This is a genomic window from Acidovorax radicis (assembly GCF_020510705.1).
Taxonomy (GTDB): Bacteria; Pseudomonadota; Gammaproteobacteria; order Burkholderiales; family Burkholderiaceae_C; genus Acidovorax; species Acidovorax radicis_A.
This window is the reverse complement of sequence record NZ_CP075184.1, coordinates 4467822-4579591: the sequence shown is the minus strand read 5'-3', so window position 1 is coordinate 4579591 and position 111770 is coordinate 4467822. Positions and strand designations below refer to the sequence as shown.

At 64.4% G+C, this 111770-nt stretch carries 112 protein-coding genes and 1 tRNA gene (2 of these 113 cut by a window edge); 63 read left to right on the top strand and 50 right to left on the bottom strand.

Annotation, left to right across the window (positions count from 1 at the left end; all coding sequences use genetic code 11):
• The 5 genes from lptB to KI609_RS20980 all read left to right on the top strand — a co-directional run.
• Window positions 1-142, top strand: the end of a protein-coding gene (gene lptB, locus KI609_RS21000; RefSeq protein WP_226445465.1) for an LPS export ABC transporter ATP-binding protein. Its footprint begins 641 nt before the window's first position; the window shows 142 of its 783 coding nt (coding positions 642-783); its start codon lies beyond the left edge, outside the window; it ends in the stop codon at window positions 140-142.
• Between the two features lie 16 nt (window positions 143-158).
• Window positions 159-1754 (top strand): RNA polymerase factor sigma-54, encoded by a 1596-nt coding sequence (locus tag KI609_RS20995; RefSeq protein ID WP_226445464.1) that lies wholly within the window; start codon window positions 159-161, stop codon window positions 1752-1754.
• 134 nt (window positions 1755-1888) lie between these two features.
• Complete coding sequence (locus KI609_RS20990; RefSeq protein ID WP_226445463.1) at window positions 1889-2347, top strand: acyl-CoA thioesterase; 459 nt, start codon at window positions 1889-1891, stop codon at window positions 2345-2347.
• A 29-nt stretch (window positions 2348-2376) separates the two neighbouring features.
• Window positions 2377-3696, top strand: a complete 1320-nt coding sequence (locus KI609_RS20985; RefSeq protein ID WP_226445462.1) for a THUMP domain-containing class I SAM-dependent RNA methyltransferase — start codon at window positions 2377-2379, stop codon at window positions 3694-3696.
• Window positions 3686-4177, top strand: coding sequence for a putative toxin-antitoxin system toxin component, PIN family (locus tag KI609_RS20980; RefSeq protein WP_226445461.1), 492 nt, complete (start codon window positions 3686-3688; stop codon window positions 4175-4177). The genes KI609_RS20985 and KI609_RS20980 overlap by 11 nt, the downstream gene beginning before the upstream one ends.
• A gap of 32 nt (window positions 4178-4209) precedes the next feature.
• Here KI609_RS20980 and KI609_RS20975 read toward each other — a convergent pair whose 3' ends face one another.
• The 3 genes from KI609_RS20975 to KI609_RS20965 form a co-directional block, all read right to left on the bottom strand.
• Complete coding sequence (locus tag KI609_RS20975; RefSeq protein WP_226450558.1) at window positions 4210-5952, bottom strand: ABC transporter ATP-binding protein/permease; 1743 nt, start codon at window positions 5950-5952, stop codon at window positions 4210-4212.
• 270 nt (window positions 5953-6222) lie between these two features.
• Complete coding sequence (locus KI609_RS20970) at window positions 6223-7053, bottom strand: hypothetical protein (protein ID WP_226450557.1); 831 nt, start codon at window positions 7051-7053, stop codon at window positions 6223-6225.
• Window positions 7053-8795 (bottom strand): FMN-binding glutamate synthase family protein, encoded by a 1743-nt coding sequence (locus KI609_RS20965; protein ID WP_226445460.1) that lies wholly within the window; start codon window positions 8793-8795, stop codon window positions 7053-7055. The genes KI609_RS20970 and KI609_RS20965 overlap by 1 nt, the downstream gene beginning before the upstream one ends.
• A gap of 247 nt (window positions 8796-9042) precedes the next feature.
• On the opposite strand from KI609_RS20965, the gene KI609_RS20960 reads away from it, so the two are divergent.
• The 3 genes from KI609_RS20960 (at window position 9043) to KI609_RS23120 (ending at window position 11778) form a co-directional block, all read left to right on the top strand.
• Window positions 9043-9894: a YecA family protein gene (locus KI609_RS20960; protein ID WP_226445459.1), complete on the top strand. Its 852-nt coding sequence runs from the start codon at window positions 9043-9045 to the stop codon at window positions 9892-9894.
• Between the two features lie 130 nt (window positions 9895-10024).
• Window positions 10025-11578: a SulP family inorganic anion transporter gene (locus KI609_RS20955; protein WP_226445458.1), complete on the top strand. Its 1554-nt coding sequence runs from the start codon at window positions 10025-10027 to the stop codon at window positions 11576-11578.
• A 110-nt stretch (window positions 11579-11688) separates the two neighbouring features.
• On the top strand, window positions 11689-11778 hold the full coding sequence (locus tag KI609_RS23120; protein WP_226445457.1) for an SEC-C metal-binding domain-containing protein: 90 nt from the start codon (window positions 11689-11691) through the stop codon (window positions 11776-11778).
• Window positions 11779-11975: 197 nt separating this feature from the next.
• Here KI609_RS23120 and KI609_RS20945 read toward each other — a convergent pair whose 3' ends face one another.
• The 17 genes from KI609_RS20945 to KI609_RS20865 form a co-directional block, all read right to left on the bottom strand.
• On the bottom strand, window positions 11976-12443 hold the full coding sequence (locus KI609_RS20945) for a hypothetical protein (RefSeq protein WP_226445456.1): 468 nt from the start codon (window positions 12441-12443) through the stop codon (window positions 11976-11978).
• 170 nt (window positions 12444-12613) lie between these two features.
• Window positions 12614-13123 carry a hypothetical protein gene (locus KI609_RS20940; RefSeq protein ID WP_226445455.1) on the bottom strand — a complete coding sequence of 170 codons (510 nt, stop codon included), beginning with the start codon at window positions 13121-13123 and terminating at the stop codon, window positions 12614-12616.
• A 102-nt stretch (window positions 13124-13225) separates the two neighbouring features.
• Window positions 13226-13636, bottom strand: coding sequence for a DUF6678 family protein (locus KI609_RS20935; protein ID WP_226445454.1), 411 nt, complete (start codon window positions 13634-13636; stop codon window positions 13226-13228).
• Window positions 13637-13722: 86 nt separating this feature from the next.
• Window positions 13723-14211, bottom strand: coding sequence for a nuclear transport factor 2 family protein (locus KI609_RS20930; protein WP_226445453.1), 489 nt, complete (start codon window positions 14209-14211; stop codon window positions 13723-13725).
• A gap of 53 nt (window positions 14212-14264) precedes the next feature.
• A complete protein-coding gene (locus KI609_RS20925; protein ID WP_226445452.1) occupies window positions 14265-15167 on the bottom strand; it encodes an alpha/beta fold hydrolase in 903 nt (300 codons plus the stop codon).
• 82 nt (window positions 15168-15249) lie between these two features.
• Complete coding sequence (locus KI609_RS20920; protein WP_226445451.1) at window positions 15250-15777, bottom strand: CinA family protein; 528 nt, start codon at window positions 15775-15777, stop codon at window positions 15250-15252.
• A complete protein-coding gene (locus KI609_RS20915) occupies window positions 15774-16304 on the bottom strand; it encodes a phosphatidylglycerophosphatase A (RefSeq protein ID WP_226445450.1) in 531 nt (176 codons plus the stop codon). Before KI609_RS20915 ends, KI609_RS20920 begins: the two co-directional genes overlap by 4 nt.
• A 143-nt stretch (window positions 16305-16447) precedes the next feature.
• On the bottom strand, window positions 16448-18073 hold the full coding sequence (locus KI609_RS20910) for a DUF4139 domain-containing protein (protein ID WP_413463446.1): 1626 nt from the start codon (window positions 18071-18073) through the stop codon (window positions 16448-16450).
• 357 nt (window positions 18074-18430) lie between these two features.
• Window positions 18431-18904 carry a universal stress protein gene (locus KI609_RS20905; RefSeq protein WP_226445448.1) on the bottom strand — a complete coding sequence of 158 codons (474 nt, stop codon included), beginning with the start codon at window positions 18902-18904 and terminating at the stop codon, window positions 18431-18433.
• Window positions 18905-18978: 74 nt separating this feature from the next.
• Window positions 18979-20175 carry an acetate/propionate family kinase gene (locus KI609_RS20900; protein ID WP_226445447.1) on the bottom strand — a complete coding sequence of 399 codons (1197 nt, stop codon included), beginning with the start codon at window positions 20173-20175 and terminating at the stop codon, window positions 18979-18981.
• Complete coding sequence (locus tag KI609_RS20895) at window positions 20172-21617, bottom strand: bifunctional enoyl-CoA hydratase/phosphate acetyltransferase (protein ID WP_226445446.1); 1446 nt, start codon at window positions 21615-21617, stop codon at window positions 20172-20174. Before KI609_RS20895 ends, KI609_RS20900 begins: the two co-directional genes overlap by 4 nt.
• 24 nt (window positions 21618-21641) lie before the next feature.
• Window positions 21642-22772 (bottom strand): ABC transporter permease, encoded by a 1131-nt coding sequence (locus KI609_RS20890; protein ID WP_226445445.1) that lies wholly within the window; start codon window positions 22770-22772, stop codon window positions 21642-21644.
• A gap of 2 nt (window positions 22773-22774) precedes the next feature.
• Complete coding sequence (gene rbbA, locus KI609_RS20885; protein WP_226445444.1) at window positions 22775-25552, bottom strand: ribosome-associated ATPase/putative transporter RbbA; 2778 nt, start codon at window positions 25550-25552, stop codon at window positions 22775-22777.
• Between the two features lie 3 nt (window positions 25553-25555).
• On the bottom strand, window positions 25556-26629 hold the full coding sequence (locus tag KI609_RS20880) for an HlyD family secretion protein (RefSeq protein ID WP_226445443.1): 1074 nt from the start codon (window positions 26627-26629) through the stop codon (window positions 25556-25558).
• Window positions 26626-28086 (bottom strand): efflux transporter outer membrane subunit, encoded by a 1461-nt coding sequence (locus tag KI609_RS20875; RefSeq protein ID WP_226445442.1) that lies wholly within the window; start codon window positions 28084-28086, stop codon window positions 26626-26628. Before KI609_RS20875 ends, KI609_RS20880 begins: the two co-directional genes overlap by 4 nt.
• Entirely contained in the window at window positions 28083-28265 is a 183-nt protein-coding gene (locus tag KI609_RS23115) for a hypothetical protein (protein ID WP_413463445.1), read from the bottom strand. The genes KI609_RS20875 and KI609_RS23115 overlap by 4 nt, the downstream gene beginning before the upstream one ends.
• A 47-nt stretch (window positions 28266-28312) precedes the next feature.
• Window positions 28313-30058, bottom strand: a complete 1746-nt coding sequence (locus KI609_RS20865) for a PHA/PHB synthase family protein (RefSeq protein ID WP_226445441.1) — start codon at window positions 30056-30058, stop codon at window positions 28313-28315.
• An 11-nt stretch (window positions 30059-30069) separates the two neighbouring features.
• Here KI609_RS20865 and KI609_RS20860 point away from each other — a divergent pair, with 11 nt between their 5' ends.
• Together KI609_RS20860 and KI609_RS20855 are read left to right on the top strand one after the other, a co-directional pair.
• The gene (locus tag KI609_RS20860) at window positions 30070-30858 is read left to right on the top strand and encodes a TetR/AcrR family transcriptional regulator (protein ID WP_226445440.1); all 789 of its coding nucleotides are present in this window, start codon (window positions 30070-30072) and stop codon (window positions 30856-30858) included.
• A gap of 325 nt (window positions 30859-31183) precedes the next feature.
• Window positions 31184-32167: a TRAP transporter substrate-binding protein gene (locus KI609_RS20855; protein WP_413463349.1), complete on the top strand. Its 984-nt coding sequence runs from the start codon at window positions 31184-31186 to the stop codon at window positions 32165-32167.
• Window positions 32168-32238: 71 nt separating this feature from the next.
• Here the strand turns inward: KI609_RS20855 and thiL are convergent, their stop codons facing one another.
• From thiL to apaG, 5 genes are all read right to left on the bottom strand, one after another.
• Window positions 32239-33213: a thiamine-phosphate kinase gene (gene thiL, locus KI609_RS20850; protein ID WP_226445438.1), complete on the bottom strand. Its 975-nt coding sequence runs from the start codon at window positions 33211-33213 to the stop codon at window positions 32239-32241.
• Between the two features lie 99 nt (window positions 33214-33312).
• A complete protein-coding gene (locus KI609_RS20845; RefSeq protein WP_226445437.1) occupies window positions 33313-34434 on the bottom strand; it encodes a YbdK family carboxylate-amine ligase in 1122 nt (373 codons plus the stop codon).
• Window positions 34424-35683, bottom strand: coding sequence for a cation:proton antiporter (locus tag KI609_RS20840; RefSeq protein ID WP_226445436.1), 1260 nt, complete (start codon window positions 35681-35683; stop codon window positions 34424-34426). Before KI609_RS20840 ends, KI609_RS20845 begins: the two co-directional genes overlap by 11 nt.
• A gap of 161 nt (window positions 35684-35844) precedes the next feature.
• Complete coding sequence (locus tag KI609_RS20835) at window positions 35845-37857, bottom strand: site-specific recombinase (RefSeq protein ID WP_226445435.1); 2013 nt, start codon at window positions 37855-37857, stop codon at window positions 35845-35847.
• Window positions 37854-38261, bottom strand: coding sequence for a Co2+/Mg2+ efflux protein ApaG (gene apaG, locus KI609_RS20830; RefSeq protein WP_226445434.1), 408 nt, complete (start codon window positions 38259-38261; stop codon window positions 37854-37856). Before apaG ends, KI609_RS20835 begins: the two co-directional genes overlap by 4 nt.
• Window positions 38262-38350: 89 nt before the next feature.
• Here apaG and rpe point away from each other — a divergent pair, with 89 nt between their 5' ends.
• Entirely contained in the window at window positions 38351-39031 is a 681-nt protein-coding gene (gene rpe / locus KI609_RS20825) for a ribulose-phosphate 3-epimerase (RefSeq protein ID WP_226445433.1), read from the top strand.
• Window positions 39032-39043: 12 nt separating this feature from the next.
• Here rpe and KI609_RS20820 read toward each other — a convergent pair whose 3' ends face one another.
• The 3 genes from KI609_RS20820 to KI609_RS20810 all read right to left on the bottom strand — a co-directional run bounded on the left by KI609_RS20820 (window position 39044) and on the right by KI609_RS20810 (window position 42431).
• Window positions 39044-39436 carry a hypothetical protein gene (locus KI609_RS20820; protein ID WP_226445432.1) on the bottom strand — a complete coding sequence of 131 codons (393 nt, stop codon included), beginning with the start codon at window positions 39434-39436 and terminating at the stop codon, window positions 39044-39046.
• Window positions 39437-39564: 128 nt separating this feature from the next.
• Complete coding sequence (locus tag KI609_RS20815) at window positions 39565-41736, bottom strand: sensor histidine kinase (RefSeq protein WP_226445431.1); 2172 nt, start codon at window positions 41734-41736, stop codon at window positions 39565-39567.
• Window positions 41733-42431, bottom strand: a complete 699-nt coding sequence (locus KI609_RS20810; RefSeq protein WP_209820489.1) for a response regulator transcription factor — start codon at window positions 42429-42431, stop codon at window positions 41733-41735. Before KI609_RS20810 ends, KI609_RS20815 begins: the two co-directional genes overlap by 4 nt.
• Before the next feature lie 231 nt (window positions 42432-42662).
• Between KI609_RS20810 and KI609_RS20805 the strand changes: the two genes are divergently transcribed.
• From KI609_RS20805 to gph, 3 genes are all read left to right on the top strand, one after another.
• Window positions 42663-43997, top strand: a complete 1335-nt coding sequence (locus KI609_RS20805; protein ID WP_226445430.1) for an SPFH domain-containing protein — start codon at window positions 42663-42665, stop codon at window positions 43995-43997.
• A 2-nt stretch (window positions 43998-43999) separates the two neighbouring features.
• On the top strand, window positions 44000-45523 hold the full coding sequence (locus KI609_RS20800) for a hypothetical protein (protein ID WP_226445429.1): 1524 nt from the start codon (window positions 44000-44002) through the stop codon (window positions 45521-45523).
• Window positions 45524-45623: 100 nt separating this feature from the next.
• Window positions 45624-46340 (top strand): phosphoglycolate phosphatase, encoded by a 717-nt coding sequence (gph, locus tag KI609_RS20795; RefSeq protein ID WP_226445428.1) that lies wholly within the window; start codon window positions 45624-45626, stop codon window positions 46338-46340.
• Window positions 46341-46374: 34 nt separating this feature from the next.
• On the opposite strand, the gene KI609_RS20790 is transcribed toward gph, so the two are convergent.
• Both KI609_RS20790 and KI609_RS20785 read right to left on the bottom strand, forming a co-directional pair.
• Window positions 46375-48036: a methyl-accepting chemotaxis protein gene (locus tag KI609_RS20790; protein ID WP_226445427.1), complete on the bottom strand. Its 1662-nt coding sequence runs from the start codon at window positions 48034-48036 to the stop codon at window positions 46375-46377.
• Window positions 48037-48312: 276 nt separating this feature from the next.
• The gene (locus KI609_RS20785; RefSeq protein ID WP_226445426.1) at window positions 48313-48903 is read right to left on the bottom strand and encodes a chalcone isomerase family protein; all 591 of its coding nucleotides are present in this window, start codon (window positions 48901-48903) and stop codon (window positions 48313-48315) included.
• Between the two features lie 441 nt (window positions 48904-49344).
• Between KI609_RS20785 and trpE the strand changes: the two genes are divergently transcribed.
• From trpE to KI609_RS20745, 8 genes are all read left to right on the top strand, one after another.
• The gene (gene trpE / locus KI609_RS20780) at window positions 49345-50844 is read left to right on the top strand and encodes an anthranilate synthase component I (protein WP_226445425.1); all 1500 of its coding nucleotides are present in this window, start codon (window positions 49345-49347) and stop codon (window positions 50842-50844) included.
• A complete protein-coding gene (locus tag KI609_RS20775; protein WP_226445424.1) occupies window positions 50841-51176 on the top strand; it encodes a chorismate mutase in 336 nt (111 codons plus the stop codon). Before trpE ends, KI609_RS20775 begins: the two co-directional genes overlap by 4 nt.
• Window positions 51173-51760, top strand: a complete 588-nt coding sequence (locus KI609_RS20770) for an aminodeoxychorismate/anthranilate synthase component II (protein ID WP_226445423.1) — start codon at window positions 51173-51175, stop codon at window positions 51758-51760. Before KI609_RS20775 ends, KI609_RS20770 begins: the two co-directional genes overlap by 4 nt.
• Window positions 51757-52425, top strand: a complete 669-nt coding sequence (locus tag KI609_RS20765) for a LysE family translocator (protein WP_226445422.1) — start codon at window positions 51757-51759, stop codon at window positions 52423-52425. Before KI609_RS20770 ends, KI609_RS20765 begins: the two co-directional genes overlap by 4 nt.
• 17 nt (window positions 52426-52442) lie before the next feature.
• Window positions 52443-53480: an anthranilate phosphoribosyltransferase gene (gene trpD, locus KI609_RS20760; protein ID WP_226445421.1), complete on the top strand. Its 1038-nt coding sequence runs from the start codon at window positions 52443-52445 to the stop codon at window positions 53478-53480.
• Window positions 53481-53487: 7 nt separating this feature from the next.
• Window positions 53488-53652, top strand: coding sequence for a hypothetical protein (locus tag KI609_RS20755; protein ID WP_226445420.1), 165 nt, complete (start codon window positions 53488-53490; stop codon window positions 53650-53652).
• Window positions 53642-54445 carry an indole-3-glycerol phosphate synthase TrpC gene (trpC, locus tag KI609_RS20750; protein ID WP_226445419.1) on the top strand — a complete coding sequence of 268 codons (804 nt, stop codon included), beginning with the start codon at window positions 53642-53644 and terminating at the stop codon, window positions 54443-54445. Before KI609_RS20755 ends, trpC begins: the two co-directional genes overlap by 11 nt.
• A 93-nt stretch (window positions 54446-54538) precedes the next feature.
• Window positions 54539-55258, top strand: a complete 720-nt coding sequence (locus KI609_RS20745) for a uracil-DNA glycosylase (RefSeq protein WP_226445418.1) — start codon at window positions 54539-54541, stop codon at window positions 55256-55258.
• Window positions 55259-55394: 136 nt separating this feature from the next.
• On the opposite strand, the gene KI609_RS20740 is transcribed toward KI609_RS20745, so the two are convergent.
• Window positions 55395-56306 carry a LysR family transcriptional regulator gene (locus KI609_RS20740; RefSeq protein ID WP_226445417.1) on the bottom strand — a complete coding sequence of 304 codons (912 nt, stop codon included), beginning with the start codon at window positions 56304-56306 and terminating at the stop codon, window positions 55395-55397.
• 242 nt (window positions 56307-56548) lie between these two features.
• On the opposite strand from KI609_RS20740, the gene KI609_RS20735 reads away from it, so the two are divergent.
• Together KI609_RS20735 and KI609_RS20730 are read left to right on the top strand one after the other, a co-directional pair.
• On the top strand, window positions 56549-57532 hold the full coding sequence (locus tag KI609_RS20735) for a Bug family tripartite tricarboxylate transporter substrate binding protein (RefSeq protein ID WP_226445416.1): 984 nt from the start codon (window positions 56549-56551) through the stop codon (window positions 57530-57532).
• 150 nt (window positions 57533-57682) lie between these two features.
• Entirely contained in the window at window positions 57683-59284 is a 1602-nt protein-coding gene (locus KI609_RS20730) for a gamma-glutamyltransferase family protein (protein WP_226445415.1), read from the top strand.
• Window positions 59285-59370: 86 nt separating this feature from the next.
• Here KI609_RS20730 and KI609_RS20725 read toward each other — a convergent pair whose 3' ends face one another.
• The 4 genes from KI609_RS20725 to KI609_RS20710 all read right to left on the bottom strand — a co-directional run bounded on the left by KI609_RS20725 (window position 59371) and on the right by KI609_RS20710 (window position 63832).
• A complete protein-coding gene (locus tag KI609_RS20725) occupies window positions 59371-60288 on the bottom strand; it encodes a DMT family transporter (protein ID WP_226445414.1) in 918 nt (305 codons plus the stop codon).
• Window positions 60285-61436, bottom strand: a complete 1152-nt coding sequence (gene queA / locus KI609_RS20720; RefSeq protein ID WP_226445413.1) for a tRNA preQ1(34) S-adenosylmethionine ribosyltransferase-isomerase QueA — start codon at window positions 61434-61436, stop codon at window positions 60285-60287. The genes KI609_RS20725 and queA overlap by 4 nt, the downstream gene beginning before the upstream one ends.
• Before the next feature lie 114 nt (window positions 61437-61550).
• Window positions 61551-62507: a 1-phosphofructokinase family hexose kinase gene (locus KI609_RS20715; protein ID WP_226445412.1), complete on the bottom strand. Its 957-nt coding sequence runs from the start codon at window positions 62505-62507 to the stop codon at window positions 61551-61553.
• A gap of 47 nt (window positions 62508-62554) precedes the next feature.
• Window positions 62555-63832, bottom strand: coding sequence for an HD-GYP domain-containing protein (locus KI609_RS20710; RefSeq protein WP_226445411.1), 1278 nt, complete (start codon window positions 63830-63832; stop codon window positions 62555-62557).
• A 120-nt stretch (window positions 63833-63952) separates the two neighbouring features.
• Here KI609_RS20710 and recG point away from each other — a divergent pair, with 120 nt between their 5' ends.
• The 6 genes from recG (at window position 63953) to KI609_RS20680 (ending at window position 71351) form a co-directional block, all read left to right on the top strand.
• The gene (gene recG, locus KI609_RS20705) at window positions 63953-66109 is read left to right on the top strand and encodes an ATP-dependent DNA helicase RecG (protein ID WP_226445410.1); all 2157 of its coding nucleotides are present in this window, start codon (window positions 63953-63955) and stop codon (window positions 66107-66109) included.
• Complete coding sequence (locus KI609_RS20700) at window positions 66106-67221, top strand: hypothetical protein (protein ID WP_226445409.1); 1116 nt, start codon at window positions 66106-66108, stop codon at window positions 67219-67221. The genes recG and KI609_RS20700 overlap by 4 nt, the downstream gene beginning before the upstream one ends.
• Entirely contained in the window at window positions 67218-68183 is a 966-nt protein-coding gene (locus KI609_RS20695) for a LysR substrate-binding domain-containing protein (RefSeq protein ID WP_226445408.1), read from the top strand. The genes KI609_RS20700 and KI609_RS20695 overlap by 4 nt, the downstream gene beginning before the upstream one ends.
• Window positions 68184-68364: 181 nt before the next feature.
• Window positions 68365-70122: a dipeptidase gene (locus KI609_RS20690; protein ID WP_226445407.1), complete on the top strand. Its 1758-nt coding sequence runs from the start codon at window positions 68365-68367 to the stop codon at window positions 70120-70122.
• A gap of 152 nt (window positions 70123-70274) precedes the next feature.
• Window positions 70275-70793: a Dps family protein gene (locus KI609_RS20685; RefSeq protein WP_226445406.1), complete on the top strand. Its 519-nt coding sequence runs from the start codon at window positions 70275-70277 to the stop codon at window positions 70791-70793.
• A 177-nt stretch (window positions 70794-70970) separates the two neighbouring features.
• Entirely contained in the window at window positions 70971-71351 is a 381-nt protein-coding gene (locus tag KI609_RS20680; RefSeq protein WP_226445405.1) for a response regulator, read from the top strand.
• Between the two features lie 116 nt (window positions 71352-71467).
• On the opposite strand, the gene KI609_RS20675 is transcribed toward KI609_RS20680, so the two are convergent.
• Genes KI609_RS20675 through KI609_RS20660 form a run of 4 tightly spaced genes read right to left on the bottom strand, consistent with a single transcriptional unit; the run spans window position 71468 to window position 77717 of the window.
• A complete protein-coding gene (locus tag KI609_RS20675; RefSeq protein WP_226445404.1) occupies window positions 71468-72616 on the bottom strand; it encodes a hybrid sensor histidine kinase/response regulator in 1149 nt (382 codons plus the stop codon).
• Between the two features lie 56 nt (window positions 72617-72672).
• On the bottom strand, window positions 72673-73293 hold the full coding sequence (locus KI609_RS20670; RefSeq protein ID WP_226445403.1) for a chemotaxis protein CheB: 621 nt from the start codon (window positions 73291-73293) through the stop codon (window positions 72673-72675).
• Window positions 73293-74132, bottom strand: a complete 840-nt coding sequence (locus KI609_RS20665; RefSeq protein WP_226445402.1) for a CheR family methyltransferase — start codon at window positions 74130-74132, stop codon at window positions 73293-73295. Before KI609_RS20665 ends, KI609_RS20670 begins: the two co-directional genes overlap by 1 nt.
• A 57-nt stretch (window positions 74133-74189) precedes the next feature.
• A complete protein-coding gene (locus KI609_RS20660) occupies window positions 74190-77717 on the bottom strand; it encodes a response regulator (RefSeq protein WP_226445401.1) in 3528 nt (1175 codons plus the stop codon).
• Window positions 77718-77907: 190 nt separating this feature from the next.
• Between KI609_RS20660 and ubiA the strand changes: the two genes are divergently transcribed.
• On the top strand, window positions 77908-78795 hold the full coding sequence (gene ubiA, locus KI609_RS20655) for a 4-hydroxybenzoate octaprenyltransferase (protein WP_226445400.1): 888 nt from the start codon (window positions 77908-77910) through the stop codon (window positions 78793-78795).
• A gap of 64 nt (window positions 78796-78859) precedes the next feature.
• Here ubiA and proC read toward each other — a convergent pair whose 3' ends face one another.
• The 3 genes from proC to KI609_RS20640 all read right to left on the bottom strand — a co-directional run bounded on the left by proC (window position 78860) and on the right by KI609_RS20640 (window position 82202).
• Window positions 78860-79696 carry a pyrroline-5-carboxylate reductase gene (proC, locus tag KI609_RS20650; protein ID WP_226445399.1) on the bottom strand — a complete coding sequence of 279 codons (837 nt, stop codon included), beginning with the start codon at window positions 79694-79696 and terminating at the stop codon, window positions 78860-78862.
• Window positions 79697-79922: 226 nt separating this feature from the next.
• On the bottom strand, window positions 79923-81416 hold the full coding sequence (gene glpK, locus KI609_RS20645; protein ID WP_226445398.1) for a glycerol kinase GlpK: 1494 nt from the start codon (window positions 81414-81416) through the stop codon (window positions 79923-79925).
• Window positions 81417-81437: 21 nt separating this feature from the next.
• Window positions 81438-82202: a DeoR/GlpR family DNA-binding transcription regulator gene (locus tag KI609_RS20640; protein WP_226445397.1), complete on the bottom strand. Its 765-nt coding sequence runs from the start codon at window positions 82200-82202 to the stop codon at window positions 81438-81440.
• A gap of 192 nt (window positions 82203-82394) precedes the next feature.
• On the opposite strand from KI609_RS20640, the gene KI609_RS20635 reads away from it, so the two are divergent.
• The 25 genes from KI609_RS20635 (at window position 82395) to KI609_RS20515 (ending at window position 99585) form a co-directional block, all read left to right on the top strand.
• Window positions 82395-83486, top strand: a complete 1092-nt coding sequence (locus KI609_RS20635; protein ID WP_226445396.1) for an ABC transporter ATP-binding protein — start codon at window positions 82395-82397, stop codon at window positions 83484-83486.
• A 1-nt stretch (window position 83487) separates the two neighbouring features.
• Window positions 83488-84564 (top strand): ABC transporter ATP-binding protein, encoded by a 1077-nt coding sequence (locus tag KI609_RS20630; RefSeq protein WP_226445395.1) that lies wholly within the window; start codon window positions 83488-83490, stop codon window positions 84562-84564.
• Window positions 84561-85457 (top strand): carbohydrate ABC transporter permease, encoded by an 897-nt coding sequence (locus KI609_RS20625; RefSeq protein WP_226445394.1) that lies wholly within the window; start codon window positions 84561-84563, stop codon window positions 85455-85457. The genes KI609_RS20630 and KI609_RS20625 overlap by 4 nt, the downstream gene beginning before the upstream one ends.
• Complete coding sequence (locus tag KI609_RS20620) at window positions 85450-86262, top strand: carbohydrate ABC transporter permease (protein ID WP_226445393.1); 813 nt, start codon at window positions 85450-85452, stop codon at window positions 86260-86262. Before KI609_RS20625 ends, KI609_RS20620 begins: the two co-directional genes overlap by 8 nt.
• Window positions 86263-86418: 156 nt before the next feature.
• Entirely contained in the window at window positions 86419-86727 is a 309-nt protein-coding gene (locus KI609_RS20615; RefSeq protein WP_226445392.1) for a DUF2160 domain-containing protein, read from the top strand.
• A 187-nt stretch (window positions 86728-86914) separates the two neighbouring features.
• Window positions 86915-88648 (top strand): ABC transporter substrate-binding protein, encoded by a 1734-nt coding sequence (locus tag KI609_RS20610; RefSeq protein ID WP_226445391.1) that lies wholly within the window; start codon window positions 86915-86917, stop codon window positions 88646-88648.
• A gap of 184 nt (window positions 88649-88832) precedes the next feature.
• Window positions 88833-90425 carry a glycerol-3-phosphate dehydrogenase/oxidase gene (locus tag KI609_RS20605; protein WP_226445390.1) on the top strand — a complete coding sequence of 531 codons (1593 nt, stop codon included), beginning with the start codon at window positions 88833-88835 and terminating at the stop codon, window positions 90423-90425.
• Between the two features lie 195 nt (window positions 90426-90620).
• Window positions 90621-90989, top strand: a complete 369-nt coding sequence (gene rplN / locus KI609_RS20600; protein ID WP_007861702.1) for a 50S ribosomal protein L14 — start codon at window positions 90621-90623, stop codon at window positions 90987-90989.
• A gap of 9 nt (window positions 90990-90998) precedes the next feature.
• Window positions 90999-91319 carry a 50S ribosomal protein L24 gene (gene rplX, locus KI609_RS20595; RefSeq protein ID WP_226445389.1) on the top strand — a complete coding sequence of 107 codons (321 nt, stop codon included), beginning with the start codon at window positions 90999-91001 and terminating at the stop codon, window positions 91317-91319.
• Between the two features lie 9 nt (window positions 91320-91328).
• Window positions 91329-91868: a 50S ribosomal protein L5 gene (gene rplE, locus KI609_RS20590; protein ID WP_226445388.1), complete on the top strand. Its 540-nt coding sequence runs from the start codon at window positions 91329-91331 to the stop codon at window positions 91866-91868.
• Window positions 91869-91876: 8 nt separating this feature from the next.
• On the top strand, window positions 91877-92182 hold the full coding sequence (gene rpsN / locus KI609_RS20585) for a 30S ribosomal protein S14 (RefSeq protein WP_007861712.1): 306 nt from the start codon (window positions 91877-91879) through the stop codon (window positions 92180-92182).
• 20 nt (window positions 92183-92202) lie between these two features.
• Window positions 92203-92598 (top strand): 30S ribosomal protein S8, encoded by a 396-nt coding sequence (gene rpsH / locus KI609_RS20580; RefSeq protein WP_100408932.1) that lies wholly within the window; start codon window positions 92203-92205, stop codon window positions 92596-92598.
• A 25-nt stretch (window positions 92599-92623) separates the two neighbouring features.
• Window positions 92624-93157, top strand: a complete 534-nt coding sequence (rplF, locus tag KI609_RS20575; RefSeq protein WP_226445387.1) for a 50S ribosomal protein L6 — start codon at window positions 92624-92626, stop codon at window positions 93155-93157.
• 11 nt (window positions 93158-93168) lie between these two features.
• Entirely contained in the window at window positions 93169-93534 is a 366-nt protein-coding gene (rplR, locus tag KI609_RS20570; protein WP_226445386.1) for a 50S ribosomal protein L18, read from the top strand.
• Window positions 93535-93551: 17 nt separating this feature from the next.
• Window positions 93552-94070: a 30S ribosomal protein S5 gene (gene rpsE, locus KI609_RS20565; protein ID WP_226445385.1), complete on the top strand. Its 519-nt coding sequence runs from the start codon at window positions 93552-93554 to the stop codon at window positions 94068-94070.
• A 13-nt stretch (window positions 94071-94083) separates the two neighbouring features.
• A complete protein-coding gene (gene rpmD / locus KI609_RS20560; protein WP_100133813.1) occupies window positions 94084-94266 on the top strand; it encodes a 50S ribosomal protein L30 in 183 nt (60 codons plus the stop codon).
• 10 nt (window positions 94267-94276) lie between these two features.
• Complete coding sequence (rplO, locus tag KI609_RS20555; RefSeq protein ID WP_226445384.1) at window positions 94277-94708, top strand: 50S ribosomal protein L15; 432 nt, start codon at window positions 94277-94279, stop codon at window positions 94706-94708.
• Between the two features lie 24 nt (window positions 94709-94732).
• Window positions 94733-96052 carry a preprotein translocase subunit SecY gene (gene secY / locus KI609_RS20550; protein WP_226445383.1) on the top strand — a complete coding sequence of 440 codons (1320 nt, stop codon included), beginning with the start codon at window positions 94733-94735 and terminating at the stop codon, window positions 96050-96052.
• Window positions 96053-96198: 146 nt separating this feature from the next.
• Entirely contained in the window at window positions 96199-96312 is a 114-nt protein-coding gene (rpmJ, locus tag KI609_RS20545) for a 50S ribosomal protein L36 (protein ID WP_005793651.1), read from the top strand.
• 23 nt (window positions 96313-96335) lie between these two features.
• Window positions 96336-96701: a 30S ribosomal protein S13 gene (gene rpsM, locus KI609_RS20540; RefSeq protein WP_226445382.1), complete on the top strand. Its 366-nt coding sequence runs from the start codon at window positions 96336-96338 to the stop codon at window positions 96699-96701.
• Between the two features lie 18 nt (window positions 96702-96719).
• The gene (gene rpsK / locus KI609_RS20535) at window positions 96720-97124 is read left to right on the top strand and encodes a 30S ribosomal protein S11 (protein ID WP_005793662.1); all 405 of its coding nucleotides are present in this window, start codon (window positions 96720-96722) and stop codon (window positions 97122-97124) included.
• A gap of 90 nt (window positions 97125-97214) precedes the next feature.
• Window positions 97215-97838: a 30S ribosomal protein S4 gene (gene rpsD, locus KI609_RS20530; protein ID WP_226445381.1), complete on the top strand. Its 624-nt coding sequence runs from the start codon at window positions 97215-97217 to the stop codon at window positions 97836-97838.
• Between the two features lie 112 nt (window positions 97839-97950).
• A complete protein-coding gene (locus KI609_RS20525; protein WP_008906514.1) occupies window positions 97951-98943 on the top strand; it encodes a DNA-directed RNA polymerase subunit alpha in 993 nt (330 codons plus the stop codon).
• 150 nt (window positions 98944-99093) lie between these two features.
• Window positions 99094-99486 (top strand): 50S ribosomal protein L17, encoded by a 393-nt coding sequence (gene rplQ, locus KI609_RS20520; RefSeq protein ID WP_226445380.1) that lies wholly within the window; start codon window positions 99094-99096, stop codon window positions 99484-99486.
• Between the two features lie 22 nt (window positions 99487-99508).
• Window positions 99509-99585 (top strand) — tRNA-Met (locus KI609_RS20515).
• 386 nt (window positions 99586-99971) lie between these two features.
• Here the strand turns inward: KI609_RS20515 and nhaR are convergent.
• On the bottom strand, window positions 99972-100868 hold the full coding sequence (gene nhaR / locus KI609_RS20510; RefSeq protein WP_226445379.1) for a transcriptional activator NhaR: 897 nt from the start codon (window positions 100866-100868) through the stop codon (window positions 99972-99974).
• A 150-nt stretch (window positions 100869-101018) separates the two neighbouring features.
• Between nhaR and KI609_RS20505 the strand changes: the two genes are divergently transcribed.
• Window positions 101019-101567, top strand: coding sequence for an Rrf2 family transcriptional regulator (locus KI609_RS20505; RefSeq protein ID WP_226445378.1), 549 nt, complete (start codon window positions 101019-101021; stop codon window positions 101565-101567).
• Between the two features lie 104 nt (window positions 101568-101671).
• On the opposite strand, the gene KI609_RS20500 is transcribed toward KI609_RS20505, so the two are convergent.
• The 5 genes from KI609_RS20500 to KI609_RS20480 all read right to left on the bottom strand — a co-directional run bounded on the left by KI609_RS20500 (window position 101672) and on the right by KI609_RS20480 (window position 104388).
• Entirely contained in the window at window positions 101672-102265 is a 594-nt protein-coding gene (locus KI609_RS20500; protein ID WP_226445377.1) for a MarC family protein, read from the bottom strand.
• Window positions 102262-102675, bottom strand: a complete 414-nt coding sequence (locus KI609_RS20495; protein WP_226445376.1) for a VOC family protein — start codon at window positions 102673-102675, stop codon at window positions 102262-102264. The genes KI609_RS20500 and KI609_RS20495 overlap by 4 nt, the downstream gene beginning before the upstream one ends.
• Window positions 102676-102737: 62 nt before the next feature.
• On the bottom strand, window positions 102738-103112 hold the full coding sequence (locus tag KI609_RS20490) for a hypothetical protein (protein ID WP_226445375.1): 375 nt from the start codon (window positions 103110-103112) through the stop codon (window positions 102738-102740).
• A 60-nt stretch (window positions 103113-103172) separates the two neighbouring features.
• Complete coding sequence (locus tag KI609_RS20485; RefSeq protein WP_226445374.1) at window positions 103173-103544, bottom strand: TraR/DksA family transcriptional regulator; 372 nt, start codon at window positions 103542-103544, stop codon at window positions 103173-103175.
• A gap of 196 nt (window positions 103545-103740) precedes the next feature.
• Window positions 103741-104388, bottom strand: coding sequence for a glutathione S-transferase (locus KI609_RS20480; RefSeq protein ID WP_226445373.1), 648 nt, complete (start codon window positions 104386-104388; stop codon window positions 103741-103743).
• A gap of 122 nt (window positions 104389-104510) precedes the next feature.
• Between KI609_RS20480 and KI609_RS20475 the strand changes: the two genes are divergently transcribed.
• From KI609_RS20475 to KI609_RS20455, 5 genes are all read left to right on the top strand, one after another.
• Complete coding sequence (locus KI609_RS20475) at window positions 104511-104876, top strand: DUF2946 family protein (protein ID WP_226445372.1); 366 nt, start codon at window positions 104511-104513, stop codon at window positions 104874-104876.
• 348 nt (window positions 104877-105224) lie between these two features.
• The gene (locus KI609_RS20470; protein WP_226445371.1) at window positions 105225-105719 is read left to right on the top strand and encodes a YcnI family protein; all 495 of its coding nucleotides are present in this window, start codon (window positions 105225-105227) and stop codon (window positions 105717-105719) included.
• Window positions 105720-105829: 110 nt separating this feature from the next.
• Entirely contained in the window at window positions 105830-106309 is a 480-nt protein-coding gene (locus KI609_RS20465; protein WP_226445370.1) for a copper chaperone PCu(A)C, read from the top strand.
• Between the two features lie 166 nt (window positions 106310-106475).
• Window positions 106476-107369 (top strand): PhaM family polyhydroxyalkanoate granule multifunctional regulatory protein, encoded by an 894-nt coding sequence (locus tag KI609_RS20460; protein WP_226445369.1) that lies wholly within the window; start codon window positions 106476-106478, stop codon window positions 107367-107369.
• Window positions 107370-107437: 68 nt separating this feature from the next.
• Window positions 107438-108769, top strand: coding sequence for an FIST N-terminal domain-containing protein (locus KI609_RS20455; protein ID WP_226445368.1), 1332 nt, complete (start codon window positions 107438-107440; stop codon window positions 108767-108769).
• Window positions 108770-108870: 101 nt separating this feature from the next.
• Here the strand turns inward: KI609_RS20455 and KI609_RS20450 are convergent, their stop codons facing one another.
• A complete protein-coding gene (locus tag KI609_RS20450) occupies window positions 108871-110196 on the bottom strand; it encodes a hemolysin family protein (protein WP_226445367.1) in 1326 nt (441 codons plus the stop codon).
• Between the two features lie 147 nt (window positions 110197-110343).
• On the bottom strand, window positions 110344-111219 hold the full coding sequence (locus tag KI609_RS20445) for a LysR substrate-binding domain-containing protein (RefSeq protein WP_226445366.1): 876 nt from the start codon (window positions 111217-111219) through the stop codon (window positions 110344-110346).
• A gap of 99 nt (window positions 111220-111318) precedes the next feature.
• Between KI609_RS20445 and KI609_RS20440 the strand changes: the two genes are divergently transcribed.
• Window positions 111319-111770 carry the 5' portion of a glutathione S-transferase family protein gene (locus tag KI609_RS20440; RefSeq protein ID WP_226445365.1) on the top strand. Its footprint extends 169 nt past the window's final position, so 452 of the gene's 621 nt are visible here — the first part of the coding sequence; the start codon lies at window positions 111319-111321; the stop codon falls past the right edge of the window.

Below are 111770 nucleotides of genomic sequence, written 5' to 3'. Positions count from 1 at the left end.
CAACGTGCGCGAGACGCTGGGCATTTGCGACCACGCCTTCATCATCAGTGATGGCAGCGTGCTGGCCCAGGGCACACCGTCAGAGATCGTGGACAACCCCGAGGTGCGGCGCGTTTACCTCGGCGAACATTTCCGCATGTGAGCATGGTCCTCACGCAATGAAGCCTGGTCTCTCGCTGCGCGTTTCGCAGCACCTTGCACTGACACCCCAGCTCCAGCAGTCCATTCGGCTGCTGCAGTTGTCCACGCTTGAACTGTCGCAAGAGGTCGAGCAGATGCTCGACGAAAACCCCTTTCTGGACCGCACGGACGAAGAGGCACCGCGCGAAGAGTTTGGCCTGGACGCGGCCGACACGCCTGCGCAGGCCGACGACTACAGCGCCGATGATGCTCTTTATTTAGGAGCTGCTAGCGCAATCACCACAAGCGCTGAGGGCCAAAATGATGCTGAATCTTCAGGCGGCGGCGCTGAAGAACCCGACTGGAACGGCGACGGCACCGTGGAAATGGCTCCCAACGACGCCGAATGGGGCGGCGATGCGCCCGCCCGCAATCGCAACGACTCCGAAGGCGACGAGGCCGACGCCACCGAGCTGGCCCGCTCACACGAGTCGCTGACGGCCTTCTTGCATCGCCAGGCGCTGGCGCTGCGCCTGTCCGAGATCGACCGCGCCGCGCTGAGGTTTCTCATCGAGTCGCTCACCGACGACGGCTATCTTGAAGATTCACTCGAAGAGCTCGCCATCAGCCTGGCCGGTCCCGATGATCTGGCACAGATCGAAGAGCTGGTGCACCGATTTACCGTGGCCCAGCGCCTGCTGCAAAGCCTCGAACCCACGGGGGTGGGCGCTCGCAACCTCGCCGAATGCCTCACGCTGCAGCTCAACGCATTGGCCCGCGGAGAAGACGGCGACGGTGATGCCGACCCCGACACCGTGCAGACCGCGCTGCGCATCTGCCAGCAGCCGCTGGAGATGCTGGCCCGCCGCGACATCCGCCGCCTCACCCAGCTGTGTGGCGATGGCGAGGAGCGCACACGCGCCGCCATGGCCCTGATCGCGCGGCTGGAGCCCCGCCCCGGGCGCAGGTTCGTGGATGTGGAGCGCAACATCATCGTGCCCGACGTCATTGTGCGCAAAGCCGGGCGTGCCAATGGGCGCGATGGTCAGCACAACTTCATCGTCAGCCTCAACCCCGACGTAATGCCGCGCCTGCGCGTGCACGACATCTACGCTGGCGCCCTGCGCGGCCACAAGGGCGGCGAGGGCCATCAGGGCATGCAGCAGCGGCTGCAGGAGGCGCGCTGGTTCATCAAGAACATCCAGCAGCGCTTTGACACCATCTTGCGTGTGTCGCGCGCGATCGTCGAGCGGCAAAAGAACTTTTTCACCCACGGTGAGCTGGCCATGCGCCCCCTGGTGCTGCGCGACATTGCCGATGAGTTGGGCCTGCACGAATCCACCATCAGCCGCGTCACCACCGCCAAATACATGGCCACGCCGATTGGCACCTACGAGCTGAAATATTTCTTCGGATCGGGCCTGGGCACCGAGACCGGTGGCAATGCATCGAGCACCGCCGTGCGCGCGCTCATCAAGCAGTTCGTGGCGGCCGAGAGCCCCACCAAACCATTGTCCGACAGCCAGATCGCCGAAATGCTCAAGGAGCAGGGCATTGAATGCGCGCGCCGCACCGTGGCCAAATACCGCGAGGCGCTCAAAATTGCGCCAGCCAATCTGCGCAAGGCGCTGTAGCCGATTTCTTTCAGGGCGGCGCGCATGAAGGCGCGGCGCACGTTACAAGTGCGCAGCACTCGGCCAAGTGGCGCCAGTGCCGCACCTAACGAGCTGGCCCTGTATCCCCGTACGTTTTCCCTCTGACACCGCCCATGGCACGCATCGTTTTTGACCTCCATTCGCACTTCGGTTTTGCCACCGAAATGCAGATCTACATCAGCCACGTCAACCAAGGCGGGCATCTGGACAACGCGCAACTGCTGAGCCTCGTGTCCGAAGCGCGCGTGCGGTTTTTCCAGTCGCTGGGTTACCCTGAGGCCGACGTGGGTGGTTTGTCCATTGTGGTGGGCGACATCGTGGCGCAGTACAAGTCCGAGGGCTTTCATGGCGAGACGATGTGTGTGGAGATGACCCCATCGGATTTCAACCGTTATGGTTTCGATCTCGTGTTCCGAATGACTGAAAAGTCCCGGCGCCGCGAGGTGGCGCGCGGCAAGATTGGCATCGTTTTCATCGGCAGGGCCGGCCGCAAGGTGGCGCCTATTCCCGACTCCATTCACCAATTGCTGCTGCAGCGTGCGGCGTCCGGCGGCACCCCTGCCGCCCTTTGAACGATGCGCGTATCCTTGCATCCCGTCTTATGAACCAACTCCAACTTTTCCTCCCCTGCGCCGCCGGCGTCGAGAGCTACCTGGCCGACGAAGTACACGCCATCACCGGCCTCACGGGGCAAGACCTGCTCATGGGCCGCGGCGGTGTGCTGCTGAAGGCCTCATGGCGCGATGCGCTGCTGCTGAACCTGCACAGCCGCCTGGCCCAGCGCGTGCTGGTGCAGCTGGCGCACCGCCCGTACCGTTCCGAGAACGACCTGTATGCCGCCGCGAGCGATGTGGCCTGGGAGATCTGGTTCACCACGCGCCAGACCTTCAAGGTCGAAGTGACGGCGCAGCACAGCCCGCTGCAGAGCCTCAATTTCGCGGGCCTCAAGGTCAAGGATGCGGTGGCCGATCGCTTTCGCGCCAAGAGCGGCGTGCGCCCCGATGTGAATACGCAGTGGCCCGATGTGCGCATCCACCTGCACCTGACCACCGACGAAGCCACCATCTACATCGACACCTCGGGCGAGCCGCTGTTCAAGCGCGGCTGGCGCAATGTGAGCGAAGGCGGGGCCAAGGGTGATGCACCCCTGAAAGAAACCCTGGCTGCCGCGATGATCGCCGCCAGCGGGTGGGACCCGCTGGGCGACAACCCCGTTCCTTTGTACGATCCCTGCTGCGGCAGCGGCACCATTGCCATCGAGGCCGCGCAGATCGCCTGCCGCATCCCGGCGGGTTTGCAGCGGCGCTTTGCCTTCGAGAAACTGCTGCCATTCCAGTCGCATGTCTGGGATGCTATTAAAAATGAAGCTGAAGGTGCAATCCAGGAAAGCGCTGTACCCATATTTGGCAGTGATATTGCGTTTCGGATGGTTGACTTTGCCGAGCGCAATGCCGAACGTGCCGGTGTGGCGCATGCGGTGCAACTGCGCGGCGGCGACGCCTTGCAGCGCATGCCGCCTTGCGAGCAGCCCGGCGTCATGCTGCTCAACCCGCCTTATGGCGAGCGTATTGCCGCCGCAGGCGCTGCGGGGCGCAATGCGGGCGAGCGCGCTGCCGACCGTGCCCAGGGCATGGCTGTGGGCCGTGAAGAGGCACACACCGAGGATGGTGGCGAGTTCTTCGCTCAACTGGCCGCCCACTGGAAGAAGAACTACAGTGGTTGGACGGCCTGGATGCTCACCCCCGACCTCAAGCTGCCCAGCAAGATGCGCCTGAAGGAATCGCGGCGCGTGCCCATGTGGAACGGCCCCATTGAATGCCGCATGTTCCGCTTCGACATGATCAAGGGCGCGGTGCGCGACCGCGCCGCCAAGGTGCCTCCATCCCAAACCCCGGACGCTGGCTCGCCCCATGCCGGTTGAATTGCGCCTGGCGGCCGAGGCCGCAGCGGGCGAACCAGCGCGCCCTGTAGTGGTGGACACCAACGTCGCGCTGGACTTGCTCATCTTCTCTGACCCGCGCACCGCCCCGCTGCGAGCGTTGCTCGCCCAGGGGCGCCTGGCCTGGATAGCGACCCAGGTCATGCGCGACGAGCTCGAGCGCGTGCTGGCCTACCCACACATCGCCGCACGCATGGCGTACTACCGCGTGGACGCGGGGCAGGTGCTCGCAGGGTTTGACGCACAGGCGCGCCTGGTGGACGTCGCGCCGCGCATCAGCTACGTCTGCAAGGACGCCGATGACCAGAAGTTCATCGATCTGGCTGCTGCGCACCGGGCGATTTTGCTGAGCAAGGACAAGGCGGTGATTTGTATGCGCAAGCGGCTGCTCACGCTGGATGCCCATGTGGCAACGGCGTTGGTGCTGGAGCCCGCGGTCGAGCCCACACTCGCCGACGCCTGAGCGCCTGCCGCGCTCAGATCGTGAACACGTTCTCAGCGGTCGAACGTGAAGTCTGCGGCGGCGTGCAGCTCCCACGCGCCTTCGCCCTTGAGTTCCAGCACATGCGTGTGGTGCTTGAGCACAGCCGGGCGGTGGGCGATGCTGATCAGGGTGGTATGGCTGGCGCGCAGGCGCTCGTAGAGCGCGGCTTCATTGGCGCTGTCCAGCGCGCTGGTGGCCTCGTCAAGGATCACGATGCGGGGCTCGCGTGCCAGCACGCGGGCAAAGGCCAGGCGCTGCTGCTCTCCGATGGACAGTTGCTTTTCCCAATCGTGCGACGCGTCGAGCCCGCCCACACGTTCGGCCAGTGATTCCAGGTGCACCTCCTGCAGCAGCGCCAGCAGGCGTTCGTCGCTCAGCAGGGTCTGCCTGCTGGGGTAGATGATCTGGCTGCGCAGTGTGTCAACCTGCATATAGGGGCGCTGGGGCAGGAAGAACACGTCTTCCAGCGGTGGATGCTGTACGGTACCGGTGCCTGTGCGCCATAAGCCGGCAATGGCACGCAGGAGCGAGCTTTTTCCGCAGCCGCTCGGCCCGGTGATCAGCAGCGCATCGCCGGGCTGCAGCTGCAGCGACAGGCCGCGCACCAGCAGGCGGCCAAATTGTGGTGTGTAGAGCGACAGCTCTTCGATGGCCAGTACCTCGCCGATACGGGTGACGATTTGCGGTGGGGGTTCGGCGGGTTCACCGGGCGCTGCGGGCGGCGCCGTTGCGTCCGCCGCTAAGACCGCCGTGCCGGGTTCTGCCCAGGGGGTGGGCGCGGCAGGGGTTTTGAGCACCACCTGCGACAGGGCGTGGAGCCGGTCGATGCCCGCCACGAATCGGCTCAGGCTCTCGAAGTTGTCCACGATCAGCGATATCGCGCCCAGTACGGCGGCGAAGGCGCCTGCCGCCTGGATGGCCCGCCCCACCTCCAAGTCGCCCGACAGCACCGCGTTGGCCAGGATGATGCTGGGCAGGATCAAGGTGAGCTGGCTGAAAGAGCGCTGATACAGGTTCAGGGAGAGCTGCTTCTTGATCAGCCGGGCGTAGTTGGTGAAAGCGGCCTCGAAGCGGCGGTCGATCTGGGCGCGCTCCTGGGGCTCGCCACGATAGAACGCGATGGATTCGGCGTTTTCGCGCAACCGCATCAGCCCGAATCGAAAATCCGCCTCGCGGCGGATTTGCCAGAAGTTCAGCCGGATCAGCGGCGCGCCAAACAAGTACAGCGCACCGAAGGTCCCCAGCAGGGCATACACGGCCAAAAACGCCACCAGGGTTTTGGAGATGGACCACAACACCGCACTGAATGCCACCAGTTGCATCAGCGAGCCGATGAAGATCAGCAAGAAGTGCGTGGACCGGCCTGTGAAGGTGTTGATGTCTTCGCTGATGCGCTGGTCGGGGTTGTCGATGCCGCTGCTGGCGCCAATTTCGTAGTATTTGCGCTCGCTCAGGTACCCGTCGAGAAAGCGGTGGGTGAGCCAGCGCCTCCAGTGGTTGGAGAACGCATCGCGCATGTAGTAATAGAAGGCGTATACCGGCACCGCGAACGCCAGTACCAAGAGGCTGGTGCGAACCGCGGCCCAGAAGCGGTCGGCCTGTTTGGCAGCCAGTGCCGACGTCATCTCCCCCGTCTTGTCGATCAGCATGACAGCCAGTTGTGTCTCGCACACCATCAGCCCGATCAGCAGGGCGAGCAGGCCCCATGCCATGCGCTTCTTGTCCCCCGCCCAGTAGGGGCGGGCCACGCCCATGAACTGCTTCCAGGCCGCCCGCGAAAGCGTGGGTGGGCGCTGGCGCCGGGGCTTGCTCTCCCCGGGGGGTAACGGTGCAGAAGCGGGGCTGGTGGGGGCAGTGGCGGTAGGAGGGGGCATGGATAAGAAGAGGGGCAGATGAAAGCGCGGCCTGAACCATAGACGGACTGCACAGGGGGCGCTGTCAGCGGATGACCACAGCCCGCTAAGGACGGTTGCGTCTGTCGTCGAAACCTTGTGCTTTCAGAACTGTGTTTTCAGAACAGGCGCTTACCTGCCCAGCAGATCGTACGCCGCTCGCAAGCGCTGCAGGTCGCGGCCCAGTGTGCGGCCTGTGGGCAGGCAGCGAATCCACCCCAGGCGGCGGATGCTGGTGGCCAGCAGGGCCTGCATCTCTGCGTTGCCCTGCGTCACCCACGCGGCCCAGCGCTCGCGCGCCTCGGGCAGCATGCCGCTTTGGCGCAGGTAAAGGGCGGTGGAGTGGGCATAACACAGCGCGTCGCGCACATGGCACAGCGGCAGCGGCAGCACCGCAGCCGGATCGTCTTCAAAGTCGATGCAGACGACTGCGCCGCTGGGGTCGCGCACCATGTTGCGTGCGAAGGCCTGGCTCAGGCAGGTGCCCAGTCGGTGCACGTGGGTCAACGCGTCCAGCCCCTGCAGCCACAGCGAGAGCACGGCGGCGTGGTCGTCCGCGCGCAGGGCCCGCTCCATCGCGTTGCCCAGTGAATGGGCCTCCTCGCCCACACGGCCCAGGTGGCGCATGGCGAAACCATTCTCCTGGACGGCCAGCACCACCGGCACACGCACGCCGCGTGCGGCCAGTTCGTGCAGGCGACGCACTTCGGTGGCGATGGCGGCGGGGCCGCCCGGGTTGGGCACGGGGCGCAGCATGTCCAGCCGCAGCATGGCGGCCAGCACCGCCATGGCCCGGTAGCGGCCCATGCCGTGCGGGGGGCCTGCACGCTTCACCCAGATCTGTTCATGGCCCACCAAGTGGCCCATCACGCTGCGCGGCTGCGTGGCCAGTTGTTGCCGCAAAAACGCGCTGTAGTCGAGGGGGGCCTGTGGGGTGGGGCTTGCCAGGGTGTCCATCGTCATCATGCTGCCGCTTCTGCGCTCACCACTGCCGCAGTGCCTGCTGCGGCCGCCTGCACCATCTCCACATGATGCGGCACCGAAGGCTCCAGCGCTGGCTCGGTGGCCTGAAAGCTGTGGGCGCTGGCCAGGGGCCAGTACAGGCGGAACACGTTGTGTTGCGCGTCCAGCGGGCCCAGCAGCGCGCCAGGTTGCATGCGGGTGATGAGGTTGGAGAGCAGGCGCACCTCGGTGTCGCTGATGCGGCGCACGATGTGGTGGGCGGTGATGTCTTTGGGATGGCGCAGGCCTGCCGCCTGCACCAGCTCCTGCAGCGCATGCAGCGTGCTGCGGTGAAACTGCGCCACACGCGTGGCTTTGTCGGGCACCACCAGGGCCTGCTGGCGCACGGGGTCTTGCGTGGTCACGCCCGTGGGGCAATGCCCGGTGTGGCAGGTTTGCGCCTGGATGCAGCCCAGCGCCATCATGAAGCCGCGCCCCGCGTTGCACCAGTCGGCGCCCAGCGCCATCATGCGCGCGATGTCAAACGCGGTGATCACCTTGCCTGCGCAGCCAATGCGCACACGGTGGCGCAGGTTCACGCCCACCAGCGTGTTGTGCACCAGCAGCAGGCCCTCTTGCAGCGGCGCGCCCACGTGATCGGTGAACTCGACCGGCGCCGCCCCCGTGCCGCCCTCCGCGCCATCGACCACGATGAAGTCCGGCGTGATGCCCGTGACCAGCATGGCCTTGACGATGGCAAACCACTCCCAGGGGTGGCCCAGGCAAAACTTGAAGCCCGTGGGCTTGCCGCCGGACAGGGTGCGCAGCCGGGCAATGAATTGCATCATCTCGACCGGTGTGCGAAAGGCGCTGTGCTGCGCTGGCGAGATGCAGGCCTCGCCCTCGGCCACGCCGCGCGCGGCAGCGATCTCGGCCGTGACCTTTGCGCCGGGCAGGATGCCGCCGTGACCGGGTTTGGCGCCCTGGCTGAGCTTGAGCTCGATCATCTTGACCTGCGGGTCGGTGGCGTTGGCGGTAAAACGCTCCTCGCTGAACGTGCCGTCGGTATGGCGGCAACCAAAGTAGCCCGAGCCAATCTCCCAGATCAGGTCACCGCCGTGCACGCGGTGGTGCTGCGAGATCGAGCCTTCACCGGTGTCATGGGCAAAACCGCCGGCCTTGGCCCCTTGGTTGAGCGCCAGGATCGCGTTGGCTGACAGCGAGCCAAAACTCATCGCCGAGATGTTGAACACGCTGGCCTGATAGGGCTGGGTGCAGGGCGCGACCGAGGTTGAGGGCACATCGGGGCAACCGCCGATCCAGACCCGAAAGTCGTGCGATGGCAATTGGGTGGGCGCCATCGAATGGTTCACCCACTCATAGCCGCGCGCGCCCACGTCCAGGTGCGTGCCAAACGGGCGGTTGTCCGGGTCGCCTTTGGCGCGCTGGTACACCAGCGAGCGCTGTGCGCGCGAGAACGGCGCGGCCTCGCTGTCGCTCTCGATGAAATACTGGCGCACCTCGGGCCGCACATATTCGAGCATGAAGCGGATATGCCCGATGACCGGGTAGTTGCGCAAAATGGCATGGCGCGACTGCTGCAGGTCATACACCCCCAGGGCCACCAGCGGCCCCAGCACCAAGACGCCCGACAACCCCACGCCGAAGGCCACCAGCGCAAACAGCGACAACAGCAGCCCGAAAACACACAGCGCAAAGGTGGTGTAGCGCACGGGGTACAAGGAGTTCAGGCGGTGGATCATGGGCGTCCTGTGGAGGCTGTTTTTTTGGCGGCGGCTGGGCAGCGGGGCTACACTGGCGGCCTTTCCGGATGGTTGCCCACTGCAAAAAAGTGGTGTTCGCGCTGCGCAAGCGGCGCCATCGCGGTGCCTGCCCGGAGTGACCCTGCCTGCACATCGCGGGCCACGCCCAAGCTTGGCACCCTGCGCATCATAAAAGGTAACGTTTGCTGCCCGCACCCCTTTATTCTCCCTTGACGACAGGAGCCCCATGACTGATTCCACCCTTCCCATCCCCGGCGCCGAAGAGATCGATGCCATCGCCGTGGTGTCGGCCCTGGGCCCTGACGATCTCGAAGAAATTGACAACATCCTGGACGACCTGCGCACGCGTGGCGAAGAGATTCCGCAGTGGGAGTTTTGTGATGGCTATATGGCGGCGCTGATCTGCAGCCGCCGCCCCATCGCGCCTGCCGAATACCTGCCCATGCTGCTGGGCGATGGCGTAGAACTTGATGTGGCCGATGGCGAAGCGTTGCCTTTGCTGCCCGCCTTTGCCGACGCTGCCCAGCAGGCCCGTTTCATCGAGCTGTGGATGCGCCGCTGGAACGAGGTGGTGACCCAGCTCGACGATGACGTCAAAACGCTGGACGACGACCGCACCTACCAGCCCGAGGCCATGGACATGCGCGGTGCCGTGGCCAGCCTGACCGACGAGCAGCGCGCCGAGATGGGCGACGACCAGGAGATCCCGTCCTTTGGCCAGGTGTGGGCCCTGGGCTTCATGTTCGCGGTAGAAAACTGGCCCGAGGACTGGGCCGCACCGCGCGACAAGGAGGCGGCCAAATGGCTGGATGATGCCCTGCAGAGCATCGTCGCCCTGACCGAAGACGACACGGGCAAGCCCGAGGTCTGCATGTACGACGAGAACGGCCCACCCAGCACCAGCCAGGCGCGCGTCGAGGCCTTTGGCGAAGCCATCTGGGCCGTGTACGACCTGCGCCAGCTGTGGAAGAGCATGGGCCCGCGCGTGGAGACGGTGCGCAAGGCCCCCGAGCCGGGGCGCAATGACCCCTGCCACTGCGGCAGCGGCAAAAAGTACAAGAAGTGCCACGGCGCTTAATTTTGTTGGGTAGTTTGCTATTAATTGAATAGCTATTGGCGCTTGATGGATAAGCGCTAGAGCCTGTTTTGATCTGAAATTCCTCGCAGCGCGCCTTCGGGCGCGCTTTGCTTTTTGCAGGGCACTCCGCATGAACCCTTCCACCCTGACCCGTCTGCGCGCCGAATGGGCGCCCAGCATTCCGCGCGAGCTGCTGGCCGGGGCTGTGGCCACGTTTGCGCTCATCCCCGAAGTCATCGCGTTCTCCTTCGTGGCGGGCGTGGACCCTTCGGTGGGGCTCTTCGCTTCGTTTGTCATCAGCCTGGTCATCGCCTTCACCGGCGGGCGGCCTGCGATGGTGTCGGCGGCGGCAGGCTCGGTGGCGCTGGTGGCTGCGCCGCTGGTGCAGTCGCACGGGCTGGGCTACCTGCTGGCGGCGGGGCTGCTGGCAGGCGCGGTGCAGGTGGCGTTTGGGCTGATGAAGCTGGGCGTGTTGATGCGCTTCGTGTCCAGCTCGGTGCGCACGGGCTTCGTCAATGCGCTGGCCATCCTGATCTTTGCCGCGCAACTGCCGCACCTGCACGGCGCCAGCACGGCCACCTGGGGGGCGCTGGCGTTGGGGCTGGCGCTCATCTACGGCCTGCCGTGGCTGGGCCAGCGGCTGGCATGGCCTGCGCTCACCGCCATTCCGTCACCGCTGATCTGTGTGGTGGTGCTCACGGTGCTGGCATCGGCGCTGGGGCTGCACCTGCCCACGGTGGGTGACCTGGGCAAACTGCCCGACGCGTTGCCTGTGTTTGCGCTGCCGCAGGTGCCTGTGTCGCTCGAAACGCTGCGCATCATCCTGCTGCCCGCACTGGCGATTGCCATGGTGGGCCTGCTCGAATCGGTGCTGACCGCCGCCGTGGTCGATGAGCTGACCGATACCCCCAGCGACAAGAACCGCGAATGCGCGGGCCTGGGCCTTGCCAACATCGCGGCCAGCCTGTTTGGCGGCATTGCGGGCTGCGGCATGATCGGCCAGGCCGTGGGCAACGTGAAATACGGCGGGCGCGGGCGCCTGTCCACACTGTTCGCTGGCGTGTTTCTGCTCATCCTCATGGTGGCGCTCAAGCCCTGGGTGTCGCAGGTGCCGGTGATTGCGCTGGTGGCCATCATGGTCATGGTGTCGGCAGAGACGTTCGATTGGAAATCGCTCGGCGCCCTGGTGCGCCACCCGCGCCTGTCCAGCGCCGCCATGCTGGCCACCGTGGCCGTCACCATCGCCACCCACAACCTGGCCGCCGGCGTGGCCGTGGGCGTGGTGCTCAGCGGGGTGTTTTTTGCGTTCAAGGTCTCGCGCATGCTGGAGGTGCGTGTGCACGACGATGCGGATGGCGCCGATCACGCAGATGGCGCTGGTGCCACGGCCTTGGGCCAGCGCACCTGGCGCGTGTCCGGCCAGGTGTTTTTTGCCTCGGCCGACGCGTTCATCGAAGCGTTTGACGTGCTGGGCGCCGAGGGCCGCACGGTGGCCATCGACGTGACGCACGCCCACTTCTGGGACATCACCGCCGTGGCCGCGCTCGACAAGGTGGTGCTGCGCCTGCGTCACCATGGCTGCGCGGTGCAGGTGCTGGGGCTCAACGCTGCCAGCGCAGTGTTGATCGACCGCATGGGGAGCGATGCGGCCCCAGCCGGGGCGAAGGGCGGGGCGGGTGGTTGAGCGGGGAGGGTGCCGCTGGCGTTTTAGCGAAGGCGACCAGCCCCGCAGCACACCCAGCAGGCCCAGCGCTTGGCGGCTGAATTTTCGTCGCCGTGCATAGCATTCGATGCATGTTCAGCCGCAATGAGCCGTGCCGTTGCGGCAGTGGTACGAAGTACCAGCGCGACACGGGTTCTGAGGTGGGAAAACTGATAATTTGATAGCTACTAGCGCTTATTGGATAAGCGCTAGAACCCAATTTGGCTTGAGGTTTTCACTGCCACCTAGTGCCGATGTGTGGGCGAGGTTCAAGGTGGGTGGCTGCCTGTCGCTGATCGAGCACAGTGCTAGGGCGCTTTGGGCCCTAAGCCGTCGTAGCAGCTATGCCAAAGCAGACATCGTCATCCCGGCGAACAGACTACGATTTTCCCCTTGCTGCGGCCTCGTATCTGTCCAAGAGCCGTTGGAGAGTCGCACGCTCCTCGTCAGAAATGCCGTTCCCAAGGTCAACGACGATACCGTTGATGAGGTAGTACTCGGTGTCGTTTCGAATGGTCCCTCTTTTGGTGACGCGCTTGTAAGACGAACCGTATCGACGCCGGACCTCAGATGCAGTTATCAATCCGGAAGCGCGAAGAGCCTCGTCAAGGGCTGCGACGCCGGCTGCCCGTTTATCGCTCAACTCCTCGATGACGTCGTTCGCCGCTTGGCGAAGCCCCTCGAGTGCCTTTGACTTGCCATGCTGCTCGATCATGGCCGCACACACGGTTTCAATGCTGAAGGTTGAGGTTGGGGTCACGCCCGAGACATTGGTCGTATAGAAGGAAACGAACGCCAGCAATTCTTGGAATTCGCGCTCGCGGTCTGGTGAAAGGGGCCGTGTCATCGATGGTACTGGGCTAAACAGGATGGTCTGCTCTTGGCCGAATTCTGCCCTATGCGCCAGAGCTCTGTGGGACTGCTGCAGACAGTCGTGGCCAGCCAAGAATGACCCTCAAAGGACACGGACACAGACAGGGCAAATCCATTGCATGTCTGCTGAAGCGAACTGAGGCGTTAGCGTGCACGAGGGATGACACGTGTGAGCCATGAAAAGTAGAGGATTTGCCAGAGCAAGGCAGCAAGAAAGGTCCAGAGCCAATCGTAATTGCCTCCAATTGCAGCCAGATTTTGGGCGAGTGCAAGCTTGTCAAAGCGATAGGCCGAGACGATGCCGTATCGAAAGACCCAGACAACGCCCCAATAAACCACCCACACGATGACTGTCGACCAGAACCACACTCCGAAAGAAAGGCAGTTGAAGAGCGCCGCGAACGAATCGTTCTTGTCACCACCCGCAGCGTCATAAACCCTTGTGAATCCCACGAAGGTAACAATGAGCACGCTTACGAACTCAAAAAGGCTCAGCAGCGTCCATGGCGGGTTCGCCCAAGTGAATGCTCCGTAAAAGATGACTGACCCAAACACCAAATTGCTCAGCATTAGGTACGCAACCTCTCGGTTTGAAACCTGACCAGCAACAAAGCGCTTGGCAAATCTACGGGGTCGAAACCAGTCGTAACGCATTTGATTAGTGATACTTGTCGTTGAAGTTCAGAAGCCGCCGTGTGCAGTTCGATGGAATGACGGAAAACCAGAGTCGTGTGTATATGGACCGCTTCTGGCCGCTCACTGCCACACTGGCTGCGGTCCGGGGTGGGTGTAGCCCCACACCCGCACGACGTCATCTTCTATCGAGTAGGGGATGCTATGACGCCGGAGAATTCCATGGAGCCAATCCGTAGAGGTGGCTTGCAGTTCCATCCACTCCAAGTCTGCGACCGGGTGGACGTGGTAATAAAACTCCCCATCCCAATCGGTGCAGAAGTCAGGTGGTGCGAACACGCTGCGAGCACGAAATTGGGGATGCTGCTCGGAAGGCGCCGCAAGCATCTCGGCGCGAAGTTCCGCCCACTTCGTGTGATTGAGAACGGGGTGCAGCTCGCCACGGCTAACCATCCCAGCCAAACGATTCATTTCAGACTTGCTCGGTCGAGGCATTGTCTTTGGACCCCATCCAAATTTGTGCTCAATGGTCATGGTGCATCCAATGTCCGGTTGAATCTGCCGCCGAGAGCCGTAATTCCCAATGCGCTGAGCGATCCGCGTCACCGCAACACCACCTCTCACCCCTGCGCCAAAAACTTCTTCAAGTTCCCCGCCGCCGTACTCCGCACCTTGCGCTTGAGCGAGGGCGACCAGCCCAGCAGCATGCCCGGCAGGCCCAGCGCCTGGCGTGACCAGCTCCAGAAGTTGAAGCGGTCGCGGTGCGTGGCAATCAGCCCGTCGGGCGTGAAGGTGAACGTGCCGTCGATGATGTTGTGCACCTTGCGCCCCGTGGCGCTGAAGAGGTAGTCGGCCTCCCAGTGCACCTTGCCACCCGTGCCGTCGGCGTCGATGCCGCTGAACGCGAGCTTCCAGTGCTCGGCGGCACCTGGCTTTTTGGTGGCGGTGCACAGCATGCGCCACATGCCGCCGATCTGGTCGCGGCCCTTGAGCGAGAAGGCTTCGTCGTCAAAGGTGGCGTTGGGCGCGTAGCAGGCGGCCATGGTGGCGTGGTCGAGCTGTGCGAAGGCGGTGTAGAAGCGTTGCAGGGTCTGGGCGTTGGGGTGCATGAAGAAGGCTTCCGGCTGGGTGAAAAAACAAAGATGCGGGATGGAGCAGGGTGTCAGCGCATGAAGGCGCGCAGCGCGTGGGCCGTGGCTTCAGGCAGTTGCTCGGGGATAAAGTGGCCTGCGGGCACAGCCTGGCCCGTCACCACGCCCGCGCATTGCGCCTGCCATAGCGCCAGCGGATCGAACAGGCGGTGAACTACGCCGTGTTCGCCCCAGATCACCAGCGTGTCGCACGCGATCTTCTCGCCGCGCGCGCGGCTTTCGCGGTCATGCTCCAGGTCGATGCCTGCGCTGGCGCGGTAGTCCTCGCATGCGGTGTGGATGGCCTCGGGCGTGCAAAAGCAGCGTTCGTAGTCGGCCAGGGCCTGGGGCTCGATGTGGGCCAGGCCCGCGCTGCCCCAGCCGCCCAGCTTGGCGTGCAGGTAGGCGCGGGCGTTGCCGCCGATCATGGTCTCGGGCAGCGGGGCGGGCTGGATCAGGTGGAACCAGTGGTAGTAGGCGCGCGCAAAGTCCATGTCGGTGCGGGCGTACATGTCGAGCGTCGGGGCGATGTCGATCACGCACAGCTTGCGCACGCGCGCCGCGTGGTCCAGCGCCAGGCGGTGCGCCACGCGGCCGCCCCGGTCGTGGCCGCACAGAAAGAAGTGGTCGTGGCCCAGCGCGGTCATCACCTCGGCCATGTCCAGCGCCATGGCGCGTTTGCTGTAGTTGCTGTGGTCGGGTTGGCCGGGCGCGTGGGATGAGTCGCCATAGCCGCGCAGGTCGGGCAGCACCAAAAAGTAGTCGTGCGCCAGCTGCTGTGCCACGCGGTGCCACAGCGCATGGGTTTGGGGGAAGCCGTGCAGCAGCAACAGCGGCGGGGCGCCTACCGTGCCGCCTGTGCGCACAAAAATATCGGCGCCCGTGGTGGCAATGCGGTGGGTGGTGAAACCTTCAAACCAGGCAGGGGTTGTCATGGCGTAAGGGGTGGGTTGGTGGGGTGGGGTGAGGTGCGCGGCAGGGCTGCAACGCCCACCCCATCGGTTGCCAAGGCCGTGTTCAGCCGAGGAGGAAGCCGAGCAGGCGCTGCAGCGCGTAGCGCACCGTGGCCGCGCGAACGGCGGCGCGGTCGCCCGCAAAGTGCTGCATCTCACTGTGGGTTTCGCCGTTCACGCACCAGGCGAACCACACGGTGCCCACGGGTTTGGCGTCGCTACCGCCGGTAGGGCCCGCCACGCCGGTCACGGCCAGGCTGACCTGTGCGCGGGAGTGGGCAAGCGCCCCATCGGCCATGGCGCGGGCCACGGCCTCGCTCACGGCGCCGTCCTGTTCGATCAGGGCGGCGGGCATGCCGAGCATGTCGGTTTTGGCGGCGTTGGAGTAGGTGACAAATCCGCGCTCGAACCAGTCGCTGGCACCCGAGAGGTCGGTGCAGGCCGCAGCGATCATCCCGCCGGTGCAACTCTCGGCCGTGGCCAGCTGGTGCCGCTGTTTCAGCAGTAGCAGAGAAATTTGAGTCAAATTGGCATCTGGCGCTGATGTATCAAGCGCTAGTAGCTCTTTATTTGATAGCGAGGTGATTGTCATAGAAATCTCCACAGTGCAACGACCAGCAACGTGCAAAAGGCTGCCACAAAGTCGTCCCACAAGATACCCCAGCCCCCGCGCCAGCCAAAGCCCTTGAACAGGCTGTCGGCCCAGCCCACGGGGCCGGGCTTGGCCGCATCAAAAAAGCGGAACAGTGCGAACGCCGTGAGCTGGCCCCAGAAGCCCATGGGCATGGCCAGCCACAGCACGAGCCAGAAAGCCACCACTTCGTCCCACACGACGGCGCCAGGGTCGGCCACGCGCAGATGGAGCGCCGTGGTGGTGCAGGCCCACCAGCCCACCACGGTGCTGGCCACAATCAGCCAGCCCATGGGGCCCGGGGCAAGCCACTGCTGCAGCACGAGGTAAGCCAGCCATGCCCACAGCGTGCCGACCGTGCCCGGCGCCTTGGGCGCCAGGCCGGCGCCAAAACCCAGTGCGATGAAATGGGCCGGGTGCGAGAGCATGAAAGCCACCGTAGGGCGGCGAGGGGCTGAAGAGGGGGCGAAAGGAGGATTGGGTGTCATATCTACGATCAACGGCGCGCCCTATGAAACTGACGCAGCCCATACCAGTGCACCCGTGGAACTGGCTGTGCCAGGCCACCGGGTGCGTCCCCCTCCCGCGCAGCGAGAGAGGGGTGAAGGCGCGAAGCGCCTCAGGGGGTGCTTCATCTTCTTTCCAGCAGCTCAATGTCTTTGGGGTAACGGATGGTGTGCTCTGCGCTGAACTGCGCCGTGGCGCCTGCGGCCAGCGGCTGCTGCCAGGCCACGGTGCCGGGGCTGCGGTTCCAGGCCATGTCGGTCGGCTGGGGCTGGTAGCGGGATTCGACCTCGATCTTTTCGTTGCGCGACACCGGGGCGGCGTGCAGCACCTGCAGCGTGATAGCGGTCTTGTGGCGGTTTTCCACGCTGTAGCTGCGGCGCGTTTTGCGCTCGGTGCGCGAGCCGGTAAAGCCGGTGCTGCCGGTCAAATCCTGGACAGGTTCGGCCCGTACGGTGACCAGCTCATCGCGGCCAAACGACAGGCTGGTGCTGCCTGCGGGTGCGCCCGCACTGGGTGTACCAAAGTCAATGCGCCCGCTGCCGACGAAGGCGCCGTCGCGGTACAGGCCTGCAGTCCCCGCAGGCCATACACCGGGCGGCTGGGCGATGTGGGCGACCAGATACGCGGCCTCTTCCATGGCGGGCGCTGTGCGGGTGATCAGCGTGGCGGGCGTGCTGTGGTTGCCCAGCGCCAGCGTCACACGCTGGCCGCTGGAGGGCACGGTGATGCGCTGGGGCACGGCGAACTCGGTGGCGAAGCCTTTGTCGAGGGCGCTGACGTCGAATGTGGGCATGGCTTCTTCGGCTGCATTGCGTGACCGGGACAGCGTGGCGATGGTGGGCGCTGGTGCGGGCGCCATCGCCATGGCCGGTGCCAGTGCGCCAGCGGTTTGCGGCGGCGGCGCCACATTCAGCCACCACGGGCGCGGTAGTTGCCCTTGCGTGGCGCGGCCCGGCTGGCCGGTGGAGAGCGTGAGCTGCACGTTGCCCCAGTCCTCGCCACTGTTTTGTGCCACCAGCGCCTGGCGTTCGATCAGCACGGTGGATTTGGTGGCATCCAGTGTGGCGCGATAGGTGGGCTGCCAGCCGGGGCCGCGCACCTGGTAGGACAGCCGCAGCTCGGCCTCGCGCTCAGCGGCCAGGTGGATGGTGACCGACACCACCCGCGCGCGCAGGCTGGCCACGCGGTCGCGTTCGGCCACCAGGGGTTTGAGCGACAGCTCCAGCGCCTCTTGTTTGCGCTTGAGCTGGTGCGTGCGGTTGAAAGCGTCCTGCCCGGATTTGCGCAGCACATCGGCCGTTGCCGTGATCTGCGCGGGTGTCGTGCCGGTTACGCGGCCATGGGTGGCGTCTTCGCCGGGGTTGGTATTGGTGTTGGCCACGCTGCGCAGATAGCTGTCCACCAGCTGCAAGGCCGAGGCCTCGGCCTTTACCCCGGCGATCTGGTCCTCCAGCTCGCGGATGCGGCCATCGAGCGGGCTGGCGCAGGCCGTCACCACATCGCGGTCTTCGGTCAACACGTTGAACTCGCCGACCCGCACGGCGGCGTCAGCGTCGATTTGCAGGCTTTGCACATCCAGCGACGCGGGCAGGCAGGTCAGCGTGAGGTTGCGCGCGCCGGCAGGCACTTTGGCCACACGCTCCACCGTTGCACTGCCGGGGTAGACGGTGACGCGGGCAATGCGCGAGGCGTCGCCCGAGGCGCGGGAGGTGTCCTGTGCCCACACCGAAGTGGTTGCGTTGCACAGCATGGCAAGCCCTGCAAGACTGGCATGGCCCAGAGGCCGAAAAAGGCGCAAGGCAATAGGCGGGTGGGTCACGATGCTCCTCGGGCGGGGTGGACGAAGGGAATGGTTTGCGATGCTAGCAGCCGGTCGACATCACCGTGCGCCGGGCAGCTCTTGGGCAGGAGCGAATTGCGCGGTGCGCTAGGTGAGTCCGATGAGCCAGGCGCACCGTTCGGGCCACTGCGGTGGGGTAACGCGGGCGCCACGTCGGGGGCGGGCCCCGTCGTTGCCCACAAAGCCTATACCCAGGGCCTCATGCTCCGCAATCCAAAGGCTTGCGGGCCCCGCAGACGCCACGGAGCAACCGCAAACGGGGTGTGCTCAGGCGATGTGGGGAGCGGCACCGGCGGGCAGGCGCACCAGCAGCACAGGCACGGGCGAAGTGCGCGCGATCTGCTCTGCGTCGCTGCCCATCAGCACGCGCTCCAGCCCTCGGCGCCCATGCGTGCCCAGCACGATCAGGTCGGCGCCCCAGGCGCTGGCGTGCTCCACCACGAGCTGCGCGACACGCGCATTCAGGTTTTCGATCAGCACGGTGTCCACCGCAACCCCTTCTTGCTTCACACGCGCGCTCGCCTGTTGCAGCAAGGCTTCACCGGCTTTTCTGAGGCGGGGCAATACTTCCTGGCTGTAGACCTCGGGGCGCTCGAAGCCGCTGATGTGGGCCAGCGGGTCCATCACGTTCAGCAGGCGGATGCGGCCGCCGGTGGCCCGGGCAAGCGCTGCGGCCTGGGCCACGGCGTGGTCTGAGGTGGGGCTGCCGTCGACGGCAACGAGGATATGTTGGTAACTCATGGCGGGACCGACTCCTGCCCCGGATCGGGGTCGTGTCATTGTGACCGAGCTGCGGAGGTTTGATAGGGGTTGGATCAAGGCATCGTGAGCGCCATGGCATGCCAGGCAGCAATCCACTCCTCGTTGGTGGGCTCTACCGCCACGGGCACGCGGCTGGTGGGGCTGGAGATGAGGGGGGCATTTTGTGCGTTGGCATCCGCGTCGAGCGCCACACCCAGGTAAGTCAATCCCTGGCAGATGCGTGTGCGGATCACCGTGTTGTGCTCGCCGATGCCGGCGGTGAACACCAGCATGTCCAGGCCACCCAGCACCGCCACGAGGGCGCCGATCTCGCGCACGATGCGGCGTACGTACAGTGCCAGCGCGGCCTCGGCGCGCGCGTGGCCGGCCTCTTGTGCCAGCAGCACCCGGGGGTCGGAGGAGACGCCCGAGAGCCCGAGCAGGCCCGACTGGTGGTACAGCAGGTGGCCCACGTCTTCGAGCGAGAGTTTTTCGATCTCCATCAGGTACAGCACGGCGCCGGGGTCCAGGGCGCCGCAGCGTGTGCCCATCATCAGGCCGTCGAGCGCCGAAAAACCCATGGTGGTGGCCATGCTGTGCAAGCCCTGCATGGCACACAGGCTGGCACCGCTGCCCAGGTGGGCGACGATGGTTCGGCCGCGCGCAGCATCGCCATAGCGCTCGGCCAGCGCGACGGACATGAATTCGTACGACAGGCCGTGAAAGCCGTAGCGGCGCAGGCCGCGTTCCCAGGCGTCCCAGGACAGCGGCAGCATCTTCTCGACGTCGGGCAGGGTGTGGTGGAAAGCCGTGTCAAAACACGCCACCTGCGGCAAGCCGGGCAGCGTGGTGAGCAGTGCTTCGATGGCTTCCAGCGCAAACGGTTGGTGCAGTGGCGCCAGGGGGATGTAGGTCTTGAGGTCGGCCAGCACGTGGGCATCCACACGCACCGGGTCAGCGTATTGGGTGCCGCCATGCACCACGCGGTGCGCTACCGCAGCGATGTGGTGGCCGCCCTGCGCCATGCGTGCCATCACGCGCATGCGGATGTACTGCAGCGCCGCGTGGTAGGGCAGCGCCGCGTCCAGAGCCACCGGGCCGGGCGTCACGCCGGTCTCTCCAAAGGTGGGTGTGGGGCTGGTGATGCCGTCCACCTTGCCGTTCCACAAAGGCTTGCGCGCCAGGGGTTGTAGGGGCTGCGTGGGGGTCTCAAACAGCGCAAACTTGATGCTCGACGAGCCGCAGTTGAGAACCAGGACCAGGGCGCTCACAGCGGGGCCTTCTGGTAGTGCCGGGCCAGCAACACGGCCACGGCGCACGATGCCATGCGCGTTTCGCGCGAATCGGCACGGCTGGTCAGCACGATGGGAACGCGCGCACCGAGCACGATGCCGGCGCAGGCGGCGTCACCCAGGTATTCGAGCTGCTTGGCCAGCATGTTGCCGCTTTCAAGATCGGGCACGACCAGGATGTCAGCGCGCCCCGCCACTTCAGAGACGATACCCTTGGTGCGCGCAGCGGCGATGGAGATGGCGTTGTCGAAGGCCAGCGGGCCGTCGAGCAGCCCGCCGGTGATCTGGCCCCGATCGGCCATCTTGCACAGCGCGGCGGCGTCGATCGTGGCGGGCATGTGCGGGTTGATGGTTTCCACGGCAGCCAGAATGGCCACGCGCGGCTGGGCAACGCCAATGGCATGTGCCAGGTCGATGGCATTGCGCACGATGTCCGCCTTGTCCTGCAGCGTGGGGGCGATGTTGATGGCGGCGTCGGTGATGATGAAGGGGCGCGGGTAGGCCGGTGTCTGCATCACATAGCAGTGGCTCACGCGCCGCTTGGTGCGCAGGCCGCCCTGGCTGGCGACCACGGCCGCCATGAGTTCATCGGTGTGCAGGCTGCCCTTCATCAGCGCCTGCACCCGGCCCTCCAGCACCAGCTCGACGGCCCGTGCGGCCGCAGCGTGGCTGTGGGGCACGTCTTCGATGGCAATGCCCGCCAGGTCCAGGCCGTTTTCCTGCGCCACGGCGAGCAGCCGCGCGCGCGGGACCACCAGCACCGGCTCGATCAGGCCGGCGGCGCGTGCATCCAGCGCGCCCGAAAGGCTGAGGGCATCACACGGGTGCACCACCGCCACCCGCAGCGCACCGAGCGGGCGCACATGGTCGAGCAGCCGCTGCAGGCCGTCGTTACCCACCGTCATGCGCACCTCGGGCAAGGTGGTGCGGGGGCGTTCGATGTGTTCGGTCGGGGCCAATACATCGGCCTCACCGCTGATGGCGGTGACACCGTCCTGGTTGATGCAGGTGCAGGCCAGCGTCAGGCGTTTTTTCTCTTCGTGGCGCGCGGTCACGGTGACGCTGATGCGCAAGGTGTCGCCCACATGCACCGGGGCCAGGAACTTGAGCGTCTGCCCCAGGTAAACGGTGCCGGGGCCGGGCAGGCGGGTGCCCAGCACTGCCGAGATCAGCGCGCCGCCCAGCATGCCGTGGGCAATGACGCCGTGAAAGCGCGTGGAGGCGGCATATTCGGCGTCCAGGTGCTGCGGGTTGACGTCGCCCGAGAGCACGGCAAAGAGCTCAATGTCCTGCGTGGTCAGCGTGCGTTCAATGCTGGCGCTGTCGCCCACGGCGATTTCATCGAACGTGCGGTTGCGGATGGTGCGCAGCTTGTCACCGGCGGCGGTCGCGGAGGATGGGGCGGACAGGATGTCTGGCATGGGGCTCCGAAGGGTGGGGAAGGATCAGGCCATCTGGCTGATGGTCTTGCGAAAACGGGCCAGCGAAGCCGCGAACAGTACGCCGCCGATGGCCAGGATGGCCAGGCATTGGGGCCAGACCACATCGAGGCCCGCACCCCGGTAAAGGATGGCCTGCGCGGCCGCCACGAAATGCGTGGTGGGTGCGGCGAGCATCACGTTCTGCACCAGGGCCGGCATGCTTTCGCGCGGCGTGACACCACCGGACAGCAGTTGCAGCGGCAGCAGGGTCAGCACCAGCAGCATGCCGAACTGCGGCATGGAACGGGCCACCGTTGCCAGGAAGATGCCCATGGACGTGGTGGCAAAAAGGTGCAGAGCCGCCAGGCCCATGAACAGCAGCACCGACCCCTGCACCGGCACATGCAGGGCCCCCTGCACCACGAACACCAGCGCCACCAGCGCGGCCAGCACCACCACTAGCCCCATGGACCAGACCTTGGCCAGCATGATCTCGCCGGGTGTTACGGGCATGACCAGCAGGTGCTCGATGGTGCCATGCTCGCGTTCGCGGATCAGCGCCGCTCCGGTCAGGATGATGGACAGCATGGTGACGTTGTTGATGATTTCCATCAGCGCGCCAAACCAGGCATGTTCCAGATTGGGGTTGAAGCGCATGCGCACGTTCAGGTCCACCGGCAGCTGGGTACCGCCGCGATAGCGCTGCACGAATTCGCTCACCTCGGCCGCCACAATCTGCTGCACATAGCCGCTGCCCGTGAAGGCCTGGCTCATGCGCGTGGCGTCCACATTGAGCTGGATCGCGGGTGCCAGCCCGGCCAGCACCTCGCGCTGGAAGTTGGGCGGAATGTCGAGCACGAAGGTGTATTGGCCGTTGTCCATGCCGGCATCCATCTCGGCCAGCGTGATCAGGCGCGGCGTGATGAACTGCGGTGGGTAAAAGCTGCTCACGATGCGCGCCGACAGGGGCGAGTCGTCCTCATCCACGATGGCGATGGAGGCCTTGTGCAGGCCCTCGGGCATGGCGGTGGCTGCCACGTAGATCGACACCGTGAACGTGTAGGCAATCAGCACCAGCATCATGGGGTCGCGCACGAGGCTCCACAACTCCTTGATGCCCAGGCGCCAGATGTTGGCAATGGACGCGGTGCGCATGATCAGGATTCCTGCTTGCGCAGCAGCAAGATGGCTGTGCCGACGATGACTGGTGCTGCCACCAGCAGCGGCCAGAAGGATGGCAGCAGGCTCGACAGATCGAGCGCCTTGCTGAAGACCCCCCGGCTGATGGTGAGAAAGTGCGTGGCCGGGTAGATGCGGCCGATGAAGGCGCCTATGCCCTCGAGCGACGACACGGGGTTGATCAGTCCCGCGAACTGGACCGACGGGATCAGCGTGCCGATGATGGTGACGAACATCGCCGAGATCTGGCTGCGGGTGAACGTGGAAGCCAGCAGACCGAATCCGGTGGACGAGATGATGAACACCAGTGCCGTGAGCGCCAGCGTGGCGAAGCTGCCCTTGAGAGGCACGTCAAACACGGTCACTGCCAGGGCGGTCATGAGCAGAAAGTTGAACATGGCCAGCACGACGTAGGGCAGTTGCTTGCCCAGCAGAAACTCGGCCCGCGTGACGGGCGTGACGTACAGGTTGATGATGGAGCCCAGTTCTTTTTCGCGCACCACCGAAAGGGCCGTGAGCATGGCCGGTATCAGCATCAGCAGCAACGGAATCACCGCCGGCACCATGGCGGGGAGGCTCTTGACATCGGGGTTGTAGCGAAAGCGCGTCTCGACGGAGCTGGCCGCAGCCAACTGCACGCCCAGCCGGTGCTTTGCCATGTCGGCCAGCCACATCTGGTGCATGGCGCTGATGTAGCCGCGCACGGTTTCCGCGCGCATGGGCATGGCGCCATCGACCCAGGCCGCGATCTGCACGGTCCGGCCGTGCTGGAGGTCGCGCGCGAAGCCGGGCGGAATCTCGATGGCCAGCGCCAGCTCGCCGCTGCGCATGCGCTGGTCCAGCTCGGCGTGGTTGCGGATCGGGGGCTTTTCGATGAAGTAGCGTGAGCCTGCGAGGTTGAGCGCGTAGTTCTGGCTCAGCGTGGTCTGGTCCTGGTCGAGCACGGCATAGCTGAGGTCCTCGACGTCCAGGCTGATGCCGTAACCAATGATGAACATCAGCAGGGCAGTGCCGAGCAGCGCCAGCGTGGCCCGCACCGGGTCGCGCCGCAGCTCCAGTGTTTCGCGCCACATGTAGCTGAGGGCGCGGCCCAGGTTGAAAAAATCCCGGCGACGCTGCGGGGCGGGCAGTTTGCTCTGCGGTGTGGGCGCAGGTGCGAGCGTTGGCTGGGGGGCGGCTGGCTCCGGTGCGCCTTTCGCAGGCGCCGCCCGCTGGGTGCCCGAGGCGTCTTCCAGGTAGGCAATGAAGGCCTGCTCCAGCGAGCCGTCGCCGCGTTGCGCAGCGATGTCTGCGGGCCGGGCACTGACCAGCACCTTGCCCGCATGCATCAGCGAGATGCGGTCGCAGCGCTCGGCCTCGTTCATGAAGTGGGTGGAGATGAAGATGGTGACCTGGTCGCGGCGTGACAGCTCGATCAGCAGGCGCCAGAAATTGTCGCGCGCCACGGGGTCTACACCCGACGTCGGTTCGTCCAGGATCAGCAGCTCGGGCTGGTGCACCATGGCCACGGCCAGCGAAAGGCGCTGGCGCAGGCCCAAGGGCAGGGCATCGGGCAGGCTGTCCAGCTCCTCTTGCAGGCCAAAACGCTCGACCATGGCCTGCACGCGTGCCTGCACCTGGGCCTTGGGCACATGGAACAGGCGTGCGTGCAGCACCAGGTTTTGCCGCACGGTCTGTTCGCCATACAGCGAAAACGCCTGCGACATGTAGCCTACGCGGCGGCGGGTTTCAATGTCCCGTGGGTCCACCTTCTGGCCGAACAGCCAGGCCTCGCCGTCACTGGCGGGCAGCAGGCCGGTCAGCATCTTCATGGTGGTGGACTTGCCGCAGCCGTTCGATCCCAGGAAGCCGAAGATCTCGCCGCGGCGGATGCGGAAGTCGACATGGTCCACGGCCACGAAGTCGCCAAAGCGCATGGTCAGGCCCCGCGCCTCGATGGCCACCTGGGCGTCATCGCCCAGCGCCAGGGGTGTGATTTCCACGGGTTCGTGGCCGCGTTTTTTCTCATCGGGCAGCAGCCTGATGAAAGCGGCTTCAAGGTTGCGGGTGCCGGTGCGTTCCAGCAGCTCATGGGGTGTACCGGTGGCGAGCACCTGGCCATCGTCCATGGCCACCAGCCAGTCGAAGCGCTGGGCTTCATCCATGTAGGCGGTCGCCACCACCACGCTCATCTGTGGGCGTTCTTGCCGGATGCTGGCGATCAGCTCCCAGAACTGGGCCCGTGCCAGTGGGTCCACGCCGGTGGTGGGCTCGTCCAGGATCAACAGGTCCGGGTCGTGGATCAGTGCGCAGCACAGGCCGAGCTTTTGCTTCATGCCGCCCGAAAGCTTGCCCGCCGGGCGCGCCAGGAAGGGGTGCAGGCCGGTGCTGTGCGTCAGGTGATCGATGCGCCGGCGCCGCTCGGCCGCATCGTGGCCGAACAGGCGGGCGAAGAACTGCAGGTTTTCCTCGACCGACAGCGTGGGGTAGAGGTTCTTGCCCAGGCCCTGGGGCATGTAGGCGATGCGTGGGCAGACCGCATTGCGGTGTTGCTTGCTGCGCATGTCGCCGCCCAGCACCAGCAGGCTGCCCTGCTGCAGCACCCGGGCCCCCGCCACCAGTGCCAGCAGGCTGGATTTGCCCACACCGTCCGGACCGATGAGCCCGACCATGCGTTGGGCAGGGAGGTCGAGATGGACGCCCGCCAGCGCCACGGTTTTGCCGTAGCGCAGGCCCACACCCGCCAGCTGGACCACGCAGGGGAGGGCTTCTGTCACACCTTACTCCGGCAGCTTGATGGCCAGGTGGGCAGGCCACAGGGCGTCTGCGTCCAGCTTGAGCCAGGCCATGCCGGGAAGTCCGGTCTTGACCAGTTTCATGTGTTTTTGCAGCAACTCCGGTGCGATCTGGGCTTTGACGCGGAACATCAGCTTTTGCCGCTCGCTGGCGGTTTCAACGGTCTTGGGGGTGAATTGCGCGGTGCTGGCCACAAACGACACCTGGGCCGGAATCACCAGTTGCGGCGCTGCGTCGAGAACGATGCGCACCTCGCTGCCCAGTGCCAGCCTGCCTGCCACGGCCTCGGGCAGGAAGAAGGTCATGTAGACGTCGGACAGGTCCACCAGGTTGAGCACCTTGCCGCCGCCGCCGATCACCTCGCCGGGCTGGGCGATGCGGTACTGCACGCGGCCGCTGCGGGGCGCCACCAGCGCGCTGTCGTTGATGTCGGCCTTGACGCGCGCCACGGTGGCTTGTGCAGCCGTCACAGCGGCTCGCGCACTGGCCACCTGGGTGCGTGCCGCCGTGATGGCCGCCTGTGCGGCCTCGGCCTGTGCCTTGGCCGCCACCACGGCCGCCTGCAGGCTGCGCTCGCGGGCCCGGTCGTCGTCCACCTCCTGGTCGGATGAGGCGCCTTCGCGCACCAGCGTCTGCGAACGGGCCAGGCGCCTCTGCGCCGCTTCCAGCTCGCTTTGGCGCTGCGCCACCACGGCGAGCGCGGCCTGCCTGTCGCTTTCGCGCACGGCCACCTGGGCTTCGGCGCTGGCCACGGCGGTCACGGCCTGCTGGTGGCGCGCGCCGGCTTCATCGCGTGAGGCTTCCAGGGTATCGATTTGCATATGGGCCAGGGTCTGGCCAGCGGTGACGAATTCGCCTTCCTTCACCACGATGCTCTGCACGCGGCCGCCCAGCTTGGCCGCCACGTCGATCTCGGTGGCTTCGATGCGGCCGTTGCCGCTGGCAAACCCCTCTCCCAGGCCCGGTGGATGCATGCGCGTCCAGGCATAGGCGCCCGCCGCGAGCACGGCGACCACGATGGAAAGGGGAATCAGCCGGTTCTTCAAGAGGGGGTTCATGGTGTGTCGGGTTTTCGGGGCTCTGGCACGGAAGGGGCGAGCGTGAGCGCACCGCCACCCAGCGCGACATACAGCCCGACTTGATTGGATAGCAGGGCCCGGTGCGCCTGCACCGCCTGCTGCTGGGCGACGAGCAGGTCGCGTTGCGCGTCCAGCACGTCCAGAAAAGCGCTGGCCCCGTGGTCATACCGCAGCTGCGAAAGGCGTGCGCGTTCTGCCTGCACTGCCAGCGCTTCCTGGGCAATGCTGCGCTGGCGTGCCAGCCACTGCTGTGCTGCCAGCGCGTCCGATACGTCTCGGAATGCGGCCTGGATGGCTTTTTCGTAGTTCACCACGGCCAGCTCGCGGCGCACTTCGGCCAGGGTCAAATTGCTGCGCAGGCGCCCACCACTGAAGATCGGCACCGTGATGCTGGGTGAGAACGTCCACGCCGCACTGCCGCTGTCGAACAGGCCACCCAGCTCGGCGCTGGCGGTTCCCAAAGCCCCTGTGAGTGCAATGCGCGGGAAAAATGCCGCGCGCGCAGCCCCGATTTGTGCGTGGGCGGCCCGCAGTTGGTGCTCTGCGGCGATGATGTCGGGGCGCCGGGTCAACAGTTCGGAGGGCAGGCCCGCGCGCAGCGGGGGTAAGTTCTGTGCGTCCAGTCGATGGCCGGCGGGATCAAGCGCCACACCGGCGCCTACGAGCAAGACCAGTGCGTTGGCTTGCTGGGCACGCGCCAGCTCCAGTTGTGCGACCAGGGCCTGGGCCTGGGTCAGCAGTGTCTGCATCTGCGTCAGGCTCAGGCGCGAGGCCGAGCCCACTTCAACGCGGCGCGTGAAGATCCGCAGGCTCTCCTGGCGGCTGGTGCTGCTTTGCCGGGCCAAAGCCAGGCGTTCGTCCAGTTCGCACAGGATGAAGTAACTGTTGGCCACCTGCGCAATCAGGCCAAGGGTGACGGCGTGCTGTGCGGCCTCGGTGGCCAGGTAGTTCTCCAGGGCGGCATCGCGCAGGCTGCGTACACGGCCCCAGAAGTCGATCTCCCAGCTGGCCAGGCCCAGCCCCACCTGGTACTGGCTGCCCAGCAACGGTCGCCCGGTCAGATTCAGATCGGCCGGTACACGGGAGCGATCCAGGCCCGCCTGGCCGACCACGGTGGGCAGCAGATCGGCACGCTGGATGCCATAGGCAGCGCGGGCCTCGGCCACACGCAGGGCTGTGGCGCGAATATCGCGGTTGTGCTCCAGCGCCTGTGTCACCAGCGCCTGCAGCTGGGGGTCTGCAAAGTAGTTCTGCCAGGCGGGCACGTCGCCAGCGCTGGCCGTGGGGACATTGTTCTCGGCATAGACCGGGGCCACCGGCAGCGCCGGTGTGGCATAGGGTGGCGCCAGGGGCGCACAGCCAGACAGCGCCAGCGTGGCCGCAGCCAGAGCGTGCGTGCCATGGTGGGCGACAAGGTTCTTTGCGAAGAGGTTCATGGGCGGGCGTTCGCCAAGGACGTGGTCGCCACGGTCGACATGCAAGGTGTTGCCGGGGGCTGAGCGCCGCGCGTTGCTGGCAGTCTTGGGGCTGCGGCATTGACGCAGATGGCGTATGGCCCCCTGTCGGCGGCGAGAGCGCGCATGCTGTATTGCAGCGCGGCCTTCACCGGCTCCATGAGGCCTTGGTTGTTGGTGACTGCTCCAGTGCCCAGGTAGCGCATGGTCATGGCTCCATAACGTAGTTGCCGGGTGCATCGGCCACCGGCGGGTAGGCGCGAGCGCCCATGCGCGGTGGCTCGACGGGGGACCCGGAGCGCGCCTGCAGCCATGCCAGCCAGGCTGTCCACCACGAGCCTTGTTCCTCGGGGGCCGTGGCCAGCCATTCGTCGGTCGTCAGCGTATGGCCGCCCGCAGGGCGGGTAAGGAGCTGGAAGTGGCGGTGTGGGTTGCCGGGCGGGTTGACGACGCCGGCGTTATGCCCGCCGCTGGTCAGCGCGAAGGTGATGTCGGCGGGACTTTGCTGGTGCAGCTTGTAGACCGAGCGCCAAGGTGCTACGTGGTCGGTTACCGTGCCGACCATGAAAATCGGTACCGTCAGGTCGTGCAGTGCCACGGGCTTGCCATTGACCTGGTAGCGGCCTTCGCTCAGGTCGTCATGCAGGAACAGCCGGCGCAGGTACTGCGAGTGCATTTTGGCGGGCATGCGCGTCGCGTCCGCGTTCCAGGCCATCAAGTCGTTCACGGGGGCGCGGTCGCCCAGCAGGTATTCGTTGACCATGCGCGACCACAGCAGATCGTACGAGCGCAGCATCTGAAAGGCGCCCGCCATCTGGCTGGCCTTGAGGAAGCCTGTCTGGTTCATTTGTGCGTCCAGCAGGCTCAGTTGGCTCTCGTCAATGAACAGGCCCAACTCGCCGGGCTCTGAGAAGTTGGTTTGCGCGGCCAGCAGTGTCAGCGAGGCCAGGCGGTTGTCCCCGTCACGTGCCATGGCGGCCGCAGCGATAGACAGCAGGGTGCCACCCAGGCAGTAGCCGGTGGCGTGTACCTTGTGGTGGGGCACGATGGTGGTGACGGCGTCCAAGGCCGCGTGAAAGCCCAGCTCCAGGTAGTCGTCCATACCCAGGTCCCGGTCTTTGGCCACCGGGTTTTTCCAGGAGATGCAGAACACCGTGTGGCCTTGGTCCACCAGGTACTTGATCAGGGAGTTGTGCGGCGACAGATCCAGGATGTAGTACTTCATGATCCACGCTGGCACGATCAGGATCGGCTCAGGGTGCACCGCGCCCGTGCTGGGTGCGTACTGGATCAATTCGATCAAGCGATTGCTCAACACCACTTTGCCGGGCGTGATACCCACATCGCGGCCCACCACAAACGCGTCGGTGCCAGCCGGCGGTGCGCCCGTGGCCTGGCGCTTCATGTCATCCGCCGCGTTGAAGGCGCCGCGCAGCAGGTTGGTTCCGCCCTCGGCCAGGGTGCGCCGGAGCACGACCGGGTTGGTCAACAACTGGTTGCCGGGAGAAAAAATATCCAGCATCTGCCGTGCCATGAACGACACGATGTCTTCATGGTGCTTTTCCACGCCCCAGACGCCCTGGGTTGCCGCTGCCCACCACTGCTCGGTCAGCAAAAAGGACTGGTGCAGGAGGTTGAACGGCCACTGCTGCCATTCGGGGTCTGCGAAGCGCCGGTCGGTGGTCGGGGGCTCCACCGCATGGCGGGCCGCGCGGTCGGGGCCGGCCGCCATGCGCTCCCGCGCATAGCGGGCCAGGGTTTCGCTCTGGTGCAGGGCCAGTCGCACCAGGTCCATGCACTTGCCGGGCGAGGTGGCCAGGTGCAACGCCCAATCGGTGGATGCCAGCAGGGGCGTGGCTTGCGACAGGGACGAGACGCGCCGCGCCAAGGCCGCATGGAATAGCGGATCCCACTGCTCTGCCATGGTCGTGGGTGAAAAAGAAGCGTTCTGCATGGAGGTTTTCCGTGAGTCAGCGTAAGCACTGGCTGGGTGGGTACCCGTTGCTGGAGCATGGACTACTGCATACCGACTGGTCGGTAACTAATTCCACGGTCATCATACCCACGATGCAGGAAAAATTGGTAGAAACCCTGGTTTTTGGACCCAAAGAGGCTGAAATGAAAGCCCCGGTGCGCAAGCGTCTGGCGCCACAGGTGCGGGTGCCGCAGATTCTGGATGCCGCTTTGGTGGAATTTGCGGAACGTGGTTTCACCGCTGCGCGGATGGACGACATTGCCGGGCGCTGCGGTTTGTCCAAAGGGGGGCTGTACGCGCATTTTCAGAGCAAGGATCAGATCTTCAAAGCCTTGTTGGGCCGGTTATTGGCCCCTCCGGCGTGGCAAGACCTGCCACCGCCTGCGGCCAGTGCAGGCCCGCGCGCATTGGCGCAATGGATTACCGATGGCCTGTATGCCGCCCTGGGGCAGCCTGCATCTTTGGCGGCACTGCGCCTGCTCGTGGCAGAAAGCGCCCGGGTAGAGGCCCTTGTGGGTCTGTGGGAGCGCACCGTGGTGCAGCCCCAGGTGGCTTTTTTGGGCGAAACGGTGGCGGCCTACCTCGTGCGTGATGACCGTGAGCCCAGTGTTCTGGTGCGCGAGCCGTGGCTGGTGGTCGCACCCATTGCGCATGCGCTGCTGTCACAAATGATTTTTGGGGCCGGTGGGATGGACCATCTGGAACGCTGCCGCCAGGGCCATATTGATCTGCTGTGCGAGTTGCTGGAGCCCCGCTGGCGCGCCGACGCTCCCCATTGAAAATTTGATGACCGACGTCGTATGACGTTGCGGCCTGCCAAGCCCACGGTTGCTGGGCGCAGGACCTTCGCGTTTACCCGGTGTGTTGTTGGTGGAAGGCTGGCGAAAATACCGCACACAGCGATGCGGCACAACGGATTGCCCAAAACACCTCGGCGGATAGTCAGAGGGGTGCGATGGGGCGTTGTGCAGGGGCCGTTGTTCGCGCCTGGAAGGCCGCAGGTTGGACACATTCATACGATGTCATTACGCGCTAATTTGTACGATGTCGTACCAATAAATCCGTGCTGCCAAAGCTAAAACAAAAAACCAACGAGGGATGCATATGCACAGGGGACTGAGAGCGGGGTGGATGTTCGCGGTTGCGGCCGGGCTGTTGGTGTGTGCGGGCTCTGGCATGGCGCAAACGCGCTTGCGCGCCTGGAACATCCATCCCGACGGTTATCCCGTCACCGAGGCGATGAAAAGCTTTGCGCAGCAGGTGGCCAAGGCCACACAGGGGCGCTACCAGATCGAGGTGTTCTCCAACGCCACGCTGGGCGATCAGCCCAAGGCCGTGCAGATGCTCAAAAGCGGCGAAATCGACGTGGCCGAGTTCAGCTCGGGCCCGCTGTCGGATGCCGTGCCGGGTATCAAGGTGTTGAACCTGCCATTTCTGTTCACCGACTCCGCCCACATGTTCCGCCACCTCGATGGCAAGCTGGGTGAGCGCTTTTCGGCCAACCTGCAGGCGGCTGGTTTTGTGGTGCTGGGCTGGTATGACGGTGGGTCTCGCTCGTTTTATTGTGCGCAGCGTGCGCCAGCCAACATCCGTGATCTGGCGGGTGCCTCCATTCGGGTGCAGCAGTCGGAGATCTACACCGAGATGATCAAGCTGCTCGATGCCAAACCCGTGGCACTGCCGTTCAAGGAGGTGCTGGCAGGGTTTGAGAAGGGCACGATTGACTGTGCCGAAAACAACATGCCGTCCTACGAATCCACCGGGCACTACAAACTGGCCAAGAACGTGTATGTGACCAACCATGTGGTCTCGCCCGAGGCCTTGGTGGTGTCTACCGCCCTGTGGGGCAAGCTCTCGGCTGAAGACCGCAAGGCATTTGCCGAAGCGGGCGCGCAGTCGGCCTTGCTCATGCGCGATCTCTGGAACAAGCGCGTGGCGCAGGCGCTGGAGACCACGGCCAAGCAGGGCGCGCAGTTTGTGCGTGTGAAAGACATCTCGCCGTTTGTGCGGCGCATGGCGCCGCTCTATGGCAAATACATGAAAGACCCGACCACGCGCGAAGAGCTGCTGACCATCATCTCGAAGTAGATCCGGTGGGTGCCCTTTTGGGGGGGGGCTATTGACAGGGCCGCAGCCCTCACGGCGGTGGTGACCGCGCATCACTGGAAATGGTCGAACGAGGCGTAGCTGTTCGTCAGCAGATGGCCTTGGGCATCCACCAGCTGCAGCCCAGGCTGTGCCAATACCGTGCCAATGCGGGTCACGGGGGTGTTGCCGGCCAGCGATGCGGCGGCCACGGCGTCGCGGCGGTCGGGTGGCGCGGTGAATACCAGCTCATAGTCGTCACCACCGGCCAAGGTGGCTTGGTGAATGATTTTTGAGCCAAATGGGCTTGTGGCGCTTGATACATAAGCGCAAGCAGCTATCAAATTAGAAGTGATATGGGTGTCGATGCGCGCCCCGCCGCCTGACGCTTTGAGGATGTGCGACAAATCCCCCAGCAGCCCATCGCTCACATCCATGGCGCTGCTGGCCACACCGCGCAGCGCCTGGCCCAGGGCGACGCGGGGGGTGGGCCGTTCCAGCCGCAGCCGGGTGCGCGCGAGCAGATCGGCCGGCAGGGTGAGGTGGCCCAGCAGCGCCTCAAGCGCCAGGCGCGCGTCACCCAGCGTGCCGCTCACATAGATGTCGTCACCGGGGCGGGCGCCGCTGCGCAGCAAGGCCTGGCCGGCGGGCACTTCGCCAAACACGGTGATGCAGATATTGAGCGGGCCTTGCGTGGTGTCGCCGCCCACCAGCTCGCAGCCGTGCACATCGGCCAGCGCCAGCAGGCCGCGTGAAAACCCCGCCAGCCATGCCTCATCCACACGCGGCAAGGCCAGCGCGAGCGTGAACGCCAGCGGGCGGGCGCCACAGGCGGCCAGGTCTGACAGGTTCACGGCCAGCGCCTTGTGGCCCAGGGCCTCGGGGTCTACATCCGCAAAGAAGTGGCGGCCCTCCACCAGCATGTCGCTGGAGATGGCCAGTTGCATGCCCGGTGCGGGCGCCAGCAAAGCGCAGTCATCGCCCACGCCCAGCACGGCACGCTGCACGGGGCGCGTGAAATAACGCGCGATCAGATCGAATTCACCCATGGGGGGATTGTGCGATGCAGACACCGGGCGCGGAGCCAAACCATGGGCCCTTTTCACGCCAGCCAGTCCGCCGGGTAGCCGAGCAGCCGGACGATAGTGTCAGCGCCCGCCGCGAAAGCGCTGTGCCGCCTGGCGGCTGACTTCTGCAAGCAGTTGTTCCTCTCGCTGGCGTTCACGCAGCCAACGCGCATCGTTTTGCCCGGCCTCGACCTCGGTGCGCAGCATGTGCATGGCGCTGGATGCACCCTGCAGCGCCGCGTGGCCCGCAATCTTGTCCATGGTGTGCAGGATGTGCTCGCGCAGGGGCATGTGGTCACCGGTGGCGGGGTCCACATACACCGCGTCCATGCCAAAGCGGCAGGCCTGAAAGCGGTTGTAGGTGTACACAAGGTAGTCATCCTCTTCGGGAATGAAGGGCTGGTCCGCCAGGAACCATGCCCCGAGCGACTGCACAAAACCGGCCAGGGCGGCCGCACGCTCAATGGTGAGCGGCGTGTCGAACACACGGATCTCGATGGTGCCGAACTCGGGCTTGGGGCGAATGTCCCAATAGAAGTCCTTCATGCTCTTGACCACACCGGTGCGCGTCATCTTGTTGAAGTACTGCTCGAACTCTGTCCAGGTCAACACACAAGGCGCGCGGCCCGACAGCGGAAAGGCAAACACTGAATTGAGCCGGGCCGAGTCAAACGCCGTGTCTTGTCCCTGCACGTAAGGGCTGGAGGCCGACAGTGCGATGAAGTGCGGAATGTAGCGCGACATGCGGTGCAGCATGAGCAAGGCTGCGTCGGCATCGGGGCAGCCAATGTGCACGTGCTGGCCAAAGATGGTGAACTGCTTGGAGAGGTAGCCGTACAGCTGCGACAGCTCCTGAAAGCGGGGCTTGTCGTAGATGCGCCGCTCGTGCCACTGCTGGAACGGGTGTGTGCCCCCGCCTACCACGGCGATGTTGAGCTTGTCAGCGCTTTTGACCAATGCATCGCGGATGGGCGTGAGTTGCCCCAGCACCTCGCTGGCCGAATGGCAGATATCGGTGGAGATCTCGATCATGCTGTTCGTCATCTCGGGCACCACGCTGCCGGGCAGCGGAGTCTTGGCCATGAGGCGCAGCATGTCGTCGGCGTAGGGCGCCAAGTCGTAGTCGTTGGTGTTGACGAGCTGCAGCTCCAGCTCAACGCCCAGCGTCAGGGGTTCGGAATGGTTGAAGGCTTCAAGACTCACGGCTGTTCTCTCCGTTGTGGCCACGGGTCAGTGGCGCCCAGGGTTTTGAGCTTTCGCCCGCACGGTAGATGGCCACGGTGGCAATCACGGCGCCCAGGACTTCCATCAGCAAAATGGCCGGCAGCGCCACACCGGCAATCACATGGCCGGTGGAGGGCGAGGCCAGCACGAACTGCGAGGCGATCAAGAGCGCGATGGAGGACATCGGCGTCATCGCGCAACCCACCCACAGGGCTTGCTTCCAGCTTGCCCCGCTGCCCACGTTGCCCAAAGCGACGCCCGTGGCCTTGGCTACCAGGCGCACGGCAATCAGGGCCAGCACCACGCCAGCCACGGGGGCGCTCCAGTCGGCCTGCGCAGCCACGGTCGAGACCAGCACAAACATCAGCATGGTGAGCAGCGACGATGCATTGCCCAGCTGGCGGGGCCAGGCCCAGGGGCGCGGGTTGAGCTGCTTGAGAAGCATGCCGCCCAAAAGCGCGGCCAGGGGAGCTGAGCCCCCCATGTGCGCCGCCACCGCTGTGCCCGCTGCCACCAGCGCCAGAAACAGCATGGACGTGTTCTCGCTCGTGGGGCTCATGAAGCGCAGGGCCATGCGCAGCACCAGGGCCAGCACGGCGGCTACGATGATGGAGACACCCAGCACCACCACCACGGGGTACACGGTCTCCATCAGCGTGAGGCTCTGGCGGTTGATCAGCTCGGCCTTGGCGCTGCCCAGCGTCAGTGCATACAGCGTGGACAAGGTGGTGAGCACGATGGCGCGCTCTGTGACCGGGCCTGCCGCGCGGGTGTCGGCCACCACACGGGTGAGCACGGCAGGCGAGGCGGCCAGCGCCACCAGGGCGAGCGGACCAGCCACCTGGGTGGGCAGGTTCAGCCACACCAGCACCCAGTACACGGCAAAGTAGGTCAACACCGATTCGGCAATGCTCTGCACCAGCACCATGGGGTTGTGGCGGAACCAGCGCAGCGGAATGCGGCCGCCGCATTCAAACAGCACGATGGCGATGCCCAGCTCCAGCAGGAACAGGCCGATGCCCTGCAACGGCCACACTGCCCCGCTGAACCCGGCCAGCCCGGCGGCGGTGCCCACCAGCGAATAGCCGAGCACCTTGGGCAGGCCGGTATGGCGCTGTGTGAGATAGCCCGCCATGGCGGCCACGGCCAGCAGCAGCGACCATTGCACCGTGGGCAACCCGGCCGAGGGGCGCAGCCACTGCGCCCAGAAGCTCAGGATTTCATTCATGTCATGGAACCTCTGCGTCAGACGGGCGGAGCCCGTCGGTGTGAAAGGGCCGGTGCACAGGCCCTTCTCAGGCGGAAGGGGGTGCGCTTGGGCGTTGGTGCCCCGAATTTACAGGCGGAAACATTCCAGCCATGTAGGACAGATGCGGCGGTTGTCCGCCCTCAAGCTTGCGACGATACACCAACGCTGACCTGTCGCGCCGGCACGAAAAAGCTCAGGGGCGCGCTGCGCAGGCGGGCGCGAATGGCGGCGTAGATGCGCGAGCGGTCCACGCCGCTTACGTTCTGCGCACGCAGCGCCAGGCTGAAGGCCAGGTAAAAACTCACCGACACATTCAGTGCGCCGAGAAACGGCAGCGAGGCCACGGCCCACCAGAACGCAGGCAAATGCAGCACCTGCAGGCCCAGCGTGGCACTGGCAGCGCCCATCTGTCCCGTGGACAGCGTGACATGGCGCACATCCAGCCCCAGCCCGAAAAATGCGGCAAATGCGGGCACCAGGCCCAGCATGAAACCCAGGGAGATGTTGGCCGCAAAGCCCGAGAGGTTTTCGCGCAGGAATCGCGCCCACCGCGCCGCACGCCGGGCACCAAGCAGCCGCGTGATGCGTGGGTTGTAGTGCATGGCCGAGTCCAGCCGGTTGAGTACGAACCAGTTCTCTGTCCACCCAGCGATGATGCTGGAGGCAAACAGCAGCACACCCGTGAAGGCGGCAAAGAACAGCGAGGGCCCGAGCAGATGCAGGGACTCGAACACATGCTCGGTCTGTTTCTCGCTGATGGCCGGGTGGCCCGTGGCCAGTGCAATCAGCGCGGCCAGCGCCAGCACGGCAGGAAACACCACCAGCACATTGCCCAGCACGGCAGCAACCTGTGAGCGCACCAGATGCGTAATTTCATCCACAAACGATTCGATGGCATCGCCGGTGCCCAGTTCCTTGAGCTTGGCCGCCATGGCAGGGGCCGTCATGGCGGGTTGTTTGGTGGCCACCGTGAAGTGCAGCAGCTGGATCAACACAAAGCTCACGGCGTAGTTGATACCCGCCATGAATCCGCCCCAGAACGCGGAGAGCGCCAGCGCGTAGAGCCCGAACTTGGCCAGCGTGGTGAAGGCCATCAGCGCGCCACCACCGGCCGATTTTCTGAGCATGGATCGGTATTCAGCGCCTGTGCGGGTGATGTAGTGTTCACCGGTCTCGGCGCTGCGCTCGGCCACCTTGGCGGCCAGCAACGAGGAGTTGGACGCCAGCAGAGCGCGCAGGCTGCGCCGCTCTTGCCCCACCATGACCAGGTGTGCCATCAAGCGTGCTGCGGTGACCGCCGGTTTGGGCGACAGCAGGCAGTCCAGCAACTCCCGCACACGCAGGATGCGCTCGCGCAGTTGCCGCAAGCGAAACACCAGCCCCACCGAAATGCCGTTCGCTTCAAAATGGGTATACACGGTGGCGGCTGCTGCGCGGCAAGCCTCCAGGCGTTCGCGCAGCCGCTGGGCGGACTCGTTGATCCGGTCAGGGGTGCGCAGCGCATGCAGTACTTCGACGCGCAGGCTCTCCACGTCACGAATCAGCGCATGAAAGGGCTGCGCCTCGCGGGCCGACTCATTCATGCGCAGCCGCAGCTCGGGGGCAAAACCGGTCGAAAGAATCTGCCCCGCGCAGTACGTGATGGCATCGAGCAAGGCCCGGTGCCAGCGTGTTGCACCTCCCGGGCCTGCAGCAGCGTCAGGGGGAGCCAGCAGCTCGACCAAGCGGTCGAGCTGTGTTTCTTCAAGCGCTGCCAGCCATTGGGCATCAAAGGCGCTGGGCAGCGCCAGCATGAAAAGCTCTGACGCGTCGATGGTCTCGGGACTGCCGGGCAGAAGCTTGGTGCGCAGGCGCTCCGCGATCTCACTGACCAGAGCGGTGCGGGGTGCAAACCCAAAATCGGCCAACAGGGTGGTGACATCCACCTGGTCCACCAAGGTGGACCACCACGCCTTCAGCCGCAACGGGATATCCGGCCGGGCCGCCACTGCATCGAGAAAAAGCTGCACCCGTGCGACAGACCCCGGCACCGAGTCGCGCTTGCCGCGCACCCAGTCCAAGAGGCTGATGAGCCATAGATGGCGGTGGGCCAGGTCGGCCGACGGCTCTAGCGCAGCGAGGAGATTGACCAGGTCCTTGGGCGTGGGGCTCAATGCAGCACCCGTCCACTCAGCGGCTCGCCAGACGGGCCATGGCTCAGTGCCTCCAGCACAAACAGCGGAACTGGCGTGTTGAAAGGCTCGCCATCTTCGGCCACGCAATGGAAGGTGCCGTGCATGGTGCCGCTGGAGGTGCGCAGCCGGCAGCCGCTGGTGTACTGGAACGATTCGCCGGGCTTGAGCAGGGGTTGTTGCCCCACCACGCCCAGGCCTTTGACCTCTTCGGTGTGGCCGCGCGCGTCACTGATGATCCAGTGGCGGGAGATCAACTGGGCGGGTGTGTCACCCGCGTTGGTGATGGTGATGGTGTAGGCGAAGCTGAACACTCCCGTGTCCGGCGCAGACTGCTCGGGCAGGTATTCGGGCAGCACTTCCACGTCAAACTGGTACTTTGGCATGGGCCGCATGGTAACCGTGCCGCCCTGTGCGCGTGCAACTTCCAGGCGTCAAAAACCCCAGTGGTCCTGCGCTTTGCGACAATCGGGGGATGAGCCGCACATTCCAAATCGCCCCCTCCATCCTCTCCGCCGACTTTTCCCGCCTGGGCGAAGAAGTGCGAAATGTCATTGCCGCTGGCGCAGACTGGATCCACTTTGACGTGATGGACAACCATTACGTGCCCAACCTCACTTTCGGCCCCATGGTGTGCCAGGCCTTGAAGCCCCATGCCAAGACGCCTGCGGGCGTGGCTGTGCCGATCGACGTGCATTTGATGATCCAGCCTGTGGACGCCCTGGCCGCTGCCTTTGCCGACGCGGGTGCGGACTACATCAGCTTTCACCCCGACGCCTCGGGCCATGTGCACCGCAGCATCCAGGCCATCCGGTCCAAGGGCGTCAAGCCCGGCCTGGTGTTCAATCCGGCCGAGCCGCTCGATGTGCTGGACTGGGTGATCGACGACATCGACCTCATCCTCATCATGAGCGTGAACCCCGGCTTTGGCGGCCAGAGCTTCATTGACTCGGCCCTGCGCAAGGTCGAGGCCGTGCGCAAGCGCATCGACGCATCGGGCAAGGACATCCGCCTGGAAGTCGATGGCGGCATCAAGACCGACAACATCCGCCGCGTGGCCGATGCAGGCGCTGACACCTTTGTGGCGGGCAGTGCCATCTTTGGCAAACCGGACTACCGGGGTGTGATCGACGCGATGCGCGTGGCCCTGGGCTGATCGGAGTTCAGATTACTGCTGCGCAGGCACGGTGATGGTGGTCGTGGTCGATTCGCGCAGCACGCCGCCGCCGGAGACCGAGCCACTCGCCGGGCTGCTTTGCACGCGGCGCAAACAATCCGCCTGGTCGGCTGCCGTCTGGAACGCTGCGCAACGCTGGGTGGCGTTGTCGGTGGCGGCGGCACCTGGGTTGCTCAGATCACCCTTGCGCGAAGCATCCAGTGCGTTGTTGGCTTCGCGCAGGCAGGTGGACAGGCTGCCCTGGGTGTTGTTGGTCATGCACTTTTCCCGCTCCTGCTCATAGCGTGCCCGTGCGTCCTGTGGCGGCGTTTGTGCGGAGGCACCCGCGCAGGCCAGCAGCAAGGCAGCGGTGAAGACGGGCGTGGTAAAGGAAAGGCGTTTCATGAAAGGGCTCCTGAGGCAATGGCAGACGAAGGTCTGAACCTATGCCAGCAGGGTAGGCCCCGTGACGATGTGCCCCTGTCGGACAGTGCCGCCCTTGCCCGTGCTCGGGTTGCGCGTCTTGGGCTGGGTCAGCCCAGCCGCTGAAAGGTCAGGACGAAGGCCACGCCATCGGACGTATTGCGCGCATTGATGGTGCCGCCCATCTTGGCCATGTAGGTTTTGGCCACAAACAGCCCCTGGCCCCGGTGCTCACCCTCGCCGAGTGGGGTAGGGCTGGCGGGGTCGGAAACGCCCAGCTCAAAAATCCGCTCCAGCAGGTCGTCGGCAATGGTGGAGCCCTGGTTGTGCAACGTGGCGCTGGCCGTGGATTCCGATGCCATTAGCGTGAGCGTGATGGCGCTGCCGGTGGGGCGGTAGCGGTCGGCATTGCGCAGGATGTGGGTCACCACGTCTTCGAGTGCAAACTCGTCGGCCCGCACGATGACCGGGCCAGGGTGGCCTGGGCCCAGGTCGTACACCACATCCAGAATGCCCGCAAAGTGCGCGTTGTCCGCCACGTTGCGCAAGAAGGCATCCAGGTCCAGGCGACCCTCGGGCACATCGGCGGCCTGCAGCGCCTCGGCGGGTGATGCCGTGCCGTACAGCACATGGATGGCCTGTTGCATGCGCTGCACATAGCGGTGGCCGGGGTCTTCCGGGCCGTTCAGCGCCATCAGCGATTGCAGGGGCGACATGATCTCGTGCCCCACGGCGTGCCACATGTCGCGCTCCTGCTGGGCGCGCAGTTGCTCGCGCTGCAGGTCGTCCTTCACGCGCTGCAGCAGGTCGGCCAGGCCCCCGGCCAGAATACCCAGCTCGTCCGAGCCGCGCAGGTCCGACACGTCCAGGTCGCCCAGCCGGGGCCCGGTGTGGCCGGGCTGCACGTTGTACGACACGGCGGCGGCGCGGCGGGTGAGGGCCGTCACGCGGCGGATCAGGCCTACCTCCACCACCAGCCAGGCCAGTGCGATGGCGGCCAGCATCGCGCCCAGGTACCACGACAGGCGCGTGGCCACGGCGGCCAGGCTTTGCTCCACGCCGCGCAGGTGGCCGGTGAAGTTGACCACATAGTTGCCGGTGGGCGTGTCCAGAATGTCCAGGGCCGTGGGCGCGGCGGGCGTGGCCGCTGCCGGGCCTACACCCGCAGCCTCCAGCGGCAGCCAGCGGATCAGGCGCAGCAGCCAGGGGGCTGATGGCTCGGCCTGCACGTCCAGCCCCTTGAGGGTGATGGCGCTGGCCTCGTCGCTGCCCAGCTTGCGGATCTGCACACGTTCGCCCGGCAGCAGGCTGCGCGAGAGGTCGTTCAACGATGCGGCCAGCTGCGCACCGGGGGCGTTACTGTCGAACAGGGGCTTGGTGTCTTCGCCGGGTGCCAGCATTTCCACCCGCACGCGCATCTGTCCCAAGTCCTCCGGCGGCCAGACCAGGCGCTCGTCTTTGCGGAACAGGGCTTCGCGGAACAGCTCGACGGGCAGGCGGATGGAATAGTGGGTGCGGCGCAGGCAGTCAGGGGTGGTGCCCTCGCCAGCTGGTGCGCTGGCCGATGGGGGTGGTAGGTCACGGCACTGGCCGTTTTGCCACAGCCAGCCGCGAAAGTCGCGCACCGGCCGCGCGCGGGCGTCGAGCTGCGGTGTGCCGTTGTCCACAAACCCTGTGAGCCGCCCGCGCACGGCCGCGCTGCCTTGCGGCGGCATGGCCTCGTACGGCGCAATCCAGCGGTAGGTGGCGCCACGCATGTCCAGGCTGATGCGCGCACGGTGTGCTTCGGCGGGCACCAAGGCGCCGCGCTCGCGGGGTATCAGCTCGCCTGCGTAAAAACTGCCCACCAGATAGATGAAGCCGCCCGCATAGGGGTTGTTGCCAATCGCGGCGCACACCGAGGCACCATCGGGGTACTGCACCGAGCAGCCCGCCATCTCCACGGCCTGCTGCGATTTTTGGGGGTCGTCAAAGTCGATGGCCGCGTAGGGCAGCAGCAGCGGTGCCAGCGGCGTCACGCCCTGGCCCAGGTGGCCGGCATTGAGCAGCGCCAACTGGCCCGAGGGGTGGCGCAACCGTGCCATGACTTCCGCCTGGCTGCGCACAAACCCATGCTGGTAGGCTTGCCAGGCGCGCTCTTTCTCGTCCTTGAGCACCACCACGCTCAGTGCCACCGTGGCCAGGGCCAGCAGTACGAAAACACTGCGCACCAGAATGCGCAGGCGGAACGCGGGCAAGCCCAGGCGGGGTATGTCGAGTGCTGGGCGTAACAGGCGCTTCATTTGCCGACCCAGCGGAAGCCTCGCATGGGCACGTTTTCTATTCCCTCAAATCCAGGATCGACTTCACGCAGCGCCTCGCGGATGGTGCTCACATGCTTGCGCACGTTGTCGCGGTTGCGGCCGCTTTTCACCACCTCGAACAGTTCGTCATACGACACCACTTCGCCGCTGCGCTGGTGCAGCGTGGCCAGGATGCGCTGGGCCGTGAGCGGCAGGTTGATGCGCTCGCCGCGCCAGGTGGGGGTGCGCTGCCACAGCGGGTCCAGCACCAGCGCATCGCCCACGGGGGCGGGGGCTGCGCTGGCCGGGGCCTGTGCCTGCGTGGTGCGCAGGATGTCGAGAAAGGTCTCGATGAAATCGGCCTCTTCAAACGTGGTTTTCTGCAGATAGTCCCACGCATCGAGCGCCTTCATGATGCTGCGGTAGATGGCCGCAGGCATGGCCGACACCACCAGCACGGGCGTGCCCTGGCGCAGCTTGTTGATGGCGTTGATGAGGGCCACGCCCGCGTGGCGCTCGCGGCCCAGCTCGATGTCGAGCACCACGGCGTCGTAGTGCTCGCGGGCCAGTGCGGCCTCGGCCTCGTCGCGGGTGAACCACTGGTCGATGACGATGCCGCTCTTCGCACTGCGTATCCACCCCGCCAATTGGTTGCTGGTGGGCAGGTCGTCTTCGATCACGGCAATGCGGGTCATGGGCAGGGCGGGGCAGTAGAGGGGTGGGCGGATTATCCCGGTGCCCCACCCTGGGCGGTGTGAGTTTTTCTTCCGGGGCCGGAAGGTTCGTGCGGGCGGTGTGAGCGCATTGGGGGCTGCGCTGCATTGTTGCTTCCGGGGTGGATCCGAACAATCGGTCTTCAATGAGTCGGCCACGGCGGCGGCTCAGACACCGACAACAACACCGAACCCACCCGAGAGAGAAACGCCATGAAAGCCACCTGGAACCGCATCGTGCAGACCCTGAAGGATCGTCGCTCTACCCCGTTGCCTGAAGCAGGCACGGAACCCGTGCTGGCCGCCGAAGCGCAAGGCCCCGTTGATGCCGATGCCTTCCGCCTGAACTGGGCCTACCTGCTGCCCACCGCTCGCACCGTGCGCTGGCTGGCTGCTGGCGCCGTGGTAACCGCTGCGGGCCTGATGGTGTACCGCAACCCTCCGGTGCAACATCTGGCGCAAGGCGACCTGGGCGTGCGCCTGAACCAGTTCACCGGCGCCGTGAGCCTGTGGCGCGATGGCAGCGTGTGGGTGGTGCCCGGCCTGCACACGGTGCGGGTGTTCTCGCTGCGCGACCAGAGCTACCGCCCCGAAGCCATGCGCCAGGCCACGGGCAGCGCGCCGCTGCAGTCGGTGGAAGGCCTTTCGCTGGGGCTGGACCTGAGCGTGCGCTACGCGCTGGACCCCGCATCGCCCGCTGTGAAGGCTGGCAATCTGCCCGACAACGTGGGTGCAGACATCGTCGAGCCCGCCGTGCAAGGCCTGGTCTACAAGGTGTTTGCCCGCTATACGGTGCGTGAAATCTTCTCGTCCAAGCGCGCCGAGATTGCGCAGATCATCGAGACCGAATTGCGCGCCCGCTTGGCCGCCGATGGCGTGACGTTGCGCAGCCTGCAGATCGGCAAAGTGGACCTGCCCGCTGAATACCGCCGGGGCATGGACAGCCTGCTAGCCGAAGAACTGGCGTCCGAAAAAATGCGCTACACGCTGGAGCTGAAGGACAAGCGTGTGAAGGAAACCGAGCTCGACGCCAGCGCAGACAAGGTACGCCGCGAAGTGGCCGCCGAAGCCGCAGCCCGTGAACAAATCATTGCCGCCAAGGCGCAGGAAGAGGCCATGAAGCATGTGCTGCCCTTCAAGCAGCGCCAGATCGAGCAGCGCCAGTTGGAGGCCGAAGCCGAGCGCGTGGCCCGCGTCAAAGCCGCCGAGGGCAACGCCCAGGCCCGCCGTATCGAAGCCAACGGCGAGGCCGACGCCCGCCAGAAGCTGGCCGAAGCCGAGGCCTACCGCATGGACCGCATTGGCAAGGTGAACGCAGAGCAAATGGCACGCGAAGGCGCGCTGGTGACCAAGCACCCGCTGCTCATCCAGAAGACGCTGGCCGACAAGCTCTCGGACAAGATCCAGGTCATCATCGCGCCCCCGCCCACCAACGGTGACTTCATCGGTGCGGCGCTGCTCGGCGGCAACCGCACTGCCCAGGCCGGCGCGGCGCAGGCTGCTGCCGCGGCCGACGACGCCACCACCACCCACGCCGTGGAGCAATGAACATGAACGCCACCCTTGCAACTTTGCTCGCGGCCGTGGCCAGTGCCGCCGTGACCGTGGCGACCGAAGCCGCGCCCCTGCCTTCGTCTGGGGGCGCCCAGGGTAGCGCCATCGTGGTGCAAGACCAGGCCAGCCTGCGCGCTGCACCCCGTGACGGTGCCCAGCAGCAGGCCAGCCTGTGGCAGGGCGAAGTGCTCGAAGTGCGTGGCGAACGCCTCGACTATTTGCAGGTGTGGGACCACAAACGTGAGCGCGGTGGTTTCATCCGCGCCAGTGATGTGCGCCGCGTGGCCCTGACTGAGGCCGAAGGCCCCGCGCTGCTGGCCGTGATGCGATTTGTGCAGGACACCCCGGGCGCCGAAGCGCTGGGCATTGGCCTCACCGCCGCCTACCTGCAAGCTGCACCCGCCAAGGCCCTGGCGGGGGTGGAGGGCGCGCAGGCCTTCGATGCCCTGGGCACCTTTGCCGACCGCCTGGCGCGCCGCGCCTCGGTGGCCGTGCCGGGCAAAGCCTCGGGCGCCACACTTTCAGCCCACCTAGATGTGGCCAATGGCTACGGCGTGCGCTTTGCCACCTACGAGGTGGAAGGCCGCATGCAGGTCTGCTACGAGGGCGAGGCCTTTCGCCGCCTGCTGGCCATGCCCGTGGCCGATGCCGAGCAGCGCGCCCGCGCCGCCCTGGCGCTGACCCGCCCCGAATGCATCAACCCCGACCTGCCCGCGCACGAGCGTGCCAAGGTCGTCACTTGGCAGGCTGAGGTGCTGGAGCGCGTGGATGTGGCCAGTCTGCCCGGCTACCTGCGCAACCGCGTGCAAATCCGCCGCGCCAGCGTGTGGGGCGCCACGGCGTTTCAGCAGGCGCGCAAGAACGCGGCCGACCCGGCAGTGGCCGCTGCTGCTGCTCGGGCATTGACAGAACTCAGCGGCGTGAGCAAGGCCGAGCTGCCTGACGAAGACCAGAGCGCTTACAACGACGCCGCCATGCGCGTGAGTGCCGTGCGTTGGGCCCTTGTGCCTGCTGCGACCCCCGTGGCGGCTGTGGGCACCCGCCCCACACTGCTGACCGAACCCGGCGCCCCCGGCGAAACCTGCGTGCTGCTGGTGGATGCGCAGCACAGCGCCAAGGCCCCGCTGCTGCGCCGCTGCACCTACGGCGTGGTGTGGGTTGCATCGGCCAGCACCAACCGCGAAGGCACGGCCGTGGCACTGGCGGTGCAGCCTATGGAAGGCTGGCGCGAGCTGTGGGTGCTGCGCAAAACGGAAGGTGGCTGGCTGGCCGATGTGCTGCCGCCTGCCGCCACCACCCCCGAAACCGGCGTGGCCGAATGGGCGGGCTGGGTGCCCGGTGGGCGGCAGATGCTGGTGGCCCGCGAAGCGCGGGGCCAGGGCCGCTATCGCAAGAGCTTTGAGGTGGTGCGGCTGGACGGCCTCGCCACAGAGCGGGTGACGGGTGATGTATCGGCCTTGCCCTTGTTCCAGCGCTGGCAAGACCCCGCGTGGAAACAACAGACCTTGAGCCTGCGCTGAGCCGGTCCTTGGGCGGGGCCTGATGGCAATAGGTCAGGCAAGGGGCGGTGGGCCATTTCGTAAACTTGGCGCCCTCCTTGTCTTTTCTGCCCCCTTGCCCATGACCGATGTCGCCGCCCTGTCTGCCCTGCTGTCCCGTGTGGATGCTGTGATCGTGGATCTGGATGGCACCATGGTGGACACCATGGGCGATTTCAACGAAGCGCTCAACCGCATGCTGCGTGAACTGGGGCTGCCCGCCATTGGCGTGCAAGACATTGAGCACATGGTGGGTAAAGGCTCGGAGCATTTGTTGCGCTCAGTGCTAAAACACGTGCTTTCGCCCGTGGATAGTGCGGAATCAGCTATAAAAACAGAAGCACTTTACCCCTCTGCGTGGGCCAGCTACCAGCGCCACTATCTGGACATCAATGGCCAATATGCGCAGGTGTATGCCGGTGTGCCAGAGGGGCTCAGGGCTATGCGTGCGGCGGGTTTGCGCCTGGCGTGCCTGACCAACAAGCCCACGGATTTTGCGGTGCCTCTCCTGACCTCCAAAGGGTTGGCAAGCTGCTTTGAGAAGGTGTTTGGCGGCGATAGCTTTGAGCGCAAAAAGCCAGACCCGCTGCCCCTCCTCAAGACCTGCGAGGCGCTGGGCACCGCCCCTGGGCGAACGCTCATGCTGGGGGATTCGAGCAACGACGCACAGGCCGCCCGTGCGGCGGGTTGCCCTGTGGTGCTGGTCACCTATGGCTACAACCATGGACAGCCTGCACGCAAGGTGGACGCGGACGGGTTTGTCGACTCGTTCGTACAGTTGGCCCGGGTTTCCTCCTGACGCTCGTGCTTGGGGGACTGCCAGGGCGTTTTCGTCAGACCGTCAGTTGGCGTGGCGAGCCCTGGGGGTAGCCCAGGCGCGCAGCGGGGGCGGGGTGCGAGCGAGCGGTGGTGGGCGCTGGGCTGTTCGTTGCCATCACCGCCGTCACAGCGCTTTCCGACAGGCGGAACACGGCCACCGCATCCACCAACTGACCGGCCTGTGTCTTCAGGCTGTCTGCGGCGGCCGCGCTTTGCTCCACCAGGGCCGCGTTTTGCTGGGTGGTCTGGTCCATCTGCGAGATGGCATCGCCCACCTGGGCGACGCCCTGGCTTTGTTCGCTGCTGGCCGCGCTGATCTCGCCCATGATGTCCGTCACACGGCGGATGGCTCCCACCACCTCGGTCATTGTGGCTCCGGCTTTGTCTACCAGCGCTGTGCCCCTTTCCACACGTTCCACGCTGGTGCCGATCAGACCCTTGATCTCTTTGGCGGCCTCTGCGCTGCGCTGCGCCAGGCTGCGCACCTCGCCAGCCACCACCGCAAATCCGCGACCCTGCTCGCCAGCACGGGCGGCCTCTACGGCGGCATTGAGGGCGAGGATGTTGGTCTGGAAGGCGATGCCGTCGATCACGCTGATGATGTCGGCGATCTTGCGGCTGCTGTCGTTGATGCCTTTCATGGTGTCCACCACTTCGGCCACCACGTCGCCGCCTTGCTGCGCGACCGTGGACGCGCTCATGGCCAGCTGGTTGGCCTGGCGCGCGTTGTCGGCGTTCTGGCGCACGGTCGAGCCCAGTTGCTCCATCGAAGCCGCCGTTTGCTGCAGCGCCGAGGCCTGTTGTTCGGTGCGGGCGGACAGGTCGTTGTTGCCTGTCGCAATCTCGACGCTGGCAGTGGACACGCCTTCTGCGTTGTGGCGCACATTGCCCACGATGGTGGACAGCCGCGATTGCATGGTGGCCAGCGCCTGCAGCAGTTGCCCGGTTTCGTCGCTGCCCGTGGTTTCGATGGGGTGGGTCAGGTCGCCGTCGGCAATGCTTTCTGCGGCCAGCTTGCCGCGCTGCACCGGGCGCACGATCGAGCGCGTCACAGTCAGGGCCAGCAGCGCGCCCAGCGCCACCGCCACCAGAGTGGCGACGCCCAGCAAGACCTGGCTGGCCCGGGCCAGGGTGGATGTATCGGCCTGGCTTGCGGCCAGTTGGGTGGACATGGCTTTGCGCAGACCATCCAGTGACTGGAGGTAGTTGTCGGCCAGTGGGCGCAGGTCTTTATCCACCATGGTGGGCACATTGGGTTCGCCGCCGCGGTGCAGCTCCCGGATGTCGTTGAGCTTGTTGCTGTAGGCGGCGCGCGCTGCGGCAATCTGGGTCAGCAGCCCCCGGGCCTGTTCGCCTTGCACCAGGGCGTCGATGCGCTTGACCTTGGCATCCATGCCCGCTGCGGTGGCCTGGGTGTCCGCCGTGAGTTTTTCCATGTAGCCCAGGTCAATGGCTTTGAGGAAAGCTTCGGTGCGCACCCAGTTCAGGCGGATGTCCGACGCCCAGTCTTCCACCAGCGTTTGCTGCTCAATTTCCTGGGTGGCGACACGCTCGCTGGCGTCCTGCAAACTGGCGATGCGCCACATGCCCGTGGCTGCAATCAATGCGGTGATGACGAGAATGACGCCAAAGGACGAGCCCAGGCGCGTGCCGACGGAGAGGTTGCTGAGTTTCATGGTGAATTCGGGCGCAGAAGGTGTCGAGAACAAAAGGGCATTGCGTTGCAGGCAGCCCGCTCGCAAATGCCGGTGGCGGGCAAGAGGCTCAGGCAGGCCGCGCCGCGAACGTGGGCCGGGGTATGCCTTGATTGGCGGGGCTGCTCAAACATTCAAGGACGTGTTGTTGGGTACGTTCCGCCGTGGCTGGCCACTGTCGGGCGTGGGACAAAGCAGGTGGTGGTTGCGTGGGGGCTTGCCCCTGGCTCCGCGCCAGTTGAACCGCCCCGGGGCGGTTCAACTGGCTGACTTGCCCAGCAGCGCGTCTTTGAGCTTCCAGTCGGCGGGGGCGTTTCCGAGCCAGATGCCCATGAGGGAGTTGAAGAACTCAGGCTCCTTGAACGGCTCACCCTGCGCTTGGCCCTTGACGGTAATGATGGTGCCCGTGCCTGGGACCCAGTCGATCATGAATTGGTCACCCGCCTGCAGCTTCTTGTGCTCCGAGAAGATCTGGCTCATGCGCAGCACGCCGGGTATGAGCTTGGAAAACGCCGCCTTGTCCATGTTGTCTTCCATCCCACGCGAAAACAGCTTGCCCAGTTCTGTCGAGTCGATTTCGCGCAGCATGGTGATGCTCAAGCGCTTGGCGCCTTTCAGTGCGGCGACCTCGGGCGTCGTCTGGGCCTTTTTTTCGAGGTACAGCCCGGCGGTGTACACCTTGAAAACGGCCTTGTAGCGCACGCCCGCTCCGTTGAGCTGCAAGGTGCTGCCAGCCACGGTGGTGGTGTCTGCATACTTCACGTCGGCCACGGTGATGGGCTGCGCTGTGGCGCTTGCCGCCCACCAGAAAGCCCCCAGCACCACAGCGCATCGCTGCAAGAATTTCATTCGGAACTCCTAAAAAAGAACGGTCGTTCGTTTCAAATTGTTGCCGTGGTTGCAGCGTCCCGCAACAGGGTTTTCGAGCGGTTGCATGGCGGGCCTGAGCGGGGTCAAAACTGCGGTGGCTACCACCGGATGCTCTTGCCGCCCCAAAAATGCGCTGAAGTGTCCGATGCTGCGGCCTCCCGAGGAACCGGACGCGGTGCAAGAAAGCTTTGCTACACTTTGCCCATGTTCATTCATCACGTGTTCATCACAGGTTGCAGCGACCGGGGAGCCTGGCCCTGGCGTCAGCCTGTCGCTTTGAACGCCTGATGGCACCTGGGCAGCAGCCCCAGCGTGCACCCGTGGCCTCCACCCCGATGCGGTGAGGCCGATTGAATGGACCGCAGCGCCCCTTTTTCATTGACAGGGACACACGCGCTGCCACAGCTGGGAGCTCTCCCCGTGATCACAGAACTTGAATTCAAAAGCCTGGCCAGCGAAGGCTACAACCGCATTCCGCTCATGGTCGAGGCCTTTGCGGACCTGGAAACCCCGCTCTCGCTGTACCTGAAGCTGGCGCATACCAAGGACGGCGGCAAGCACAGCTTCCTGCTCGAATCCGTGGTGGGCGGTGAGCGCTTCGGGCGCTACAGCTTCATTGGCCTGCCCGCGCGCACCCTGCTGCGCGCCAGTGGCTTTTGTGCCGAGGCCAAGACCGAGGTCGTCACCGATGGCGTGGTGGTGGAGACGGCGCAAGGCAACCCGCTCGACTTCATCGAGGTCTACCAAAAACGCTTCAAGGTGGCGCTGCGCCCCGGCCTGCCGCGTTTTTGTGGCGGTCTGGCGGGCTACTTTGGCTATGACGCGGTGCGCTACATCGAGAAAAAACTCGAAACCACTTGCCCGCCGGACACGCTGGGCTGCCCCGACATCCTGCTGCTGCAGTGCGAGGAGCTGGCCGTCATCGACAACCTCTCGGGCAAGCTCTACCTCATTGTCTATGCCGACCCCGCCCAGCCCGAGGCCTATGCCAAGGCCAAGAAGCGCCTGCGCGACCTCAAGGAGCAGCTCAAGTATTCGGTGAGCGCCCCTGTGGTCAAGGCCACCGAAAGCCACCCCGCCCAGCGCGACTTTGCCAAGGCCGACTACCTCGCCGCTGTGGAGCGCGCCAAGGAACTGATTGCCGCCGGTGACTTCATGCAGGTGCAGGTCGGCCAGCGCATCCACAAGCGCTACACCGAATCGCCCCTGTCGCTGTACCGCGCGCTGCGTTCGCTGAATCCGTCGCCGTACATGTACTTCTACGACTTTGGCGACTTCCACGTGGTGGGCGCCAGTCCTGAAATTTTGGTGCGCCAGGAAAAGACCGACGAAGGCACCAAGGTCACCATCCGCCCCCTGGCTGGCACCCGCCCACGCGGCGCCACGCCCGAGAAGGACAAGGCCACCGAGGTCGAACTCATCAACGACCCCAAGGAACGTGCCGAGCACGTGATGCTCATCGACCTGGCGCGCAACGACATCGGCCGCATCGCCAAAACCGGCACCGTGAAGGTGACCGAGGCCTTTGCGGTGGAGCGCTACAGCCACGTGATGCACATCGTGAGCAATGTGGAAGGCATCCTGCACGACGGCATGACCAGCATGGATGTGCTCAAGGCCACCTTCCCCGCCGGCACACTCACCGGCGCGCCCAAGGTGCACGCCATGGAGCTCATCGACCAGCTCGAACCCACCAAGCGCGGCCTTTACGGCGGCGCCTGCGGCTACCTGAGCTATGCGGGCGACATGGACGTTGCGATTGCCATCCGCACCGGCATCATCAAGAACGGCACGCTCTATGTGCAGGCCGCCGCGGGCGTGGTGGCCGATTCGGTGCCCGAGCTGGAATGGAAAGAAACCGAGCACAAGGCCCGCGCGCTGCTGCGCGCCGCTGAGCTGGTCGAGGAGGGGCTGGAATGACCCTCGCTATCACCCGAGTCAAACCCTGCACCACCATGCAGGACGTGCGCCGCGAAGTGAACGCGTTGGACGACGTGCTGGTGCCCTTGCTGGTGGAGCGCGTGGGCTACATGACCCAGGCCGCCCGCATCAAGCAAGGTGTGGAACAGGTGCGCGATGAAGCGCGCATCGAGGCCATCGTGGCCCGCGTGCGCGAGCGCGCCCAGGCCGAAGGCGGTGACGCCGACGTGATGGAAACCATCTACCGCAGCCTCATGGAAGCCTGCATTGCCTATGAACACCGCGAGTTCGCCCGTCTGCGCGAGCCCGCCCTTGCCGGAAGCGCCGCATGACAAAACTCTTGATGGTCGATAACTACGACAGCTTCACCTACAACATCGTCCAGTACTTTGGTGAGCTGGGTGCCGACGTGGAAGTGTTCCGCAACGACGAGATCACCGTGGCCGAGATCGAAGCGCGTCTGAACGCCGGCCAGCTCGACCGCCTGGTGATTTCGCCCGGCCCTTGCTCGCCTGCGGAAGCCGGTATCTCGGTGGCTGCGATCAAACATTTCGCAGGCAAGCTGCCCATTCTGGGCGTGTGCCTGGGCCACCAGGCCATTGGCGCAGCGTTTGGCGGCAACATCATCCGCGCGCAGGAGCTGATGCACGGCAAGACCAGCGTCATCACCACCACGCAAAAGGGCGTGTTCGCAGGCCTGCCTGAGCAATTCACCGTCAACCGCTACCACTCGCTGGCCATCGAGCGCGCCACCTGCCCCGAGGTGCTCGAAGTGACGGCCTGGACGGAAGACGGCGAGATCATGGGTGTGCGCCACAAGACGCTGGCCATCGAAGGCGTGCAGTTCCACCCCGAAAGCATCCTGACCGAACACGGCCACGCCATGCTCAAGAACTTTCTGGACCAGCGCGCATGATCATCGACAGCCACCAACTGGTGATGTTCATCGCCGCAGGCTGGCTGCTGAACCTGACCCCCGGCCCGGACGTGCTCTACATCGTGACCAACGCGCTGCGCGCGGGCACGCGTGCAGGCATCGTGGCGGGGCTGGGCATCACGGCCGGTTGCTTTGTGCACATCTTTGCCGCCGCTGTGGGCGTGGGCGCGCTGCTGGCCGCTTCGGCCACGGCGTTCACCGTGCTCAAGTGGATCGGTGCGGCGTACCTGATGTGGATGGGCGTGCGCATGCTGCTGTCCAAGCCCGGTGCGGACGGGGGCAACAGTGCCGCGCTGGCGGCTGCACAGGCGGCCCCTGCGCAGCACACACCGCTGGGCAAGGTGTTTCTGGGCGGCTTCTGGACCAATGTGCTCAACCCCAAGGTCGCCATCTTCTTTTTGGCCTTTGTGCCGCAGTTCATCGCGCCGGGCACCGACAACAAGGCATTGGCCTTTGTGTTGCTGGGCGTGCTGTTCAACATCAACGCCATCCCCGTCAACGTGGGCTGGGCGCTGGCCGCATCGTGGATGGCCCGCCGTGCTGGTGTGATCCAGCGCGGCATGCACTGGCTGGACCGCGTGGCCGGTGCCATGTTCATCGGCTTCGGGCTCAAACTGGCCTTCACAGACCAGCCCTCTGCATAAACACCAGGAGACATTCCATGCCCATTACCCCCCAGGAAGCGTTGCAGCGCACCATCGAGCACCGCGAAATCTTCCACGACGAGATGCTGCACCTGATGCGGCTCATCATGAACGGCGAACTCTCGCCCGTCATGACCGCGTCCATTATCACCGGCCTGCGCGTGAAGAAGGAAACCATCGGCGAGATCACCGCTGCCGCGCAGGTGATGCGCGAGTTCAGCACCAAGGTGCACGTCAAGGACGCGACCCACATGGTGGACATCGTGGGCACGGGCGGCGACGGTGCCAACACCTTCAACATCTCCACCTGCTCGATGTTCGTGGCCGCCGCCGCAGGCGCCAAGGTCAGCAAACATGGCGGGCGCGGCGTGTCCAGCAAAAGCGGCAGCGCTGATGTGATGGAGGCCCTGGGCATCCACATCAACCTGAAGCCCGAGCAGATCGCCCAGTGCATTGCAGAGGTGGGCATTGGCTTCATGTTCGCGCCCAACCACCACCCCGCCATGAAGAACGTGGCGCCCGTGCGCAAGGAGTTGGGTGTGCGCACCATCTTCAACATCCTGGGACCGCTCACCAACCCGGCGGGCGCGCCCAACATCCTGATGGGCGTGTTCCACCCCGACCTCGTCGGTATCCAGGTGCGCGCGCTGCAGCGCCTGGGCGCCGAACATGCGCTGGTGGTCTACGGCCGCGATGGCATGGACGAAGTGAGCCTGGGTGCTGCCACACTGGTGGGTGAGTTGAAAAACGGCCAGATCACCGAGTACGAAATCCACCCCGAGGACTTTGGCCTGCCGATGGCGAGCAACCGCGCGCTCAAGGTCGAGACGCCCGAGCAGTCGCGCGAGATGCTGATCGGCGTGCTCAAGGGCGAGCCCGGCGCTGCGCAGGACATTGTTTGCCTGAACGCAGGCGTGGCCCTGTACGCTGCCAATGTGGCCGACTCCATCCAGGCTGGCATTGCCAAGGCCCGTGCCGCGATTGCCTCGGGCGCCGCGCTGGCCAAGCTGGAGCAGGTGGTCGCGCGCACGCATGCGCTGGCCACGGCGGCCTGACACGGGCATGTGGCGCGACCCTGGCACCTGGATTGCACTGGGCGTCTCTGCCCTTTTCATCGTGGCCGGGTTCGTGATGCAACGCGTGTTCACCAAAATTCTGAAACAGGGCTCCCCTGAGCCCGACGACACCGAAACCAACAACCCAAAGGCAGCGCACCATGAGCAGTGACATCCTCAACAAAATCGTCGCCGTCAAGCACGAAGAAGTAGCGGCAGCCAAAAAGCGCCTGTCCTTTGAAGCCATGCGTGCCGACGCCGAGAGCCGCGTGCTTACCCGCGACTTTGAAGGCGCGCTGCGCGCCAAGATCGCCAAGGGCCAGGCGGCGGTGATTGCCGAGGTCAAAAAAGCCAGCCCCAGCAAGGGCGTGCTGCGCGCCGACTTCGAGCCGGCCGACATCGCCCAGAGCTACATGGAAGGCGATGGCAAGGTCAGCGCGGCCTGCCTGTCGGTGCTGACCGACCGGCAGTTCTTCCAGGGCCAGCCCGACTACCTGAAGCAAGCCCGTGCCAGTACCTTGCTGCCTGTGCTGCGCAAGGACTTCATGGTGGATGCGTACCAGATCTACGAATCGCGCGCCATGGGCGCTGATGCCATCCTGCTGATCGCCGCGTGCCTGGACGACGCGCAAATGGCCGACTTCGAAGCCATTGCCCGCAGCCTGGACATGGCCGTGCTGGTGGAGGTGCACGACCGCCCCGAGCTGGAGCGGGCGCTCAAGCTCAAGACCCCGCTGGTCGGCATCAACAACCGCAACCTGCGCACGTTTGAGGTGACGCTGGACACGACGCTGGGCATGTTGAAGGACGTACCCGCTGACCGCCTGCTGGTCACCGAGTCCGGCATCCTCAAGCCCCAGGACGTGAAGACCATGCGCGACGCTGGCGTGCACGCCTTCCTGGTGGGCGAGGCCTTCATGCGCGCGGACGACCCGGGCCTGGCACTGGCCGAGTTGTTTGCCTGATATGGCCTCTTGATACTATTGATTTGATAGCTGATAGCTGATAGCTGATAGCTGATTGCGCTTGTAAATAAAGCGCTGGAGGCACTTTTCACTATGAATTCAACCGAGCAAGCACCTACCCAGCTGCAAAGCGCCCACCCGGCCGCATGGCCTGTGGCGCCCGGGTGGCAACCCTTGGTGGGCGCCTTTTTTGCTGGCGCGCGCGGGCAGGCGTTGCTCGCATTCCTGCAGGCGCGGCTGCAGGCCGGGGCGGCGATTTTTCCGCCCCAGCCGCTGCGAGCGCTGGAGCTGACGCCGCCCGACGAGGTGCGCGTGGTCATCCTGGGGCAGGACCCGTACCACGGCCGGGGCCAGGCCGAGGGGCTGGCGTTTTCGGTGGTGCCGGGCGTGCGGCTGCCGCCCTCGCTGCAGAACATCTTCAAGGAAATGCAGCGCGACCTGGGCGTGGCCTTCCCCCCGTTCCCGAACCCCGGCGGCAGCCTGGTCAAGTGGGCAAAGAACGGCGTGCTGCTGCTCAACACCTGCCTCACGGTGGAAGAGGGCCAGGCCGCCAGCCACGCAGGCAAGGGCTGGGAGGAACTGACCGACACCGTCATCCGCCATGTGGCCGAGGGCCCGCGCCCGGTGGTGTTCATGCTCTGGGGCTCGCACGCCCAGGGAAAGCGCGCGTGGATTCCGGCAGACCGGGGGCATCTGGTGCTCACGTCCAACCACCCGTCGCCGCTGTCGGCGCTGCGCCCACCGGTGCCCTTCATCGGCAACGGCCACTTTGGCAAGGCGCGGGATTTTCGCCAGCGACATGAATCCCCCTGAGTCGCCTTCGGCGCCATCCCCCTGAGGGGGGCGCCCCCGGCGTGGCGGGGCGGCCCTTGCGCGGGGGCTCTGGTCTTGGCCGCGCCAGTTGCAAATGGCTGCCGACGGCGTGATGCGATGAGGTCGTAAATGCCCTCTATCCAGGACCTGGCAGCCGCTCCCTGAGCAACTCCAGAAACGCTTGCGCGGCCACCGGCAGGCTGCGCCCGGCCAGGGTCTGGATCTCGATGTCGCGCAGGTCCATGCCGGGGTCGCTGATGGGCACGGCCACGATGGTGCGGTCGGCCACCAGGTGGCGCACGGCGATCTCGCTGGCCACCGACAACCCGCCGCCCCGTTGCACAAAGTTGACCACCGTCTTGGCATGGTTGCTGATGAGCACAGCCGTGAGCTGCAGGCCCTGGCGGCTGCAGACGATGTCGATCATCTGGCGCACCGTGGTTTCGGCCGGGGGCAGGGCCAGTGGGTATTCGGCCATCTGTGCCAGGGTCACGCTGCCTGCGCTGGCCAGCGGGTGGCCGGGGGGTAGCAGGGCCAGCACCGGTGCGCTCTGGCGGTAGGCCACCTCGATGTCCTTGTGGGGCGCACGGCTGAAGCACAGGCCGATGTCGGCCGCGCCGCTGCGCACGGCGTCGGGCACCTGGGCCGTGGGCAAGGCGATCACACTGAACTGAACGCCCACATGGGTGCGCTGAAACTCCACACACAGGCGTGGCACCAGCTCGTTGGCAAAAGCGTCGGACGTGGCCAGGCGCACCTGCCCCGCGCGCAGGCCCTGCAGCGCGCCGATCTCGCCCAGCGCACGTTCGGCGTCCAGCACTGTGCGGCGCGCGTGCACGGCCAAAATCTCGCCCGCCGCCGTCAGCACCATGCCGCGCGGGTGGCGCTCAAAGAGGGGCGTGCCCAGCTGGGCCTCCAGGCCCGCGATCTGGCGGCTCAGGGCCGAGGCGGCAACATGCAGGCGTGCCGAGGCTTCGGTGAGCGAGCCGCTCTGCGCCACTTCCAGAAAATAGCGTAGCGTGGTGTCTTGCAGCAGTTGGGCGCGCATGGCAGGGCTATGGTGATAGCAGTGATGGGGGCGAAGGTGGCTGGCGGCCGATTGACGGCCGATGCAGGGTTTGCCTGTCAGGAGAGTAAGTATGAAGTGCTTTGCCGTGGCGGCAAAGCTGATTGCCGAATTGGTGGTGGTCATCCGGGTGGGGCGTTCCTAAGATGGTTGCCGTGCGCGGGCTGGCGCTGCGTCGTCAGGCCGTATCTGATCTGTTCTGCCGCTTTTGTGGAGTGTTTTGTATGCGCCTTCTCTCCTGGGGTCGTGGCCTGTGTGGCTTGGTATTGCTGATGGCCTGGACTGCGGGCGCCCAGGCGCAAGCCGCCTGGCCCGACCGCCCCGTGCGGGTGATTGTTCCGTTCCCAGCCAGCGGCGCGACCGACCTGGTGGCCCGTGCGGTCACGCAGCGGGTGGCGGCCGACCTGGGCCAGCAGATGGTGGTGGACAACAAGCCCGGCGCCGGCGGCACCATCGGCACGGCCGAGGCCGCCAAAGCAGCACCCGACGGCTACACACTGCTGCTGACCACCAGCAGCACCCACGCGATCTCCCCCCACCTGATGCCGCGCCTGGCCTATGACGCGCGCAAGGATTTCACCCCCGTCATCCACCTGGCCGACGCGCCCAGCGTGCTGCTGGTCACCAACTCGCTGCCGGTCAAGACCGTGGGCGAGCTGATCGCCTATGCCAAGGCCAACCCCGGCAAGCTCAACTACGCCACCAGCGGCAATGGCACCATCGTGCACCTGAACTCGGCCGCGTTCACCGCACAGGCGGGCGTGGAGATGACCCATGTGCCCTACAAGGGCACGGCGCTGGCCATTCCGGACCTGATCGCCGGGCATGTGCATGTGCTGTTTGACTCGCTGCCCACGGGCATGCCCCATGCCAAAGGTGGCCGCGTGCGCGCCCTGGCCGTGACCAGCGACAAACGCAGTGCCCTGGCGCCCGAGCTGCCCACCATTGCCGAATCCGGCCTGCCCGGCTACACCTCGGTGACCTGGTTTGGTGTGTACCTGCCTGCGGGAGCGCCGCCTGCACTGGTCGATCGCATTCACAAGGCGTTTGCCAAGGTGTTGAAGGCCCCTGACGTGGCGGCCAGCCTGGCCAAGCTGGGCGTGGAGCCCGCAGCCCCCAGCACCCCTGCCCAGTTTGCCGCCATGGTGCAGGCCGACAGCAACCGCTGGGCCGCCGTGATCCGCCAGCACAAAATTTCGATGGACTGATTGAAGTAGCCCCCTGTGTCGCCTTCGGCGCGTCCTCCCCGGGGGGCGACGCCCTCGCTGCGAGGCGGCACTTGCTCGGCGCCGTTGGGTTTGTTGGCCGCGCCAGTTTCAAGCCGCGCGCTCGTGTGCGCGCCATGGAGTCAAAACGTTATGAACCCCCATCCAATCGACTGGTCCCTTCCCTACACTTCCCACCGCAGCGCGGTCATGGGCCGCAACGTGGTTTCCACCTCGCAGCCACTGGCCGCACAGGCGGGCCTGCGCATGCTGCTGGCCGGTGGCAACGCGGTGGACGCCGCGCTGGCTGCCGCCATGGTGCTCACCGTGGTCGAGCCCACCGGCTGCGGCCTGGGCAGCGATGGCTTTGCCATCGTGTGGGACGGCAAGGAGCTGCACGGCCTCAACGCCTCGGGTCGCTCGCCCGCAGCCTGGACGCCGGAATATTTTGAAAAGCTGGGCGGCATCCCCGAGATGGGCTGGAACGCCGTCACCGTGCCCGGCGCCGTATCGGCCTGGGTGGCGCTGTCCAAGCGGTTGGGCAAGCTACCTTTTGCGCAACTGGCCCAGCCTGCCATCGACTACGCGCGCAACGGTTTCCCCGTGTCGCCCACCATCGCCCGGCAATGGGCGCTGGGCGCGGCCAAGCTGGGCGCGCAGCCCGGGTTTGCCGAGTGTTTTATTCCGAATGGTCGCGTGCCCCAGGCGGGTGAAATCTTCCGCAGCGAAGCCCATGCGCGCACGCTGGAGCTGATTGCCGAGACCGAAGGCGAGGCCTTCTACCGTGGCGTGATCGCCGAGCGCATCGTGGCGCATGCGCAGGCCCATGGTGGCGCCATGACACTGGCCGACCTGGCCGCGCACCAGGCCGACTGGGTGGGCACCATCAGCCAGCGTTTTGGTGATTCGGTGGTCCATGAGATTCCGCCCAACGGCCAGGGCATTGCGGCGCTGATGGCGCTGGGCATGCTCGACGCGCATGGCATCGGGGCGCACCCGGTGGACGATGTGGAGACCGTGCACGCCAGCATCGAGGCCATGAAGCTCGCGTTTGTCGACCTGCACCAGTACAACGCCGACATCGATGCCATGCCGGTGAAGCCGGATGCGCTGCTGAGCCCCGACTACCTGCGCAGCCGCGCCGCGCTGATCGACACCGCGCGCGCTGGCGACCCCGGCCACGGCGCTCCCCGCCCCGGCGGCACGGTGTACCTGGCGGCGGCAGATGCGTCCGGGATGATGGTCTCGTTCATCCAGTCCAACTACATGGGCTTCGGCTCGGGCGTGGTCGTGCCAGGCACGGGCATCAGCCTGCAGAACCGGGGCCACGGCTTCAACCTGATCCCGGGCCACGCCAACCAGGTGGCGCCGCGCAAGCGCCCTTCGCACACCATCATCCCGGCCTTTGCCATGCATGCCGATGGCACGCCGCAGATGGCCTTTGGCGTGATGGGCGGCCCCATGCAAAGCCAGGGCCACACGCAGATGGCGCTGCGCGTGCTGCGCTACGGCCAGAACCCGCAGGCCGCCGCCGATGCACCCCGCTGGCGCGTGACGGGCGGCAAGGGCGTGGCGGTGGAGCCCGGGTTCGACCCCGCCGTGATCGCCGCATTGCGCGCGCGCGGCCACGAGGTGACGGTGGAAGAGGGTAACGGCGTGTTCGCCTTTGGCGGTGCCCAGCTGGTGCTGCGCAATGGCAACACCTACATCGCCGGTTCCGACCCACGCAAGGATGGGCACGCGGTGGCGTTCTGATTTGTGCCCTGGGGCGGGTGATTGAATTGCTATTGAATTAATAGCTGCTTGCGCTTATTCAACGGGCGCAAGCAGCTATTTCAGGCTTAACGTGTCTCGCGCACGGTCAGCCACGCGCTGGCCGCGCCGCTGAGCACAATGGCCGCCATGCCCGCCAGCGACCACGCGTCGGGCACGTGGCGGTACACCAGCCAGCCCGCCAGCATCGCAAACCCGATCTGCGAATACAGAAACGGCGCAATCGTCACCGGCGTGGTGCGCGCATAGGCGTTGAGCAGCAGCATGTGGCCCACCGCGCTCGACAGGCCCATGGTGAACATGCCCGCCCACAGCCACGGGTCGGTGATGGACTGCCACACAAACGGCACCCCCAGCGACACCAGTGCGGTGGCGATCCAGCTCGTGTAGAGCTGCGTGGTGGCGGGGCTCTCGTGCCCGGCCATCTTGCTGCTGATGACCTGGTAACCCGTGCCCGAGGCCAGCAGGCACAGTGGCCACATCAGGGCCCAGGTGAAGGCGTCGCTGCCCGGGCGGATGATGGCCAGCGTGCCCGTGAGGCCGATGGCCACCAGCAGCCAGCGCCAGGCGCTCACGCGCTGGTGCAGCCACAGGGCGGCCACCACCGTCACGCACAGCGGTGTGGTGGCCACCACGGCCGTGAACTCGGGCAGGGGCATGTGCATGATGCTGATAAAGCCAAACAGGCTGGTGGCCGTGAACAGCGCCCCGCGCAGCGCCTGAAAGCGCGGCTGTGTGGTGCGCAGCGCGGCCAGCCCCTCGCGGTGCAGCACAAAGGCCGTGGTCAGCACCGACTGGAACAGGTAGCGCATCCACAGCGCCATCAGCAGCGGCACACCCACGCTCACCAGTTTGGTGGCGGTGTCCAGCAGCGCAAAACACGCGCAGGCCACCACCGTCAGCGCGATGCCCACCAGGGCCGAGCGCAGCCGTGTATGGCGGTTCAGAGCGTCGCCGGAGGCGGTGGCGGGATGCGTGGGGCTCACGGCGTGCTGCGCGCACGCTCCAGCAGCATCGCGTCGCCGTAGCTGAAGAAGCGGTACTGCTGCGCGATCGCGTGCCGGTACAGGCCCATGATGTGGGCGTAGCCCGCAAACGCGCTCACTAGCATCATCAGCGTGCTCTTGGGCAGGTGGAAGTTGGTGACCAGCACATCCACCACCTGGAAGTCAAAGCCCGGCGTGATGAAGATGTTGGTGTCACCGGTGGCCTGGCCGGTTCGGGCCCAGGATTCGAGCGTGCGCACCGTCGTTGTGCCCACGGCCACCACGCGGCCGCCGCGCTGGCGGCAGCGCTCCAGCGCGGCCAGCGTGGCCAGGGGCACTTCGTACCACTCGCTGTGCATCTGGTGCTCGGCCAGGTTCTCGGTCTTGCAGGGTTGGAAGGTGCCTGCGCCCACGTGCAACGTGACGCTGGCGCGCTCGATGCCGCGCGCCGCCATGTCGGCCAGCACGCCTTCGTCAAAGTGCAGCGCGGCCGTGGGCGCGGCCACGGCGCCGGGGTTGCGCGCAAACACGGTCTGGTAGCGCTGGCTGTCCTCAGCCTCGTCCGGGTCATGGGCGGTGTTTTGCTGGCGCTCGATGTAGGGCGGCAGCGGCAGGTGGCCGTGGCGCTCCATCAGCTCCCAGGGCGACTCGCCTGCGGGGCCGTGCAGCGCAAAGCGGAACAGCGGGCCGTCCTCGGTGGGCCAGCGGCCCAGCAGTTGGGCGTCAAAGCCGCCCGCCTTGCGGCCACCGGCCATGTGCACCACGCTGCCGGGCAGGGGTTTTTTGCTGACCTTCATGTGGGCCACGACTTCGTTGCCCGGGTTGTCAGCCTCGGCGGGCAGCACGCGCTCGATCAGCAGCTCCAGCTTGCCGCCGCTGGCCTTCTCGCCAAAGATGCGCGCCTTGACCACGCGCGTGTCGTTGAACACCAGCAGGTCGCCCGCGCGCAGCAGGCCGGGTAGCTCGCGAAAGATGCGGTCCACGGGCTGCATGGCGTGGCCGTCAAGCAGGCGCGAGGCGCTGCGCTCGGGCGCGGGGTGCTGGGCAATGAGTTCAGGGGGCAGCGAAAAATCGAAGTCGCTGAGGGTGAAAACGCGCGGTGCGGAGGCGAGGGGCGCACTGGCTGCGCCGCTGGAGAGATCGGTCATCGTGCTTGAGGGCCGAACGGGCCCGTGCCAAGGTAAAAATTGCGGAAGGCGCGATTGTCCCACGGGGCCGCGCGCCCTGCAGGCGTGGTGCTATCGCGCCCTGCAGGCGCAGTGCTATGACCGGGTGGTGAGAGCCATCGGCGCGGGCACGCTGCGCACCAGCCGCTGCACGTCATCGGCCTGAGCCAGTGTGGTGCCCGGGTGCAGCAGCGCGGCGGCGCCTGCGGCGACGCCCCAGCGCAGCGCCTCGGCAGGCGCATCGCCCCGGTCCAGCGCCCAGACCAGCGCTGCCAGAAAACAGTCGCCCGCGCCCGTGGTGCCGGTGGTGGCAGGCACGTTCAGCGCTGGCGCCTGCCACACACCTTCACGCGTGGCCAGCACCGCGCCTTGTTCGCCCACCGACAGGGCCACGGTCTGGGCGGCGCCGCTGTGCACCAGCGACTGGGCGGCGGCGCACCAGTCGGCGGCATGCTCCAGCGGTTGCTGCACCACCTCGCGCAGCTCGCGCAGGCTGGGCTTGACCAGGGCCACACCGGCCTGCAGCGCGGCAGCCAATGGTGGGCCCGAGGTGTCGATGACCACTTGCGCCCCCCGGGTGGACAGCGCACGCGCCAGCTGGGCGTAGAAGTCGTCGGGCGTGCCGGGCGGCAAGCTGCCGCTGGCAATGAGCCAGCGCGGCGGTGGGGTTTGTGCCGCCAGTGCACTCAGGCAGGCCTGCCACTCACTGGCGTGCAGCGTGGGGCCGGGCAGCACAAACCGAAACTCCTGGCCGGTGGTGGTCTCGACGACCGAAAAGTTCTCGCGCGTGTCGCCTGCAATGGGCTGCAGCATGGTGGCAACGCCCTCATCGGCCAGCAACTGCTGCACTTGTGCGCCTGCTGCGCCCCCGGTCAGCGCCCACGCTTGCACATCGGCACCCAGGCGGTGCAGCACCCGCGCCACGTTGATGCCGCCGCCGCCCGCAAAGCGCTGCGCGGGGCTGCAGCGCAGCTTGTGGGTGGGGGCCACATGGTCGGTGCGGGTGGCCAGGTCCAGCGCCGGGTTGAGGGTGAGGGTGATCAGGGCGGGCACAGCGTGCGGATGCGGATGCAGATGCGGGGTGGATGGCGCGCAGGGAGCTACCAGGGCTTGTCGGCAAACCCCGACCACAGCTCGGCCAGGTCCGGAAAGCGCCATTTGTCGGGGTCTTCGCGGGCCACGATTTTTTCGTTGCAGCCCGGCGCAGCCAGGTCCACCAGCTCGGCGGGAATGCGCAGATCGGACTTGGTTGAAAAGAACACTTTGACCCTCGGCGTTGTGAGGGCCGTGGGCACCTGTTCGGTCACGACACCAATGCGCCCCGATGTGAGGCGCACCAGTGAGCCCACCGGGTAGATGCCGATGCTTTTGACAAACGCCTGGAAAAACCGTGCGTCAAAGTGATCGGTTGTCCACTCGGCCATGCGGCGCAGGGATTCGGAGGGGTCCCAGCCGCGTTTGTACGGGCGGTCAGAGGTAATGGCGTCATACACATCGCAGATCGCAGTCATGCGGGCAATCACGCTGATGCTCTCGCCCTTGAGCTTGTCGGGGTAGCCGGAGCCGTCAATTTTTTCGTGGTGGTGCAGGCAGGCATCGAGCACCGCGTCGGGCACCTTGCCGCCAGCTTTGAGCATGTGATAACCCTCCACCGGATGGCTGCGCACCACCACGAACTCCGCGTCGGTGAGTTTGCCCGGCTTGTTGAGCACCGACAGCGGGATCGCGGCCTTGCCCAGGTCATGCAGCAGGCCAGCCAGGCCTGCGAGTCGCGTCTGCTCATCGTTGAGCTTGAGCTGGCGCCCCAGTGCGACCATCAGCGCACACACGGCCACAGAGTGCATGTAGGTGTAGTCATCAGCAGTCTTCAGGCGTGCCAGGCTGATCAGCGCGCCCGGGTTGCGTGCGACGGAATCGGCAATCTCCTCGACCAGCCCCACCGCGCTGGCGGAGTCCACCGCGCGGCCCATGCGCGCTTCGTTGAACATCGAGACCACTGCCGTTTTGGATTGCACGCAGATAGCGGCGGCGATCTTGAGTTCACTGTCCATGTCGGTGGGGCGGCGGTCGCGCACCGGGGGCTGCGGCACGGGCAGCGTCACTTCCAGAGGGGGCAGGTCTTCGAGCCGGCTGAAGTTGGTCTCGATACGCGCGTCCACCTCCTCGCGGGACTCCGATGTGGTGCCGACGGCGACATCCAGGCCCTTGGCGGTGTCGATCCAGCACTCGTGGATGGCGGTGGCCTGGATGCGGGCAAGGTCCTTGGGGTCTTTCAGCAGGAACTTGGCCTTCCAGAAAGGATGCTCCATCCAGGAGCCACAAAACTCATGCAGGTACATGCCCAGAGTGAGGTGTTGAATTTGAATACGCTTGAGCATGATGGCGAAACCCCGACTCGAAAACACGCGCTGGCGAGGCGTTAACAAAGGTAACCATGGTAGCCTTTTTGAATCGCTGCAACCGCGCGTTTGTCCTGCCCATCGCCCTCCATTGCTTTCATGCCAGCCCCTGCCAAAGATTCCTCCCGCGCTGCAGCCCGCACCGCGCCTGCCGCAGCCTCCAAGGGCGCGGTTTCGGTGGCGCAAAAGGCCCTGCAAAAGCTGGGGCTGCGGCGCGACATCGACCTGGCCCTGCACCTGCCGCTGCGCTACGAGGACGAAACCCGCATCACGCCCCTGGCCAACGCCCGCGACGGGCAGATGATGCAGATTGAAGCCACGGTGACGGCCAGCGAGGTGCAGTTACGCCCTCGGCGCCAACTGGTGGTGCAGGTGGAAGATGCGACGGGGGTTTGCGAGCTGCGCTTTTTCAGCTTCTACCCGTCGCACCAGAAAATGCTGGCCGTGGGTGCGCGCCTGCGCATCCGGGGCGAGGTCAAAGGGGGCTTTTGGGGGCGGCAGATGCTGCACCCGGCGTTTCGGCTGGCTGGGGGTGAGCTGCCCGCCTCCCTCACCCCCGTATACCCGACCACTGCTGGCTTGCCGCAGCCCTACCTGCGCCGCGCCGTGGTCAGCGCCCTCACGCGTGTCGATCTGTCTGAAACGCTGCCGCCAGGCGTGGCGCCGCCCATGGCACGATTTAGTGCTGAAATTGGCCTTCAGCGCTTATACAGCTTGCGCGAGGCGCTCACTTTTTTGCACCACCCCACGCCCGATGTGGCGCTGTCCACCCTGGAGGACCACAGCCACCCCGCCTGGCAGCGCCTGAAGGCCGAGGAGTTGCTGGCCCAGCAGCTGTCGCAGCAGCAGTCACGGCGCGAACGCGACAGGCTGCGCGCACCGGTGTTGCGGCCCCGGCACAGCGCCGATGGCGCCTTGCCGCTGCATGAACAGCTTTTGGCCGTGCTGCCGTTTGACCTGACCGCCGCCCAGCGCCGCGTGGGCGAGGAAATCGCGGCCGACCTGGCCCGCCAGGTGCCCATGCACCGCTTGCTGCAGGGCGATGTGGGTTCGGGCAAAACCGTGGTGTCGGCCCTGGCCGCCTGCCTGGCCATGGACGCGGGCTGGCAGTGCGCGCTGATGGCACCCACCGAAATCCTTGCCGAGCAGCACTTTGCCAAGATGATCGGCTGGCTCGAACCCCTGCTGGCCGCGCGCGGCCGCAAGGTGGCCTGGCTGGTGGGCGGGCAGAAAAAGAAGGATCGCACCGCCATGCTGGCGCTGGTGGCCAGCGGCGAGGCCGCGCTGGTGGTGGGCACGCACGCCGTGATCCAGGAGCAGGTGCAGTTCAAAAACCTGGCGCTGGCCATCATCGACGAGCAACACCGTTTTGGTGTGGCACAGCGGCTGGCCTTGCGGCAAAAGTTGGCGGCCCATGGCATGGAGCCCCACATGTTGATGATGAGCGCCACGCCCATCCCGCGCACGCTGGCCATGAGCTACTACGCCGACCTGGATGTGTCCGTCATCGACGAGCTGCCCCCCGGCCGCACGCCCATCGTCACCAAGCTCATTGCCGACAGCCGCAAGGACGAGGTGATCGCACGCATCGGCGCGCAGGTGGAGGCCGGGCGGCAGGTGTACTGGGTGTGCCCGCTGATTGAAGAGAGCGAGGCGCTGGACCTGAGCAACGCCACCGCCACCCACGCCGATCTGAGCGAGGCCTTGCCGGGCTGCATGGTCGGCCTGCTGCACTCGCGCATGCCCACCGCCGAGAGGAAGGCTGTGATGGCGCTCTTCACCAGTGGCCAGATGGGCGTGCTGGTCAGCACCACCGTGATTGAAGTGGGCGTGGACGTGCCCAACGCCTCGCTTATGGTCATTGAACATGCCGAGCGTTTTGGCCTCTCGCAACTGCACCAGCTGCGCGGCCGGGTGGGGCGCGGCGCGGCGGCGTCGGCCTGCGTGCTGCTATACGCCACCAACGACAGCGGCCGTGTGGGCGAAACCGCCAAGGAGCGCCTGCGTGCCATGGCCGAGACCAATGACGGCTTCGAGATCGCGCGGCGCGATCTGGAAATCCGAGGCCCCGGCGAGTTTCTGGGCGCGCGCCAGTCGGGGGACGCGCTGCTGCGGTTTGCAGACCTCCACACCGACACCCTGCTGCTCGAATGGGCGCGCGAGCTGGCCCCGCTGATGCTCGACCGCTACCCCCAGCTGGCGGCACAACACGTGGCGCGCTGGTTGGGTGGAAAATCGGACTTTCTCAAGGCATGACTGAAGCAACTATGTCCACGCTGGAGCCCGCCACTCTTTCGACGTTTGACGTCGCGCCGTCCGCCGTGGCTGTCTGGGTGCGCGACGATGCCTACCGCGACCGGGCCGTGCGCATGGCCCTCATCGACCGGCCTGCCTGGGCGCGCTTCATCGGGCCGCTGTGGATTGGCGTGGCCATCGCGCTTTTATTCTCCCCCTGGGGGCTGTTGGGCAGTCTCTATGGCCGAGAGCCGTTTCTTGCGCATTTGCCTGCGGTGGGTCTGGCTGTGGCACTCCTGGTGCTTGGAGCTGCGCAGACTTACCACGCGATGCGCAAAGCCACGGCGCGCCAGTACGGCTTTGCGGGCGACGCCACGCGCTGGGAGTTTTCAGCCGATGGCCTTCTCTACCGTGCCACGGCGCCCGACGGCACGCTGCGCCATGAGGCGCGCTCGCGCTGGAGCTGGTTCAAGGCCGTGAGTGTGGATGTGACAGGGCTGCGGCTGTACCGCTCCGGGTCGGTTGAGTCGTATTTCATTCCCGCCACCGGATTCGTGCAGCCGGGTCAGGACGCCGGGCTTGCCCTGCAGGCGGTAGCGGCGCAGGCACGCGATGCAGGTCTGTCGGTGCGTACTGTGCCAACCTGGGACCGCGCGGGCCTGCTTGGCGCATGGCTGGCCGCCACGCTGCTCATTGCGATCACCATGGTGCATGCCGCCATCGCGGCGGCGCTGCCCCATATGCGCTGGGGGCGCCTGCAGGCATTGTTTGCATCGGGCGTGGACACGTTCTGGTGGGCCGCACTGTTGTGTGCCGCCTCAGTGGTGGGGCTGCACCTGTTGCTCGCGGCCTGGCAGCATCACCGCGCACCCGCCCGGGACCTGCCCGCGCATGCGCCGCACCTCGTGCTGGCGCTGGTCTGGGGGGCGTTGCTGCTGGCGGCCCTGCAGGCGCTGCGAAGCCTGATCTTTGATGATGCGCTGGCGGACAGCAGCTTTGCGGCACCGCAGACGGTGGTGCTGGTGGCCGTGTTTGTCCTGCTCACGGGCTTTGCACTGCACCGGGCGTTCGTCGCGCCCTGGGTGGCGCGCCGCGTTGCGTTGCACAATGACGGTTCAGGAAAGTCACCATGACCCTCACCGAACTCAAGTACATCGTTGCGGTGGCCCGCGAGAAGCACTTCGGCCATGCAGCCGATGCGTGTTATGTGTCGCAGCCCACGCTGTCGGTGGCCATCAAGAAGCTGGAGGAAGAGCTGGACGTCAAGATCTTCGAGCGCAGCGCGGGCGAGGTGACCGTGACTGCGTTGGGCGAGGAGATCGTGCGCCAGGCGCAAAGTGTGCTGGAGCAGGCGGCCGCCATCAAGGAGCTTGCCAAGCGGGGCAAAGACCCGCTGTCCGGACCGCTCACGCTGGGGGTCATCTACACCATCGGGCCTTATCTGCTGCCCGATCTGGTGCGGCATTCGATTGCGCGCAACCCCCAGATGCCGTTGATGCTGCAGGAGAATTTCACCGTCAAGCTGCTGGAGATGTTGCGCACCGGCGAGATCGATTGCGCCGTGCTGGCTGAGCCTTTTCCGGACACCGGCCTGGCCATGGCGCCGCTGTATGACGAGCCTTTCATGGCGGCCGTGCCCAGCGCGCACCCGCTGGCGACCAAGAAGTCGGTGACCGCCGCCGAACTCAAGAACGAAACCATGCTGCTTCTGGGCGCGGGCCACTGTTTTCGGGACCATGTGCTGGAGGTCTGCCCCGAGTTCGCGCGTTTTTCCAGCAATGCCGAGGGCATCCGCAAGTCGTTCGAGGGGTCGTCGCTCGAAACCATCAAGCACATGGTGGCGGCGGGCATGGGCGTGACGCTGGTGCCCCGCCTGTCGGTGCCGCGCGATGCGCTGCTCACGGTGTCGCGGCGTCGCAAGAGCGACGAAACATATATCCGCTACCTGCCGATTCGCGAGGAGGATGGCGGCCCACCGCCGATGCGGCGTGTGGTGCTGGCGTGGCGGCGCAGTTTCACGCGCTACGAGGCCATTGCGGCGCTGCGTAACGCGATTTATGCCTGCGAATTGCCTGGTGTGACACGCTTGTCCTGAGCGCGTTTTTGACTTTGGCGGTCACGTTGCGCGGCTACACTCGCGCCGCGCCCGGGCTCGTTGGCCGGGCCGATGGACCCGCTCTGCGCCCTGCGTTTTCTGTGAAGCGCTTGTATTGCCCCGGCTGTTCAGCCGCCCTCCACATGGCGGCTGCAGCTTTTGTATCTCCTAAGAGGTTCTCATGAAGAAGCTTTGGCTCACGGCAACACTGGTTGCCGCCTTGTCCGCGTGTTCCACCGTGCCGCCTGCGGCACCGTTTGTTGCAGGCACTCTCAAAAAACCGGAACTCGACCGCATCGCGGCGGCGCCCGCCACCCGGGCTACCACGGCCGCATCCGGCAGTTTCAGCCAGTTCCTGGCGCTGTCGGCGCAGATGCAACCCGCATTGGCCCCTGCGGTGAACGCCTACGAAAAAAAGGCCACGCTGCAAGGTGATGACCTGGTCAACATCAGCCGCCTGCTCGGCTTGTACAACCGCTTGAAGAACCAGGCCGCGGTGATCGACACCACGGCCCGCATGGTGTCCCTTCCGACGGTGCGTTCCGACAAGATCCCCCCGCACGAGGACCCCTCCATCATCGCCTTTGGTGCGTTGGTGGAAGGCATGGCCAAGGATTTTGGCCTGCAGTTTCGCAACGTGGACAACCGCGTGTTCGAGGTCAAGCTGCCCGGTAGCGGCACGCAGGAGTTCGGCATCCTGACCCACGCGGACGTGGTGCCCGTGGTCGCCGATGAATGGGTGCTGGACGACGGCACGCGCCTGGATCCCTTCAAGCTGACGCGTGTGGGCGGCAACCTGTATGGCCGGGGCTCCATCGACGACAAGGGCTCGATTGCTGCGGTGCTCTACGCGATGAAAGCCGTGAAGGACAGCGGTCTGCCGCTGGCGCGCACCATCCGCCTCATGATCGAGACGACGGAAGAAACCGGTGGTGATGCGATGAAGTACTACCGCACCAAGACCGCGCTGCCTGACTACAACATCGTTCTCGACAGCAAGTACCCCGCCGTGGTGGCCGAGAAGGGCTCTGGTGCCTTGCGTGCCACCTTCGTGCTGGGCGCGACGACCGGCGCTGGCGGTGCCCCGGCGATTGTGGCCATGGCCGGAGCCGCATCGGCCAATGCCGTCCCGCAAACCGCCACCGCACGCCTGCGCGGCGGCAATGCACAAGCCGTCGCGGCCCAGCTCAACGCGGCCAAGGACGCGTTTGTGGCCAAGTACGCGGGGCAGGGCGGCAAGTTCAACATCGATGTGGCGCTGGATGGCGCCGATGTGCTGGTCAAGGTGACGGGGGCATCGGCCCACGGATCGCGCCCCGAAGAGGGTGTGAACCCGCTGCCACGCCTGGCACTGTTCCTGCAGCAATCGGGTGTGACGCTGGCTGTCAACGGATACGCCCAGGCCGTGAAGTACATGGCCGACCTGTATGGCGTGGACTATCTGGGCCACACCATGGGCCTGGCGTACAGCGACGACTTCATGGGCCCGCTGACGATGTCTCCGAACCTGGTCCGCGAAAAGGATGGCAAGGTGGATGTGCTGGTGAATGTGCGCATGCCCCGGGGCCGCACGCCTGAGGCCTTGTCGCAAGCCACGACCACACGCATCAAGGCGTGGGGCGCCCAGGCTGGCGTGGCGGTCGAGGTGGACCACCCCCAAGGCAACTGGATGGCCCGCGACCCCAAGGGCGCGTGGCTGGCCACCTTGCTCAATACCTTCGGTGACACCACCGGCCTGGAAGCCAAACCCGTGCCGACCGCTGGGAGCACGACCGCCAAGCTGATGCCCAACGCCATCAACTTTGGCCCGGCGATGCCCGGCAAGAAGTACACCGCGCACAACGCCAAGGAGTTCAAGGAGGTGGTGGATCTGGACGCCGACATGCAGATGTTCACCGAGATGCTGGTGCGCATCGGCAATCTGGCGCAGATGCAATGATCGTTGGTTGACCCTGGCGCAGGGCCACGGCCGGTGGTCACGTTCTTGACCGGCTGCTTGCGCTACAGTGTTTGAGGGTCCCGTGTGCGCCCGTCTGACGGGCGGCCATCGCACGGGATGTCTCTTGTTTTCAGAACGGAAGGAATCTCCCCATGGCCAAAGCTCCAGGCAAAGCCGCATCCGGCAAAACCAACGCTCCCAGCATCAATATCGGCATCAGCGAGAAAGATCGCGCAGCCATCGCGCAAGGCCTCTCGCGCCTGCTGGCCGATACCTACACGCTGTACCTCACCACCCACAACTTCCACTGGAACGTGACGGGCCCCATGTTCAACACGCTGCATACCATGTTCATGGCGCAGTACACCGAGCTGTGGAACGCGGTGGACCCCATCGCCGAGCGCATCCGTTCGCTGGGCCACGTGGCGCCCGGTTCGTACGCCGAGTTTGGCAAGCTGGCCACGGTGCCCGATGCACCTGCCAAGCCACCCAAGGCGATGGACATGGTGCGGGTGCTGGTGGAGGGCCATGAGGCCGTGGCGCGCACAGCCCGAAGCCTGTTTCCTCTGGCCGACAAAGCCAGTGACGAGCCTACGGCCGACCTGCTGACCCAGCGCCTCACGGTGCACGAGCAAACGGCGTGGATGCTGCGTTCGCTGTTGGAGGAATGATCTCTGCCGGGTGGCTTGCGTCCCGAAGTGCGTTTTGTCCTACAGGATGTTTCTGCCGTTTTGAGGATGATCCGCGTCAGGGCGTGGCGTCTAGGTTGCTGCAGGGCCTTGTCAGGCCTTGTGGCTTGACCGGTCTGACTGGTATGACGCCACGGAGGGCAAGAAAAACGGTGATGTATGCGAATACTGTATGTTGAAGACAACACGGAGCTGCGCGAGACGATTGGCATGCTCATGGAAGGTGAGGGCCATACCGTGACCGCCAGCGCCACGGCCGAAGAGGCCTTGGCGCTGGATGCCCAGCAGACGTTTGATTTGCTCTTCGTGGATGTCAGCCTGCCCGGCATGTCGGGCACCGACCTCGCCCGCAGGCTGCTTGCCTATGACCCGAAGCGTTGGGTGGTGTTGTGCTCGGGGTATGAATTGGGCAGTTACCCCAGTTCATGGGGGCCCCATGTTCGCACCCTGCTCAAACCCTTTGAGTTGGAAGAACTGGAGCAGCTGCTCGTCTCCATTGAGGAAGCCATGGGCGGCCATCTGCCCGAAGAAAAGGCATGAAGGGTGGGCGCCTTGTGCCAGGCCGCATTCCCTTGATGGCTGGGTAGCCCCGCTACACAACCGCTACGCCCCTTTTCGTGGGCGCTTTGTGGCCGCGAGGGCGCCTGGAAGGTCTGTTATTGCGCTGAATTGCGGGAGGCAGATGCTGCTTGCGCTGGCGCCCTTGCGTGCCGTGGCAGTTCCACGCGAAAACAGGTGGTTCCGGCCTGCGATGTCACATCAATGTGGCCTTGGTGCGCCCGCACGATCTGGCGCACGATGAACAGGCCCAGCCCCAGTCCTTGGCGGCGGCCGGGCTCGCGGTCACGCCCCCGGAACGGATCGAAAATCTGCGGCAGCAGGGCCTGAGGAATCATCCCGCTATTGGCCACGGTGATGGCCACGGTGTTGGCTTGCGAGCCGTCCACCGTTACCTGCACGGGTTGGTCGGGGGCGCCGTGGTGCAGTGCATTTCCCGCCAGATTGGTCACCACCTGGCATAGGCGCTCGCCATCCCAGGTGCCTTGCAGGGTGCCGAGCCATTCCACATTGACGCTGCGATTGGGAAAGCTGGTCAGCACTTCGTCGAGTGTGCGCTGGACCAGCGCCTGAAGGTCGACCGGCACCAGCCCCAGTGCCATGCCACCCGCTTGCCGAATGCGGGTGATGTCCAGCAGGTCTTCGATCATGCAGCCCATGCGCTGGCTGCTGCTGAGCACACGCTCGGCCAGCGCGGCGCTTTTGTCGGCGTCGGGGTGGCGCTTGAGCATGGCGGCGGCGGCCTGTATCGCCATGAGCGGGGTGCGAAGGTCGTGGCTTAGCACCGCCATGAACATTTCGTTGATGCGCAGCGCTTCGGTGCGCTCCTTGAGCTCATGTGCCAGGGCTTGCTTGCGTCGTTGCAGTTCAAAGAAGACGCCGGCTTTGGTGGTCAGCATGTGCGGGTCGATCGGCTTGTACAGGAAGTCGACCGCACCGCTTTCATAGCCCTTGAACTGCCAGTTGTGCTCGCGCGAGCCCGCCGTAATAAAGATCAGCGGGATATGGCGGGTGCGCTCGCTACCGCGAATGAGTTCAGCCAGCTCAAAGCCGTTCATCTCGGGCATCTGGACGTCCAGCAGCGCCAGCGCCACGTCGCCGTGGGTAAGCAATAGCTCTAACGCCTCGGGCCCTGACTGTGCCTTCAGGATGTCCAGGCCGTCACGCTGCAGCAGTGCTTCCAGCGCGATCAGGTTTTCCTGCACGTCGTCAACAAGAAGGCATTTGATACGGTCGGTGTGTGACATGGTGGGGGCGGGGCTGAATGGGAGGGGTGGTGCGACAGTGGGCAGGTTGGTGGGCATCATGCAGATACCCCCGGGGTCTGTCGCTCCGGCCATTGCGCCAGCCAATCGGCCATTGCGGCAGGGGTCAGAACATGGTGGCCGGCATCCCGCGCGAGCGCGGCCAGCGGCATGGCGGGCATGGATGCGCTGGCGGGATCCTGCACCATGGTGAGCCCGCCTGCTGCGCGAATGGCCTGCAGTCCGTGTGCGCCATCTTCGTTGGCGCCCGACAGCAAGATGCCGACCAGCCGCTCACCATATTGGTCGGCGGCGGACTCGAACAGGACATCAATCGACGGGCGTGAATAATGCACGGGCTTGTCGATTGACAGTGCGATGTGGGGCCCTTGGTCCACCAGCAGGTGGTAGTCGGGTGGTGCGAAATAGACCGTGCCGGGCGTGATGGCCTCTTTGTCCTGCGCCTCCTGCACGGGCAGCGCGCAGCGCTGGCGAAAGATGTCAGCCAGCAGGCTGCGGCGGTCGCGGGGCAGGTGCAACACGATCAGCACGGCCGCGCACAGGGTGGGTGGCAGGGCGGGCAGCAATTGAATGAGTGCATCAATGGCGCCCGAAGACCCCCCCACCACGATGGCATCGTGGCTGGCGGCATGGGGCGGCAATGGCGGCAATGACGACATCACAGGCCCGCCTTTTTTCGGTAAATGCGGTCTTCCGGCACAAAGTCGTCAAACGCATCGGCATGCCCGGAAAACCGCAGGGACTCCTTGGAGCCCAGCCCCAGAAAGCCGCGGTGGCATAACGAATCACGAAACAGCCCGAGGGCCCGGTTTTGCAGATCGCGTTCGAAGTAGATCAGCACATTGCGGCATGAGACCAGGTGCATTTCTGCAAAAACGCTATCGGTCGCCAGACTGTGGTCCGAGAACACCATGTGGTCGCGCAACGACTTGTCGAAGACGACGCGGCCATAGCGCGCCGTGTAATAGTCGGACAGCGAACTGCGTGCCCCCGAGCGCGCGTGGTTTTCGGTGAACGAGGCAATGCGGTCCACGTCAAAAACCCCCGACTCGGCCGCGCGCAGCGCTTGGTGGTTGATGTCGGTCGCGTAGATCAGCGTGCGGTCGAGCAACCCTTCTTCCTTGAGCAAAATGGCCAGCGAATACACCTCTTCACCCGCACTGCACCCTGCCACCCACACCTTGAGCGACGGGTAGGTGCGCAACAGCGGCACCACCTCGGCGCGCAAGGACTGGTAGTAGCTGGGGTCGCGAAACATCTCGCTGACCTGCACCGTGAGGTATTGCAGCAGCGCGGGAAACACCACAGGGTCGTGCAGCACGCGGTCTTGCAGCTGCGACAGGGTCTTGCAGCCAAAGTGCAGCATGGCGGAGCCCAGCCGCCGTTTGAGCGACGCCTGGGCGTACCCGCGAAAGTCGTAGTGGTAGCGGTGGTAGATCGCGTCAATCAGCAGGCGCTGCTCAATGTCTGCCGTGCGCGCTTTCTTCGGTTGAAACATGGGGCTCAGAGCGTGTCTTGGCGGGTTGGCAATGCGTCGGGGGGCCGTCTGCCTGCGTTACTTCGGCATCCACACCCGCACCAGCGACAGCAGCTTTTCCACGTCGAGCGGCTTGGCGATGTAGTCGTTGGCTCCAGCGGCCAGGCATTTCTCCTGGTCGTCCTTCATGGCCTTGGCGGTGAGGGCGATGATAGGCAGGCGGCGCCACTCGGGGCGGTTGCGGATCTCTCGCATGGCGGTGTAACCGTCCATCTCGGGCATCATGATGTCCATCAGCACCAGGTCGATTTTGGCTCCCTCGCCATCCTCGGCGCGGCCCAGTGCCTGGATGGCTTCAATGCCGTTGCGCGCGATCTCGACGTGGATGCCCGTGGGCTCCAGGATGCTGGACAGCGCGAACACGTTGCGCACGTCGTCCTCCACGATCAGGATGGTCCGGCCTTCCAGTGCCGACTCGCGGTTGCGGGCCACTTGCAGCATCTGGCGGTGCTCTGGCGACAGCTCCGATTCCACCTGGTGCAGGAACAGCGTCACCTCGTCCAGCAAGCGTTCGGGCGAACGGGCGTCCTTGATGATGATGGCTTTGGAGAATCGGCGCAGCTGCTGCTCTTCGTCGCGCGACAGGGCACGGCCCGTGTACACGATGACGGGAGGGAACGACACACCGTCTTCTTCCGTCATCTGCTGGAGCAATTCGTAGCCGCTCAGGTCGGGCAGGTTCAGGTCCATCACCATGCAGTCGAACGTGGAGCCGCGCAGGTGCAGGAGTGCCGCTGCTGCGGTGCCTGCGCCCACGATTTCCACGTCGTCGCGGCTGAGCAGGTGGCGCACGCTCTCGCGCTGGCGTTCATCGTCTTCGACCACCAGCACGCGGCGCAGGTTCTGCGTGAATTTGGCCTCCAGGCGCTGCAGTGCATGCACCAGCTCGTCGCGCTTGACGGGCTTGAGCGCATAGCCCACGGCCCCACGGCCCATGGCCTCTTGAGAGTAATCGGCCACAGACACCACGTGCACGGGGATGTGGCGGGTCACAGGGTTGCGCTTGAGCTGGTCCAGCACGCCCAGGCCCGAGAAGTCCGGCAGATTGACGTCCAGCACGATGGCGCTGGGCTGCCTTTGCGTGGCAAACGCCAGGCCGTCTGCGGCGTTGTGTGTGAGGTGGCATTCAAAGTCCATCTCCGCCGCGAGGTCGCGCAGTATGTGCGCAAAACGCTCGTCATCCTCGATCACGAGAATGCTGCGGGCCCCCGCCTTCGCGGGCGGGGCAAAGACCTCGGCCAGTTCCCCGGCCGCGCTGTGGTGGCCGAGCGTGGCCGCCGGGACGGGCGCGCGCGCGTATCCAGGTGGTGTTGTGCGGTGGGTCTGCCCATCGTCCTGATGCCGGGCCGGGGCGGCATGGCCCCCACTGGCGGACTGGCCGGTGTGCGACCAGGCTGTGCCAGGCGGCGTCGCCTCATGCGTGCCGCCCGCTGGTGGGGCCAGGTGCTGGGGAATCACCAGCGTGAAAACGCTGCCTTCGCCGGGGGCGCTGCGCACCGAAATGGAACCGCCCAGCAGGTGGGCCAGGTCGCGCGAAATCGACAGACCCAGCCCGGTACCGCCATATTTGCGATGCGTGCTGCCGTCGGCCTGGCGAAAGGCTTCAAAAATCAGCGCATGCTGATGCGCTGGAATGCCGATGCCGGAATCCTTGACCGCAAACGACAGCGTGTCGTCGGGGTTGCGCGAAACGTGCAATGTCACCGAGCCTTGTTCGGTGAACTTGATCGCGTTGGACAGCAGGTTCTTGAGCACCTGCCCCAGTCGCAATGGATCGGTCTCGATGCCTGCGGGCACATCGGGCGCCACCGTCGCGGTCAATACCAGACCTTTTTCATGCGCCTGGGGGCGCAGCGGGTCGATCAGCGCCTGCAGGGCCTTGGCAACAGTCACCGGTTCTACCGACAGGGTGGCCTGTCCCGCCTCGATCTTCGAAAGATCCAGGATGTCGTTGATGAGCGCCAGCAGGTCATTGCCCGCGGCATAGATGGTCTGCGCGTATTTCACCTGGTCGGCGCTGAGATTGCCCGACCTGTTGTCGCTGAGCAGTTTGGCCAGGATCAACGTGGAGTTGAGCGGCGTGCGCAGCTCGTGGCTCATGTTGGCGAGGAACTCGTTTTTGTACTGGCTGGTCAGCTCCAGCTCGCGCGCCTTGTCCGTCATGGCGCTCTGGGCCCTGAGCAGCTGTTCGCGTTGGTATTCAAGTTGCTGGGTCTGCTCTTCGAGGTGGGCGTTGGTTTGCTCCAGCTCGGTCTGTTGCACTTCCATCTGCGCCTGCGACTCTTGCAGGATGCGGCTTTGTTGCTCCAGCTCTTCGTTGTTGACGCGCAGCTCCTCTTGCTGGGTTTGTAGTTCTTCGGACTGGCGCTGGGTTTCTTCCAGCAGCGCCTGCAGGCGGTTGCGGTCGATGCCTGAGCGGATGGCCACTGCCAGCATCTCGGAGGCACGCTCCATGAGCGTGCGCTCAGCGTCCCCCAGGGGCCGGAAAAATCCCAGCTCAATCACCGCGAAGACCTCACGGTTCTCCATGGCGGGCGCCACCAGCAGCTCGACCGGGTCGGACTGCCCGGTGCTGGAAGACAGCGGCAGGTGCGAGGCCGGCACATCACGCACGTGCAGCAACTGGCGCGAGCGCGCGGCCTGGCCCACCAGTCCCTCGCCGCTGACCAGTTTGTGTGCCAGCCGCTCGCGCGGGAGCGCATAGCCGCCAAACAGCGTGAACCCCCCATCGCAGTCGGCCACATAGCCTGCACCGACCGATGCCTTGAGATAGGTGGCCAGGTAGTCCAGCGCGAGTTGCCCGAGGTCTTCGAGCGAGCGGTCGCCCTGAATGCGCTCACCCAGCCCCGAAATCCCGGCAGACACCCAGGATTGGTGTGCCTTGGCCCGGTATTCGCGTGCCGTTATGGCGGCAGACAGGCAGATGAGCGCCAGCAACACCACCGAGCCGCCCCATGAATAGTAGGCCGAGGCCGTGGCCGCATCGACCCACAGCTGACGGCGGGCTTCGAGCTGCTGGTTCTGCAGCGTGGACAGATCGCTGGTCAGGTCGCGCAACCGTTCCATCAGCCTGCGGCCCACATCGGTCCGTACCAGCGCTGCGACGCCGTCGGTGTCGCCGGCTTTGCGCAGCTCGATGGCTTTGTTCAGCTCGACGAGCTTTTGCCGCGACACATCTTCGATCTGCACCACCAGCGCCTGCTGGGCGGGGTCGGCGGCCGTGCTCCTGGCAAGCGCTGTGATCTGCCGGTCAATCGCCGTGAGCGCCAGCTGATAGGGCTGCAGGTAAGAAGACTCACCGGTGAGCAGATAGCCCCGCTGCCCGGTTTCTGCGTCCTTGAGTGACGAGCTCAGCAGGTTGAGTTCGCGCATCGCCAGCGCGGTGCGATCCATCGCGTCCACGGCGGCGGCACGGGTTTCGGATGCCTGAAAGTTGACCAGGGCAATGATCAGTGTCGCCAGTGCCGCCACCACGAAACCGGCCATCAAGGTGCGCGGAATGGCAAAGCGGTTCGTCGTGGCCTGAAGACTGGAAAATCGGGGCATGCGATGCGGGTCCGTCGGGTGGGTGAACGGGGGACTTTACCGGGTTTGCCGCGCTGTGGGGGGCGGCCCGGCCCATCGGGCAAGGGCATGTCTATCGGCGCGGGCGCGGGCGCAGCGCCGGGCTGCTACATTCGGTGCGCCCTGGCCCCGGGGCGGATCCCTGTGCTCTTTTGTTCTGCTTTGTACCTCCATGCCACCAGCTTCTTCGCGCAGTCGCTTGTCTCTTTATCTGGACCTTATCCGCTGGGACCGCCCTGCTGGCTGGCTGGTGTGCCTGTGGCCCACGCTCGGCGCGTTGTGGATTGCGGCCGACGGGTTTCCGGGCTGGCATTTGCTGGCGGTGTTTGTGCTGGGCACGTTTTTGATGCGTAGCGCGGGTTGCTGCGTGAACGACGTGGCCGATCGTGACTTCGACAAGCACGTCAAGCGCACCGCAAACCGGCCGATCACCACCGGCGCCGTGTCGGTGAAAGAGGCCCTGGTGCTGGCCGCTGTGCTGGCGTTGATGTCTTTCGGGCTGGTGCTCACCACCAACACTGCCGCTGTGGGGTGGTCGGTGCCGGCGCTGCTGGTGGCCATTGCCTATCCATTCACCAAGCGGTTCATCGCCATGCCGCAGGCCGTGCTGGGCATAGCGTTCAACTTTGGCATCGTCATCGCGTTTGCCGCTGTGCAGGGGGCCGTGCCCGCTGTGGCGTGGTGGTTGTGGCTGGGCAATCTGTGCTGGGTGCTGGCCTATGACACCGAATACGCCATGGTCGATCGCGATGACGATCTCAAGATCGGGATCAAGACATCGGCCATTACCCTGGGCCGCTTCGATGTGGCGGGCATCGTGGTGTTTTATCTGGTCTTTTTGTCGATTTGGGCTCTGGCGCTTATTCCATATGCGCTAGGTGCTACTTTTTACATAGCATTGGCCGTAGCGCTTGCCCAGGCCGTGTGGCATTTCACGCTGATACGCACCCGCACCCGCGAGGGGTGCTTCAAGGCTTTCCGCATCAACCACTGGCTAGGGTGCACGGTGTTCTGTGGCATTGCTGGCAGCTACCTGGTGCGGTATGTGCTCTCAAATTAATAGCTGCTAGCGCTTATTGGATAATCGCTAGAGCCTGAAAACACTTAAAAACACCGAAGAAAGCTCAGGCGCCGAATTCATCACCCAGTTCTTGGGCGCGTTGTTCGGCGGCGCGCATGGCCGCCTCGAAATGGGCGCCCACAGCGTCTTTTTCCATGGACTGCAGGGCCGCATAGGTGGTGCCGCCCTTGGACGTGACGCGCTCGCGCAGCACGGCAGGCGGGTCGTCAGAGCGGCGCGCCAGTTCGGATGCGCCCACAAACGTGCCCACGGCCAGCTGGTGCGCCTGCTGTTCGCTCAGCCCCATGCCCACGCCCGCGCGGGTCATGGCTTCCAGGAAGTAAAAAACATAGGCCGGGCCGGAGCCGGAGAGGGCCGTCACGGCGTCGAGCTGCTTTTCACTCTCCACCCACAGGAACTTGCCGGTGGACGCCATGATGGCTTCTACGCTCTGGCGTTCAGCGGGCGTGACGGCAGGGCGGGCGAACAACGCGCTCATGCCCTTGCCCACCAGCGCCGGTGTATTGGGCATGGTGCGCACGATGCGCTCGGTGCCCAGCCACTGGGCGATGCTGTCCGAGCGGATGCCTGCGGCCACGCTCAGGTGCAGGGCCTGCTGCGTGTGGGCCTTGGCCTGCGCGGCTGCATCCTTGAAGGTCTGGGGCTTGACGGCCCACACCACGATGCGGGCGTGCTGCAGGGCGGGGCCCGCTTCAGGCTGGGCTTCGATTCCGTAGTTCTTGCGCAGCGCCTCGCGCGCCTCGGCCCAGGGTTCCACCACCTCGATCTGGCTGGCAGGGTGGCCCTGGTGGATCAGCCCGGCAATGATGGCGCTGGCCATGTTGCCGCCGCCGATGAAGGCGATGGTGGGGAGGGACGGGGATGCGGCGGTTTGGCTCATGGGATGTGCAAGGTGGCAACAACAGGGGCCACGATGGTAGCGCTGATCAAGCCGGTGATTGGGGCCCAAGGGCCCGTGCAACGGGCGCTGCCAAAGCCAGGGCTCCCGCGCAAGGGCCGCCAGCATTCTCAAGCAAGGGCGCTGGGAGCGTCCCCCTGTCCGCATCGCGCAGCGACGCGAGAGCGGGGGGAAGGCGCCGAAGGCGACTCAGGGGGGTGTTCTTATTTCACTCTGCCGTGGCCTGGCGCACGGCGTGCTCCCAATTCGCCATCAACTCCTGCACGCGGGCGCTGCTGAGTGTGGGCACAAACCGCCGGTCGGCGCGCCAGAGCTGCGAGAGCTCGTCGGTGCTGCGGTACACGCCGCTCGACAGCCCTGCCAGATAGGCCGCACCCAGCGCCGTGGTCTCGATGACGGCCGGGCGCACCACCGGAATGCCCAGCAGGTCGGCCTGGAACTGCATGAGCAAATCGTTGATGCACGCACCGCCGTCCACGCGCAGCTCGGTCACCGGGGCTCCGCCCGCAGCCACGGCGTCGCGGCTCATGGCCAGCAGCAGGGCGGCGCTTTGGTAGGCAATGCTTTCGAGCGCCGCGCGGGCGATGTGGGCAATGGTGCTGCCGCGCGTCAGGCCCGTGATGGTGCCGCGTGCGTCGGGCTTCCAGTAGGGCGCGCCCAGGCCGGTGAAGGCGGGCACCATCATCACGCCGCCCGAGTCGGGCACGCTCTGCGCCAGGGATTCGACCTCGCTGCTGTTGGTGATGGCGCGCAGGCCGTCGCGCAGCCACTGCACGACCGCGCCGCCCACAAAGACCGAGCCTTCCATGGCGAACTCGGGCCGGGCCGATGCCTGCGCTGCGCTGGTCGTGAGCAGGCCGTTCTGGCTGGTCTGAAAGGTGCTGCCCGTGTGCATGAGCATGAAGCAGCCCGTGCCATAGGTGTTCTTGGCCGTGCCCGCCGTGAAGCAGGCCTGGCCAAAGAGGGCGCTTTGCTGGTCGCCCGCCACGCCGCCGATGCGGATGGGGTGGCCCAGCAGGTCGGCGGCTGTGTCGCCAAAGTGGGCGGCCGAGGGCAACACCTCGGGCAGCAGCGCCTTGGGGATGCGCAGCAGCGCCAGCAGTTCGTCGTCCCACTGGTTGGTGTGCACGTTGAACAGCATGGTGCGTGCGGCATTGCTCACGTCCGTCACATGCACCTGGCCGTGGGTCAGCTTCCACATCAGCCAGCTGTCCACCGTGCCAAAGGCTAGTTCGCCGCGTTCGGCCGCATCCCGCGCGCCGGGCACGTGGTCCAGCAGCCACTGCAGTTTGGTGCCGGAGAAGTAGGCATCCACTAGCAAGCCCGTCTTGGCCTGGATGGTGGCGGCGTGGCCCTGCTCGCGCAATTGGGCGCAGGCGGGTTCGGCACGCCGGTCTTGCCACACGATGGCGTGGTGCACGGGCTGGCCGGTTTGGCGGTTCCACAGCACCGTGGTTTCGCGCTGGTTGGTGATGCCCACCGCCCGCACGGCGCTGGCGGCAATGCCTGCCTTGGCCAGCGCATCGCGCGCGGTGGCCAGCTGGGTGCGCCAGATCTCTAGCGGATCGTGCTCCACCCAGCCGGGCTGGGGGTAGATCTGCGGTAGCTCCAGCTGCGCCTGCGCCACGATGTGGCCGCGTTCGTCAAAAACGATGCTGCGGGAGCTGGAGGTGCCTTGGTCGAGTGCGAGCAGGTAGGTCATGGTCAAAAGAATTCTGGGGGTTCAAGCGGCGACGGTGCAGATCACTCCGGCGTCTTGCAATAAAGCGGGAAACGGCTCGGGCGGCGGCGCATCGGTAAACAGCCGCCCGATCTGATTGAGCGTGGCCAGTTGCACCATGGCTGGGCGGTTGAATTTGCTGTGGTCGGCGGCCAGCCAGACCTCGCGGGCCTGGCCGATGATGGTTTGGGCCACCTTTACCTCGCGGTAGTCAAAGTCGCGCAGCGAGCCATCGGGCTCGATGCCCGAGATGCCGATGAGCGCGATGTCCACCTTGAACTGGCGAATGAAGTCCACCGCCGCTTCGCCCACGATGCCCCGGTCGCGCGGGCGCACCACGCCGCCGGCCACGATGACCTCGCACTCGGGGTTGCTGCACAGGATGGCGGCGACGTTCAGGTTGTTGGTGATGACGCGCAGGCCCCGGTGGTGCAGCAGGGCCTTGGCGATGGCTTCGGTGGTGGTGCCGATGTTCAGGATCAGCGAGCAGTCGTTGGGCACCTGTTCGGCCACGGCGCGCGCAATGCGGGCCTTGCCCTCCGCATGCAGGGTTTCGCGCTGTGTGTGCGCCAGGTTCTCCACGGTGGAGCTGGGCACGCGCACGCCACCATGAAAGCGCGTGAGCAGGCCGGACTCTGCCAGGCGCTGCACGTCACGGCGCACGGTCTGCAGCGTCACGCCCAGGGTGTCTGCCAGTTGTTCCACCGTGGCGGACTTGCGCGCGCGGACTTCTTCGAGAAGCAGCAGTTGTCGGGGGTTCGTATTCACGCGAATCAATCGGCTATAGGGTAGAGATACTTTAAATCGAACAAAAAGGAACCTGTTAAGGGTAAACCTTGATTAAATACGATCAAAAAAGAACAAAAATGAACACAATCGAAAACGAGAGGGCCTGCTGTGTCCGACAAGGCAGTGGCGTCCCATTCATCAGGCCCAAGGGCGACAAAGAAAGGTTGCGTGATGCAGCTGGCATTGGACAGCATCAGCAAGAAGGTGGGGGCGCAGACCTGGCTGTATGACATGAGCCTGGCGCTCCAGAGCGGCGCCGTCACGGTGCTGCTGGGTGCCACGCAGGCGGGCAAGACCAGCCTGATGCGCATCATGGCCGGGCTGGATACGCCCACCTCGGGCACCGTCAAGGTTGATGGCGTGGATGTGACAGGCATGCCCGTGCGCGATCGCAATGTGGCCATGGTGTACCAGCAGTTCATCAACTACCCCTCGATGAAGGTGGCGGCCAACATTGCATCGCCCCTGAAGCTGCGCGGCGAAAAAAACATTGACGCCCGGGTGCGTGAGATCGCGAGCCGCCTGCACATCGACATGTTTCTGGACCGCTATCCAGCCGAACTTTCAGGTGGGCAGCAGCAGCGCGTGGCGCTGGCCCGCGCCCTGGCCAAGGGTGCGCCGCTGATGCTGCTGGACGAGCCCCTGGTGAACCTGGACTACAAGCTGCGCGAAGAGTTGCGCGAGGAGTTGACCCAGCTGTTTGCAGCCGGTCAGTCCACGGTGGTCTATGCCACCACCGAGCCGGGCGAGGCCCTGCTGCTGGGTGGCTACACCGCTGTGCTCGATGAAGGCCAGTTGCTGCAGTACGGCCCCACGGCCGAGGTGTTCCATGCCCCCAATTCGCTGCGTGTGGCGCGCGCTTTCAGCGACCCCCCGATGAACCTCATTGCTGCCTCGGCGGCCCCTGCCGGGGTGCGCCTGCAGGGCGGGGTGGAGCTGGCCGTGCATCTGCCGCAAGGTGTGGCCACGGCGGCCGGGCTCACGGTAGGCGTGCGCGCCAGTGCGCTGCGCGTGGTGGCCCGCCCGGGCGACGTCAGCGTGGGTGGCGTGGTCGAGCTGGCCGAAATCTCGGGCTCCGACACCTTTGTGCACGCGGCCACGCCCTGGGGCGACCTGGTGGCGCAGCTGACCGGTGTGCATTACTTTGAACTGGGTGCGCCCATCACGCTGCACCTGGACCCCGCCCAGGCCTACGTGTTTGGTGCCGACGGCCAACTGGCGTGGGCGCCTGCACGGCCCGCTACTGCACAAGGAGGGCGCTGACATGGCCCGCATCAGTCTGGACCTGGCGCATTCGTACAAGCCCCACCCGCAGCAAGACAGCGACTACGCGTTGCTGCCCCTGAAGATGGAGTTCGAGGACGGTGGTGCGTATGCGCTGCTGGGCCCCTCGGGCTGCGGCAAGACCACCATGCTCAACATCATGTCGGGGCTGCTGGCGCCCTCGCACGGCAAGGTGCTGTTCGATGGCCGCGACGTGACGCGCGCCAGCCCGCAAGAGCGCAACATTGCCCAGGTGTTCCAGTTCCCCGTGATCTACGACACCATGACGGTGGCCGAAAACCTGGCGTTCCCGCTACGCAACCGCAAGGTGCCCGAAGACCAGATCAAGCAGCGCGTGGGCCAGATCGCCGAGATGCTGGAGATGAGCGGCCAGCTCAACCAGCGCGCGGCGGGCCTGGCGGCCGATGCCAAGCAGAAGATCTCGCTGGGCCGCGGCCTGGTGCGCTCTGACGTGGCAGCGGTGCTGTTCGACGAGCCGCTCACGGTGATCGACCCGCACCTCAAGTGGCAGCTGCGGCGCAAGCTCAAGCAGATCCACCACGAGCTCAAGCTCACCCTGATCTACGTGACGCATGACCAGGTCGAGGCGCTCACGTTTGCCGACCAGGTGGTGGTGATGACCCGTGGCCGCGCGGTGCAGGTGGGCTCGGCCGACGCGCTGTTCGAGCGCCCGGCGCACGTGTTTGTGGGCCATTTCATCGGATCGCCAGGTATGAACTTCCTGCCCGCGCAGCGCGATGGTGCAGCGCTGTCGGTGGCTGGCCATCGACTCACCTCTCCCGCAGATCGTGCGCTGCCCGAAGGCGGCTTGCAGGTGGGTATACGGCCCGAATACCTGGCCATTGCCCGGCCCGAGCAGGCCGGAGCGCTGCCCTGCACGGTGTCGCTGGTGCAGGACATCGGCACCTATCTGATGCTTACCGCCAAGGTGGGCGAGCACACGCTCAAGGCGCGCTTCAACCCCGAAACGCGGCTTCCGTCGGCGGGGGATGCTGTCTGGCTGCAGGTGCTTGGTGAGCACACGTGCTTCTATCAAAACGAGGAGCTCTTGCCATGAGCACGACAACCAAGCCGGTGAACCAGAAGGCGTGGTTCCTGATTCTTCCGGTCATCATCTGCGTGGCTTTCTCGGCCATCCTGCCGCTGATGACGGTGGTGAACTACTCGGTGCAGGACATCATTTCGCCCGATCGGCGCGTGTTCGTCGGCACCGAATGGTTTGCCGCCGTGATGCGCGATGAAGAGCTGCACGCCGCCCTGTGGCGCCAGATCACGTTCTCGCTGTCGGTGCTGGCCGTGGAGATTCCGCTGGGCATTGCGCTGGCGCTATCGATGCCCGCGCAGGGCTGGAAGTCCTCCGCCGTGCTGGTCGTGGTGGCGCTGTCGCTGCTGATCCCCTGGAACGTGGTGGGCACCATCTGGCAGATCTATGGCCGCGCCGATATCGGTCTCATGGGCCGCATGCTGCAGGAGATCGGCATCGAATACAGCTACACCGGCAATGCCACACAGGCCTGGCTCACCGTGCTGTTGATGGATGTCTGGCACTGGACACCCCTGGTGGCGCTGCTCGCGTTCGCCGGGCTGCGCTCCATCCCCGACGCTTATTACCAGGCCGCCCGCATCGATGGAGCCAGCAAGTTCGCCGTGTTCCGCTACATCCAGTTGCCCAAGATGCGTGGCGTGCTCATGATCGCGGTGCTGCTGCGCTTCATGGACAGCTTCATGATCTACACCGAGCCCTTCGTGCTGACGGGCGGCGGGCCGGGCAATGCGACCACGTTCCTGTCGCAGTACCTCACGACCAAGGCCGTGGGCCAGTTCGACCTGGGGCCTGCGGCGGCGTTCTCGCTGATCTATTTCTTCATCATCCTGCTGCTGTGCTTCATCCTCTACAACTGGATGCAGCGTGTGGGCACCGCCAGCAACGAAGGGGCCGGCCATGAATGAAAAGCGCTTTCACAAGCGGTCGCTGTTTTTGATCGCTTACCTGGTGTTCGCTGTGCTGCCCATCTACTGGATGGTCAACATGAGCTTCAAGACGAACGCGGAGATCCTGTCTTCTTTCTCGTTCTTTCCGCAGCACTTCACCTGGGACAACTACAAGACCATCTTCACCGACGAGTCCTGGTACTCGGGCTACGTCAACAGCCTGATCTACGTGGGCATCAACACGGTGATCTCGCTCACGGTGGCGCTGCCTGCGGCCTACGCTTTCAGCCGCTACCAGTTTCTGGGTGACAAGCATGTGTTCTTCTGGCTGTTGACCAACCGCATGACGCCGCCCGCTGTGTTCCTGCTGCCGTTCTTTCAGCTGTACACCACGGTGGGGCTGATGGACACGCACATTGCGGTGGCGCTGGCCCACCTGCTGTTCAACGTGCCGCTGGCGGTGTGGATTCTGGAAGGTTTCATGAGCGGCATCCCGCGCGAGATCGACGAGACGGCCTACATCGACGGCTACAGCTTTCCGCGCTTCTTCGTGCAGATTTTTCTGCCCCTCATCAAGGCGGGTGTGGGCGTGGCGGCGTTCTTTTGCTTCATGTTCAGCTGGGTGGAACTGCTGCTGGCGCGCACGTTGACCAGCGTGAACGCCAAGCCCATCGTCGCCACGATGACGCGCACCGTGAGCGCGTCGGGCATGGACTGGGCGACGCTGGCCGCCGCTGGGGTGCTGACCATCGTGCCCGGCGCTGTCGTGATCTGGTTTGTCCGCCACTACATCGCAAAAGGCTTTGCGATGGGAAGAGTGTGATGCACCCCCTGAGTCGCCTGCGGCGCCTTCCCCCTCCAGGGGGACGACGCCCTCGCTGCGGTGCGGCCCTTGCTCGGCGTCCCTGGCTTGGGGCGTGCCAGTGGGGACGTGCTTTGGCGGTATCTAACGCCACGCGAGTGGAAAGGAATGCTTCAAATGTTTGACTGGATGGCCTGGACGCTGCCGGTGGCGGTGTTCTTCATTTGCATCGTGCTCATGCTGGTCGGCATGACGGTATGGGAGATTAAGTCCCCCACCGTGATACGCAAGGGATTCTTGCCTCTGGAGACGACACGCGGCGATCGCCTGTTCATCGGGCTGCTCTCTGCGGCCTATGTGAATCTGATCTTTGTGGGCATCAGCGGCAAGCTGGCCCAGTGGTTCAGCCTGGATGCAGACCCGTCGATATGGATCAGCTTTGTGCTGTCGATGGCGGTGCTGGCGCTGGTGATGCGCAAGGGTTGACGGGTAGGCAGTATAAAAAAGATAGCGGTTTGCGCTTGATGTGTATGGTTTTCAATGCGAAATATTAAAGAAAACCTAGAAGTGATAAGCGCTAGCAGCTATTGTTTTTGATGATGACAAGCGCCGGCCCGATTTCCCCCAGGGCCGGTGTTCATCCACCATGGGGGTTCCATCTGAGGAGACAGCAATGAAGATGCAGTTCACGGCGATCGCTTTCGCCGCCGCAACCCTGGCTTTGGGGCAAGCTGCCTGGGCCGGCGAGGCCGAGGCCAAGAAGTGGGTCGACAGTGAGTTCCAGCCCTCCACGCTGAGCAAAGACCAGCAGATGGCCGAGATGAAGTGGTTCATCGACGCTGCCAAGAAGCTGCAGGCCAAGGGCGTGAAGGAAATCTCGGTGGTCTCCGAAACCATCACCACGCACGAGTACGAATCCAAGACGCTCGCCAAGGCGTTCGAGGAGATCACCGGCATCAAGGTCAAGCACGACCTGATCCAGGAAGGCGACGTGGTTGAAAAGCTGCAGACCTCCATGCAGTCGGGCAAGTCGATCTATGACGGCTGGATCTCGGACTCGGACCTGATCGGTACCCACTACCGCTACGGCAAGATGATGAACCTGACCGACTATATGGCCGGTGCGGGCAAGGAGTGGACCAACCCGGGCCTGGACCTCAAGGATTTCATCGGCACCAAATTCACCACCGCGCCCGACGGCAAGCTCTACCAGTTGCCCGACCAGCAGTTCGCCAACCTGTATTGGTTCCGTGCCGACCTGTTCGACCGCAAGGACATCAAAGACAAGTTCAAGGCCAAATATGGCTACGACCTGGGCGTGCCGCTCAACTGGAGCGCCTATGAGGACATCGCCGAGTTCTTCACCAACGACGTGAAGAACATCGACGGCAAGGCCATTTACGGCCATATGGACTACGGCAAGAAGGACCCCTCGCTGGGCTGGCGCTTCACCGATGCCTGGTTGTCCATGGCCGGCACGGCCGACATCGGCGCACCCAACGGCCTGCCGATCGACGAGTGGGGCATTCGCGTGGCCGACGACAAGTGCACGCCCGTGGGCGCTTCGGTGGCCCGTGGCGGTGCGACCAATTCGCCCGCTGCCGTTTACGCTCTGACGAAATACGTGGACTGGATGAAGAAGTACGCGCCCAAGGAAGCCACGGGCATGACCTTTGGCGAAGCGGGCCCCGTGCCCGCACAGGGCCAGATTGCGCAGCAGATCTTCTGGTACACGGCCTTCACGGCCGACATGGTCAAGCCCGGCCTGCCGGTGGTCAATGCCGATGGCACGCCCAAGTGGCGCATGGCCCCCGGCCCCAACGGCCCGTACTGGAAGCAGGGCATGCAAAACGGCTACCAGGACGTGGGTTCGTGGTCGTTCTTCAAGGGCCATGACGCCAACAAGACCGCTGCTGCCTGGCTGTATGCTCAGTTCGTCACCGCCAAGACCACTTCGCTCAAGAAGACCCTGGTGGGCCTGACCCCGATCCGCGAAAGCGACATCCAGTCCAAGGCCATGACGGACGCCGCCCCCAAGCTCGGCGGCCTGGTGGAGTTCTACCGCAGCCCCGCCCGCGTGGCATGGTCGCCCACCGGCACCAACGTGCCCGACTACCCGAAGTTGGCCCAGTTGTGGTGGAAGAACGTGGCCCAGGCCGTGACGGGTGAAAAGACCCCGCAAGGCGCCATGGACACCCTGGCCGACGAGATGGACCAGGTGATGGCCCGCCTGGAGCGCGCCGGCATGGCCCATTGCGCACCCAAGCTCAACAAGAAGGAAGACCCCAACAAGTGGCTCAGCGACAAGCAAGCCCCCTGGAAGAAGCTGGCCAATGAAAAGCCCAAGGGCGAAACCATCGCCTACGACAAGCTGCTGCAAGCGTGGAAGGATGGCAAGGCCCGCTGATAACGCTCTGACTGTTGCGCTGTGACAGTTTTTCGGCAGCCCGGACCCACAAGGTCTCTGGCTGCCTTTTTCGCTCCAGTCCGTCCTCGGGGCCTGTTGGCCAAGGGCGGATTTCATCCCGGAAATGTCAACAATTCAAGGGTAAACCCTTAATTTGTTGCCCCGTCCATGGACAATCCTTCCCATGACCACTGCCTCCGCTCCCCTGCCTACCCGGCGCGCCGACCTTCTCGCCCGCCTTGCCCAGCCCCACCAATATGACCTCGCCGTGATCGGTGGAGGGGCAACCGGCCTGGGGGTGGCGCTGGATGCTGCGGCGCGTGGCTTCAGTGTGGTTTTGGTGGATTCGCATGACTTTGCCAAGGGCACCTCGTCCCGCGCCACCAAGCTGGTGCACGGCGGTGTCCGTTATCTGGCACAAGGCAATATCGCACTGGTGCGCGAAGCGCTGCATGAGCGCACAACGCTGCTGCATAACGCCCCCCATCTGGCGCAGCCCTTGCCGTTTGTGATGCCGTCCTACCGCTTTTGGGAGACGCCGTTCTACGGCATCGGGCTCATGATGTATGACGCTCTGGCGGGCAAGGCCGGGTTGGGCTCTACCCAGTTCCTGGGGCGCGCACGCACGCTGGAATGCCTTCCGACTGCCCGTACCGAGGGGCTCAAGGGCGGCGTGAAGTACTGGGACGGCCAGTTTGACGATGCCCGTCTGGCCCTGGCCCTGGCGCGAACCGCCGCCAGCCTGGGTGCGCTGGTCGTCAACTACTGCCCTGCCAAGTCGCTGGTGCATGAAGATGGGAAAGTTGCCGGCTTTGTGTGCGAGGCCACCGACACCGGCCAGCAGTTCACGGTGTGTGCCCGCACCGTGGTCAACGCCACGGGCGTATGGGTAGACACCCTGCGCCAGATGGATGGCGAGGCCATCGGCCGACCCGTAAAGCCCATCGTGGCCCCAAGCCAGGGCGTGCACATCGTGGTAGACCGTGAATTTCTTCCGTCCGACCACGCGCTGATGGTGCCCAAAACTGCCGATGGACGCGTTCTGTTTGCTGTGCCATGGCTGGGCAAGCTCATTCTGGGCACCACCGACAGTCCTCGCCAGGACATCGTGCGGGAGCCGCAGCCGTTCAGCGAAGAGGTCAAATTCATTCTGGAAGAATCGGCGCGCTATCTCACCCGCGCGCCCAAGGCCGAAGACATTCGCAGCATCTGGGTCGGCCTGCGCCCCTTGGTCAAGCCGCAGGACGATGACGGCGACAACACCAAAAGCCTCAGCCGCGAACACACGGTGCTGGGCAGCCGCAGCGGTTTGGTGACGGTTACTGGCGGCAAATGGACCACTTACCGCGCCATGGCGGAAGATGTGTTGCAAAAATGCTTCAGCACCGGGCTGCTCCCTGAAAAGCCCGCCGGTGTCACCAATCACCTGCCCTTGGTAGGTACCCCGAAAGAGGCGGTCAAACACCGCATCAGCGACGCGCAAGGGTTGCACTCCTACGGCAGCGACGCGGCGGCCGTTCTGGGCATCCCCGGGGCGCAGACTGATCTGGGGGGTGGGTTGACTGTGGCCATGGTGCGGTTTGCAGCCCGCTACGAATACGCCTGCACGGTGGAGGATGTACTGGCGCGCCGATCCCGGCTGTTGTTCCTGGACGCCCGCAAGGCCATCGCCCTGGCGCCTGCGGTCGCAGACGTTTTGCGCGAAGAGTTGGGCGCAGACCCGCAACTGGACGCCTTTCTGGCGTTGGCGCAACAGTATTTGCATGTGCCTGCGTAATGAAGCACTTGACTTCCCAAAAGCTTTTGGCAATAATCGAGGGCTTCGCGTTTCCTACGTGAAGTTTCTGCCCAGCGGGAAGTGCTGCAAATGGTTTGCGGTGCGGACGACGGGCCCAAGACTGACTGGCTGATCTGCAGCCCTTGAGAAGTTCTCTGGGGCCGTTGTCTTCTGGTGCAAGTTGGGAATATTGAAATGATCCAGACAGAATCTCGGTTAGAGGTTGCCGACAATACCGGCGCCAAGTCCGTCCTTTGCATCAAGGTGCTGGGTGGCTCGAAGCGTCGTTATGCAAGCGTTGGCGACATCATCAAAGTGAGCATTAAAGAAGCCGCTCCGCGTGGCCGCGTCAAAAAAGGCGAGGTTTACAGTGCAGTGGTGGTTCGCACGGCGAAGGGTATTCGTCGCGGCGATGGCTCGCTCGTCAAATTCGATGGCAACGCAGCTGTGTTGCTGAATGCAAAGTTGGAGCCTATTGGCACCCGCATCTTTGGACCCGTGACGCGTGAACTGCGTACCGAGAAGTTCATGAAGATCGTGTCCCTGGCTCCTGAAGTTCTCTAAGGACGCGCCATGAACAAGATTCGCAAGGGCGACGAAATCATCGTGCTGACCGGGCGCGACAAGGGCAAGCGCGGCACGGTGTCGCTGCGCAAGGATGACTCGCATCTGGTTATTGACGGCATCAATGTCGTCAAGAAGCACGCCAAGCCGAACCCCATGAAGGGTACGACGGGCGGCATCGTTGAAAAGTCCATGCCTATCCATCAGTCCAACGTGGCCATTTTCAATGCGGCTACCGGTAAGGCTGACCGTGTGGGCATCAAGGTGCAGGCTGACGGCGCACGCGTTCGCGTGTTCAAGTCCAGCGGCGCTGAAATCAAGGCGGCCTAAGGGGTAAACATGGCACGACTCCAAGAAATTTACCGCGACAAAATCGCACCCGAACTGATCAAGCAGTTCGCTTATACCTCGCCGATGCAGGTTCCCCGTCTGACGAAGATCACGCTGAATATGGGCGTGAGCGAAGCAGTCTCGGACAAGAAGGTGATGGACAACGCCGTGGCTGACCTGACCAAGATTGCTGGTCAAAAGCCTGTGGTGACCAAGGCCAAGAAAGCTATTGCTGGTTTCAAGATCCGCGAAGGCCAGGCCATTGGTTGCATGGTCACGCTGCGTGGCGTGCAGATGTACGAGTTCCTGGACCGTTTCGTGACCGTGGCTCTGCCCCGCGTTCGTGACTTCCGTGGTATCTCCGGTCGCGCCTTTGATGGCCGTGGCAACTACAACATCGGCGTCAAAGAACAGATCATCTTCCCTGAAATTGAGTACGACAAGGTTGACGCCCTGCGCGGTCTCAATATCAGTATTACCACGACGGCCAAGTCCGACGAAGAAGCCAAGGCGCTTCTCGCTGGTTTCCGTTTCCCGTTCAAGAACTGAGGCGAAGCATGGCTAAAGTAGCTTTGATCCAGCGCGAACTGAAGCGCGAAAAACTGGCGGCCAAGTACGCAACCAAGTATGCGGAACTGAAGGCAATCGCTGGCGATGCCAAGCGCAGCGATGAAGAGCGTGATGCAGCCCGTCTGGGTTTGCAGAAGCTCCCGCGCAATGCAAACCCTACGCGCCAGCGCAACCGTTGCGAAATCACCGGTCGTCCACGTGGCACCTTCCGTCAATTCGGTCTGGCTCGCGCCAAGATCCGCGAACTGGCTTTTGCAGGCGACATCCCCGGTGTCACCAAAGCCAGCTGGTAAGCAGGCAGGAGAGATTAAACATGAGCATGAGTGATCCCATCGCTGACTTGCTGACCCGCATCCGTAATGCACAGATGGTCGCCAAGGCCACGGTTCTGGTGCCTTCTTCCAAAGTGAAGATTGCCATTGCCCAAGTGTTGAAGGACGAAGGTTATATCGACGGCTTTCAGGTGAAAACCGAAGCTGGCAAGTCCGAACTTGAAATTGCCCTGAAGTATTACGCAGGCCGTCCAGTGATTGAGCGCATCGAGCGCGTCAGTCGTCCTGGTCTGCGTGTCTACAAAGGCCACGATTCCATTCCACAAGTCATGAACGGTCTGGGTGTGGCAATTGTCACAACGCCCAAGGGTGTGATGACTGATCGCAAAGCGCGCGCTACCGGTGTCGGTGGCGAAGTGCTCTGCTATGTGGCCTAACCCGCGGCATTGAGGAGAAACTGAAATGTCCCGAGTAGGAAAAATGCCCGTGACCATCCCCGCAGGCGTGGATGTGTCCGTGAAAGATGACCAGATCTCCGTCAAGGGTTCTGGTGGCGCACTGTCGCTTGCACAAAACGTGCTGGTGAAGGTGTCGAGCAACGATGGCAAGCTCAGCTTTGTGCCTGCCAATGAGTCCCGCGAAGCAAACGCCATGAGTGGCACGATTCGCCAGTTGGTCAACAACATGGTGGTCGGTGTCAGCAAGGGTTTCGAAAAGAAGCTCAGCCTGGTCGGCGTGGGTTACAAGGCTGCAGCTTCTGGTTCCAAGTTGAACCTGACTGTCGGTTATTCGCATCCGGTCAACATCGAAATGCCCGCTGGCATCACGGTCGCAACCCCTACACCTACGGAAGTGGTGATCAAGGGTGCGGATCGTCAACGCGTGGGTCAGATCGCTGCCGAGATTCGTGCTGTTCGTCCTCCCGAGCCCTACAAGGGCAAAGGTATCCGTTATTCGGACGAAAAAATCACGATCAAAGAGACCAAGAAGAAATAAGGAGCTGCAACATGTTGACCAAGAAAGAGCAGCGTCTTCGTCGTTCGCGCCAGACCCGCATTCGCATTGCACAGCAAGGCGTGGCACGTCTCACCGTGAATCGCACGAATCTCCATATCTACGCCAGTGTGATCTCCGGCGACGGCAGCAAGGTGCTGGCAAGTGCATCGACGGTCGAAGCCGACGTGCGCAAGTCGCTCGGCGGTTCGGGCAAGGGTGGCAATGCCGCTGCAGCCCAGATCATCGGCAAGCTGATCGCTGAAAAAGCGAAGGCTGCAGGTGTCGAGAAGGTTGCATTTGATCGCGCAGGCTTTGCCTACCACGGTCGCGTCAAGGCTTTGGCCGATGCAGCCCGTGAAGCGGGTCTGCAGTTCTAAGCGGAACGGAATTAAAAATGGCTAAATTTCAACCCAAGGTGCAGAGCGAAGGCCAGGACGACGGTCTGCGCGAAAAAATGATCGCGGTGAACCGCGTGACCAAAGTCGTGAAGGGTGGCCGTATCCTCGGTTTCGCCGCACTGACGGTGGTTGGCGACGGTGATGGCCGCGTTGGCATGGGCAAGGGTAAGTCCAAGGAAGTGCCTGCTGCTGTGCAAAAGGCAATGGAAGAGGCGCGTCGCAATCTGGTCAAGGTTTCGTTGAAGAACGGCACCATTCACCACAACGTGACGGGTCACCACGGCGCCGCTGTTGTCATGATGGCTCCTGCCCCCAAGGGTACCGGCATTATTGCGGGCGGCCCCATGCGCGCTGTTTTCGAAGTGCTGGGCGTGACCGATATCGTGGCCAAAAGCCATGGTTCGTCCAACCCATACAACATGGTTCGCGCCACCTTTGACGCGCTGGTGAAGTCCACGACTCCGTCGCAAGTTGCTGCCAAGCGTGGCAAAGCGGTCGAAGACATCTTCGCTTGATTGGAAGTTGACTATGACTACGCAACAAACTGTCAAGATTCAACTGGTGCGCAGCCCGATTGGCACCAAAGAATCGCACCGCGCGACTGTACGCGGCCTGGGTCTGCGCAAGCTCAATAGCGTGAGCGAATTGCAAGACACGCCCGAAGTGCGCGGCATGATTAACAAGATCAGCTATCTGGTCAAAGTCCTCTGAGAGATAGATCATGGAACTCAATAGCATCAAGCCTGCAGACGGCGCCAAGCATGCCAAGCGCCGCGTAGGCCGTGGTATCGGCTCTGGTCTGGGCAAGACCGCTGGCCGTGGTCACAAAGGTCAGAAATCCCGCTCGGGTGGTTACCACAAGGTTGGTTTCGAAGGCGGTCAAATGCCTTTGCAACGCCGACTGCCAAAGCGCGGTTTCAAATCACATCTGCTCAAGTTCAATGCAGAGGTCACGTTGACGGCGCTGGACCAATTGGGTCTGCCTGAAGTCGACGTTCTGGCTCTCAAGCAAGCTGGTTTGATCGGTGAGCTGGCCAAGGTGGTCAAGGTCATCAAAAGTGGTTCTCTGTCCAAGGCTGTCAAGCTGACGGGCGTGGGCGCTACGGTTGGTGCCAAGGCCGCGATTGAAGCCGCTGGCGGCAGCGTCGCCTGAGTGTGACTCTGAAGGAAAGCATCCGTGGCTACTAGCGCAGCTCAAATTGCAAAAACCGGTAAATTCGGCGATCTGCGTCGCCGTCTGGTTTTTCTGTTGCTCGCGTTGGTCGTGTATCGCATCGGCGCTCATATTCCTGTGCCAGGTATCGATCCCGCCCAGCTCCAGCAGCTGTTCAGTGGCCAGCAAGGTGGCATCCTGAACTTGTTCAATATGTTTTCGGGTGGTGCGCTGTCGCGTTTCACAGTTTTTGCGTTGGGGATCATGCCGTACATTTCGGCGTCGATCATCATGCAGCTGATGACGTACGTTTTGCCAACCTTTGAGCAGTTGAAAAAGGAAGGTGAGGCAGGGCGCCGCAAGATCACTCAGTACACCCGTTATGGTACGTTGGGCTTGGCCTTGTTCCAGTCGCTGGGTATTGCTGTTGCGCTGGAAAGCTCCGCTGGCTTGGTTCTGAGTCCTGGTTTCGGGTTCCGGATGACAGCTGTTGTGAGCCTGACGGCAGGGACAATGTTTCTGATGTGGCTGGGTGAGCAGATCACTGAGCGTGGTTTGGGCAACGGGATTTCGATCCTGATCTTTGGTGGCATTGCCGCCGGATTGCCTGGCTCGATCGGTGGGCTTCTTGAGCTGGTTCGCACCGGCGCAATGAGTATTCTCGCTGCCATTTTCATCGTGATCGTGGTGGGTCTGGTTACCTACTTCGTTGTCTTTGTGGAACGTGGTCAACGCAAGATCTTGGTGAATTACGCCCGTCGACAAGTAGGGAACAAGGTGTACGGCGGTCAATCGTCGCACTTGCCTCTCAAGTTGAACATGGCTGGCGTGATTCCTCCGATATTTGCTTCCTCGATCATTCTGTTGCCAGCAACGGTAGTGAACTGGTTCAGTGCAGGTGAGTCGATGCGCTGGTTGAAGGACATTTCGGGTGCATTGACTCCTGGTCAGCCTATCTATGTCATGTTCTATGCGGCTGCCATCATATTTTTCTGCTTCTTTTATACGGCACTTGTTTTTAACAGCCGCGAAACAGCAGATAACCTGAAAAAGAGTGGTGCGTTTATTCCGGGTATTCGGCCTGGTGAACACACGGCCCGTTATATCGACAAGATTCTGGTTCGCCTGACATTGGCAGGTGCTGTGTACATCACCTTCGTGTGTTTGCTGCCAGAGTTCCTGATCTTGAAGTACAACGTTCCGTTCTATTTTGGTGGAACCTCTCTGTTGATCATTGTGGTGGTTACCATGGACTTCATGGCCCAGGTTCAAAACTACATGATGTCGCAGCAATACGAGTCGTTGCTCAAGAAGGCAAACTTCAAGGGTAATACTGGTAGTTGATGATTTGGAAGGTGACAGGTCTTGAAACACGCGTCACCTGTAAAGATCTGGATATCGGTTGAATGGCGCCCCACGAATTTTCGCGGGCACAAATTGTGTTCCGTGCAAAACAGCCGGGACGGATGGAAAAGTTTTAGGAGAATGCAATGAGAGTTTCGGCTTCGGTCAAAAAAATCTGCCGCAACTGCAAGATCATCCGCCGCAAGGGTGTGGTGCGCGTGATCTGCACGGATCTGCGTCACAAGCAGCGCCAAGGTTGATTGGAAAGTATTAGAGGACGCATATGGCACGTATCGCTGGCATTAACATTCCGCCGCACAAGCACGCGGAAATCGGTTTGACCGCCATTTTTGGCATTGGTCGCACCCGCGCTCGCAAGATTTGCGAAGCAACTGGTATCGCTTACAGCAAGAAGATCAAAGATCTGACTGATGGCGATCTGGAAAAAATTCGCGAGCAAGTCGAGCAGTTCACCATTGAAGGTGACCTGCGCCGCGAAACCACGATGAACATCAAGCGCTTGATGGACATCGGCTGCTACCGTGGCTTCCGCCACCGTCGTGGTCTGCCAATGCGTGGTCAGCGCACCCGTACCAATGCACGCACTCGCAAGGGTCCACGCAAGGGTGCAGCTGCACTGAAGAAATAAAGAGATTGAAAGATCATCATGGCTAAATCTCCTGCCAATAACGCAGCTCAGCGCGTTCGCAAGAAAGTCCGGAAAAACGTTTCGGACGGTATTGCACACGTGCACGCTTCGTTCAATAACACCATCATCACGATCACTGATCGCCAAGGCAATGCCTTGTCGTGGGCTTCGTCCGGTGGCCAAGGTTTCAAGGGCTCACGCAAGTCCACTCCATTCGCAGCCCAGGTGGCTTCGGAAGTGGCTGGACGCGCTGCCATTGATCAAGGCATTAAAAACCTTGACGTTGAAATCAAAGGCCCGGGCCCTGGCCGCGAGTCTTCGGTGCGCGCATTGGGCGCACTGGGTATCCGAATCACATCGATCTCTGATGTGACCCCGGTTCCCCACAACGGCTGCCGCCCTCAAAAGCGCCGTCGTATCTAATCTCTCTAAGCCCACCGCCGCCTGTGAACGCGTAAGCGCCTCAGGCGGCTCCCGCAATGGTTTGCGGTAGATGACACAAAGGAAGCTCAAGTGGCACGTTACCTCGGCCCCAAGGCCAAACTCTCCCGCCGTGAAGGCACGGACCTGTTCCTCAAGAGCGCACGCCGTTCGATCGCTGACAAGTCCAAGTTTGACTCAAAACCTGGCCAGCACGGCCGTACCTCTGGCCAGCGGACATCGGACTATGGTCTGCAACTGCGTGAAAAGCAGAAGGTCAAGCGGATGTATGGCGTTCTGGAAAAGCAGTTTCGCCGTTACTTTGAAGCCGCTGACGGCAAGAAGGGCAACACTGGCGCCAACTTGCTGTTCCTGCTTGAATCTCGCCTCGATAACGTCGTGTATCGGATGGGTTTCGGTTCGACCCGCGCTGAAGCGCGTCAACTGGTTTCCCACAAGGCGATCACGGTGAACGGCAAGTCCGTGAACATCGCTTCGTACCTCGTGAAGATGGGCGATGTGGTGGCAGTGCGTGAAAAATCGAAGAAGCAAAACCGCATTGTTGAGGCCCTGCAACTGGCGGCCCAAGTCGGCATGCCTGCTTGGGTGGATGTCAATGCGGAAAAGGCCGAAGGTATCTTCAAGAAGGTGCCTGATCGTGATGAGTTTGGTGCCGACATCAACGAATCCCTGATCGTTGAGTTGTACTCGCGCTAATCGCTCGGTACGTATTTCAAGAAAACCGTCCCTGAACCGCGAGGCATCGCGGTTTAGGCGCTTCACCAGCCTTACCGGTGTAACGAGCTGGGGGTATTGAGAGGAAGTCTGAATGCAAACCAATTTGCTGAAACCCAAGGCGATCAATGTCGAGCAGCTTGGCCACAATCGTGCCAAGGTCGCGCTGGAGCCGTTCGAGCGTGGGTACGGCCACACGCTGGGGAACGCCATTCGGCGTGTCCTGCTCTCGTCCATGGTGGGTTATGCAGCGACAGAAGTCACTATTGCGGGTGTTCTTCATGAATACTCTTCCATCGATGGCGTTCAGGAGGATGTAGTCAACATTCTGTTGAATCTCAAAGGTGTGGTGTTCAAGCTGCATAACCGTGACGAAGTCACGCTGAGCCTGCGCAAAGATGGCGAAGGTGTGGTCACCGCACGTGATATCCAGACTCCTCACGACGTGGAAATCGTCAACCCTGATCATGTGATCGCCAATCTGTCGGCTGGCGGCAAGCTGGACATGCAGATCAAGGTCGAGAAGGGTCGCGGCTATGTGCCTGGCAGCCTGCGTCGCTACGCGGACGAATCGACCAAGTCGATTGGCCGTATTGTTCTGGATGCCTCGTTCTCCCCTGTGAAGCGAGTGAGCTACACGGTGGAAAGCGCACGTGTCGAACAGCGCACGGACCTGGACAAGCTGGTGGTCGAGATCGAAACCAATGGCGCCATCACTGCCGAAGACGCCGTGCGCGCATCGGCCAAGATCCTGGTGGAGCAGTTGGCTGTGTTCGCACAGCTGGAAGGTGGCGAGTTGGCAGCGTTTGACGCACCGGCGGGCCCACGCGGCAATGCCACATTCGATCCGATCCTGCTGCGTCCTGTGGACGAGTTGGAGCTGACCGTGCGTTCTGCCAACTGCCTGAAGGCCGAGAACATCTACTACATCGGTGATCTGATTCAGCGCACCGAGAACGAGTTGCTCAAGACGCCTAACCTGGGTCGCAAGTCGCTCAACGAGATCAAGGAAGTACTCGCATCGCGTGGTCTCACGCTGGGCATGAAGCTTGAGAACTGGCCGCCGGCTGGCCTCGACAAGCGCTAAGCAAACGCTATAATCATAGGCTCTCCCAAAAAGAGAGCCCATTTTTTCAGTCCTCCGCAAGGGGGACTTTTTGTTCCCTGTTGTGGGGGACAGTGCCTCGGGCAGTACCTGATACGGCTGCCGGATTTAATTAAATAGAAGGAAAGCACCATGCGCCACGGACACGGCCTCCGCAAACTCAATCGCACCAGCTCGCACCGCCTTGCGATGCTGCAAAACATGATGAACTCGCTCATTGAGCATGAAGTCATCAAGACCACCGTACCCAAGGCCAAGGAACTTCGCCGCGTGATCGAACCCATGATCACCCTGGCCAAAGAAGATACCTTGGCAAATCGTCGTCTGGCGTTCAACCGACTGCGCGACCGTGACAGCGTGACCAAGTTGTTCAACGACCTGGGACCCCGTTTCAAGGTTCGTCCTGGTGGCTACACGCGTATCCTGAAGATGGGCTTCCGCGTTGGTGATAACGCGCCTATGGCATTGGTCGAATTGGTTGATCGCGCTGCAGAAACCGAAAATAATTCGGCAGCTGCTGAATAATAGGGTATAATTCATTTCTTACCGCGCGATGGAGCAGTCTGGTAGCTCGTTGGGCTCATAACCCAAAGGTCGGAGGTTCAAATCCTTCTCGCGCAACCAATAAAATTAAAGGGTTACGACAGTGTCGTAACCCTTTTTTTATCCCGGTAAAGATTGTTTTGAATGATGTGCCGGCCGCTCGCTAAAGGCTTTGTGTACATGATGCGAGCGGCTACCCATGGTATTTTTTGGTGCCACGTTCAGCCGCATGAATACACTGATCTGCGCGATTTCTCCCAAAGCGGTGCACTTGCCACGGGTGCTGAACTCGTCTGTAACCGCTGAAGATTTCGTAAGAGTCTTTGTCTTGGAAGAGCGCCCGCGGCTTGACTGCGTCTCATGGCGTGTTTCGCCGCGAGGGTGGATAAAAGAATCCTCTGCCAGATCTCGACCCAGCGCCCGGGCGCGCTTCTATGCCGCCGCTGAGCGCAGTTCGAGCATGGCGCTCAGCGTGCAAACAGATCCGCCTTGGCTGCTCTGGTGATCGCTACAACGCAGGGATGGGTGATGCGCCGTTCGATGGAGATGGCGAAAAACTCTTCCACCAGGTCAGAGGATCTGCCGATCACCTCGACGCCATATTGCACGGTGGTTTCTTCATCCAGCACCGTTGGTGAGGTGAAGACGCCCCGGCCTTCGCGTCCGAATGCGTTCATCAAAGCACTGTCGTCAAATTCACCGACCACGCGGGGCTGGAGATGGTGCTTGGTCAGCCAATGATCGAGTTGCTGGCGTAGGGATGACATGGGCCCTTGAATCAGCATCGGGGCGCCATGCAGGCATTGCGGGAAAGGCCCCTCCAGTTGTGTCCGAAGGCGCGGCGCACACAAAAAACTCATGCCACTTGTGCCGAGGGGGTGGTTGAACGCCTTTACCCCGATTTTTTTGGAGACGGGCTCGTCGGCCAGCACCAGATCAAGCTTGTTCACACTCAGCTGCGCTATCAGCTCTGGGAACTTGCCCTCCTGGCAGCTCATGTGCACCTGTTGCGCCATGCCCAGGGCCGGCTCCAGCAAGTGATAAGCCACGGATTTGGCAATGGAGTCGGCCACTCCCACTCTGAACCCCAAGGGCTTTTCCTGGCCTCGGGCCAGCCGGATGGACTTTTCGAGCTCATCTCCCAGTGCAAAGATTTGCTCGGCATAGCCCAGAGCCACGCGCCCTTCGCTGGTGAGCTCAATGCTGCGTCCACGTTTGCGAAACAGATCACGGCCCAGCCATTCTTCAAGCTGCTTGATCTGGCCGGATAGTGTTTGGGGTGTGGTGTGCAGTTGCTCGCCAGCCCGCATCACCCCGCCTGCCTTGGCCACGGCCCAGAAATAGCGCAGATGCTTGAAGTTCATGGGATGCAGATACTTCGATAAAAACGAAGAAAGAAATCAAATAAAACGAATATACGCGAAGTGTCAAAGCGCCTACATTGAAAGCTCGCCCTCAGTCCTCGCGGTTTCCGTCCGGACTGGGGCCGTTAATCTTCACCAGGAGTCGCAACGATGCGTATCACTACCCGAGGACAACTTGCTGTGTCGGCCATGACCGATCTGGCACTGCGCCAAAAAATGCGCCCTGTGGCCTTGTCCACCATCAGCGTGCGCCAGGGCAGCTCCCTTTCGTACCTTGAGCAACTCTTTAGTGCACTGCGCCGTGCGGGCCTGGTCGACAGCACACGCGGCCCCGGTGGTGGTTACACGCTGGCGCGCAAGGCTGACCAAATCTCGGTGGCGGAAATTATTCTGGCGGTTGAGAACCTCAAGGCCGATGAGTTGCAGAACATGGGCACCGGGCAAGCGGCGCAGGTGAAATCCATGACCGGTGATCTGTGGAGCAGTTTCAATTCGCGCGTCATGGAATACCTGCAATCGGTCAGCCTGCAGAGCCTTGTGGCCCAGCAGCTTGAAAAAGGGGTGGCTGCCGATGAGCCTGCGCGCGCCGTGGCCCCCAAGCCCAAACTGGCCCCCAAGCCGCAGCCCCTGATGGCGCGTGTGGGTGTACCCAACTCGGTATTCGCGCTCGGTTCCATTCCCCTATTGCAGCGGCGATAAACAGCGCGCCAGCGCTGGCGTTTGGTGGAGTGCCGCGTTAAGCGCCTTTAGGCAAAGGCAAGCAGGGACGCCAAAGCCGTGCTGCCGTCGTGTCGGCCGCAGCGCTACAGCTGGTGCGCGAGCTGCTTGATGCCGCGGATCAGCATCTCCACCGAGATGGCGACCAGGATCAGACCCATCAGGCGTTCAAAAGCCATCACCACGCGCTCGCCCACCAGGCGTTGGATGCGTTCGGCCATCAGCAGCACAATGGCGCAAACGGCCATGGTGACGCACAGGGCCCCCACCCATTCAAGTCGTCGTTCGGGGGCCTGGGCCACCAGCAGCATCACCGTGGCCAGGGCAGACGGGCCTGCCAAGGCCGGAATGGCGAGGGGTACGATCAGCGGCTCGCCGGGAGGCTCGGCCTCAGGGTTGGAGTCCGCCGGAAAAATCATGCGCAGTGCAATCAGAAAAAGCACCACCGCGCCCGCGATCTGCAGCGACAGATCGCTCAGGTTCATCACCCGGAGAAACTCTGCACCGAAGAATAAAAACACCAGCAGGAGCGCAAACGCGATCAGCACCTCCCGCAGGATCACCCGGGGCCGGCGTTCGGGCGCAACACCCCGCAGCGCGTTCGCAAAAATGGGGATGTTGCCCAGCGGATCGGTGATCAGCAAAAGCAGGATGGTGGCCGACGCAAAGGTGTAGTTCACGATGCGTAGACCGTATTGAGTGACCGAAAGCCTTTGATCTCTATCGGATTGCCGCTCGGGTCATGAAAGAACATGGTCCATTGCTCGCCCGGTGCGCCTTCAAAACGCACCTGGGGCGCCAGCACAAAGGGGGTGTCCGCCGCCTTCAGGCGCGCGGCCAGTGCATGCCAGTCTGGTAGTTCAAGGATGACACCAAAATGTGGCATGGGCACCATGTGGTCGCCGACATGGCCGGTGCGGACACTGGCAAACGGTGTGCCCAGATGCAGAGAGATCTGGTGGCCGAAGAAATCGAAGTCCACCCAGGTGTCGGTACTTCGGCCTTCCTGGCACCCCAGCACGCCGCCGTAAAAGCGGCGGGCGGCGTCAAGGTCGGTGACGTGAAAGGCGAGGTGAAAGAGGCTGTGCATCCTGCAAAGGATAGCAGCCAGGGCGCCGCCGTGGCACCCGTGTATAGCTCGTGAATACGTTCTTAGGCGACCGAAGGGTCGGTCGCCATGGTGTCGAACTTCTTGAAGTATTGGCGCGCCATGGCGACCAGTTGTGCATCCGTGGGGTGGTCTGCTGCCACCGAGTCCACCACCACATCGGCCAAGGCGGCGTGGTGCTTGGCCACCCAGTCGCGGAATTGGTTGCGTACCAGCCCGGGGCCGGCCAACAGTACCTCGCGGGTGCCGGTCAAGGCCTGCGCAATCTCCGCAAAGAAGGGGGCCAGATCTTCCGCTTTGCCCTGGTGCTTATGGTGGCTGCGGGATTTGATGCGCTGTGCCTCGGCGTGCTCGCGATCAAACATCACCACATGGGCTTCGGAATGGTCCATCCAGACAACGGCGTGAAAAGTGCTCATAAACGGCTTTCTTGTGGTGAAGACAGGAAGATAAAAAGAGAGGGAAGACTGGGACGTGATTCAGGCTGCGCGGCGATGCTGCTCTGCTTTTTCCTGGCAGTGCACGCAGCGCGCAGCCTCGGGTGTGGCATGCAGGCGGGCCGCAGTGATGTGGGCGCCGCACTGCGTGCATTCGCCGTAGGTGCCCGCTTCAATGCGGGCCAGTGCGGCCTGCACAGCGGCCAGATGGGCGGTTTCGCGTTCATCCAACGCAAACTCCAATGCTCGCTCGGTGGCCATCTGGGCGCGTGGGTCTTCAGGTTGCCCAAAGTGGTCAGCCGCTGCCTCGGCGCGGCCGATGACGCCACCGCGTTGCTCGGCCAATTGCGCAAGCAGCGCAGATTGTTGGGCAAGCAATTGCTGGCGGAAGGGGGCGGCTTGTGTCGTGTCCATGCGGTATCTCCTGGAAGGAATGCCTCATGGTGCGCTTGTATGCCATGCCATGTGTTGACAATGGTCAAGAGCTGGCCGGGGTCTTGCGCCACAGCGATGGCATCGCTCACGGCGGGCAAGCCTCCCCTTTGATCTGGTTCACCCCGGTCGATGCGGTCCCCGCGATTGCGCGAGGAGCACCCAGACGCCGGGCCGCTCAGCGTTTGGGCGGGCGCGCCAACATGGCAGCGGTGCTGGTTTTGCGGTCTGCATTCACACGCTGGACATGGGGGCGTTCGCCCATGCGGGCCAGGTACTCGCGAACGGGCAGGTCGGCCAGGTAGTCGCGGCCATAGATGATCTTGGTGGCGGCGCTGACCGGCGGCAGGTGCACGATGGCCGCACAGTCGGCCATGGTGAAGGTGTCGCCAGCCACGTAGGGGCTGAACTTCGCCAGCTGGCCGAAGGCAGCGATGTTCTTTTCCAGCTGCGCACCCACCTTGTCGCGCGCGGTGTCGCTCACCGTGCTGCCGAAGAAAGCCTGGGGATACAGGTTGCGTGCGACCAGCTCCAGGTGCAGCTCCAGAAAGGTGATCAGCTCGCGCACTTTGGCGGCCTGGAAGGGGGCGGCCGGGATCAGCGGGTGCCCGGGGTGGGCGGCTTCGATGTAGTCGGCCATCACGGCGGATTCGCACAGTGCGCCCTGCGGCGTGCGCAGGTAGGGCACCTTGCCCAGCGGCGAGGCGCTGCGGTCGGTCTCGCCCACCCAGGCCAGTTCTTCGGTAAACGGCACGCCCTTTTCGAGCAGCGCGAGCTTGACCTTGTTGTAGTAGTTGCTGGCCGAAAAGCCGCAGAGTGTCAGCATGGTGTTGTCTCCGTTGTGGTGGTGGATGCAGCACGCATCCTAGGTGCGGGTGAGACCTCTGTCCGTCGCGTAGATGACCCCGGTCAAGGACTGCATACCCCGGGCCCCTACAATCCGCACCCATGCCCTCCCTGCAAACCATTCGCGGCCTCCGCTGGCTCGCCCGCCTTGTGCTGGCGTGGTTTGTCTTGTCGATCGGTGTGGCCGTGGCGTCGCCTCTGGTCAACCCGCAGGCGATGGAGCTCATCTGTTCGGGCTCGGGCGCCATCAAGGTGCTGGTCAAGACCGACGACGGCGCCAAGGAGTTGCCCAGCCACACGCTGGACTGCCCGCTGTGCGCGCATGTCGGTGCGCCACCACCGGTCTCGCAAGCGCATGTGCCGGTGGTTCACCCCCTGGCGCACGCGTTGCGCCTTGTTCCTGCCGCCCATGTTGCTGCGCGCACCGCCGCGCCGCTGCCCCCGCGCGGCCCCCCGACGCTCTCTTGATAACTACTGTTTTGATAGCTGCTGGCGCTTAATTGGTAAGCGTTTTCGGCCTATTTGATCAGTATTTCAGGGGCCCCGCCCGCAAACACCGCAGGGTCCTTGGCCTGCGAAGGCGCCAGCCGCTACGTCACCACCGCTGTGCGCGTGCGACCAGATTCCCCCACAGCTCTGCGCGGCATGGGGCATCGACAACCTTCGCAACGGCCCGTTTTGAAACTTCCGTGGCCAACCGCAGCACGCCCACGTAGGCACGCCAAAAGTTAATCGCTGAAAGCAATGTTCATGACCTCAATTACTATGAAAAATATAGCTATTACTGCTTTGTTGATAAGCGCTAGCGCCACTTTTATGCCCGCATCTGCCCATGTGGTGCTCGAATACCAGGTAGCCCCTGCGGGCGCCAGCTACAAGGCGGCCTTCAAGGTCGGCCATGGCTGCGGCGCGTCGCCCACGCGGCAGATTGCGGTGGACATCCCGGCCGGCATGCGCGGCGCGCACCCCATGCCCAAGCCGGGCTGGACGCTGGAGGTGCAGCGCGACAAGCTGGCCCAGCCCACCACCAGCCACGGCCGCAGCATCACCGAAGACGTGGTGCGCATCACCTGGATGGCCAAGACGCCGGATGACATGCTGCAGAGCGCCCACTACGATGAGTTTGTGCTGGTCGCCCAGGCGCCGGAGCAGGCGGGCACCGTGTACTGGCCGGTGCGCCAGGTCTGCGCCGAGGGCCGGAGCGACTGGACCGAGGTGCCCAAGGCGGGCCAGAAGCTGTCGGACCTGAAGTCCCCAGCGGCAGCGCTGGAGATTCTGCCCGCTGGCGGCGCCGCTGCCCACCATCATTGACAGCCGGGCCAAGTCCCCCATTTCCATTTCCATTTCCATTTCCATTTCCATTCCCGTTCCCGTTCCCGTTCCCATTCCCGTTTCTTTGAGCCAACCGAAAGACATTCACCATGAAAAAATTGCTTCACACCGCCGCCGTCGTTGCCGCACTGCTCAGCACCCCCACATGGGCGCAGACCGCTGCCGTCAAGGTCGAGGGCGCCTGGGCCCGCGCTAGCGTGCAGGGCCAGAAGGCCACGGGCGCCTTCATGCGCCTTACCGCCAAAGATGGCGCCCGCCTGGTGCGCGCCGAGTCGCCCGCTGCAGGCCTTACCGAAGTGCACGAGATGAAGATGGAAGGCGACATCATGAAGATGCGCGCCGTGCCCGCGCTGGACCTGCCTGCGGGCAAGACCGTGGAGCTCAAGCCCGGCGGCTACCACGTCATGCTGCTGGACCTGAAGGCGCCCTTGGCCAAGGACACCGAAGTGCCCATCACCCTCGTGTTCCAGGACGCCAAGGGCGTGGAAAGCAAACTCAACCTGACGGTGCCCGTGGGCACGGCCGCTCCCGGTGGCGCCGCAGCGCCCGCCATGCAGCACAAGCACTGAACCGATCGTCGATCGTGTTTGACCGGCGGTGTGTGCGCCATGCGTGCACAACACAGCCGGGCCTGGTGGTGGCGGGGGACCAGCCCGTGCCAACACGCGGGCCAAAATCCGCAGGCATTGGAGTAAGCTGTGAGCCCACCACAGACCCACCTCTTGCGGAGCGGCCATGAGCGACACATCCAACTTCGGTTTCGGCAAATTTGTCCCCGGTTTTGACTTCCTGCAAAGCCTTGCCAAGGGGGCGTCCAGCAGTATTCCACAGCTGCCCAATCTCTCGAACTGGGTGGCTCCCACGATCAGTGTGGAAGAGCTCGAAAAGCGCATTGATGAGCTCAAGGCCGTGCAGTTCTGGCTGGAGCAGAACTCGCGCGCACTGGCCGCCACCATCCAGGCGCTGGAGGTGCAGAAGATGACCTTGGCTACGCTCAAGGGCATGAACTTCAGCATGGGGGACGTGGCCAACGCCTTCAAGCTCAAGACCGCCGACACCGTGATGAGCGGCGTGCAAAAAGCGGCCGACACCGTCAGCGGTGCTGCCGGGGCCATGGCGGACGCGGCAGCGCGTGCGACAGGGCGCGCCAGCGCTGCCGGCGAGCATGCGGCACAAGAGGGTGAGGCCGAACCAGCCCCACAGCCCACCCAAGCCAAAACGAAGGCCCATGCGCCGTCTGCGGCCGAGCCCCAGGTGGTGGACCCGATGCAATGGTGGGGCGCGCTAACCAGCCAGTTCCAGCAGATCGCCGTCAGCGCCATGAAAGACGCGGCCAAACAAACGGCTCTCGACACCACCAAAAACATGGCGACCGGGCTGGCCAAGGAAGCATTGAAAACAGCCACCGACATGGCCAGCCAGTTTGCGGCCAAAGGCATGAAAACCATGCAGGGCGGCAGCAAGCCGTCGGCCACCAAGAGTCGCACCGCCACTGCGCGGGCCCCGGCCGCAGCCAAAAAATCGGCAAACAAGAAACCCGCTGTGCGGCCTGCGGCCAAAGCCGCTGCGAAATCCGCCCCCCGAAAAACCCCGGCACGCAAAACCGCTGCGCGCAAATCAGCCGGCTGACCGGGCTGAGTGCAGGCCCTGGAGCCGCGCAGCGGCTCCAGGGCCTGCACTCAGCCCGTGGAGAACCCATGAAATTATTTCCCAACGGCCACGCCACACATCCCCAGTGGCGCATGGCGGCAGCCTTGGTGCTGGCGCAGTTGCGCGCCCAGATGGCCCTGCCCGATTACGCGCAGGCCCCCACGCTGGGCCTGCTCTACATCACCGACCACTATGCCAATGAGGCAGGAGATCTGCTTGACTATCTGAGCGGCGAGCTGCCCGAAGTCACCGATTGGAGCGGCACCGTGGGGGTGGGCGTGTCGGCCAACAACGCCGAATACTTTGACGAGCCCGCGCTCTCGGTGATGCTGCTCGATGTGCCGGCTGATCAGTACCGCGTGTTCTCTGGTGTGGCGCCGCTGCCCGCGCACGCGCTCCGGCCGGGCAGTGGCTTTGTGGCCCACACGGCCCTGGTGCACGCCGACGGCCACACGCCCGAGCTGGCCGAGCTGTTGGCCGAAATGGCCGCCCGCACCGACACGGGCTATCTGTTTGGGGGGTTAAGCGCCAGCCGTACGGCCAGCGTTCAGTTTGCGGTGGGTGGCGACGGCAACATGGCCGGGCAGGGCCAGGCCAGCGGGGTGTTTGATGGCGGCCTGTCGGGCGTGGCGTTTGGTGCCGGGGTGGCGCTGGTGTCGCGTGTGACCCAGGGCTGCCAACCCGTGGGGCCGCTGCGCACCATCACGTCGGCGCAGGAGAACGTGGTGCTCGCGCTGGACGGCGAGCCAGCGCTGGATGTGCTGCTCGATACGCTGGGCGTCAGCCTCGACGGAGATCCGCAGCCCGCGCTGCGCAAGGTGCGCTCCACGCTGGCAGGGCTGGTCAACGCGGGTGATCAACCCCTGGGCCAGCGCCGCACGGGGCATTTCGGCACGGACACGCGCGTGCGCCATATCGTGGGTCTCGATGGCACACGCCGTGGTGTTGCGCTGGCCGACCAGGTCGAGGCAGGCATGCACCTGGCGTTTTGCCAGCGCAACGTGGGGGCTGCGCGCGCCGACCTGATGCGCATCTGCGCCGAGATCCGCGAAGAGCTTTCGCCCGAAGAGCTGGAGCCCGCATACCTCGTGTCGCCCGGCTCGCAGGATGGGGGGCTGGCAACGGCCCCTGGCGCGCTGGGGGCTGGTGCGCTGCCGCAGTCCGGGCGGCGGATTTGTGGCGCGATTTACGTGAGCTGTTCAGGCCGTGGAGGCCCCCATTTTGGAGGCCCCAGTGCCGAGCTGCAGATCGTGCGCCATGCCTTGGGCGATGTGCCGCTGGTTGGTTTTTTTGCGGGCGGCGAAATCGCGCACCACCACCTGTATGGCTACACCGGCGTGCTGACCGTTTTTGTAGACGAGGACAAGAACCCGTCCTGAACGGAGGCCCACTTCCCCGCACAGGTCGGCGCCACAGCGATGTCTGCCGCCTGCCGTCTGCGTGCTGGGGGCGCGGTGTTGTGGTTGGTGGTGAGGGGGCGTCAGGCCGCAGGGTGGTCTGTGGCTTCGGTCTTGTCCTCGGGCGTGAGGCGCGTGGCCAGGATCTTGTCGATGGTTTTGCCATCCATGTCCACCACTTCGAGTTTCCAGTCTTCCCACTGCACCGTGTCGGTCACATTGGGCAGGCGGCCGGTCAGCAGCATGATCATGCCGCTCAGGGTGTGGTAGCGGCCGCGTTCTTCTTCGGGCACGGTGTCCAGGTTCAGCCGGTCCTTGAGCTCGGGCACGGGGATGTGGCCGTCCAGCAGCCAGCTGCCGTCCTCGCGCTGCAGCGCCCATGACGTTTCGGGGTCGCGGGGCTGGAACTCGCCGGTGATGGCCTCGATCAGGTCTTGCAGCGTCACGATGCCCTGCACCTCGCCGTATTCGTCGATCACAAACGCCATGTGCACATCCGACAGGCGGAAGTTGTCCAGCAGCTCCATGCCGGTGATGGTTTCGGGCACGTAGAGAGCGGTTTGCAGCGGCTGCTCCGGCAGGCCGCCGTGGGCCTTGTCGCGCAGCGTGCGCGACAGCCACTGGCGGGCGTTGATCACGCCCAGGATGTTGTCCATGCCGCCCCGCACCACGGGAAAGCGTGCGTGGTCGGACTCTTCGATGCACTTCAGGTTGTCTTCAAACGATGCATCCACATCCAGACACACCACGTCGCCGCGCGGCACCATGAGCGAGCCAATCTGGCGGTCATCCAGCCGGAACACGTTGCGCACCATGGTGTGCTCATGCGACTCAATCACCCCCGCCGTGGTGCCTTCCACCAGCATGGCGTGGATCTCTTCCTCGGTCACCGGGCTGCCGCTGGTTTCCTTGACGCCCATGAGGCGCAGCAGCGTGCGGGTGGAGGTAGAGAGCAGCAGCACAAACGGCTTGGTGGCCAGCGCCAGGAAGTTGATGGGCCGAGCCACCAGTCGGGCAAAGGTTTCGGGGTAGGACTGGCCAATGCGTTTGGGCACGAGCTCGCCGACCACGATAGAGAAATACGTGATCATGACCACCACCAGCCCGGTGGCGATGTAGCCGCTGGATGGTTGGGGCACGCCCAGCGATGCCAGCCAGACCCCCAGCGGGGCCGCCAGGGCGGATTCACCCACGATCCCGTTGAGCACCCCAATCGATGTGATGCCGATCTGGATGGTGGAGAGGAAGCGGGTGGGGTCTTCGCCCAGCTTCACGGCAGCGGCGGCGCCGCTATCGCCCTCATCAATCATCTTTTGCAAACGGACTTTGCGGGCCGTGACGAGCGCGATCTCGGACATGGCAAAAAGGCCGTTGAGAAAAATGAGAGCGAACAGTATTGCGATTTCCATACAAAGGGCGCCTATGTGCCCTTGGGTGTTGATATGCAGCTTATTGTAAGAAGCTGCGATGACATGAGGAAAAACGCCATGTTGGCCCGCGTTGTACGGGCCGCAGCGGCGCCCGGATGGCAGGGCCGGAAGGGCCGGAAGGCGTTTTTACAGCCTGTTGGCGGCCTGCTGCCGCATCCATTGCACAAAGTCGGCCACCAGCGTGGCCGTGGCCGGTGGCCACACCAGCCAATAGGGATAGGCGTAAGGCACGCGCAGGTCCGTGAGCGCCACCAGCTCACCGCGCTGCAGCAGGCCTTGCGCCACGCTATGGCGCTCCAGCGCCACCCCTTGGCCCAGGCGTGCGGCCTCCAGTGACAGGTTGGAGTCGTTGATCCAGAGCCCCGCGCCGGGCGGTGGCTCGGGCAGCCCGGCGCGTGCACACCAGGGCGCCCAGGGTTCGGCCGAGCGGATCAGCGGGCAAGCCAGCACCTCGGCGGCAGTGCGTGGCAGTGCGCCTCCCCGAAAGTGGGGTGCGGCCACCATCAGCAGCTCGTCGGTAAACAAGGGCTCTTGTTCCAGCCCGTCCCACGGGCCGGCGCCCATGCGCACAGCGATGTGGGCGGTGCCCTGGCGCAAGTCCTGTACCTCCAGGCCTGCCAGCAGCCGGATGCGCTGGGCAGGGTGGCGCGCCTGAAAATCTGGCAACCGGGGCAGCAGCCAGTGCAGCCCGAACGATGGCATCAGCGCCACGACCAGCTCGCCCGCACGGGGCAGCACGCGCAATACGCGCGTGGCGTTGCCGATGTCCTGGAGGGCGGCGCGCACCTGCAGGGCGTACAGGCGGCCATTTTCAGCCAGCCGTAGCCCCCGCCCCGCACGCTCAAAAAGCGCCAAGCCCAGCTGTGTCTCCAGCTGGCGCAACTGCTGGCTCACGGCCGAGTGGGTCACGTGCAGTTCGGCGGCGGCCTGTGTCACGCTGCCCAGCCGTGCGACGGCTTCAAAACAACGCAGTGCGTGGGTAGACGGGTAATCGGTATTCATGTCAGTATTTCTAACAGAACATGAAAGAAAAAATCGATAGTGCCCGAGTGGCTTGCGCTATAGCCTTGTGCATCTGACTATTTGAAAGAAAGACTACATATGCAGCTCGTGGGAATGCTGGATTCGCCTTATGTGCGGCGCACGGCCATCAGTTTGTCGCTGCTGGGGTTGGCATTCACGTCAAGGCCGGTCTCGGTGTTCAGCACGATGGAGGCGTTTCGTGCGATCAACCCGGTGGTCAAGGCGCCCACGCTGGTCGCGCCAGATGGCACGGTCTTGATGGACTCCAACCTCATCATTGACTATGCCGAGGCCGTGGCCGGCCCCGCGCGCAGCCTGTGGCCCGCCGAGTTGCCGGAGCGGCTGCAAGCGCTGCGCATCACCGGGCTGGCGCTGGCGGCGTGCGAGAAGGCCGTGCAGATCGTTTATGAGAACGCACTGCGCCCGCCCGAGAAGCGACACGCGCCTTGGCTGGAGCGCGTCGAGCAGCAGCTGGAGGCCGCCTGGGCCGGGCTGGAGCATGGGTTGGCCAGCGCCGCGCCCCCGGCGCC

Excerpts from the sequence above, each read along its gene's own strand:
- KI609_RS20995 (WP_226445464.1), top strand. The coding sequence starts at position 159 with ATGAAGCCTGGTCTCTCGCTGCGCGTTTCGCAGCACCTTGCACTGACA.
- KI609_RS20990 (WP_226445463.1), top strand. The coding sequence starts at position 1,889 with ATGGCACGCATCGTTTTTGACCTCCATTCGCACTTCGGTTTTGCCACC.
- KI609_RS20985 (WP_226445462.1), top strand. The coding sequence starts at position 2,377 with ATGAACCAACTCCAACTTTTCCTCCCCTGCGCCGCCGGCGTCGAGAGC.
- KI609_RS20980 (WP_226445461.1), top strand. The coding sequence starts at position 3,686 with ATGCCGGTTGAATTGCGCCTGGCGGCCGAGGCCGCAGCGGGCGAACCA.
- KI609_RS20975 (WP_226450558.1), bottom strand. The coding sequence starts at position 5,952 with ATGGGCGTGGCCCGCCCCTACTGGGCGGGGGACAAGAAGCGCATGGCA.
- KI609_RS20970 (WP_226450557.1), bottom strand. The coding sequence starts at position 7,053 with ATGACGATGGACACCCTGGCAAGCCCCACCCCACAGGCCCCCCTCGAC.
- KI609_RS20965 (WP_226445460.1), bottom strand. The coding sequence starts at position 8,795 with ATGATCCACCGCCTGAACTCCTTGTACCCCGTGCGCTACACCACCTTT.
- KI609_RS20960 (WP_226445459.1), top strand. The coding sequence starts at position 9,043 with ATGACTGATTCCACCCTTCCCATCCCCGGCGCCGAAGAGATCGATGCC.
- KI609_RS20955 (WP_226445458.1), top strand. The coding sequence starts at position 10,025 with ATGAACCCTTCCACCCTGACCCGTCTGCGCGCCGAATGGGCGCCCAGC.
- KI609_RS23120 (WP_226445457.1), top strand. The coding sequence starts at position 11,689 with ATGTTCAGCCGCAATGAGCCGTGCCGTTGCGGCAGTGGTACGAAGTAC.
- KI609_RS20945 (WP_226445456.1), bottom strand. The coding sequence starts at position 12,443 with ATGACACGGCCCCTTTCACCAGACCGCGAGCGCGAATTCCAAGAATTG.
- KI609_RS20940 (WP_226445455.1), bottom strand. The coding sequence starts at position 13,123 with ATGCGTTACGACTGGTTTCGACCCCGTAGATTTGCCAAGCGCTTTGTT.
- KI609_RS20935 (WP_226445454.1), bottom strand. The coding sequence starts at position 13,636 with ATGACCATTGAGCACAAATTTGGATGGGGTCCAAAGACAATGCCTCGA.
- KI609_RS20930 (WP_226445453.1), bottom strand. The coding sequence starts at position 14,211 with ATGCACCCCAACGCCCAGACCCTGCAACGCTTCTACACCGCCTTCGCA.
- KI609_RS20925 (WP_226445452.1), bottom strand. The coding sequence starts at position 15,167 with ATGACAACCCCTGCCTGGTTTGAAGGTTTCACCACCCACCGCATTGCC.
- KI609_RS20920 (WP_226445451.1), bottom strand. The coding sequence starts at position 15,777 with ATGACAATCACCTCGCTATCAAATAAAGAGCTACTAGCGCTTGATACA.
- KI609_RS20915 (WP_226445450.1), bottom strand. The coding sequence starts at position 16,304 with ATGACACCCAATCCTCCTTTCGCCCCCTCTTCAGCCCCTCGCCGCCCT.
- KI609_RS20910 (WP_413463446.1), bottom strand. The coding sequence starts at position 18,073 with ATGCTGTGCAACGCAACCACTTCGGTGTGGGCACAGGACACCTCCCGC.
- KI609_RS20905 (WP_226445448.1), bottom strand. The coding sequence starts at position 18,904 with ATGAGTTACCAACATATCCTCGTTGCCGTCGACGGCAGCCCCACCTCA.
- KI609_RS20895 (WP_226445446.1), bottom strand. The coding sequence starts at position 21,617 with ATGCCAGACATCCTGTCCGCCCCATCCTCCGCGACCGCCGCCGGTGAC.
- KI609_RS20890 (WP_226445445.1), bottom strand. The coding sequence starts at position 22,772 with ATGCGCACCGCGTCCATTGCCAACATCTGGCGCCTGGGCATCAAGGAG.
- KI609_RS20880 (WP_226445443.1), bottom strand. The coding sequence starts at position 26,629 with ATGAACCCCCTCTTGAAGAACCGGCTGATTCCCCTTTCCATCGTGGTC.
- KI609_RS20875 (WP_226445442.1), bottom strand. The coding sequence starts at position 28,086 with ATGAACCTCTTCGCAAAGAACCTTGTCGCCCACCATGGCACGCACGCT.
- KI609_RS23115 (WP_413463445.1), bottom strand. The coding sequence starts at position 28,265 with ATGGAGCCGGTGAAGGCCGCGCTGCAATACAGCATGCGCGCTCTCGCC.
- KI609_RS20865 (WP_226445441.1), bottom strand. The coding sequence starts at position 30,058 with ATGCAGAACGCTTCTTTTTCACCCACGACCATGGCAGAGCAGTGGGAT.
- KI609_RS20855 (WP_413463349.1), top strand. The coding sequence starts at position 31,184 with ATGCACAGGGGACTGAGAGCGGGGTGGATGTTCGCGGTTGCGGCCGGG.
- thiL (WP_226445438.1), bottom strand. The coding sequence starts at position 33,213 with ATGGGTGAATTCGATCTGATCGCGCGTTATTTCACGCGCCCCGTGCAG.
- KI609_RS20840 (WP_226445436.1), bottom strand. The coding sequence starts at position 35,683 with ATGAATGAAATCCTGAGCTTCTGGGCGCAGTGGCTGCGCCCCTCGGCC.
- apaG (WP_226445434.1), bottom strand. The coding sequence starts at position 38,261 with ATGCCAAAGTACCAGTTTGACGTGGAAGTGCTGCCCGAATACCTGCCC.
- rpe (WP_226445433.1), top strand. The coding sequence starts at position 38,351 with ATGAGCCGCACATTCCAAATCGCCCCCTCCATCCTCTCCGCCGACTTT.
- KI609_RS20820 (WP_226445432.1), bottom strand. The coding sequence starts at position 39,436 with ATGAAACGCCTTTCCTTTACCACGCCCGTCTTCACCGCTGCCTTGCTG.
- KI609_RS20815 (WP_226445431.1), bottom strand. The coding sequence starts at position 41,736 with ATGAAGCGCCTGTTACGCCCAGCACTCGACATACCCCGCCTGGGCTTG.
- KI609_RS20810 (WP_209820489.1), bottom strand. The coding sequence starts at position 42,431 with ATGACCCGCATTGCCGTGATCGAAGACGACCTGCCCACCAGCAACCAA.
- KI609_RS20805 (WP_226445430.1), top strand. The coding sequence starts at position 42,663 with ATGAAAGCCACCTGGAACCGCATCGTGCAGACCCTGAAGGATCGTCGC.
- KI609_RS20800 (WP_226445429.1), top strand. The coding sequence starts at position 44,000 with ATGAACGCCACCCTTGCAACTTTGCTCGCGGCCGTGGCCAGTGCCGCC.
- gph (WP_226445428.1), top strand. The coding sequence starts at position 45,624 with ATGACCGATGTCGCCGCCCTGTCTGCCCTGCTGTCCCGTGTGGATGCT.
- KI609_RS20790 (WP_226445427.1), bottom strand. The coding sequence starts at position 48,036 with ATGAAACTCAGCAACCTCTCCGTCGGCACGCGCCTGGGCTCGTCCTTT.
- KI609_RS20785 (WP_226445426.1), bottom strand. The coding sequence starts at position 48,903 with ATGAAATTCTTGCAGCGATGCGCTGTGGTGCTGGGGGCTTTCTGGTGG.
- KI609_RS20775 (WP_226445424.1), top strand. The coding sequence starts at position 50,841 with ATGACCCTCGCTATCACCCGAGTCAAACCCTGCACCACCATGCAGGAC.
- KI609_RS20770 (WP_226445423.1), top strand. The coding sequence starts at position 51,173 with ATGACAAAACTCTTGATGGTCGATAACTACGACAGCTTCACCTACAAC.
- KI609_RS20765 (WP_226445422.1), top strand. The coding sequence starts at position 51,757 with ATGATCATCGACAGCCACCAACTGGTGATGTTCATCGCCGCAGGCTGG.
- trpD (WP_226445421.1), top strand. The coding sequence starts at position 52,443 with ATGCCCATTACCCCCCAGGAAGCGTTGCAGCGCACCATCGAGCACCGC.
- KI609_RS20755 (WP_226445420.1), top strand. The coding sequence starts at position 53,488 with ATGTGGCGCGACCCTGGCACCTGGATTGCACTGGGCGTCTCTGCCCTT.
- trpC (WP_226445419.1), top strand. The coding sequence starts at position 53,642 with ATGAGCAGTGACATCCTCAACAAAATCGTCGCCGTCAAGCACGAAGAA.
- KI609_RS20745 (WP_226445418.1), top strand. The coding sequence starts at position 54,539 with ATGAATTCAACCGAGCAAGCACCTACCCAGCTGCAAAGCGCCCACCCG.
- KI609_RS20740 (WP_226445417.1), bottom strand. The coding sequence starts at position 56,306 with ATGCGCGCCCAACTGCTGCAAGACACCACGCTACGCTATTTTCTGGAA.
- KI609_RS20735 (WP_226445416.1), top strand. The coding sequence starts at position 56,549 with ATGCGCCTTCTCTCCTGGGGTCGTGGCCTGTGTGGCTTGGTATTGCTG.
- KI609_RS20730 (WP_226445415.1), top strand. The coding sequence starts at position 57,683 with ATGAACCCCCATCCAATCGACTGGTCCCTTCCCTACACTTCCCACCGC.
- queA (WP_226445413.1), bottom strand. The coding sequence starts at position 61,436 with ATGACCGATCTCTCCAGCGGCGCAGCCAGTGCGCCCCTCGCCTCCGCA.
- KI609_RS20710 (WP_226445411.1), bottom strand. The coding sequence starts at position 63,832 with ATGCTCAAGCGTATTCAAATTCAACACCTCACTCTGGGCATGTACCTG.
- recG (WP_226445410.1), top strand. The coding sequence starts at position 63,953 with ATGCCAGCCCCTGCCAAAGATTCCTCCCGCGCTGCAGCCCGCACCGCG.
- KI609_RS20700 (WP_226445409.1), top strand. The coding sequence starts at position 66,106 with ATGACTGAAGCAACTATGTCCACGCTGGAGCCCGCCACTCTTTCGACG.
- KI609_RS20695 (WP_226445408.1), top strand. The coding sequence starts at position 67,218 with ATGACCCTCACCGAACTCAAGTACATCGTTGCGGTGGCCCGCGAGAAG.
- KI609_RS20690 (WP_226445407.1), top strand. The coding sequence starts at position 68,365 with ATGAAGAAGCTTTGGCTCACGGCAACACTGGTTGCCGCCTTGTCCGCG.
- KI609_RS20685 (WP_226445406.1), top strand. The coding sequence starts at position 70,275 with ATGGCCAAAGCTCCAGGCAAAGCCGCATCCGGCAAAACCAACGCTCCC.
- KI609_RS20680 (WP_226445405.1), top strand. The coding sequence starts at position 70,971 with ATGCGAATACTGTATGTTGAAGACAACACGGAGCTGCGCGAGACGATT.
- KI609_RS20675 (WP_226445404.1), bottom strand. The coding sequence starts at position 72,616 with ATGTCACACACCGACCGTATCAAATGCCTTCTTGTTGACGACGTGCAG.
- KI609_RS20670 (WP_226445403.1), bottom strand. The coding sequence starts at position 73,293 with ATGTCGTCATTGCCGCCATTGCCGCCCCATGCCGCCAGCCACGATGCC.
- KI609_RS20665 (WP_226445402.1), bottom strand. The coding sequence starts at position 74,132 with ATGTTTCAACCGAAGAAAGCGCGCACGGCAGACATTGAGCAGCGCCTG.
- KI609_RS20660 (WP_226445401.1), bottom strand. The coding sequence starts at position 77,717 with ATGCCCCGATTTTCCAGTCTTCAGGCCACGACGAACCGCTTTGCCATT.
- ubiA (WP_226445400.1), top strand. The coding sequence starts at position 77,908 with ATGCCACCAGCTTCTTCGCGCAGTCGCTTGTCTCTTTATCTGGACCTT.
- proC (WP_226445399.1), bottom strand. The coding sequence starts at position 79,696 with ATGAGCCAAACCGCCGCATCCCCGTCCCTCCCCACCATCGCCTTCATC.
- glpK (WP_226445398.1), bottom strand. The coding sequence starts at position 81,416 with ATGACCTACCTGCTCGCACTCGACCAAGGCACCTCCAGCTCCCGCAGC.
- KI609_RS20635 (WP_226445396.1), top strand. The coding sequence starts at position 82,395 with ATGCAGCTGGCATTGGACAGCATCAGCAAGAAGGTGGGGGCGCAGACC.
- KI609_RS20630 (WP_226445395.1), top strand. The coding sequence starts at position 83,488 with ATGGCCCGCATCAGTCTGGACCTGGCGCATTCGTACAAGCCCCACCCG.
- KI609_RS20625 (WP_226445394.1), top strand. The coding sequence starts at position 84,561 with ATGAGCACGACAACCAAGCCGGTGAACCAGAAGGCGTGGTTCCTGATT.
- KI609_RS20620 (WP_226445393.1), top strand. The coding sequence starts at position 85,450 with ATGAATGAAAAGCGCTTTCACAAGCGGTCGCTGTTTTTGATCGCTTAC.
- KI609_RS20615 (WP_226445392.1), top strand. The coding sequence starts at position 86,419 with ATGTTTGACTGGATGGCCTGGACGCTGCCGGTGGCGGTGTTCTTCATT.
- KI609_RS20610 (WP_226445391.1), top strand. The coding sequence starts at position 86,915 with ATGAAGATGCAGTTCACGGCGATCGCTTTCGCCGCCGCAACCCTGGCT.
- KI609_RS20605 (WP_226445390.1), top strand. The coding sequence starts at position 88,833 with ATGACCACTGCCTCCGCTCCCCTGCCTACCCGGCGCGCCGACCTTCTC.
- rplN (WP_007861702.1), top strand. The coding sequence starts at position 90,621 with ATGATCCAGACAGAATCTCGGTTAGAGGTTGCCGACAATACCGGCGCC.
- rplX (WP_226445389.1), top strand. The coding sequence starts at position 90,999 with ATGAACAAGATTCGCAAGGGCGACGAAATCATCGTGCTGACCGGGCGC.
- rplE (WP_226445388.1), top strand. The coding sequence starts at position 91,329 with ATGGCACGACTCCAAGAAATTTACCGCGACAAAATCGCACCCGAACTG.
- rpsN (WP_007861712.1), top strand. The coding sequence starts at position 91,877 with ATGGCTAAAGTAGCTTTGATCCAGCGCGAACTGAAGCGCGAAAAACTG.
- rpsH (WP_100408932.1), top strand. The coding sequence starts at position 92,203 with ATGAGCATGAGTGATCCCATCGCTGACTTGCTGACCCGCATCCGTAAT.
- rplF (WP_226445387.1), top strand. The coding sequence starts at position 92,624 with ATGTCCCGAGTAGGAAAAATGCCCGTGACCATCCCCGCAGGCGTGGAT.
- rplR (WP_226445386.1), top strand. The coding sequence starts at position 93,169 with ATGTTGACCAAGAAAGAGCAGCGTCTTCGTCGTTCGCGCCAGACCCGC.
- rpsE (WP_226445385.1), top strand. The coding sequence starts at position 93,552 with ATGGCTAAATTTCAACCCAAGGTGCAGAGCGAAGGCCAGGACGACGGT.
- rpmD (WP_100133813.1), top strand. The coding sequence starts at position 94,084 with ATGACTACGCAACAAACTGTCAAGATTCAACTGGTGCGCAGCCCGATT.
- rplO (WP_226445384.1), top strand. The coding sequence starts at position 94,277 with ATGGAACTCAATAGCATCAAGCCTGCAGACGGCGCCAAGCATGCCAAG.
- rpmJ (WP_005793651.1), top strand. The coding sequence starts at position 96,199 with ATGAGAGTTTCGGCTTCGGTCAAAAAAATCTGCCGCAACTGCAAGATC.
- rpsM (WP_226445382.1), top strand. The coding sequence starts at position 96,336 with ATGGCACGTATCGCTGGCATTAACATTCCGCCGCACAAGCACGCGGAA.
- rpsK (WP_005793662.1), top strand. The coding sequence starts at position 96,720 with ATGGCTAAATCTCCTGCCAATAACGCAGCTCAGCGCGTTCGCAAGAAA.
- KI609_RS20525 (WP_008906514.1), top strand. The coding sequence starts at position 97,951 with ATGCAAACCAATTTGCTGAAACCCAAGGCGATCAATGTCGAGCAGCTT.
- rplQ (WP_226445380.1), top strand. The coding sequence starts at position 99,094 with ATGCGCCACGGACACGGCCTCCGCAAACTCAATCGCACCAGCTCGCAC.
- nhaR (WP_226445379.1), bottom strand. The coding sequence starts at position 100,868 with ATGAACTTCAAGCATCTGCGCTATTTCTGGGCCGTGGCCAAGGCAGGC.
- KI609_RS20505 (WP_226445378.1), top strand. The coding sequence starts at position 101,019 with ATGCGTATCACTACCCGAGGACAACTTGCTGTGTCGGCCATGACCGAT.
- KI609_RS20495 (WP_226445376.1), bottom strand. The coding sequence starts at position 102,675 with ATGCACAGCCTCTTTCACCTCGCCTTTCACGTCACCGACCTTGACGCC.
- KI609_RS20490 (WP_226445375.1), bottom strand. The coding sequence starts at position 103,112 with ATGAGCACTTTTCACGCCGTTGTCTGGATGGACCATTCCGAAGCCCAT.
- KI609_RS20485 (WP_226445374.1), bottom strand. The coding sequence starts at position 103,544 with ATGGACACGACACAAGCCGCCCCCTTCCGCCAGCAATTGCTTGCCCAA.
- KI609_RS20480 (WP_226445373.1), bottom strand. The coding sequence starts at position 104,388 with ATGCTGACACTCTGCGGCTTTTCGGCCAGCAACTACTACAACAAGGTC.
- KI609_RS20475 (WP_226445372.1), top strand. The coding sequence starts at position 104,511 with ATGCCCTCCCTGCAAACCATTCGCGGCCTCCGCTGGCTCGCCCGCCTT.
- KI609_RS20470 (WP_226445371.1), top strand. The coding sequence starts at position 105,225 with ATGCCCGCATCTGCCCATGTGGTGCTCGAATACCAGGTAGCCCCTGCG.
- KI609_RS20465 (WP_226445370.1), top strand. The coding sequence starts at position 105,830 with ATGAAAAAATTGCTTCACACCGCCGCCGTCGTTGCCGCACTGCTCAGC.
- KI609_RS20460 (WP_226445369.1), top strand. The coding sequence starts at position 106,476 with ATGAGCGACACATCCAACTTCGGTTTCGGCAAATTTGTCCCCGGTTTT.
- KI609_RS20455 (WP_226445368.1), top strand. The coding sequence starts at position 107,438 with ATGAAATTATTTCCCAACGGCCACGCCACACATCCCCAGTGGCGCATG.
- KI609_RS20450 (WP_226445367.1), bottom strand. The coding sequence starts at position 110,196 with ATGGAAATCGCAATACTGTTCGCTCTCATTTTTCTCAACGGCCTTTTT.
- KI609_RS20445 (WP_226445366.1), bottom strand. The coding sequence starts at position 111,219 with ATGAATACCGATTACCCGTCTACCCACGCACTGCGTTGTTTTGAAGCC.